At 39.2% G+C, this 97,512-nt stretch carries 85 protein-coding genes and 6 pseudogenes; 58 read left to right on the plus strand and 33 right to left on the minus strand.

Going from position 1 to position 97,512, the window contains the following annotated elements:
• Window positions 1-341 precede the first annotated feature (341 nt).
• The 3 genes and pseudogenes from PR675_RS14380 to PR675_RS14390 form a co-directional block, all read right to left on the minus strand.
• A complete protein-coding gene (locus PR675_RS14380) occupies window positions 342-2,375 on the minus strand; it encodes an ATP-binding protein (RefSeq protein ID WP_060561463.1) in 2,034 nt (677 codons plus the stop codon).
• Window positions 2,372-3,550 (minus strand): SIR2 family protein, encoded by a 1,179-nt coding sequence (locus PR675_RS14385; RefSeq protein ID WP_272582775.1) that lies wholly within the window; start codon window positions 3,548-3,550, stop codon window positions 2,372-2,374. The genes PR675_RS14380 and PR675_RS14385 overlap by 4 nt, the downstream gene beginning before the upstream one ends.
• Window positions 3,551-4,687: 1,137 nt before the next feature.
• A pseudogene (locus PR675_RS14390) lies at window positions 4,688-4,795 on the minus strand (transposase); the annotation flags it as partial.
• Between the two features lie 127 nt (window positions 4,796-4,922).
• Between PR675_RS14390 and PR675_RS14395 the strand changes: the two are divergent.
• The 9 genes from PR675_RS14395 (at window position 4,923) to PR675_RS14435 (ending at window position 13,356) form a co-directional block, all read left to right on the plus strand.
• A complete protein-coding gene (locus PR675_RS14395) occupies window positions 4,923-5,060 on the plus strand; it encodes a prophage integrase (RefSeq protein WP_014657374.1) in 138 nt (45 codons plus the stop codon).
• A 1,187-nt stretch (window positions 5,061-6,247) separates the two neighbouring features.
• Window positions 6,248-6,529: a helix-turn-helix domain-containing protein gene (locus PR675_RS14400; protein ID WP_014657375.1), complete on the plus strand. Its 282-nt coding sequence runs from the start codon at window positions 6,248-6,250 to the stop codon at window positions 6,527-6,529.
• Window positions 6,530-6,675: 146 nt separating this feature from the next.
• On the plus strand, window positions 6,676-7,224 hold the full coding sequence (fimA, locus tag PR675_RS14405) for a type 1 fimbrial major subunit FimA (protein ID WP_040132505.1): 549 nt from the start codon (window positions 6,676-6,678) through the stop codon (window positions 7,222-7,224).
• A gap of 82 nt (window positions 7,225-7,306) precedes the next feature.
• Window positions 7,307-7,843 carry a fimbrial protein gene (locus PR675_RS14410; protein ID WP_014657377.1) on the plus strand — a complete coding sequence of 179 codons (537 nt, stop codon included), beginning with the start codon at window positions 7,307-7,309 and terminating at the stop codon, window positions 7,841-7,843.
• 68 nt (window positions 7,844-7,911) lie between these two features.
• Entirely contained in the window at window positions 7,912-8,610 is a 699-nt protein-coding gene (locus PR675_RS14415; RefSeq protein WP_088499421.1) for a fimbria/pilus periplasmic chaperone, read from the plus strand.
• Window positions 8,611-8,700: 90 nt separating this feature from the next.
• The gene (locus tag PR675_RS14420) at window positions 8,701-11,337 is read left to right on the plus strand and encodes a fimbrial biogenesis usher protein (protein WP_060561461.1); all 2,637 of its coding nucleotides are present in this window, start codon (window positions 8,701-8,703) and stop codon (window positions 11,335-11,337) included.
• A gap of 58 nt (window positions 11,338-11,395) precedes the next feature.
• Complete coding sequence (locus PR675_RS14425) at window positions 11,396-11,884, plus strand: fimbrial protein (RefSeq protein ID WP_081045592.1); 489 nt, start codon at window positions 11,396-11,398, stop codon at window positions 11,882-11,884.
• 12 nt (window positions 11,885-11,896) lie between these two features.
• The gene (locus PR675_RS14430) at window positions 11,897-12,409 is read left to right on the plus strand and encodes a fimbrial protein (RefSeq protein ID WP_004917439.1); all 513 of its coding nucleotides are present in this window, start codon (window positions 11,897-11,899) and stop codon (window positions 12,407-12,409) included.
• Window positions 12,410-12,417: 8 nt separating this feature from the next.
• Window positions 12,418-13,356, plus strand: a complete 939-nt coding sequence (locus tag PR675_RS14435; RefSeq protein ID WP_040132504.1) for a fimbrial protein — start codon at window positions 12,418-12,420, stop codon at window positions 13,354-13,356.
• Between the two features lie 200 nt (window positions 13,357-13,556).
• On the opposite strand, the gene PR675_RS14440 is transcribed toward PR675_RS14435, so the two are convergent.
• Complete coding sequence (locus tag PR675_RS14440) at window positions 13,557-13,775, minus strand: hypothetical protein (RefSeq protein ID WP_004917435.1); 219 nt, start codon at window positions 13,773-13,775, stop codon at window positions 13,557-13,559.
• On the minus strand, window positions 13,772-13,993 hold the full coding sequence (locus tag PR675_RS14445; protein ID WP_060561459.1) for an SIP domain-containing protein: 222 nt from the start codon (window positions 13,991-13,993) through the stop codon (window positions 13,772-13,774). Before PR675_RS14445 ends, PR675_RS14440 begins: the two co-directional genes overlap by 4 nt.
• Before the next feature lie 392 nt (window positions 13,994-14,385).
• Between PR675_RS14445 and PR675_RS14450 the strand changes: the two are divergent.
• Window positions 14,386-15,484: pseudogene (locus PR675_RS14450) on the plus strand (IS3 family transposase).
• A gap of 272 nt (window positions 15,485-15,756) precedes the next feature.
• Here the strand turns inward: PR675_RS14450 and PR675_RS14455 are convergent.
• The 3 genes and pseudogenes from PR675_RS14455 to PR675_RS14460 all read right to left on the minus strand — a co-directional run bounded on the left by PR675_RS14455 (window position 15,757) and on the right by PR675_RS14460 (window position 21,168).
• Window positions 15,757-19,266 carry an AAA domain-containing protein gene (locus PR675_RS14455; RefSeq protein ID WP_060561458.1) on the minus strand — a complete coding sequence of 1,170 codons (3,510 nt, stop codon included), beginning with the start codon at window positions 19,264-19,266 and terminating at the stop codon, window positions 15,757-15,759.
• Window positions 19,267-19,902: 636 nt separating this feature from the next.
• Window positions 19,903-20,076: pseudogene (locus PR675_RS21025) on the minus strand (integrase core domain-containing protein); the annotation flags it as partial.
• A gap of 219 nt (window positions 20,077-20,295) precedes the next feature.
• On the minus strand, window positions 20,296-21,168 hold the full coding sequence (locus PR675_RS14460) for a phosphorothioated DNA-binding restriction endonuclease (RefSeq protein WP_053109869.1): 873 nt from the start codon (window positions 21,166-21,168) through the stop codon (window positions 20,296-20,298).
• Between the two features lie 666 nt (window positions 21,169-21,834).
• On the opposite strand from PR675_RS14460, the gene PR675_RS14465 reads away from it, so the two are divergent.
• The 4 genes from PR675_RS14465 (at window position 21,835) to PR675_RS14480 (ending at window position 28,466) form a co-directional block, all read left to right on the plus strand.
• Window positions 21,835-24,372 carry a penicillin acylase family protein gene (locus PR675_RS14465; protein ID WP_060561457.1) on the plus strand — a complete coding sequence of 846 codons (2,538 nt, stop codon included), beginning with the start codon at window positions 21,835-21,837 and terminating at the stop codon, window positions 24,370-24,372.
• 5 nt (window positions 24,373-24,377) lie between these two features.
• On the plus strand, window positions 24,378-25,475 hold the full coding sequence (locus PR675_RS14470; RefSeq protein WP_060561456.1) for an acyltransferase family protein: 1,098 nt from the start codon (window positions 24,378-24,380) through the stop codon (window positions 25,473-25,475).
• A 223-nt stretch (window positions 25,476-25,698) separates the two neighbouring features.
• Window positions 25,699-26,283 (plus strand): HutD/Ves family protein, encoded by a 585-nt coding sequence (locus PR675_RS14475; protein WP_014657390.1) that lies wholly within the window; start codon window positions 25,699-25,701, stop codon window positions 26,281-26,283.
• A 470-nt stretch (window positions 26,284-26,753) separates the two neighbouring features.
• Complete coding sequence (locus PR675_RS14480) at window positions 26,754-28,466, plus strand: lysophospholipid acyltransferase family protein (RefSeq protein WP_060561455.1); 1,713 nt, start codon at window positions 26,754-26,756, stop codon at window positions 28,464-28,466.
• Between the two features lie 54 nt (window positions 28,467-28,520).
• On the opposite strand, the gene yegD is transcribed toward PR675_RS14480, so the two are convergent.
• Window positions 28,521-29,873 carry a molecular chaperone gene (gene yegD / locus PR675_RS14485; protein WP_004917421.1) on the minus strand — a complete coding sequence of 451 codons (1,353 nt, stop codon included), beginning with the start codon at window positions 29,871-29,873 and terminating at the stop codon, window positions 28,521-28,523.
• Window positions 29,874-29,946: 73 nt separating this feature from the next.
• Window positions 29,947-30,600 (minus strand): CPBP family intramembrane glutamic endopeptidase, encoded by a 654-nt coding sequence (locus PR675_RS14490; RefSeq protein ID WP_004917420.1) that lies wholly within the window; start codon window positions 30,598-30,600, stop codon window positions 29,947-29,949.
• A 265-nt stretch (window positions 30,601-30,865) separates the two neighbouring features.
• Between PR675_RS14490 and PR675_RS14495 the strand changes: the two genes are divergently transcribed.
• Window positions 30,866-32,065, plus strand: a complete 1,200-nt coding sequence (locus PR675_RS14495; protein ID WP_060561454.1) for a nicotinamide mononucleotide deamidase-related protein YfaY — start codon at window positions 30,866-30,868, stop codon at window positions 32,063-32,065.
• Between the two features lie 978 nt (window positions 32,066-33,043).
• Window positions 33,044-34,426, plus strand: a complete 1,383-nt coding sequence (locus PR675_RS14500; protein WP_014657394.1) for an SPOR domain-containing protein — start codon at window positions 33,044-33,046, stop codon at window positions 34,424-34,426.
• 27 nt (window positions 34,427-34,453) lie between these two features.
• Here the strand turns inward: PR675_RS14500 and PR675_RS14505 are convergent, their stop codons facing one another.
• The 4 genes from PR675_RS14505 to PR675_RS14520 all read right to left on the minus strand — a co-directional run bounded on the left by PR675_RS14505 (window position 34,454) and on the right by PR675_RS14520 (window position 36,693).
• Window positions 34,454-34,798, minus strand: a complete 345-nt coding sequence (locus PR675_RS14505; protein WP_223854657.1) for a thioredoxin family protein — start codon at window positions 34,796-34,798, stop codon at window positions 34,454-34,456.
• 15 nt (window positions 34,799-34,813) lie between these two features.
• Window positions 34,814-35,263, minus strand: a complete 450-nt coding sequence (locus PR675_RS14510; RefSeq protein ID WP_014657395.1) for a hypothetical protein — start codon at window positions 35,261-35,263, stop codon at window positions 34,814-34,816.
• 595 nt (window positions 35,264-35,858) lie between these two features.
• Window positions 35,859-36,155 (minus strand): DUF2645 family protein, encoded by a 297-nt coding sequence (locus tag PR675_RS14515; RefSeq protein WP_014657396.1) that lies wholly within the window; start codon window positions 36,153-36,155, stop codon window positions 35,859-35,861.
• A 196-nt stretch (window positions 36,156-36,351) separates the two neighbouring features.
• Window positions 36,352-36,693 (minus strand): DUF5713 family protein, encoded by a 342-nt coding sequence (locus PR675_RS14520; protein WP_014657397.1) that lies wholly within the window; start codon window positions 36,691-36,693, stop codon window positions 36,352-36,354.
• Between the two features lie 712 nt (window positions 36,694-37,405).
• Between PR675_RS14520 and PR675_RS14525 the strand changes: the two genes are divergently transcribed.
• From PR675_RS14525 to PR675_RS14540, 4 genes are read left to right on the plus strand one after another with little or no spacing between them, the layout of a single operon-like run.
• Window positions 37,406-38,374 (plus strand): siderophore ABC transporter substrate-binding protein, encoded by a 969-nt coding sequence (locus PR675_RS14525; protein ID WP_004917406.1) that lies wholly within the window; start codon window positions 37,406-37,408, stop codon window positions 38,372-38,374.
• A gap of 3 nt (window positions 38,375-38,377) precedes the next feature.
• Window positions 38,378-39,340, plus strand: a complete 963-nt coding sequence (locus PR675_RS14530; protein ID WP_004917404.1) for an ABC transporter permease — start codon at window positions 38,378-38,380, stop codon at window positions 39,338-39,340.
• Window positions 39,327-40,310 (plus strand): iron chelate uptake ABC transporter family permease subunit, encoded by a 984-nt coding sequence (locus PR675_RS14535; RefSeq protein ID WP_004917402.1) that lies wholly within the window; start codon window positions 39,327-39,329, stop codon window positions 40,308-40,310. Before PR675_RS14530 ends, PR675_RS14535 begins: the two co-directional genes overlap by 14 nt.
• Window position 40,311: 1 nt before the next feature.
• Window positions 40,312-41,067: an iron ABC transporter ATP-binding protein gene (locus PR675_RS14540; protein ID WP_004917400.1), complete on the plus strand. Its 756-nt coding sequence runs from the start codon at window positions 40,312-40,314 to the stop codon at window positions 41,065-41,067.
• Between the two features lie 185 nt (window positions 41,068-41,252).
• Here the strand turns inward: PR675_RS14540 and PR675_RS14545 are convergent, their stop codons facing one another.
• From PR675_RS14545 to PR675_RS14555, 3 genes are all read right to left on the minus strand, one after another.
• Complete coding sequence (locus PR675_RS14545) at window positions 41,253-42,674, minus strand: NAD(P)/FAD-dependent oxidoreductase (RefSeq protein ID WP_004917397.1); 1,422 nt, start codon at window positions 42,672-42,674, stop codon at window positions 41,253-41,255.
• Between the two features lie 1,054 nt (window positions 42,675-43,728).
• Entirely contained in the window at window positions 43,729-44,166 is a 438-nt protein-coding gene (locus PR675_RS14550; RefSeq protein WP_004917394.1) for a helix-turn-helix domain-containing protein, read from the minus strand.
• A 423-nt stretch (window positions 44,167-44,589) separates the two neighbouring features.
• Window positions 44,590-45,237: a DUF1028 domain-containing protein gene (locus PR675_RS14555; protein ID WP_053109859.1), complete on the minus strand. Its 648-nt coding sequence runs from the start codon at window positions 45,235-45,237 to the stop codon at window positions 44,590-44,592.
• Between the two features lie 150 nt (window positions 45,238-45,387).
• On the opposite strand from PR675_RS14555, the gene PR675_RS14560 reads away from it, so the two are divergent.
• On the plus strand, window positions 45,388-46,947 hold the full coding sequence (locus PR675_RS14560) for an ABC transporter substrate-binding protein (protein WP_004917390.1): 1,560 nt from the start codon (window positions 45,388-45,390) through the stop codon (window positions 46,945-46,947).
• On the opposite strand, the gene PR675_RS14565 is transcribed toward PR675_RS14560, so the two are convergent.
• On the minus strand, window positions 46,944-47,123 hold the full coding sequence (locus PR675_RS14565) for a hypothetical protein (RefSeq protein ID WP_180977813.1): 180 nt from the start codon (window positions 47,121-47,123) through the stop codon (window positions 46,944-46,946). The genes PR675_RS14560 and PR675_RS14565 overlap by 4 nt on opposite strands.
• Here PR675_RS14565 and PR675_RS14570 point away from each other — a divergent pair.
• From PR675_RS14570 to PR675_RS14590, 5 genes are read left to right on the plus strand one after another with little or no spacing between them, the layout of a single operon-like run.
• A complete protein-coding gene (locus PR675_RS14570) occupies window positions 47,044-47,991 on the plus strand; it encodes an ABC transporter permease (RefSeq protein WP_272582776.1) in 948 nt (315 codons plus the stop codon). The two genes, PR675_RS14565 and PR675_RS14570, sit on opposite strands and share 80 nt — an antisense overlap.
• Window positions 47,988-49,790, plus strand: a complete 1,803-nt coding sequence (locus PR675_RS14575) for a dipeptide/oligopeptide/nickel ABC transporter permease/ATP-binding protein (protein ID WP_004917383.1) — start codon at window positions 47,988-47,990, stop codon at window positions 49,788-49,790. Before PR675_RS14570 ends, PR675_RS14575 begins: the two co-directional genes overlap by 4 nt.
• Window positions 49,787-50,581: an ABC transporter ATP-binding protein gene (locus PR675_RS14580; protein WP_060561453.1), complete on the plus strand. Its 795-nt coding sequence runs from the start codon at window positions 49,787-49,789 to the stop codon at window positions 50,579-50,581. Before PR675_RS14575 ends, PR675_RS14580 begins: the two co-directional genes overlap by 4 nt.
• Window positions 50,582-50,635: 54 nt before the next feature.
• Window positions 50,636-51,406 carry a FadR/GntR family transcriptional regulator gene (locus PR675_RS14585; RefSeq protein ID WP_041705166.1) on the plus strand — a complete coding sequence of 257 codons (771 nt, stop codon included), beginning with the start codon at window positions 50,636-50,638 and terminating at the stop codon, window positions 51,404-51,406.
• A 4-nt stretch (window positions 51,407-51,410) separates the two neighbouring features.
• Window positions 51,411-52,460 carry an osmoprotectant NAGGN system M42 family peptidase gene (locus PR675_RS14590; RefSeq protein WP_014657402.1) on the plus strand — a complete coding sequence of 350 codons (1,050 nt, stop codon included), beginning with the start codon at window positions 51,411-51,413 and terminating at the stop codon, window positions 52,458-52,460.
• Window positions 52,461-52,534: 74 nt separating this feature from the next.
• Here the strand turns inward: PR675_RS14590 and PR675_RS14595 are convergent, their stop codons facing one another.
• Window positions 52,535-53,857: an MFS transporter gene (locus tag PR675_RS14595; RefSeq protein ID WP_004917375.1), complete on the minus strand. Its 1,323-nt coding sequence runs from the start codon at window positions 53,855-53,857 to the stop codon at window positions 52,535-52,537.
• 1,049 nt (window positions 53,858-54,906) lie between these two features.
• Between PR675_RS14595 and dmsA the strand changes: the two genes are divergently transcribed.
• From dmsA to PR675_RS14620, 5 genes are all read left to right on the plus strand, one after another.
• Window positions 54,907-57,351, plus strand: a complete 2,445-nt coding sequence (gene dmsA, locus PR675_RS14600; RefSeq protein ID WP_060561452.1) for a dimethylsulfoxide reductase subunit A — start codon at window positions 54,907-54,909, stop codon at window positions 57,349-57,351.
• Between the two features lie 11 nt (window positions 57,352-57,362).
• The gene (locus PR675_RS14605) at window positions 57,363-57,980 is read left to right on the plus strand and encodes a DMSO/selenate family reductase complex B subunit (protein ID WP_014657404.1); all 618 of its coding nucleotides are present in this window, start codon (window positions 57,363-57,365) and stop codon (window positions 57,978-57,980) included.
• 1 nt (window position 57,981) lies between these two features.
• A complete protein-coding gene (locus tag PR675_RS14610) occupies window positions 57,982-58,839 on the plus strand; it encodes a DmsC/YnfH family molybdoenzyme membrane anchor subunit (RefSeq protein ID WP_004917367.1) in 858 nt (285 codons plus the stop codon).
• Window positions 58,840-58,946: 107 nt separating this feature from the next.
• Complete coding sequence (gene dmsD / locus PR675_RS14615) at window positions 58,947-59,561, plus strand: Tat proofreading chaperone DmsD (protein WP_004917365.1); 615 nt, start codon at window positions 58,947-58,949, stop codon at window positions 59,559-59,561.
• Between the two features lie 260 nt (window positions 59,562-59,821).
• On the plus strand, window positions 59,822-61,141 hold the full coding sequence (locus PR675_RS14620; protein ID WP_004917363.1) for a polysaccharide deacetylase family protein: 1,320 nt from the start codon (window positions 59,822-59,824) through the stop codon (window positions 61,139-61,141).
• Window positions 61,142-61,236: 95 nt separating this feature from the next.
• Here the strand turns inward: PR675_RS14620 and PR675_RS14625 are convergent, their stop codons facing one another.
• A complete protein-coding gene (locus PR675_RS14625; protein ID WP_060561451.1) occupies window positions 61,237-62,142 on the minus strand; it encodes a LysR family transcriptional regulator in 906 nt (301 codons plus the stop codon).
• A 97-nt stretch (window positions 62,143-62,239) separates the two neighbouring features.
• Window positions 62,240-63,220 (minus strand): nitrilase family protein, encoded by a 981-nt coding sequence (locus PR675_RS14630; protein ID WP_004917359.1) that lies wholly within the window; start codon window positions 63,218-63,220, stop codon window positions 62,240-62,242.
• Between the two features lie 1,254 nt (window positions 63,221-64,474).
• Between PR675_RS14630 and PR675_RS14635 the strand changes: the two genes are divergently transcribed.
• The 6 genes from PR675_RS14635 (at window position 64,475) to PR675_RS14660 (ending at window position 70,449) form a co-directional block, all read left to right on the plus strand.
• A complete protein-coding gene (locus PR675_RS14635; RefSeq protein WP_004917356.1) occupies window positions 64,475-64,777 on the plus strand; it encodes a helix-turn-helix domain-containing protein in 303 nt (100 codons plus the stop codon).
• Window positions 64,778-64,898: 121 nt separating this feature from the next.
• On the plus strand, window positions 64,899-65,459 hold the full coding sequence (locus tag PR675_RS14640; RefSeq protein ID WP_004917353.1) for a fimbrial protein: 561 nt from the start codon (window positions 64,899-64,901) through the stop codon (window positions 65,457-65,459).
• 305 nt (window positions 65,460-65,764) lie between these two features.
• Complete coding sequence (locus PR675_RS14645; RefSeq protein ID WP_230089004.1) at window positions 65,765-68,164, plus strand: fimbria/pilus outer membrane usher protein; 2,400 nt, start codon at window positions 65,765-65,767, stop codon at window positions 68,162-68,164.
• 11 nt (window positions 68,165-68,175) lie between these two features.
• Complete coding sequence (locus tag PR675_RS14650) at window positions 68,176-68,904, plus strand: fimbrial biogenesis chaperone (protein ID WP_040132485.1); 729 nt, start codon at window positions 68,176-68,178, stop codon at window positions 68,902-68,904.
• A 9-nt stretch (window positions 68,905-68,913) separates the two neighbouring features.
• The gene (locus PR675_RS14655; RefSeq protein WP_014657408.1) at window positions 68,914-69,465 is read left to right on the plus strand and encodes a fimbrial protein; all 552 of its coding nucleotides are present in this window, start codon (window positions 68,914-68,916) and stop codon (window positions 69,463-69,465) included.
• 15 nt (window positions 69,466-69,480) lie between these two features.
• Window positions 69,481-70,449: a fimbrial protein gene (locus PR675_RS14660; RefSeq protein WP_004917347.1), complete on the plus strand. Its 969-nt coding sequence runs from the start codon at window positions 69,481-69,483 to the stop codon at window positions 70,447-70,449.
• 68 nt (window positions 70,450-70,517) lie between these two features.
• On the opposite strand, the gene PR675_RS14665 is transcribed toward PR675_RS14660, so the two are convergent.
• The gene (locus tag PR675_RS14665; RefSeq protein ID WP_004917343.1) at window positions 70,518-72,164 is read right to left on the minus strand and encodes a fumarate hydratase; all 1,647 of its coding nucleotides are present in this window, start codon (window positions 72,162-72,164) and stop codon (window positions 70,518-70,520) included.
• A 785-nt stretch (window positions 72,165-72,949) separates the two neighbouring features.
• Between PR675_RS14665 and potA the strand changes: the two genes are divergently transcribed.
• The 4 genes from potA (at window position 72,950) to potD (ending at window position 76,945) form a co-directional block, all read left to right on the plus strand.
• Window positions 72,950-74,059 carry a spermidine/putrescine ABC transporter ATP-binding protein PotA gene (potA, locus tag PR675_RS14670; RefSeq protein WP_004917339.1) on the plus strand — a complete coding sequence of 370 codons (1,110 nt, stop codon included), beginning with the start codon at window positions 72,950-72,952 and terminating at the stop codon, window positions 74,057-74,059.
• Window positions 74,046-74,909 (plus strand): spermidine/putrescine ABC transporter permease PotB, encoded by an 864-nt coding sequence (potB, locus tag PR675_RS14675; protein WP_004917336.1) that lies wholly within the window; start codon window positions 74,046-74,048, stop codon window positions 74,907-74,909. Before potA ends, potB begins: the two co-directional genes overlap by 14 nt.
• A complete protein-coding gene (gene potC, locus PR675_RS14680; protein WP_004917333.1) occupies window positions 74,906-75,682 on the plus strand; it encodes a spermidine/putrescine ABC transporter permease PotC in 777 nt (258 codons plus the stop codon). Before potB ends, potC begins: the two co-directional genes overlap by 4 nt.
• 213 nt (window positions 75,683-75,895) lie before the next feature.
• Window positions 75,896-76,945 (plus strand): spermidine/putrescine ABC transporter substrate-binding protein PotD, encoded by a 1,050-nt coding sequence (gene potD, locus PR675_RS14685; protein ID WP_014657409.1) that lies wholly within the window; start codon window positions 75,896-75,898, stop codon window positions 76,943-76,945.
• A 128-nt stretch (window positions 76,946-77,073) separates the two neighbouring features.
• Here potD and PR675_RS14690 read toward each other — a convergent pair whose 3' ends face one another.
• Window positions 77,074-77,631, minus strand: a complete 558-nt coding sequence (locus tag PR675_RS14690; protein ID WP_060561450.1) for an NADPH-dependent FMN reductase — start codon at window positions 77,629-77,631, stop codon at window positions 77,074-77,076.
• A 291-nt stretch (window positions 77,632-77,922) separates the two neighbouring features.
• Between PR675_RS14690 and PR675_RS14695 the strand changes: the two genes are divergently transcribed.
• A complete protein-coding gene (locus PR675_RS14695) occupies window positions 77,923-78,258 on the plus strand; it encodes a tRNA-binding protein (RefSeq protein WP_004917327.1) in 336 nt (111 codons plus the stop codon).
• Window positions 78,259-78,327: 69 nt separating this feature from the next.
• Window positions 78,328-79,038, plus strand: a complete 711-nt coding sequence (locus tag PR675_RS14700; protein ID WP_014657412.1) for a helix-turn-helix transcriptional regulator — start codon at window positions 78,328-78,330, stop codon at window positions 79,036-79,038.
• On the opposite strand, the gene PR675_RS14705 is transcribed toward PR675_RS14700, so the two are convergent.
• Window positions 79,025-79,393 (minus strand): DUF1992 domain-containing protein, encoded by a 369-nt coding sequence (locus tag PR675_RS14705; RefSeq protein ID WP_004917323.1) that lies wholly within the window; start codon window positions 79,391-79,393, stop codon window positions 79,025-79,027. The genes PR675_RS14700 and PR675_RS14705 overlap by 14 nt on opposite strands.
• A 462-nt stretch (window positions 79,394-79,855) precedes the next feature.
• Here PR675_RS14705 and PR675_RS14710 point away from each other — a divergent pair, with 462 nt between their 5' ends.
• On the plus strand, window positions 79,856-81,427 hold the full coding sequence (locus PR675_RS14710) for an AbgT family transporter (RefSeq protein WP_060561449.1): 1,572 nt from the start codon (window positions 79,856-79,858) through the stop codon (window positions 81,425-81,427).
• A 124-nt stretch (window positions 81,428-81,551) separates the two neighbouring features.
• On the opposite strand, the gene PR675_RS14715 is transcribed toward PR675_RS14710, so the two are convergent.
• Together PR675_RS14715 and PR675_RS14720 are read right to left on the minus strand one after the other, a co-directional pair.
• The gene (locus tag PR675_RS14715; protein WP_014657413.1) at window positions 81,552-82,445 is read right to left on the minus strand and encodes a pirin family protein; all 894 of its coding nucleotides are present in this window, start codon (window positions 82,443-82,445) and stop codon (window positions 81,552-81,554) included.
• Window positions 82,446-82,470: 25 nt separating this feature from the next.
• Window positions 82,471-82,761, minus strand: a complete 291-nt coding sequence (locus PR675_RS14720) for a GNAT family N-acetyltransferase (RefSeq protein ID WP_004917316.1) — start codon at window positions 82,759-82,761, stop codon at window positions 82,471-82,473.
• A 198-nt stretch (window positions 82,762-82,959) separates the two neighbouring features.
• On the opposite strand from PR675_RS14720, the gene PR675_RS14725 reads away from it, so the two are divergent.
• Complete coding sequence (locus PR675_RS14725) at window positions 82,960-84,642, plus strand: inositol phosphate phosphatase SopB (protein ID WP_060561448.1); 1,683 nt, start codon at window positions 82,960-82,962, stop codon at window positions 84,640-84,642.
• Window positions 84,643-85,078: 436 nt separating this feature from the next.
• Here the strand turns inward: PR675_RS14725 and PR675_RS14730 are convergent, their stop codons facing one another.
• Entirely contained in the window at window positions 85,079-85,486 is a 408-nt protein-coding gene (locus tag PR675_RS14730; protein ID WP_004917310.1) for a DUF2628 domain-containing protein, read from the minus strand.
• Window positions 85,487-86,267: 781 nt separating this feature from the next.
• Between PR675_RS14730 and PR675_RS14735 the strand changes: the two are divergent.
• The 3 genes and pseudogenes from PR675_RS14735 to PR675_RS14740 all read left to right on the plus strand — a co-directional run.
• Window positions 86,268-86,819, plus strand: a pseudogene (locus tag PR675_RS14735) (integrase core domain-containing protein); the annotation flags it as partial.
• On the plus strand, window positions 86,812-86,934 hold the full coding sequence (locus PR675_RS21030; protein ID WP_223854879.1) for an RNase A-like domain-containing protein: 123 nt from the start codon (window positions 86,812-86,814) through the stop codon (window positions 86,932-86,934). The pseudogene PR675_RS14735 and the gene PR675_RS21030, both read left to right, overlap by 8 nt.
• Before the next feature lie 18 nt (window positions 86,935-86,952).
• Entirely contained in the window at window positions 86,953-87,219 is a 267-nt protein-coding gene (locus PR675_RS14740) for a contact-dependent growth inhibition system immunity protein (protein WP_127891332.1), read from the plus strand.
• Window positions 87,220-87,633: 414 nt separating this feature from the next.
• Here the strand turns inward: PR675_RS14740 and PR675_RS14745 are convergent.
• Together PR675_RS14745 and PR675_RS14750 are read right to left on the minus strand one after the other, a co-directional pair.
• Window positions 87,634-87,905 (minus strand): annotated as a pseudogene (locus PR675_RS14745) (transposase); the annotation flags it as partial.
• Between the two features lie 390 nt (window positions 87,906-88,295).
• A complete protein-coding gene (locus PR675_RS14750) occupies window positions 88,296-88,454 on the minus strand; it encodes a SymE family type I addiction module toxin (protein ID WP_071821189.1) in 159 nt (52 codons plus the stop codon).
• Here PR675_RS14750 and PR675_RS21035 point away from each other — a divergent pair.
• Window positions 88,416-88,622 carry a VENN motif pre-toxin domain-containing protein gene (locus tag PR675_RS21035; RefSeq protein ID WP_050979604.1) on the plus strand — a complete coding sequence of 69 codons (207 nt, stop codon included), beginning with the start codon at window positions 88,416-88,418 and terminating at the stop codon, window positions 88,620-88,622. The two genes, PR675_RS14750 and PR675_RS21035, sit on opposite strands and share 39 nt — an antisense overlap.
• A complete protein-coding gene (locus PR675_RS14755; RefSeq protein ID WP_060561446.1) occupies window positions 88,580-89,173 on the plus strand; it encodes a hypothetical protein in 594 nt (197 codons plus the stop codon). The genes PR675_RS21035 and PR675_RS14755 overlap by 43 nt, the downstream gene beginning before the upstream one ends.
• A gap of 245 nt (window positions 89,174-89,418) precedes the next feature.
• On the opposite strand, the gene PR675_RS14760 is transcribed toward PR675_RS14755, so the two are convergent.
• Entirely contained in the window at window positions 89,419-89,595 is a 177-nt protein-coding gene (locus tag PR675_RS14760) for a SymE family type I addiction module toxin (RefSeq protein ID WP_072197233.1), read from the minus strand.
• Window positions 89,596-89,731: 136 nt separating this feature from the next.
• On the opposite strand from PR675_RS14760, the gene PR675_RS14765 reads away from it, so the two are divergent.
• The gene (locus PR675_RS14765) at window positions 89,732-90,112 is read left to right on the plus strand and encodes a hypothetical protein (protein ID WP_036942868.1); all 381 of its coding nucleotides are present in this window, start codon (window positions 89,732-89,734) and stop codon (window positions 90,110-90,112) included.
• A gap of 102 nt (window positions 90,113-90,214) precedes the next feature.
• Here the strand turns inward: PR675_RS14765 and PR675_RS14770 are convergent, their stop codons facing one another.
• Window positions 90,215-90,352 (minus strand): hypothetical protein, encoded by a 138-nt coding sequence (locus PR675_RS14770; protein WP_157849600.1) that lies wholly within the window; start codon window positions 90,350-90,352, stop codon window positions 90,215-90,217.
• Window positions 90,353-90,431: 79 nt separating this feature from the next.
• Window positions 90,432-90,579 (minus strand): annotated as a pseudogene (locus PR675_RS20915) (helix-turn-helix domain-containing protein); the annotation flags it as partial.
• Window positions 90,580-90,609: 30 nt separating this feature from the next.
• Here PR675_RS20915 and PR675_RS14775 point away from each other — a divergent pair.
• From PR675_RS14775 to PR675_RS14800, 6 genes are all read left to right on the plus strand, one after another.
• Window positions 90,610-90,852, plus strand: a complete 243-nt coding sequence (locus PR675_RS14775; RefSeq protein ID WP_060561445.1) for a hypothetical protein — start codon at window positions 90,610-90,612, stop codon at window positions 90,850-90,852.
• 18 nt (window positions 90,853-90,870) lie between these two features.
• Window positions 90,871-92,082 carry a VENN motif pre-toxin domain-containing protein gene (locus PR675_RS14780; RefSeq protein ID WP_232006188.1) on the plus strand — a complete coding sequence of 404 codons (1,212 nt, stop codon included), beginning with the start codon at window positions 90,871-90,873 and terminating at the stop codon, window positions 92,080-92,082.
• A complete protein-coding gene (locus PR675_RS14785) occupies window positions 92,079-92,309 on the plus strand; it encodes a hypothetical protein (RefSeq protein WP_060561443.1) in 231 nt (76 codons plus the stop codon). The genes PR675_RS14780 and PR675_RS14785 overlap by 4 nt, the downstream gene beginning before the upstream one ends.
• A gap of 324 nt (window positions 92,310-92,633) precedes the next feature.
• Window positions 92,634-93,083, plus strand: coding sequence for a hypothetical protein (locus PR675_RS14790; RefSeq protein WP_060561442.1), 450 nt, complete (start codon window positions 92,634-92,636; stop codon window positions 93,081-93,083).
• A 361-nt stretch (window positions 93,084-93,444) separates the two neighbouring features.
• The gene (locus PR675_RS14795; RefSeq protein WP_060561441.1) at window positions 93,445-93,642 is read left to right on the plus strand and encodes a hypothetical protein; all 198 of its coding nucleotides are present in this window, start codon (window positions 93,445-93,447) and stop codon (window positions 93,640-93,642) included.
• Between the two features lie 985 nt (window positions 93,643-94,627).
• Complete coding sequence (locus PR675_RS14800; protein WP_052038330.1) at window positions 94,628-94,828, plus strand: hemagglutinin repeat-containing protein; 201 nt, start codon at window positions 94,628-94,630, stop codon at window positions 94,826-94,828.
• A 261-nt stretch (window positions 94,829-95,089) separates the two neighbouring features.
• Here PR675_RS14800 and PR675_RS14805 read toward each other — a convergent pair whose 3' ends face one another.
• A complete protein-coding gene (locus PR675_RS14805) occupies window positions 95,090-95,548 on the minus strand; it encodes a DUF6097 family protein (RefSeq protein ID WP_040132479.1) in 459 nt (152 codons plus the stop codon).
• A 761-nt stretch (window positions 95,549-96,309) separates the two neighbouring features.
• Between PR675_RS14805 and PR675_RS14810 the strand changes: the two genes are divergently transcribed.
• Window positions 96,310-96,675 (plus strand): hypothetical protein, encoded by a 366-nt coding sequence (locus PR675_RS14810; protein WP_195848403.1) that lies wholly within the window; start codon window positions 96,310-96,312, stop codon window positions 96,673-96,675.
• Window positions 96,676-97,512 lie beyond the last annotated feature (837 nt).

Below are 97,512 nucleotides of genomic sequence, written 5' to 3' on the forward strand. Positions count from 1 at the left end.
TTTCCTCAGTTCAGATTACAAGAAAATTCTACTTATTAATACACCGATTTTTCGGGGGGATTACCGTAGAAGATCAGAACGGGCGTAAGGTTGAATTACCACTATCAATCCTTGAGGCGAATAATCCAGAGTTGGCGAAGATGTCGGTGGCTGGAAAAAAATAATTTTAGTTGTATTTATTCTGCCCTAAATGGAGAGCATTACAATCAGCGTTTTATATTAGCTTAATAGTTTGACTTGATAGTATTGATACTATCAAGTCAATTTTTGGTAGTGAAAACTAATTATCAACCAAAGCCTAGACTGTCATATATAACACTACTACAAATCAGTTAAGTTACTTAACGTTGCCAATCATCAGCTATCAGTTGCCAATCAACTTTGCGAGGATTTTCTCCAGTATTAGACCATACGTCCCAAAAATCAGGATCGTCAGATTGAGGTCTTTGTGTTTCAGTAAGCTCTCTCATTCTAACTAAAACCGGAAGTTCAGAAGCCCATCCTAGTAAAATAGCATGCCGAGATGGTAGAGATGGCAACTCCCTCAATAATCCCCTCATATTATCGGGAACAAGCCTATGGACTTGCTCTTGGTCTCTATCATTACTAATCCGGTGCAACAAAAAAGTATTACATTGAGACAACACTGTTGGAGATAACTCTGACGGCCGTTGGGACGAAACCACAAGACCTAATCCAAATTTTCGTCCTTCTCGAGCTATTTTTTCAAATACTTTGCAGCATATGTCGGAGACTGACTGACCCTCACTATCCTCTTTGTAGCGTTTAATAAATGTATGAGCTTCCTCTGCAACCATAACTGTTGGCAGTGGTTTTCCATTTAGCCTTCGATAACGTTGTAGTGCTTCAAAAGTAACCCTGGAAATTACAGCAGTTACCAAATGTATTATTTCATTTGGTACCAGTGATAAATCGATTACGGTTATAGAACTTTGCCCATCTATCCCTAGAAAAGTGTTTAACCAATTAGTTAAACTGATAGGCTCTTCAGAATCATTTGTTACTACACTTATTCGGGTGTCACCTAACATTGTCCGAATACGAGTCAGAAGAAACTCCACGAACTGCTCTGTACCTGTTTCTTGGGCTAAGGCTTCGAGATACGCTACAAAATCGTCACCTTTAAAACGAATAGGCGCATCTTCACTTTTCGGAAGAAGTTCTTGCTCGTCCCCACCAAGCGTAGCATGCGCATTTTTTAATTCGCTAATCAACTGATCAGTGTCGGAAACTTCAGGTTTTGACGGCCACGGTACACCTGTTCGAGTGGAGAGATACACATTAATCGTGTTTATTAGGTTATCAAAAGGTTTTTTATCGATTTTTTCATTCAACGTGGAGAGACTATTAGCCCATGAGGTTAAACTTTCAACGAAACCTTTCGCATGACCGCCATTTACATATATCTGGCCTTGGCTTGCTAATTGTCTCATTGACACGAGAAGGATACCGCAAAAGTGTTTCGCTTGAATTGTCACATTATCTTCTGACAAAACAGCATTTCTCATAGCCCTCAGAGCTCGGCGCAATAAGGGAAGTTGAACTTTTGAACTTGCTTGAGTAAAAGCAGCCCATTCAGAACTATTCCATAACCATGACGGCACTTTAAGTTCAATTTCTTCAGCATCCGTGTTAGCTTCTACACGTAATAGCTTACCCTTGTATTTTGATTTTGGTCCGAATGCTCTACTGTATTCTCCATTTGGATCAAGTATTATGAACCGAGCATTAGGAGTTTGTTCCTGTTGCAAAACTGCATCTAAAGACCATTGAATTAACCCCGCCACTGAGCATGATTTACCACTACCTGTATTACCCAAGACAGCTATATGTCGTCCAAAAAGCCTATCAGGGTCCACTTTTATTTCTGCATTGTTAGCTAGGGGGCTATCCCCTATTTTTACTCTTCTATTGTCACCTGACTCGATTATTGATTTTAATTGCTCGTCAGTGGGCAGGAGCACTGAGTCACCTACCGAGGGAAAAGCATCTGTTCCTCTTGTGAACTTGAAACCTTCGTTTTTTCTATCAACTCTTAACGTGCCAACAGGATTGATGCTGAGCTTTTTAAGTGGAAAAGGAAGGTCTATCAAGCCAAAATCTTGCAATCCCCTTCTTTTAGGGTATGGTGAATGTTCTACGGCAATCCACTCAACCTGCCCAACAAGAAATCCATCATCACTACTTATAAGTACATAACTATTTATTCGAGGAAAATTACGAGGTGAGCCACCTTGAAGCGATACGGAATCTGGAGAGTCAATCTCTAAAGAAACTCTGATTTCACTAGGCGATACAAAACCAACAGTTCCAATTCTTAATTGCTCTAACCTTTCAATTGGTAAGTAGCTCATAGTGATACCTCGGAGTCAGTTGAATTACCTAATTCTTTTGGCTGCATGAATCCCCTTTGCTTGAGCAATTCAGCCATCTTTATTGATGCTTTATCAATAGCAGGTTTAGGTAGATAGTTATCAACTAAAGTTTTAAGATCTCCTAAATGATCTCCCATTAACAGAGTGATCTGAGCTTTCCTTCCACTCTTAGTAATGAAATTCATAATTCTTCCAAGTGGATCTCCGAAGGCTATTATGACTATATGAGTCGAAGGAACTGTAAGCATGTCTTCAATTACCCTATTGATATGCTCATCACCAAAGCTATAGCCATAGGTGACTAATGTGCTATTTGGACGGCTAGTTGCTGCTGCAAAATCTCGAAATAGCTCAACATAAGGGTACTCGGCAGTTTCTCTATCTTTTACTGAATTAGGATAAATCATGAGCTGTTCATAGCTATTGCTTTCATGACCTTCGGCTTCTAAAAACGGATCAACAGAGCGTGCCCCAAAAGGTAAACCAAAGCGCCGAATTGCACTATTTTGTTCATGCCAATCAAGGGAACCATGAAGCTTAGTAAAACGCGCAACTCCTTCTAAATATCTTGGTTCGCCACGGATTCCAGGAGGATTATAGTGATAATCAACTTCTAATCTTGAAGAACGAAACACTGGAGCGATACTTCCTACAAAGCGATCTATAAGTCTCAAGCCAGCAAGCTCCGCACCTACTTCGATAATACGGTCGTAGTTTGTTGTGAAAATATGTAACCTATCGCGAGTGGCAGTTCTACTTGCAAAGCTCATCAAGAAGCTCACCAGATAATTGAATGTTTCCTCTTTTCGCTTAGGGTCAGCATTTTTAATCAAGTATTCTCCAGTACTTACAGATCTTGAAAACTCACCTAGGCATCGAGAAAGCTCTCCCCTAAGTGCTTTCAAATCAGCTTTTAGATTTCTATAAGCAACATGAGGAGCTGGAGGGTTTTCAGGTTGAGGGGTATTCAGCACTGTCAGAATTTCAAGCCCTTTAATAAGTTCATTAATAGCTCTAATTTGATCTTCTATATTTCCCTTATCGCGGCCAGCAGCTTGGGCAGCTTGGGTAGCAAATGTATCTATTTCACTTTGACATACTGCTAGGTCGCTTATCCAGCCCATTCCTGCTGGAGGTAAACCTGTAGCAGACATTTGAATAGATGTGCTTAAACCTGCACCGATCAATAAGTTTAAATGTTCGGATTGGAAGAGTGCGGTTAGCCAAGGCTCGATATTTTGGCGTAAATTCTCTATTGATATTTCTGCTTCCTGTTTTCCCCATGCACAGTTTCCGATAGGGTAAAAGGATAAGAGTAGGAATCAGCTTGCTCGCTAGAGTTTGGTAACAGTCTAATAATTTCGGGTACACTACCAACCTTTATGTACTGAATATTCATAAACACACTTCTTTTATTTGTATAAAAAACATAATGTTGTAGGCATAAAGGAGAGCTACTAGTATGATAATTTAAGTTATTGCTTTTGAATCTTATGCCTACAAGGCTCTAAAATCCTCAGAGTATCATCTATACAACCCCAAGGTATCCAACATGCTTTCTAACTTAGCAAGGTTAAATATCAACCTATTAGCATATAAGCTCTTATGATTCAACATAGGTGGAAGAAATGCGTGAGAAGAGTTTTTAAATTTATTGATATGCACATGCAGAAATGATTCGATCAAATTCTAAAACGATTGAGAGACAATATGGGCTATGAAAAGTCATTCCCAGAGGGAACGGTGTTTGAATAGGCGGAAAAATACGGGAAATATATCATCTCATATGCGTGCCTCTTCTTCATAAATCAATTAGTAATTGCTCCTACTTAGATGAGGAGGGCTGTTAGCAGCTGATCAGCTATCCTACTCTATCTGACCAAAGATAAGCGAGTAACTATGAAGTATCAGTAGCTAACCGAGAGGCAATGATACCAGATCTTGATGCTGCATGAAGATAACTTATAAGATTATATTGTTTCATCAGCATCACGATTACTTGTATTAGATAACCATCAGAGAAAGTAAGAATTTTATCTGTTGGTACATGCGTTGGTATAAATAAATTTATACTTTAATATTTTAATTTAGATCATGAGGTTAAGTGTTATGTACGAGTCCGGCCTTCGCACCACTAAAGTGAAAATTAAGACGCTCAAGGCGTCTTTTTTTATGCCTGAAATCTTAAGGCTACAAGGCTTTCTTCGCATTTTTAGTTAATGCATGTCAATCCAGGCCAACCCGTATTAACCTCCTTGTGAGTATATCTGTCGCTTCGATAATATTTATTACGCATTACTGCTCCCATTTTGGCGACAAATGTCTTCCACTTTCATCCCTGAATCAGCGAGTTTTAAGATATTAGCGATTTGAGTCTCAGTAAAACGAACTTTTTTCATCATGATCTCTGCTATTTTTAGGGCAAAAAATCTAATTATAGCTGTCTCATTTTAGGGGATGTGGACAACGCGAAATCATCTGAGATATCTCGTATATACCCACTCTGAGGTGAAGAGAACAAAGAATATGGTATTAACCGATACAAAAGTTCGTGCAGCTAAACCGGACGGGAAAGGTTATACACTGACTTTGTTAGTCTTTATTCGTTCTAGTGAATTGTGCTTTGCCCGTTGGGATGAAATTGATTTTGATAATGCCAAGTAGACGATCCTCGTGAAACGTGAAGCGATAGGTGAGGTTAAGCACTCTCATTGCTTTATGATAAATCGATCAAAACCGCTGTTGGCGGTGAAGGTTTTTATACTAACCTAGTTTAGAATGAGGTTATCTCAGCGACATTTAGCAGCGATGAAATCAAAGGAACCTAGGCCCCTTGGGCTTACATTGACTTATCTGTTGAAATCGCTGAGAAAGTAGCAAAAGATCCAATTATAAATAAGTTGTCAAATAGAGGATTACTGGCGTTTATAGTAACTCTCTACATCATCCTTTCTAAAACTTACCATAATACTTCAGTTGACATTAATCATTATCATTTTTAGAGTAATTTGTTTCCTATTTTATTTTTAAAGTTTATTATCAATTATAATCAATCTTTTTTTGATCAATATTGGTTTTTTATTTTTATTGCGGAAGAGGGAGAAGGTGAATTAATACGAGTAAATTCTATTATAATGTGTAAATAATACTGAGTTTTCAACCATTCATTTGTATTTCTTATGTGTCTGATTGTTTTTTGTGCTTTAAGATTGAGTTTGAAATTACAGGAGTAAATAACCAGTATTCTGTTGGGTAAATAATTTTTGGCTAATTATCTTAACGGTGGATGTTTAACTGTTTTTATTTTCAATAACGTGAAAAAATTATTAGATTTATAGAATTTCTGTATTGGTTAGTATTTTAAATTTTCTTAGTGGATAATGTTTTGGTCACGTTTTTTGATATTCTTATTGAAATAAAATTCTTGTTTTCTTTATTTTGTTTGTTGATCGTGTTTTTTAGTTTTACTTCAGCAATTTTTTTGTTTTTTTAATATATGCCTACTTTAGCTATTTATTGTAAGTTATTGTTTCTAAATTACATGTATTACATGTAATTTATTTATCGTATTATTCACCTAAATATTTCTTTTTATTTTAAATTAAAATCTAACTTTATTTATATTATTAATTAATAAGGGATTTTTCTTTTGCTCCTCTCTTATTTTAATCGAAAAAACCGATCGAAAACAAAAATACAATAGATTTCGACTATCAAAATTAGACAATTCGATCGAAAAAAACAATTTTTAACTCGAAAAATGATTCTATATCCTAATGTGAGTTGACGAATGTTTCTCTTATAAACAATACATAGAATAAATCCGCTAATAATAGTTAGAGAGGTTTAGAATGCGAGAGCGAAAATATGATTCGTTATCTAATAATATTGGCAGAATGCTGAAGTCTTATCGTAGAAGAACCGGATTAACAGGCAGCGAATTAGCCAAAAAAATTAATGTAAGTCAGCAACAAATATCCCGTTATGAAAATGGGGTTAATAATATAACATTCGACAAATTAATTATACTTTTTAATGCGCTTGAAATGGATGGGGCAGATGTTGAAATGTTTTTCGAAAAAATAAAGCGTTTTTTTGATTCTGATAAATATAAAAACACACGCAGAGAGTAATAAGGCATGGCAGATATTTAAATTTAATTGAATTACAGTTTGGTAATTTAATTAAATTCGAACATTTTAACTGTGTCTTTATTTAAATGGTACTAACCCTCCTCTATTGTCAAAGTTTTTGCAATAAATAAACATAAGGAAATTTTATGAAAGTTAAATCACTAGCACTTGTTATTGTTTCGGCTCTATCTTTAAGTTCAGTTGCTGCTGTTGCAGAAACGACAACAGTTAATGGCGGTACTGTGCACTTTAAAGGTGAGTTGGTGAACGCAGCATGTGCTGTTGATGCTAACTCTGTAGAACAAACTGTACGTCTTGGCCAATTCCGTACTGCTAAGTTAGCACAAGCAGGTGACACCAGCTCTCCAGTTGGTTTCAACATTCAATTGAATGATTGTGATACCACTGTTGCAACGTCTGCAAAAGTCGCGTTTAGAGGCGTAGCCGCAAATGCCGCTAACCCAACGGTTCTAGCTGTTGCGGGTTCAGCAGCAGGTTCTGCGACTAACGTTGGCATTCAAATTTTAGACTCCAAAAGCGTACCTCTAGATCTTGATGGTGCAACATTTAGTAGTGCTATCACTTTGAATGATGGTAATAACGTTCTGCCATTCCAAGCACGTTACTATGCACTTGGTGCAACAACAGCAGGTATTGCGAATGCTGACGCAACATTTGCGGTTCAGTACGAGTAATTATTGCGCGATGGATGAAGGGTGAAAAACCCAATAGGCCATGGACGGCTTTTTATAAACAAAACTAAAAAGGTGAAAGCTCATGAGAGGGCTGATACTTGCTCTACTACTTTTGGTTTCTCCGCTTATGGAAGCTGGAAATAAGTGGCAAGTCCAACTTCCAGGCGGAGGAATGCGCTTTCAAGGGGAACTGATTGCTGAAGCTTGTAGTGTTGAAACTTCAGATAGAAGTTTGATCGTGAATATGGGGCAGTTGCGCACCAATATGCTCAATGCATCAGGCCAAGATACAGACCCCGTGATCTTTGATATTCATCTCCGAGAATGTAGTGCTGTTGCTAGTGAATACGTCTCAATCACTTTTGCGGGTATTGCTAACGATAAAAACCCAGCGATCTTTGCTATTGATAATGGACCTAATACGGCAACAGGTGTGGGACTGGCTATTTTTGACTCAAAAGATACGTTGATCCCAATAAATAGTTCACCACGAAAAATAGAGCGAGTCAGTAACGGTGATATGACTTTACATTTTGTCGCGAAGTATCGTGCGACTAGCGACCAAATTACAGGCGGAAAAGCGGATGCTCAAGCACTGTTTTCGCTCACATATGAATGAATAAAAAGATCAAAAAAATGTCTGCGCGTATTTTTAATGTTTTTAGTAAAAGAAGGACAGATGTAACCATGAGAACAGGAACAACTCGTAAACTAATTACTGCGTTATTTATATTACTCTGCTCAAGTATATCAACTCAGGTATACGCAGGAGTTGCTTTGGGCGCTACGCGGGTTATTTACCCTGCAGGGCAAAAACAGGTTCAACTTGCTGTCACCAATAATGATGAAAAGGGCGTTTTTCTTATCCAATCATGGGTAGAAAATGCTAACGGTCAAAAAGATAACCAATTTGCTATCACACCTCCGCTGTTTTCTATGCAAGGTAAAAAAGAAAATACCTTACGAATTATTGATGCAACCAATAATCAATTGCCTAAGGATAGAGAAAGCTTGTTTTGGTTAAATGTCAAAGCGATACCTGCTATGGATAAGTCAAAGCAAAATGAAAATACCCTGCAATTAGCGATTATCAGCCGTATCAAACTTTATTATCGTCCTACTGATTTGGCGATTGCGCCAGATAAAGTGGCTGAAGAATTACGTTTTAAGCGGCAAGCCGGAACACTGTTTGTCACTAATCCAACACCATATTTTGCCACGGTAGCTGAACTAAAAATCGGCTCGGTGAAGCTAGATAATGTGCTAGTACCGCCTTTCGGTGACGCGTCAGTAACCGTACCGGCTAATGCAAATGGTGAGATTTCCTTCCAAACCATCAATGATTACGGCGCATTAACCCCCAAAATGACGGGGCGTACTCTGTAAAAGCGGGTTTCTTACTTATAAAAAATAGCTAACTATCACTTTGAATTAAATAACTTACTGAGCGATTTAGCAGATCGGGTCGGAGGGAACATGTCATATCTGGCATCTGGAAAAGAGCCATTAATTTTGGAGAAGAAAACGTTTTTTGGCAATCTACCCGAGCGCCATTTTCCCTTAATTCCATTGGCACTCTTTATTGGTGTCTGCCTATACCCTACTTGGGCTGAGGCAGAATTATACTTTAACCCACGCTTTTTGTCTGATGATCCTTCTGCTGTTGCTGACCTGTCTGCTTTTGAACAAGGTCAAGAAGTACCTGAAGGCACTTATCGTGTTGATGTGTATCTCAATGATGGATATTTATCGATTCGAGATGTTCATTTTACTATCGATAAGAGTAGCAAAGAATTGTCGCCATGTTTAACGCTTGGTGAGTTAGCTAAAATGGGTGTGAAGACATTGGCCATTCCAAATGTCGAGACAATCTCTGAGGACACTTGTCAGCCTTTAAATACATTGATTGCTGATTCAACATCAAAATTTGATGTTGGCTTACAACGTTTATATATCACTGTGCCTCAAGTGTATATGAGGGATAGAGCGCGAGACTTTATTCCTACTGAGTATTGGGACTCTGGTATTACTGCAGGTCTTTTAAATTATAGCCTCACGGGAAGTCGTGCACGTAACCAAAATGGTACTCATAGCAGCTATACCTACCTGAATTTACAGAGTGGATTAAACCTTGGGCCATGGCGCTTGCGCGATAACTCCACATGGAGTCACAGTAGCGGTAAGACTAACAGTGAAACGCGTTGGGAGCATATCAATACTTATTTAGAGCGCGGTATCAATGAATTTCGCTCACGCTTAACGGTAGGTGATAGTTACACACTTGGTGATATTTTCGACAGTTTTAACTTCCGTGGTATTCAATTAGCTTCCGACGATAATATGCTACCGGAAAGCGAAAAGGGTTTTGCGCCTGTGATCCGTGGTATTGCACGAGGCACTGCTGACGTTTCAATTAAACAAAATGGCTATGAAATTTACCGGAATACTTTTCCGCCAGGGCCTTTTGTTATTAATGATTTATATGCGGCAGGGAACAGTGGTGATCTCCAAGTTACCATTACAGAGGCGGATGGTTCAATACAAAGCTTCACGGTGCCTTATTCTTCGGTGCCTTTGCTACAGCGTGAAGGGCATACTAAATATGCGGTTACAGTAGGTGACTACCGTTCAGGAAATGGGCAACAAGAAAAGCCGACCTTTGTACAAGGTACCATAATGCGTGGTTTGTCATATGGTTGGACGCTATATGGTGGAACGCAACTTGCAAATCGCTACCAATCTTTCAACGCTGGTATTGGTAAAAATATTGGTGTGTTTGGGGCATTATCCGTCGATATTACACAAGCTAATGCCAAGCTACCTGATGATAGTAATCATCAAGGACAATCTATTCGCTTCTTATATAACAAGTCACTGAATGAAACGGGAACAATTATTCAGTTAGCTGGTTATCGTTATTCAACTAAGGGTTATTACTCATTCGCGGATACCACCTATAAACGAATGGATGGCTATAACCTTGCAACACAAGATGGTGTTATACAGGTTACGCCGAAATTCACCGACTACTACAACTTAGCCTATAACAAACGCGAAAAAATCCAATTAAGTTTGACTCAACAATTGGGTGAACAATCGACGTTATATGTGACGGGTAGTCACGAAACATATTGGAATACTAATAAATCAGATAAGCAATTACAGGTTGGTATCAATACGTTAATCGAAGGGATCAATTGGGGCTTAAGTTACAGCCTATCGAAAAACTCGTGGCAGGATGCCAACGACCAAATGTTGGCCTTGAATGTGAATATTCCATTCAGTCATTGGCTGCGTTCGGATAGCCAATCTATCTGGCGTAATGCAAGTGCCAGCTATAACGCTTCACATGATCTGAAAGGCCGAGTCACCAATACGGCTGGTATCTATGGAACATTATTGGATGACAATAATTTAAGTTATAGCGTGCAAACAGGTTATGCCGGGGGTGGGGAAGGAAACTCTTCTGCAACAGGCTATACCTCACTCAACTATCGCGGTACTTATGGTAATGCCAACGTGGGCTATAGCTATACCAATGACTTAAGCCAGATGTATTACGGTTTAAGTGGAGGGATTTTAGCGCATGCTAATGGGGTCACGTTAAGCCAACCAATGAATGATACGGTGGTTTTAATTAAAGCGCCGGGTGCTGGGAATGTCAAAGTTGAAAACCAAACCGGTGTTACAACGGATTGGCGTGGTTATGCCGTTTTGCCCTATGCCTCTGATTACCGTGAAAACCGAGTCGCTCTTAATACCAATACATTAGCTAATAATGTTGATCTTGAAGATCCCGTCGTGAGTGTTGTACCGACTCGAGGTGCAGTAGTGCGTGCGGATTTCCATCCTAAAGTAGGTGTGAAAGTACTAATGACACTCATGAGACAGGGCAAACCTGTGCCATTTGGTGCAGTGGTAACCTCAAAAGGCAGTAATGGTGGCAGTATTGTTGCCGATGATGGGCTGGTTTATCTAACAGGGTTGCCACTGGCAGGGCAATTGGCTGCTCGCTGGGGAGATAGCCCAGATGCACAATGCCAAGTCAACTACACACTGCCTGAGCAAAGCCGGCAGGAAATACTCAGTAAGCATCGTGTAGAGTGCCTCTAAGGAGCAAAAAGTGTTTGATAAATTGAAGATTTTTTTTGCAACCTTGCTGTCGTCGATCATGTTTTCTGCAAGTGCTTATGCAGCGGATAGCACGATCACTATTAAAGGCAATGTCAAAGACAACACTTGTGCAGTCGCACCGGGTTCTCAGAATCAAGTCGTTGATCTGCTAAATAATGCCGTTAGACAACTATATGCCATCGGTGAAGTGACACCACTTGTGCCATTCCAAATTGAGCTTACCCCTTGTGGAGCGTCAGTATTAGCCGTCAAGGTAGGATTTGTGGGCATCGCAGATGCAAACAATACGTCGTTATTGGCGTTAGAACCAGGAACTTCTAATGTTTCAGGAGCAGGGATACAAATTTTAGATGGCAGTAGAACGCCATTGGTACTCAATGCCAATAGTAATCAAATTGCATGGACACCATTGGTTGCTGGGCGAAGTAATACCTTGCAATTTTATGCGCGATTGATGGCTTCTAATTTACCTATTGTTGCAGGTCATGTACGAGCGACAGCAACTTTCACGCTTGAATTTCAGTAAACAGGGGATGCCATGATTGATAATTATTGGAAGAGGATCACTGCACTACTATTGGGGGTGTTATCAAGCCAGATAACCTCAAGCTATGCGGCGGATGCCACAGTCACCGTGAATGGTAGTGTGGTGGCAAAGCCTTGTACTGTAGCAACCACTACCGCCAATGTTGAATTGGGTGATCTATATACCCTCAATTTAATTTCTGCTGGCTCAGCCTCTGAATGGCATTCAATTTCATTGAATTTAGAGAATTGCCCGGTTGGTACATCAGCAGTGACGGCAACCTTTCAAGGGATCGCCGATACCACTGGCTATTATAAAAACCAAGGTACGGCAGGCAACATTCAGTTGCAATTGCAAAATAGTGCAGGAACAAATTTGAATAACGGTGCGCAGCAAAAATTACAGGTCAATGATTCTACCATGTCGACGAGTTTTCCATTAAGAGTCAGAGCATTAACAGTCAAAGGTGGTGCGACACAGGGAACTATTCAGGCAGTGATTGATGTCACTTACACTTATCAGTGAGTTAAACCATGAATGTAAAAAAAATGATTAAATTACTTTTCGCTAATCTGATTATTTATTTAGCCAGTATCTCTTCTGTGTATGCATTTACTTGTTATGACTCAACGGGGAATGTATTGGATAGTCTTTCGGGGACAGCGACTGCGAACGTTTATGTTAACCTTCAACCGAGTGTGCAAGCAGGACAAAACTTAGTGGTGGATTTGTCACGATCTATTTTTTGTCGCAACGATAGTCCTTTAACTCGTAGGGACTTGGTGAGTATGAGACGAGGCTCTGCCTATGGTGGGGTATTGTCGAACTTTAATGGTTCATTACGCTATTATACGTCAAGCTATCCGTTTCCGTTGGTGTCACCGACTCATCAACAGAATTTCCCTTCAGGGAATTATACACCTTGGAACACTCAGCTATATTTGACCCCTATTTCAGCGGCGGGGGGAGTGGTTATCAATAAAGGCACTCGTTTTGCGACATTGGTGATGTACCAAGTTGGCTCTGCTCTTGTTGGTGGCGGTAATGTGGAGACGGCGACCTTTACGTGGAATTTATATGCCAACAATAATGTAGTAGTACCTATTGGTGGTTGTGATGTTTCTTCGCGTAATGTGATCGTTAATCTGCCTGAATATCCTGCAACTGCACCAGTACCACTTTCTATTTATTGTGCACGAAATCAAAATATTTCTTATTACCTGACAGGTTCAACGGATACCAGCTCTTCCATATTTGCGAACACTTTTTCGGGAACTAATGCGGCAAAAGGCGTCGGGATCCAATTAGTGCGTAATGGAAACGCCATCCCAACTAACCAAAACGTGCAGTTGGGGGCTGTGGGAACATCTGCGGTGAGTTTAGGTTTGAGTGCACGATATGCACGTACTACAGGGCAGGTGACGGCAGGGAAAGTACAATCAGTGATTGGTGTTACTTTTATCTATGATTAAAGAGAGAGTCAAATGTCGCTAAATTCAATCGCTGCATTTGACGAATTCAGCCTGTTATGTGATTTATGTGAGACAACGCGTACAGGCTGCAACGTATCTTTTAATAAGCTTTGAGTAACGAATGTATTTAATAAACGCCCAAGTGAAGATAGATAGTGATGTGAAATAATCAGTAATTCGCGGTTGAGTCGTGCCATTTGTTAAGGAAACATTTCTATAGGCATGCCAACAGCCATCAAGCCTTGAGCGGAATATCTCATATCATGTAATGACTGAACAACTCGACTTATTTGTTTTTCAGCGAGTTGTTCTTTGTGCTGAGCGGCAGGGTATTTATTAAATTCATTGCTATCTGAACGTAGGTCGGTTCGACTCAGGGCAAAGGTATTATCAGCAATTAATAATACGTTATTAATCATTTCATTATCTCATGTATAAATGAAACCGAACCTTTAAAGTTTGATTTGCCTTTCTTCCAATAACCTTTAGTAAACAACAACTTTTTGGGAATATCAGTCTCATTGATAAAGAGATCTTTTAGGTATGCAGCGACTTGTCGTTCATAAGTCAACCACACTTGCCTTTGTTTATCAGAGAGTCTGTAATGGCTGATGGCTTGCACAAGTGAGCTATTCATTCCACATGTCAAAATGTCGGATGCGGATTTGCCAATTGCTTTTTAATAATGAGTAATCAATAAATTTATCCACATCATCACAGCATAATGTGATACGTCACATTATTGGGATAATTTGTTGTATATCACACACTCTTGCCTCTCGTTTGCTGTGAGCATCGCATTCCAACATAACATCAACTATTTTATTCAATGTGTTATGTATAATTTCCGCCTATTTACAGCAGCGAAAAAAGATACTGATTGATGATAAATGAAGCAGATGATAGGACAATATTGGGATCAATCGCTTGGCAATCAGTTAAAACTATCAGTATTAGTGGAATGTCCACTTCCCCTAAAATGAGACAGCTACAATTAGATTTTCTGCCTTAAAAATTGCAGAGGTCATGATGAAAAAAGTTCGTTTTACTGAGACTCAAATCGTTAATATCTTAAAACTCGCTGATTCAGGGATGAAAGTGGAAGATATTTGTCGCCAAAATGGGGTCAGTAATACTACTTATTGTAATGGTTAATGGTGGTATGGAAGCTAATGATGTTAAACGATTGAAAGAGCTTGAAGAGGAAATGCAAAGCTTAAAAAATGTATGCAGAAGTCAGCTTTGAAAATCAGGCGATGAAGGAACTTTTTGCAAAAAAGGGTTGGTAGTGGCTGAAAAGAAGTCCTGTACTCAGGCTTTAAAAGAGGCAGGTTTATCAGTCATTAAAGTTTGTAAATTAACATCATTACCTCGGGCAACATTTTATCGTCGACAGCTAAATTGGCGTGAAAGAGATCGTGCAGTGATTGATGCTATTCAATCAGTTTTAGCTAAATCGCCACAATCAGGATTTTGGAAATGCTATTTTCGGCTAAGATTTCAAGGCTATCCCTTTAATCATAAACGAGTTTATCGCGTTTATTGCCGTTTAGGGTGAAACCTGAAACATCGAGTTAAAAAAATACTGCCGAAACGAGAAAAAAGCCCCTTAGTGATTGAAGAAGTCCCGAATGTTCAATGGGCATTGGATTTTGTACATGACAGTTTATATTGTGGTAAGCGTTTCAGAATATTGAATATTATTGATGAAGGAACACGTGAATGTTTGGCGATTGAAGTGGATACATCGTTGCAAGCTGAACGGGTTATTAGAGTGCTTGAACGCTTAAAAGTCGACAGAGGAGTGCCGAAACAAATACGCGTGGATAATGGATCTGAGCTTATTTCAACCAACCTATTGAATTATTGTACAAATAATCAGATTGAGCTATGTCATATTCAACCCAGTAAGCCACAACAAAATGGCTTTATCGAACGTTTTAATGGCTCGTTCCGCCGTGAATTTTTAAATGCATATTTATTTGAGTCATTAAGCCAAGTACGTGAAATGGTGTGGTTTTGGCAACAAGATTATAACCAAAATCAAACGCACGAAAGCTTAAATCCCCCCCCTCCAGAGGTATATCGTAAACAGTTAGAAAACTCTAAATTGCAGTGTCTTAATTAATGGGGAGTGGACACATGACTAATTGTTTTTTATGCTAAAATTAAAGATGAAAACTCACAACATCGTATGGTGAATCCAACCATTTTAATTGGGGGCCAGTACAGTATGTTATAAATTGGAGAGTAATTGGTTCAATACTTAGCACCAAAAAAGAACAATCTTTACTACATCCTGCAAAATAAAACGTCTGCTCCTCGCTCAGACCAGACTGTCAGGTTTAATAGTGTTCTACAATAAACCCTGACAGTTCAAGTCTGAGCTAATATATAATGTTACCGTCGTTCAAGGTTGTTGTGGATAGCTTGAATTTCTTCTTTCAAACTTCCACCACAATAAACCATAGAGGTATCATATCGTTCATACTTGGCTTCACGAGATGCGCTAAACCAATTGAATGAGCCAATGCAGAGTAAATTATCATCTCCGATAACAATTTTACTATGAACTCGTCGCACTAGCTTTGTAGCAATGCCATAAGAATCTAATTGTTCCAAGGCATTATGAAGATTGACTTCTCTTTCTTTACGTTTTTCAGGATCAGAGTGTTGGATATTGTAATTTCTATCGGTGATCACTTTTACTTGGATACCCTTAGCTGTTGCTTGAGCCATGGAATCAATGAATCCAGCTTGTTCAAGTTTTTGCAAATTTAACCAAGGGGATATAATGGTAATATGTTTTTCAGTGTTACTAATTGTTTGATTTAAAAAGTCATCGTGCTCTTTCACACCGTGAAGCGTGTATATTTGAGTATTCGATTTTTGTAAGTCTTGCCTTTCTTTGTATTCGAAATGTAAGGCATTCCTTTCCTCTAAGAATAAGTATTTGGCAAGCAATCCCCTTGGTGAAGAAGGGGGTTGGATTTCAAATAAATCCATATCTCCAAAAACAAGAAAACTATCCTTAGCGCGTGATACAGCAACATTCAGCATGCTGTTATCACTATCGATAAAACCGCCATCTTCATGTTTTGAATATACAGGGGAAAATATAACAATCGCTCTTTCTGCGCCTTGAAGTGAGTGAACAGTACCGACAGTTAGTGTATTTTCACTAGTTTCAGCAGTAATTCCTTGTTTACTAAGAGCATCTTTAATAGTTGAAACTTGAGCACTGAATGGCGTTACTATTCCAACTATTTGCTGAATAGGTTTCCCATAGTGATTTTCGATACGTTGTCGATTTTCTATTAACCAAGCTGAAATGATTTCTGCTTCTAATCGATTGAAACGGCTTCCTGTATTTCTTTGCTCACCTTTTCCATCGATATGGAGATAGCCCATTGCAGGGAATAAAAGGTTGTCACTATCTCCTCTTTTTGGTAGTAATTTTCCTTGATAGCAAAGCTCATTACAGTACCCGATGATGTTATCAAAGCAGCGTCGATGCTCGTAAAGATACATACCTCTCTCTAAATCAGAGTCATAATGGTAGCGTGAAGACAATTGTGCAATTTTCATTACACTGCCAGAAGCTGAACACTTTCCGAGTTCGGTGATTGAGTCATATTCTGCATTGATTTGTTCTTGTGTATTTTCGCTCAGAATTTTTTCTTCCAACATGTTTCCGGAGTCAATGGCTCGAGTGATATTCCATATTGGAGGTATTTGTGCAGTATCGCCAATAACAAGTGCTTTTTTAGCAAATGCGAAGGAGGCCGCAGCAACTTCAGGTAGTACTTGACCGGCCTCATCGACAATGAGTAAATCAGCAATATTATATGCATAGCCTCTTTCATGCTTTTTTTGCCCTTTATTTGCGGGTAAAAGCATATAGTTAGGTAACATATAGCAAGTCATTACCACACATGGCGTTAACATCATTTTACGTTGCCAGTGACGTTCTACTGTTTTAAGCCCGTTTTTTCCTTTCTCCTTGTTAAGATCATCAATATTGAGTACATCAATGAGCCAACGGCCTTCCCAATAATGAGTGGTTAGCAAAAATAGAGGAAATCTGATTTGTGTGTCAGCCAGTTCATCAATTTGCAACAAGTTTGGTTCTTCACCCTGTTTATATCCAAGTTCAGAAGCAATGGTGAGCCACTTTGCCAATATCTCTTTTTCTTGTTGGGTTATTTGATGTATATAATTAATTTGTTGTTGATAATCCTCTTGTTTTCGCTCTTCACTATCGAGCAATTTTTTAATTAAACTATCAATAACATTGATTTCAGTTGGTTCTTTTTCAATGTCGAAGCCATCTAATTTATCAGCAAGGAACAGCTTAACTTGGTAGTAACGCTTTTTTCCGACTGGTGGAAGCCATGAAAATAATGAAATAAATAGAGATTCATTCGCTCTATATTTATCCCATTCTACTGAAGCAATTTTTAACCTATCTATTTTAGATTGTGTTTTTGATAGTAATACGGTCTGGTCATTAAGATAAGAATTTATATCATCGGATACTTGGGCGATTTTCCCTCGAATTTCTTGTAGAGAATCCCAAGTTTGCTTTATCTCAACTAACTTATTGGACTGCTCGGAGAGTTGTTCATGCAATAACGCAATAATTTTTTCAGGGGATGAACAATCTTTATTGGGGAATGCCAATTTGGCTTTATTTAAATAAAAATCTAGTGCGCTTTCAATATATTCTTTAGGTTCTATTTCTTTAAAAAACTCGTCAGTCTGGTACTTTTTGATTGCTTCTGCTTTCTTGGTACTTGAAGGGAAATAAGCACCAAAACTTTTAATATTTGGCAGCCAGCGACCTGACATAGCGCCATTTCCTTCGGAAAAGTCCTTTCCAAATGCTTCGATGATATTAGTGACGGCTTGGTTATTGGTTGAAGTCGCAAGTACAATTGGCGGATTTGTTTGTTCGAGCGCGGCTTTAGCCCAAAGCGTTGCAATAATGGATAAAAGTAAAGTCGTTTTTCCTGTGCCAGGAGGGCCGTTGACTGCTAAAATATCGCCGTCATTGGCATTAAGAAAATGACCTAGTGCATCTCGCTGAGCCAGCGCTAAAGGAAACCTATCCCCAGAATGACCTAATCGATAAACAAAGGAATCTTCAGTTGAAATTAGTGGCTCGATTTCAGGAGAAGTGAAGTTAGCGAACCGCTCAAATAATGGGACTTTTTTCTTATTTACAAGTAAGTGGTCATAAAGAGAAAGAATATGAGTACTAGCACCTTTAGGTTCTACTTTTTTTAGTATATATCCGTAATCGGCAAGTTCATACTGTTCGTGAGTGTTTATCCAAGATTCAGCGATACTATTTAATAGTTTATATGAATCATCTAAATATGATCCCCACCCTTGGAAATAGCCTTCATATCTTTTCTCTTTTTCTTCTTCAGTTTCTTCAGTTTCTAAATGAGATTCATCATAATGCATAGATGATGATGTATTCGTCGTTTTATATTTATCGTACTCAGATATTTCACCAATAGAGAATGAACCATGAGACAGCGGTTCAAGTAGATCTCTAGGAATGACGGTAGTTGATGTTGGAAATAAAAAACCTTCTCGATTTATTTTTGCTAGTGTCACAAGCGGGGTGACATATGTTGGACTGCCAGCAAGGCGTTCTTTTCCATGTTGTATTAGCCGTATAAAAACTTTTGGGCGTAAAATGACATCTACTGTGTTTACATCATCTTTTTCATCGGAAAAAAAACGCTCAGTAATAATGCTATCAAGGCGACCTGATGAAACACTTTCCCATTTAGTCAAATTATTCGTGTCTCGTTTTTCTAGAGCCCCTTTTCCTGACTCCGCATCAGCTAGTGAATTTCGCCAATAAGCGGCTAATTTTAGATAGTTATCATCCATTTCCTGTCCTAAAAATAATAATATTTAATTGACTATAATAAGATAAATTTATATATAGAGCGTTATTCTCCATACTCACAGGATAACTTCAATATAAAATTTAACTTGATTTTAAGTTTTGATAGGGGGTCTAGAGCGGTGTCGGTTATCTGATAACTTATAAGCATGTATTGTTCCACCTGCATCGCGATTACTTGTATTAGACAGCTATCAGAAAAAGTACGAATTTCACCTGTTGGTATAAATAAATTTATACCTTCATATTTTAATTTAGATCACGAGGTTAAGTGTTATGTGCGAGTACTACCTCCGCTAAAGTGAAAATTAAGATACTAAAGGCGCCTTTTTTATGTCTGAAATCTTAAGTTTACAAGGCCTTCCTCATGTTTCAGTCAATCCATATCAATATAATCCAATCCACACCATCTTTTTTGTGAGTATATCTGTTGTTCCGATAATGTTTATTACTCATTATTTAATAACTACACTCGTTCCAAAACTGCCTGCGCCCCTGTTTCTGGCAAATCCACTTTGGCATAGTTAAAGGCTTCGTCATATTTGAAGTAGTGATTTTCACTATCTAGTTACTGGGGTTGTCCATTTCTCATTATTTGAGACAGGCCAACTTAGAATTTAACTAACTGATTCAAATAAATAGGTATTTAAACATTCACGATGAAACGGCTCATTGAATTGCTCGATAACGCTATTTCACTGTGGCTTATTGGGTTAAATATGGTATAACTCAATTTGATCATTTTCGCAGTAGTTCAATAAATTAATTGAAATTAGCTCGGGGCTATTAGCCACGTGAATTTCTTGGACAATCCTCCTTGTATTGTACACTTTCGAACACATGTTCTTACATGTTATCTGGCTAATAGGGTGTCGATTTTAATTATGGGTATTTGAGTGAATAACGCTCAGTACCTTAGATGGTTATCACAATATAAGGTGTCATGCATAATATCTAATGCCTACTAGGTATCTGATATTTTTTCACATTGAGCTGAACAATAAAAACAACTCTTATTGTTTGAAAACTTGTTCACGATGCCAATTAATAAATATATCTTTTGGGTATTCCATCGTATCTTTAGGCAAATAGATTAATTTACCTGCAAAATTCCAGAATAACTTTTCTACCATCTGGTTACCATTAACCCCTTTAGAGACCAGTAATTTCATATTCTCATCAAGGCCGATAGCGCCCATATCAAAAGCGGAATGATGCAGTGAACATAAAGCAATCCCATTATTAATCGTGCATGGACCACCAAACTGTTTCCACTTAATATGAGCGGCTTCTAAACCAACAACAGCACTATCATAACGTAAATTGTAACCGCATATAGCACATTGATAATTGTAAGCTCGTAAAATATTTTGCCTAAACGCGGGGTCTCGGGCCTTGCGGATTTCATGGAGTGGAAAGTCGAGACGGCTAGCGATAATATCTTGTACATTTTCAGGAAAATGCTCATTTAAAATCTGTTGGGCTAACTTATCTATCAAAGTAGGCCTTTTTAGAAGAAGTTGGTAGCTTTCTTCATTAAACCCGCCAAATATATTTTGCTGAATTAACTCATTTTTAGAGGGCTGCTTATTCCCTTTTTTCAGTTTGTATTCTTCTGTATTTTGTAAATCCCAAAATCCATCCCGTTTTAATCGCCAAAAAGGCATATTTGGATAGTATTCTCGGCGATATGGGCCAAAACTAATAAGCAACTCTAATAGCTGTTGGTGAATTTCATTTCCATAATTAAATAGACGGGGATGCCCCTTTCGATATTCTGAAAGTACCAATAAAAGCAATAGCGGCTTATGAGGGGCTCTTTGATCGCCTTTACGCCATATCGTCAAGTTAGAAATATCATTCTGTAGCGCACTGGAAGTATACATAGTTATTTTATTTTCAGCAGATTAGAGTTATTACCATTTATTTGGGCAAACAGATGCAGCAGCTTACAGCTAGTTTCCATCTATTTACCTTATTTTGCAAATTCGCTATAGAAAAATGGTTTGTAAGACGACAAAAATTTAGTTTGACGATATTTGTATGGATTATTGGTAATCGCCAAATCGTTTTAAGAAAATAAGCAAAGAAAAACAGCGGATTATACGGAAAATTAAGTCAGCTGATAAGCATTGGCAACGTTTTCAGAATTCAAAACTTCTAGTGTGAATATTGTGTAAAGTCGTAGAAGCTAATAATAATTGTAAAATTAACTGATGGGTCAGAACTAACCAACATTCTGTGGTTAGCAAGTAAGATACTCGTGTGCGGGTAACGTGTTTAGCGTCATATTAAACGAAGCAAACATATTTTTTCGAGTATTGTTGTGAAAGTTTCAATTTTCCATTCGTTGTCTATACATATCCATTACTCAACATTCTTAACTTATCTGTATATCAGCAAAAATAGATAAAACGTTATTCATCATCATTGAAGCTAGTGGAAGATAAATCCCCCTATACCACGATAAGAATCCCCTTATTTAATTTAACTTTAGGTCATGCCTATAATGAGAAATTCTTTGGTGGTAGTTCTGATATATGAGGCAATAGATGGGACGCAAAGGACTGTTTTTATCTTGTATTATCAGCGGGGTACTATTGCTATCTGGCTGTCACAGCTTACTCAATAACTACTATGCTGATACCCTCCCTAAAACAGAAGGACAAGTGGTTCTTGCAGGGTTAAAAGCCCCCACTACTGTACGTTATAACCAAATGGGCGTTCCTTTAATCAAAGGGCAAAACCTTGAAGACGTTTATTTAACATGGGGTTATATTCATGCATCAGAACGCATTAGCCATATGGAGCTGATGCGCCTCACGGCAGAAGGTCGTTTAGCAGAATACCTGGGCGAACCGGCCGTTGGCATTGATAGTTTTATGCGCAAAATGGGTTTTCGTGAAGCGACGACTATTTTATATCGAAATGTCAGTCCACAAAATCGTCGTTATCTTGAAGCTTATGCCAATGGTGTCAATCTTTGGTTAGATAATCATCAAGATAAACTACCAATGGATTTATCAGCGGCAGATTATGTTGTTCCGAAATGGCGCCCCGATGATGCAATTTTAATTCTATCTCTCGCTAATTTCGGCTTGGCGGGAAACCTGCATGAAGAGATTGATAGCTTAATCGTTGCTCAGCAGTTGGGGGCGGATATGCTACCTTGGCTATTTCCAACTTATCCTGATGAGCCTCTTCCTCACCAAGAAGCAAAGAAATTGCAAGGGCTAAATTTAGAACCGTTTAAACAAGACATCGACCAGTTAACACTTGCTAGCCAATCTCTAAAAAATATTCATTTACATGATGTTATGGCATCCAATAACTGGGCTGTAACCGCAGATCTCACACAACACAATGGTACATTACTGGCTAATGATACCCACCTTCCAATCGGTTTACCTTCTTTATGGAGTTTTATTCAGATTGAAACTCCTGAGCTATCTATGGCTGGTGCGGCGATCTCAGGGATCCCCGCGATTGTATTAGGTGCAACCCCTGATCTGGCGTGGGGATATACCATGGTGATGGCGGATAATCAGGATCTATTTTTGGAGCAGATCAGAGAAACGGACAATGGATTTGAATATCTCTATCAACAGCAATGGTATCCGGTAAAGCAAACTCAAACCGTGTTTCATGTAAAAGGTCGCCCCGATAGAGTCGAAAATGTCTATCATACGCAACATGGTGTGTTGCTAAATGAGTCGCTGAAAGAGGGCAGTTATTTGCTGCAACCCCTTGAGGTCAGAACGCAATACGGGATCGCCTTTAGTAGCCTACTGCCCGCTACCGATGATATTAGTATCGATGCGTTAATGGATCTACCTAAACAAAAGAGTGTTTCCCAAGCCATTAAATTAGCAAAAGAAATTAGCGTTATCTCCGTTAATATGCTGTTCGCCGATAAGCAACAAATTGGCTGGCAATTAACGGGAAGTTATCCATTGCGCAAAAAAGGGCTTGGGTTATTTCCCTCTCCGGGATGGGAAGGGGAATATGATTGGATAGGCAGGGTGTCTAATCAGCATTATCCAACCTCTATTAAAACTCGAAAAGGTTGGTTGGCGACTGCAAATCAGCGAGTTGTAGAGAAGGGCTATCCTGTTAATTTTTCTCAAACATGGGCGCACCCAGAACGTTTTGAACGAATTTCAGCGCTATTGAATGCAACGGATCGACATAATTTAGATAGCATGCAGCAGATGCAGTATGATCAATTCGACCCTATGGTGACGAAGTTACAGGTTTATCTCAGAGACCCTGCATTACAAAACGCGATCGCTCAACTCCCACAATCAGAACAACAACAAGCGAGGCTAGCTCAACAACGCTTGTTGGCATTTGATGGTTACCTGCATGCCGATAGTGCCGGTGCGGCGCTGTATAACTTATTTTTAGCTCAGTTCAGCCAGCAATTATTTGCAGATCGCTTCGTCGATTCACCGCAGGCGTGGAAGGCGTTTGTTGAAAGCTCCAAGTCTTATTCAGCGCAAGCTGAGCATCTGCTTTGGCAAGATGACAAAAGTGCCAATGCGAGTCCTTTTTGGCAAAAATCGGACCCGGCTCGTAGCGGTAAAGCGAAAATCATTGCCTATTCATTAGCACTGGCTAACCAACAAGGTGAAAAGCAATTTGGCAAAAATTATTCACGTTGGCAGTGGGGGAAATTACACCGCTATCAATGGAATAGCTTGTCATCACAAATGGCGGAATATCTTCCAAAAGAACAACGCAGGACGATTGATCGACTCGATAGCTATTTGAATCGAGGCCCTTATCCAGCGGGTGGAAATCTCAATACGGTCAATATTTCCAGCTATAGTATGGGCGATAATTTTGATACTTTGTTGATCCCTGCAATGCGCTTAATTGTTGATTTCAGCCAACAAGATCCAGTATGGGTAATGAATAATGCGGGGCAGTCTGCCAATCCTGCAAGTCGTCATTATGCCGATAATATTGAAGGTTGGTTGAAAGGAAAATATCAAAACCTTCCTTTTAGCCCGGAAGGGCAATCCCAGTGGTACAGCGATAACGTGTTGCAGTTTGTGCCTCGCTCACTTTCAACACAGGCGCATTAATACCGATGATCTCTAATAAATTATTCCAACGTTTTGCACCGATTGACCCAAATGTTTCTGAACAATTGGATATGTTAAGGGGATTTTGTACCGCGACAGTATTATTTGGGCATGCATATTTAGTCTTTTTATATCCAGTATGGCCTATCGTGATGCTGCCGCTATATTTATTTGGTCATAGCTGTGTCATGGCTTTTTTTGCGTTAAGTGGTTTTTTGATTTGTAAGTCGGTTAGCTACAATATTCAACGAAATACTTACTTTAAAGTAAGGCGCTATGCAACTTCACGGTTAAATCGTATTTTGCCGCCTTTTTATTTAGGCTGTTTTGTCTTACTACTTTTATATTTTATCTCTCCCTATTTTTTTGCTAGTGGTAGCCGTGACATTAATATTATTAGCGATACGATGACTCAGGCGAGAATGGCGCTGGATGTTAAGAGCTTTGTGGGAGTATTGTTGTTTATCAACGGCTTTATTACAGATACTCCACCAAGTAACTTTGCATTTTGGTCATTACCATTTGAGGTTTGGTTCTATACACTGTTTGCCTTATTTATGATGCCTAATCAGCGTTGGTGTACGATTATCGGTATTCTATTATTACTCACTCTTAGTGTATTGAATTATACTTTTTTCTTGTATGCCTTAATTTGGTGTTGTGGTGTGATTGCTGCACTGCTTCATAATCACCAGTATCAATTAAAACGAAAAACGCTCATTACCAGTTTTAGCTTGATTGCTTTAACACTATTGACATTAGCTGTGGTTGGCGTTTTTTATTTTCCATTCAGTTTCGACAAACAAAAATATTTGTTGGCGTTGTATGGCACTTTGTGTGGCATTAGTTTCTGCTATTTATTTTATTTGATGAGTTTTCACCGTGTTCGGTTTTATTTACCTGGTAAACAATTAACGCCGAGCTCTTATACGATCTATATTCTGCATTTCCCTTTGCTAATCTTTGCTTATGGGATTGTGCAACCTTATGTGTATCAGAATTTGTGGGTATTATTTATCACTACGTTTTTGATCGCGTTGGGGATCATGTTTATTGGGTTGTTCGTTGGACGATATGTGGAAAAATTGAAGGTGCTACATTAAGTTGTGGCTTTGTTATCGCGTAAAAATATCCACTCTCCCTAAAATGAGTCAGTGATAATGAAGTCAGTCATGGTATTTCAATTAAGCAAGGAGGCTTTTTCGCTCATCTCCGATAAGTCGGTTAACACGATATGATTTTTGACTCTGATACTGGAGGAGTTTTCCCTTTTAGTATATGTTTACTGACTAAAATGACACGATTACTTAAAGGTTGATTTAAACCATGATCCGAGTGTTAACAGCGAAAAACTACCAAAAAATGCCATGGAAAAATGGGCAAGGTTTTACTTTAGAAATTGCGCGTAGTCACGGTGTAGGATTAACCGATTTTGATTGGCGAGTTTCTATTGCTGATGTGAAAGCGGCTGGAGCCTTTTCTTATTTTCCGAGTAGGAAACGGATTATTGGTGTATTAGATGGCGGAGAAGGGCTAACCTTGCAGGTGGATAAAAATTCTCCTGTAACACTCCGTCAAAAACAATTTTTTGCATTTCATGGTGAAAGTGATGTGTATGCTGAGCTATTAGGTGAGGCTATTCGCGATTTCAATCTTATCTATAACCCTGATAAGTACATCGCTCGTCTGCAATGGTTCAATACACACAATGTGACGCAATGGATAAGTGATGCTGACAGGGTATTAATATTTAATGCTAGTGGCGAGCTTGGCGTTACTATTGGTTTGAACTCGCATACTTTAAAAGAATTTGAAACATTATTGGTGGAAAATGATGGAAATTCTTTGCAATATAACCTTGTCACTCAACCAAAGAGTGACTTTTGCCTGATTGAATTATTTGCTAAGTAAAGTTACTGCCAACAATAAAATCGCTGTTATTTGTCGTTTACTAATAACAGCGGTAAATTAATACTATTTTTCATCCTCATCTTATAGCGTAATCTACTTTATTTTTATAAAAAACACTCTGTAAATTTTTAATCAAGGATAAACTAATCAAATTAGTTCATTATCAGAATATGACGAGTGAATATTTTTGATTGAGTATGATAATAAAAATATCAAAATAGATTAAAAAGGTCATAAAACGTAGGGTTAAGCTATATATAGTTGTGGTAGGATCAAGGTTTATCCATAATTGAGCTGTGTTGTATTTATAGAATATTAATTAATTGAATATATTATGTTTTTTATTTGTAACTCATAAGATAGGGATATTGTCATTATTGGATGAGTTTAACCGTTTTGTCATTAAATTGACACGCTACTGCCATTGTTCTAGCTTAGGTTTGCAATAGCTAAACTAGGAGACAATTAAGATGTTTAGTTTGGATGCTTTGCTACAAGATGTATTCCCAGACCGAGCGCCTCCCGCTTGGAAACGGAATTTACTAAAGTTCCTGCTATTTGAAAAAGAATTTAAACAATTTTCTGAAAATTATCCTCACCTAAAAGGTTTAGATCTGGTTGAGCAAATCGTCGAGTACTTTAATATTCGTTGTGAGTTAGTTGATGGCGATTTAGAAAATATTCCCTCTCAAGGTCCTCTTGTATTAGTTGCTAATCACCCGATAGGCTCTTTGGATGGTTTAGCAATATTACGTACGGTCGCGACAATTCGCCCAGATGTTAAAATCGTAGCAAATCAGTTTTTGAATTATATTGAGCCACTGAGTAGCTTATTTGTTCCTGTTGATAATATGGGGAATCGCACTAGCCGCAAACAAATTGAGGCAATGCAAGAGCATTTAAATAAGCAAGGGGCTTTGATTTTATTTCCTGCTGGTGAAGTTTCCCGATTAAGTGCGAAAGGGATCCGGGATGGTCATTGGCATACTGGTTTTTTACGTTTAGCGGCCAAAGCTCGTGCGCCAATTGTACCTATTCACGTTACTGGTCGTAATAGCTCTCTATTTTATTTAACCTCATTAATATACCGTCCATTATCGACATTATTGCTCGTACGAGAAATGTTTAAGCAGCGTGATGGCAGAATAAAAATTCGAATTGGTGGCCGTATCCCATTTACTCATTGGCATGATGGGCATACTCGAGCGCATGATCTCGCAGAACGTTTTCGCCGCCATGTTTATCTTCTTGGGCAAGGAAAAAAAGGGCTTTTTACCAGTGAATCTGCCATTGCATTACCGGAAGATCGCTTAGAATTGAAAAAAGCATTGATGGCGTGTGAGCGGTTAGGCACAGCCCCAGATGGTAAGGCGATTTTTCTGTATCGTAGAAAAGATGAGGATAGAACGCCTATCTTACGTGAATTAGGTCGATTACGTGAAATTGCTTTTCGTGCTGTCGGTGAGGGTTCAGGAAGGCGGCGCGACTTAGATAGCTATGATGATGACTATTATCATCTCGTTTTATGGGATGAAGATGCATTAGAAATTGTTGGCGCTTATCGATTTATTCCTACTGCCGAGCAGTTGAAGAAAAAGGGCATCGAAAGTATCTACAGTTATACGTTATTTCATTACGATAAAGAGATGCTACCGATACTTGAGCAAGGGATTGAATTAGGCCGTAGTTTTATTCAACCTACTTATTGGGGTAAGCGTGGTCTTGACTATCTTTGGTTAGGTATTGGCGCTTATCTTGCAAAATACCCGCAATATCGTTACTTATTTGGGCCTGTTTCGATATCGGGTACGATGCCAATTGCCGCTCGTGATCTATTAATTACGTTTTATCGCCTCTATTTCTCAGCGGATCATTCGTTGGCACAGTCTCGCCAGCCGTATCCTGCCTCATTACCACAGGTATTAGCACAGTTTTCAGGGAATAATTATCACGAAGATTTAGTTAAGCTAAAAAGTCTGTTGAATAATATTGGCTGTTCGATTCCAACCTTATATAAGCAATACACCGAGCTATGTGAGCCGGGTGGCGTACAGTTTATTGATTTTGGAACCGACCCTGCTTTCAACAATTGTATTGATGGCTTGGTATTGGTGGATTTGACGAAGTTGAAACCTTCTCGTTATCAGCGGTATGTAGCGGTTCACCAAGATAACCAAACGTAATCTAAGTTATTATGCAAAGAAAAAACGCCGTATGGCATACGGCGTTTGTATCGATTATCTAAAGCAGATCTCAGCCCAACGGGTGAGGCCAGCGGTGACTGAGCCAAAATCATTGCCTCGGACAATAGGAATATTGGGTAATTCTTGTTTTATGGCCTGACATAGGACGGGGGATTGGGCAGAGCCTCCTGTCATAAATATCGCGTTTGGTTGCACACCACCTTGTGTCACGGCTTCTTTAACCAGCTCTATCATTTTACTTTTTGGTGATTCGATAGCCTCTACCATCTGGTCACGGTGAATATTAATTTCGAGAGTCTCATTCATTAATTCAATATGAGCCAAGTAATTTTCACTGTCTGATAAAGCAATTTTCGCTTCTTCAGCGCGGCGCACTAAGCGATAGCCAAGGGTTTCATTATAAACCTCAATAAGACGCAGCAATTTTTCAGGCTCTTGTGCCTCTTGGCGTAATCGATTGAGCGCTGTTAAATTCTGTTTTGCATAAAATTCTTTTTGTGCTTCCACATTATTAATCGCGATAGGATTCCAAAACTGGCTTATCGGCATTTTAATTCCAGATACTGTTTGGCTGCTCATACCAAATGAGTCCATTAATTGTTTTAAAGCCAAATAAATATCAAGGTCGTTACCACCAATACGTTGACCAGTGTGAGCTAATAGACTTGCTGTTCGGTCGGTTTTACCTTGATAACTTGGCCCCATATTGATCAGTGAACAGTCGGTTGTGCCTCCACCGATATCGACAACTAATATAGTTTGGTCTTGCGTTAAAGCCGCTTCATATTCAAGCCCAGCGGCAACAGGCTCAAATTGAAAGGCAATATTTTTAAATCCAGCGCGTTTTGCGGCTTTAATAAGAATAGCTTCAGCTTGCTGATTAGCTAATTCACCGCCACGGCCATGAAAGTTAATTGGGCGGCCAATGACAGTATCAGTAATTGTGTGTTGTAAATGCAGTTCGGCTTTTTGTTTAATATTCGCCATCATGGCGCACACTAAATCTTCAAAGAAACTGAGTTGCACTTCGTGAAGGCCTGAAGCACCAAGAAAGGATTTTGGTGACTTGACATAATAGACATCGCGAGGATCTTTTAGGTATAGCTCTAATGCTGCTTGGCCAAAAACAATATCCTCAGGAAGTAGTTCAATCCCTTCTTCACGGTTATATGCGATGGAACGCCTCAGTATTTGTTCGCCCACTTCATCTGACGGTAATATATTAAGATGACGGAATAAATGTTCAGAAACAGATTCTCGAGTTGGCGCGCAAAGGGTTGACGGAATATAAGCACTATCACCTTCTAATGGTAACAGTGTAGGCTTTCCCTTATCCATAATTGCGACCGCGCAGTTTGATGTTCCGTAGTCAAAACCAATAAACATTTTGCCCCCAATGCTTTAATTACTCGCCGAAAAGGCGGCAAACTTTACCGGAAGCGCTGGCGAATTACCACTACTAAAATGACATTGCAAATATGAATATAGTCGCAATCGTGTTATTTAAAGCGTGGAGTAATATTGGTGCAATTAATGAGCGAGTGCTGATCCTTACATGGCATAAAATAGCGCCCATTATAAAGATAGTAATAAGGGTATTTACAGATTGATACTGTGAGTGTATTGAAGCAAATAAAAATGAAGAAGCGATAATGGCTATCCATTTTCCAGCCGTGCCATACCACATGCCCGCATTAAGTAAAAAGCCTCTAAATATAATTTCTTCGCTAATCGGGGCTGCGATAATAATCGTTATTACATAGAGAAAAAAGGCAAAGCCAGTCATGTGACTGATACTTTCAAGCCACTCTTCTTGTGCTCCCAATAGCATATTGAGAAATATTAAGCCAAATATAGCCAAGATGGGGAGTTTTAATTCATTTAAATTGGTTTTACCGATAGGCATAAGTTTGAAGCTATTTTGGTAAAAAAACCAACAAACTAAGGCGCAAGGCAACAGTAATAGCAATGATATAGCGGGGATAGCATATTGGGATTGCAGTAACAAAAGTGCATTAGGCATCAACAGTATAATGAATGAAGAAAAAAACCAAGCGACAAATGCTCCGATGCAAATGAGTAAATGAGTGAGGCGGCTTTTAGGTGGATTCATATAAGTATATCCTTTTTTAATAACAACGTTAAATTCCTTAATTTCACTTAGTTAATATACAAAAATTTTAGATAAATTCATCTATTAAATGCATTGTATAGCAGTTAGTTAGCGCCTCCATGAGTGAGTAATAAAAAGTCATACCAAAGAAAAATAGAGGAATGAGTAAATTTAACGAAGTTATCTCAAATATTTATTTTAGCGAATGCCAATATAGGGTAGCTTAATGGAAAATCATTAAACATTCGCAAACTGGAGCTTATGGATGCTAATTGTAGAGATGTTAAGTACCGGAGATGAGGTACTGCATGGGCAAATTATTGATACTAACGCAGCTTGGTTATCTGATTGCTTTTTTCAAGAAGGCTTCCCACTGAGTGGGCGAACGACAGTTGGTGATAATCTGAATGACCTAGTACACACTTTACAAGCGCGAAGTCAACATGCAGATATTCTGATCGTTAATGGTGGACTAGGACCAACTCGTGATGATTTAAGTACTTTGGCGGCAGCAACGGCTGCTGGGGTGCCCTTAGTTGAGCATGCTGAATGGATTACGGTTATGGAACGCTATTTTGCTTCCAGAGAATGGGTAATGCCAGAAACGAATCGTAAGCAAGCGCTGTTACCGGAAGGTGCAGAATTGGTGGATAACCCGATTGGTACGGCATGTGGTTTTGCCATGGAGCTCAATGGTTGTTGGTTATTTTTTACGCCTGGAGTACCTTCAGAGTTTAAAGTGATGGTACATGATCAAATTTTGCCAAGATTACGCCAACGATATCCATTGAACGAACCCCCGTTATGCCTACGTTTAGCCAGTTTTGGACGAAGTGAGAGTAGTTTAGCTAAGCAATTTGATTCACTCGCTCTTCCGGAAGGCTGTGTACTTGGATACCGTTCCTCTATGCCTATTATTGAATTGAAACTCACAGGACCTGCAACATTGAAAGAGGAAATGTTAGCGCAATGGCAAGTGATCAAAGAAGGTGTTGGTGAAAATGTAGTTTTTGAGGGTATTGAAGGCTTACCTAGCGTGATATGCCGTGAGTTAAATGAAAAACAGCTTAGGGTTGCTATTTGTGAAGAGTTTAGCGCAGGTTTACTCAATTGGACTTTAAATGCAGTATCGGCCCCACTCAATGGCTGTAAAGTGATAAACCAACAAGAAGACCAGAGTTTATTAGCACTGATAGGCCATGCTAGTGAGGTCGCTAAACAAGAAAAAGCACATATTGGTTTAGCGGTTGGAGGCGCTAACGATGGCTGTCTATCATTAGCATTATATACATCCGAAAAAAGCTATGCCCAGCGTGTACGTTATATGCCAAGTAATCACAGTACTAAGGTCAAACAAGATGTCAGTGTGATGTTAATGTTGGATATGTTGCAACGTTGGCTCAAGGGGCGCGACGTTTTTGGTCAATATGAGTGGTTAGCGCAATCAGAGACATTAGTTCGTTAATATTACAATCTTCGCTGTGTTTGATATGTCAAAACACAGCGTTTTTTAATCACACATAATCATCATCGATTAGTGGGGTTACCTAGGGGTTTTTATATTATATTTCAAATATTGGTATTTTTACTTAATAAACCTAAGGGTATTCATCTTATTTAAGTTTCGGGGGCGAGAAATAAGAATTTTTAAGATGAATTTAAATGGTTAGAAAAATCGATTTTGCTAAATAAACGCATAATTATTAAATTGGAGTGACTGTTTTAATGCTGACAAATTATTTTATGTTATAGGGTTATGATATGAGAAATATACACATCTTCCTTCCATTTTAAATGAGGCGTATTACGCATAAGGCATTATGAATATTTTAAAATAGCGGGTAATTAAGTAGGAAATAAACAAGGGTTTCGATAATAGATATTATTTGGTATTTCCTTAGATAGTAGACTAGGATATGAAAGTATCGAGTGGGATGGACTAGAGAAAGTGGTAACTAGCTCGGTGTTTATTAAATACTGCTCCAGTATGGGTTGAAGGTTATTAGTAAGGATATAATCGAAATGGATACTCCCATGATGGTAAAATGCTTATTTATGCGGGCTAGGAACGAGTTCAGTCTCCCCGCTGTAACGGATTAAAAAGGAATAATGAATTAGAACATGATATCTGCCAGTGTTTGCCAACATTGAGCGAACTGATCATTATTAATTTAACACTGACTCAAGCTTAGACAGTGATTTTTAACCATGGGTGGCTTAAAAATTTAAATTAACGAGGAATAATCCATTGAGTCTACTCACTGCGATTAACTGGCATTATTTTTTGGTGTATTAACAATGAAACGTACAAATGGTGTTTGGTATAAATTGGTTTTAAATTCCCCTTATTTACCAGACCGGCCTTAGATTTGAAAGATAGTACTTAATTTTATTATCAAAGTGCATTCCATTTATTTTTATATTACCTATTTGGAATTATTTCATGTTTATATCACAGCATCATTGTAGTATCGCTAAATTCGCTATTCTATCTACTGTTTTTGCAGGAGCAGTAGTGTGTCAGTCTGTTGCACAAGCACAGCGTACACCCGTTGAAATTATTCATGATATGGGCGTGCAATTAATTAACGGTGATGGCGTTCCGGTCGATTTAATTAAAGGCCGTTATTATATCCATCAATCAGCTATACGAGGATATCCCCTCGGGCAGCTTCATCTAGGGATTTTATTTTATTTTGGTGATGGCGGCGTACAAAATACCGCTTGCGCGCAATGGTGGTTAGAAAAAGCATTACAGGCGGAAGGGGAAGTGCATGACATTGCAAAGGATTTTCTTTCTGACATTCAAAAAGAAACTGCAATGTCATCGTCTCGTGTGCTCATGACAGTGCCAGATCAAAAGCTGTGTCAGCAGTTACCTAAAATAGCAAATGACCATATTGGAGTGCATCCCTTTAAGTTAGAGCCAAAGCCAGAATCGAAAATTGATCTTGTATTACTGCAAAAGGCTATCATTTCAGTGCCCATATTTGACCCTACTATCCAATCGTTAAAAAGGAACCAATTTCAGACAAAAATTGCAGCTATTCCTAGCTTAAGCCATGTTATTCGTAGCAGTATTGAAATCTATGATGACGCACTGAATGGCTTATCAAAGAAATGGATATTACTTTCACGCCATATTTTAAATAATCAGGTGTCAGTAGAACAAATAAATCCGGTTGGTATTGTTTATCACTCCCCTGAAAAAACAGAACAAGTTACATCGGCTATCCCGTTATCACCTGAGCAACAAGGTGAGCTTGCCAAACATGCAACTGTACCAATGGCTCCATCAATAGAAGGATCAGCAAACGTTAAAGAGAAAGTTGCTGATTCATTGAATTCTGAAATTTCTGAAAAAAGGGTTGATACAAAGCTAACTCAGTTGGCGTCTACGCTATCTAATTTGCCTAAGGATGGAATATTCCATTTTAGAATTGAACTGAAGGAAACCGTGGTTAAAGAGGAGGCGGCATCTGGAATGGAGAAAACGGTTGAAGTAGCCAAGAAGCCTTCGTCAGACATGAAACCTATGTATAATTTAGGAGGCGATCCTCGCACTGCATCCCCTCGGCATTACACATTGCAGATTGGTAGTGCCAGTTCACCAGCTGGTCTCTATGAACATGCGCGCCGCCATAAATTGTCAAATTATTTAGTGTATGAAACCGTTCGTCATGGTCGCCAATGGTATGTATTGGTTTATGGTGAATTCTCTAATATAGCTTCTGCAAAACGAGCATTGAAAAATTTACCCTCGGCAATTCAACGTGATAAGCCGTGGGTACGTAGTTTACGGCATGTTCAATCAGAACTTCATTAATGTATCGTGGGGCCTTAGGGGAGGTAATTAATCAATGGGGAGAGCAGACCGTATCTTTGTTATGGCATGCTGTAGTGAGACTTCCCCAGCCACGATAGCAACCAAACGTGAGTCGTTAAATAATGCGATTGAAGGCACCGATTTAATACCATACATCGGTGCTAGAGTAGGTGATTGAGCGATGTCAACGATGCCAAAATTAATGGCTGAGCTATCCAAATATAGAGGGAGTTGCTCAAAGATCGGTTGCATATTTTTACAAGGCTGGCACCAAGAGGCAGAAAAATAAATAATAGCTATCTGCCCTTGTTGTTCTGGATTAAAAAGCGCTTCTGTAAAACTTTGTTGATCGAGGTGTTTTATTATTGGCATAGTGTGAGCCATTATTTAATCATCACTTGGCAAATCGAAAATATGTTCATGAAGGTTATCAACAATGGTATTTGGCAAACAAGAGATAGAAGTAAGTAATTTATCTTTTTGATATACATCCACATGAGCGATATGCTTTGAGTCTAAATAGGAAGAGGAAACGGTATAGGTATAGTCGCCATTTCGAAAATCAACCTCATAGATTTTTCCATTGAATCTATCTCCCTTAGGGGTGAGATAACGTGCAGCTAATTGTTCAGGCTTTCTTACCATAGTGATATCAGGTTTTTGATTAAGTTTGCCGAATTGATAAATGTACTGACCATTTGCTAGGCTGATATTAACCTTTTTTTGGTTTTTATTCACACACTGGAATACTGTGACTGTGTGGGTATTGGCAAGGCCGATTGGGGAAAATAGGCTAGCCGATAGGATACAAAGCAGTATATGACGATAATTGGTCATAGTGATTTCCTAATGCACTTGTTATTTAACACCATATCTTACATGGCTATTTATGAAAGAATGAACCGAATATAGTGGTTATTTTCGATATATCACATAAGAGAATCAATCAACGGATACAGCACCTTTGGATTACACCATCGATAGAAATTCAAGCTTAGTAAAATTAACAACCTAAGAAGTGATAGCTTAATAACCGCTCATGGAGAGAAGAAAAAGGATGATGCTATCACTTTGATGAAGTATTATGTTTTTTGAGCTTTTTTCCTTTTACAATTTGATTACGTCTTTTCCATTTACGCATCTCTGTTTCGAAGTTGAATTTTTTGTATTTTCATACGCCATTATCTTATAAAGCATTGAGTGTTTTTAAGACGTAACCATATTTTGGGATTTAAAAAAGAAATGTTAAAAACAAACCCAAAGGAATAGGAGTTTTCAGGGTGACTGGGTGATTGTGCCTGAGCATGGCTCTGATGAGCTTTGGTTGGGAGAGGCGGGCTGTTTTAGTCAATTAACTCATTTTTTTAATATAATGGTCATAGCGAGGGTAAATAGGCAGTACCCATATCGTATATACAATGTTTAACGGTACCTAAAATGGCATGCAGAGATTAAATCTCAGGAAAAAGGACCAATAGATATAAAAGCCAGCAATCAAAATACATAAATAGCGTATTTTCTTATTTCTAATAATAAATAATGGCACTAGCAACGGTAAAATAACCAACATTGGCTCTAGTGTATATCTTCCTCCCATGGGTAACTGACATAAGTTTGTTATTTCACTCTCCCCAATCATCCATTCATAATCGGATATAGAAAAAACCGTTATCATCATGCATAAGAAAAACATATAAATGATAATTATTGTATTATATATGTATTTCATATAAATCAGATTCCTATAATCCCTTTTATGTAAAACACTACAAGTCTCTCATGTGGCGTTTTATCGCTTCTTCACTTTCATTTAGCCATTTTTACTTGGCGAGAGCCAAGAAGAGTCTATGGAGCAGGGCGGCTGCTCTATGAACAGCCTAATGCGGTGACCAATATTAGTTGGCCACGGTATGATTGTTATTTAATTACCACTCCCGTGTTGCAATCAGCTCCTCCGGATCTGCATCTAAAAAGCCGTATGCCCGAGCAATCAGGTAAAATGATTCGCCGATAGCATCACGGGCAACCGTTTCAATCTCACTGCCCGCCTCTTCAAAGGCATCTTGCAAATCGTTAAATTCTTCCGTTGACTGCTGTGTCAGCACATACAACTCCGCCAGTCCGTTCGGTGGGTTGTTTTCCAGTGTCTCACACAATCGCAGAAGAATGGCCTCACCCTGCTTCACCAGATGATCAGGAAAATAGCTGTCATCATACATTTCACCTAATAAACGGAGCTTCAAAACGTCTGGGTTGGTTACGGGCATTTTTATTCCTTTTGAAAGCGTTATCCTAAAAACAAATTAATGCGGAGATATATTGTAGTGGCACACTGAATGAGAAGCGAGTTGACCAACTGAATAACGTGAGGGAGGTAGGCTTTTGCACGGTCTAATAATAGCGCGGTACCTATTTCTGTGTTTTGGGTTTGAAAAAATCAGCAATAGGCACTGTCAATAACACATTTTACAATGTTTGAATGTTTATTTGCGATTATTGCTATTTGGAATTTGTTTCTGCTAGGGAAAATGCACTTTTAAACGAATGAGTAACATAATTTTTATCTTTTCTAGCTAACGACTTTGCTGGGTGCTATTTCTGTGGTGTCTGTGGTGGCATCAGTGCACTACCCAATATGCCTGTTTCTCTTAGGTTCCTCTCTTCTTTCGTATCTTATGATGGTAAAACCAAACACAATAGCATGAAAGCCTTTGCGTGCTAGGGGGCAAGATCTATTTTAGGAATTTGTGCGTTTGCTACCATTTCTTTTGAATGCAAATGTAAACTAATATCATTTGTACTAAGTACAAGGTAAGATAGCGCTATTATTTGTGCTATGGGTGGAGTCGGTGGCAGCGCTATGGGTTCTTTTTAGAAGCTGCTAGCCGCGCTGAGCATTGATGCGTTTACCAAATCGGGTAGATTTATCGGGCTTAAAGCGACAACTCACATTATTTAGAGATAGATGGAGGAAATTGGATGTTTGTAAAATCACTAACTTCAGGGCTCGTCTTAGTGTCAGCCTTAGTATTGGCTGGTTGTGATCAATCTAAAGAAAAGGCAGAAACTTCTGCACCGGCAGAGAAACAAACGATCACTATCGAGCACGCTCAAGGTAAAACAGAAGTTCCTCGCCATCCTGAAAAAGTGTTTGTTATGAGTATGGAAACACTGGATATTATGGATGCCTTAGGCGCCCCAGTCGCTGGCCTACCAAAAACAAACGTTCAATTACCTGAATTTTTATCTAAGTATAACTCCCCGGATTACATCAACGCAGGCACACTATTTGAACCTGCTTATGAAGTGCTGAGCAATGCACAACCTGACTTAATTTTAGCTGGTAGCCGCGCTCGCGACGCATACGACAAACTCAGTGCTGTTGCGCCAACTATCTCAATGGATATTGATAATAAACGCTTTATTGATAGCTTAACTGAACGCACAACTGAATTAGGTATGCTATTCGGTAAGGAAGAACAAGCTAAAAAGCTGGTTTCTGATTTCAAAGAAAAAATTGCTCAAATCAAACAAAAAACACCAACCGCAGGTAAAGCGATGGTGATCTTAGTGAGTGGCGGTAAGATCTCTGCTTATGGTCCAGGCTCACGTTTTGGCTTCATCTTTGATGAATTGGGCTTTGAGCCTGCTTATGTCTTCACTGAAGATACAGGCAGACATGGCAACATTGTTAACGCAGAATTGCTAGTCAAACTGAATCCAGATTGGTTGTTTGTCATTGACCGTGATAGCGCAATTGGCCGCACAGATGCTCAGCCAGCAGCCCAAGTTTTAGACAATGCGTTAGTAAGAAAAACATCGGCATGGAATAAACAACAAGTGACTTATCTTGATCCGTCTGCCGTTTACATCGCTGGTGGCATTCAAACTTATTCTCAGTTAATGGATGATGTTAATAACGCATTAGAAAAAAACCAAACAAACTAATCAATGAAAACGCTTTATCTTTTTTTTGGAATTATCGCCTTATTGGTATTAGCGGTGATGAGTTTGTTTATTGGAGCGGGTGACGTGTCACCCGTTTCACTTTTCACCGATCCAGAGATGCAAGACATCTTTTTTATCAGTCGTATTCCTCGAACTATTTCCTTGATCCTAGCAGGCAGCGCTATGAGTGTTGCTGGGCTTATCATGCAACTCCTAACCCAAAACCGTTTTGTTGAACCCTCGTTGGCGGGAACAACACAGTCAGCGAGTTTGGGTTTATTATTTGTGATGATACTGTTCCCTACCGCCGATATTATGACCAAAATGGTAGTGGCAAGCGGGTTTGCATTGCTGGGTACAATGCTGTTTATGATGCTGTTGCGCAGGGTTATCTTAAAATCAGCGCTGATTGTGCCGCTGGTCGGCATAATGTTAGGAGCCGTTATTAGCGCACTGACAATCTTTACCGCGTATTCATTTGACCTGCTACAGTCATTAAGTGCTTGGATGAGCGGGGATTTTTCTAGCATCATTCAGGGGCGTTATGAGCTTTTATGGCTAGTCGGTTTACTCACATTACTTGCTTGTTGGATTGCGGATAGTTTCACGGTTGCGGGTATGGGTCGTGAGTTTGCCATCAACGTGGGGCTAAATTACCGTAAGGTAATGACAATTGGTTTATCGATTATTGCACTGATAAGCGGGGTTGTTGTTGTCGTTGTCGGAGCATTGCCATTCTTAGGACTGATTATCCCGAATCTCATTAGTTTAATTATGGGAGACAATATTCGTAAAACGCTGCCATGGATCTGTATTGCTGGCGGAGGGTTAGTTTTACTCTGTGATATTGTCGGTCGCTTAGTCCGTTATCCATTCGAAATACCTGCAAGTGTGATTTTAGGTGTTATTGGCGCCATTATTTTCCTTTTTTTACTGTTGAAGCAGCAGCGTTATGCAAAAAGTTAATGCATCAGTGGTGTTACCCAAAAAAGGGATGACACCATTACAAAGAATATGGCTATTACTGGGGCTGTCGGTTATAGCTATTACACTTTTTATGACTATCAATCTTGGCAATAACCTTGCTTATATTTTGCCACACCGAGGTTATATGGTGCTGACGATGATTCTGGTCGCTTTTGCTTCTGGAGTCTCGACCGTTCTTTTTCAGACCATAGCCAATAATAAGATATTGACGCCCTCTATTATGGGTTTAGAGGCGTTATTTATTTTATTACAGTCAATCTTTGTGTTTTATACCGATAGCTTCCCTGCATCTTGGTTGCTCAATATTGGGAAGTTTTTGCTAGAGTCATCGCTACTCGTTCTATTCTCCGTATTACTTTATCGCTGGTTGTTTGTTTCAGCTAAGTTGAATATCAACCTCGTTTTGATGGTTGGTATTATTCTTGGTACGTTATTTAAAAGTACGGCGACGTTACTACAGCGGTTGATGGATCCGAATGAATTCTCGATTCTACAAAGTCGTATGTTTGCGACTTTTACACGAGCGACCCCTGAGCTGATCTTCTTTACTTTAGCAATTACGCTAGTCGTTGGTATTTTGCTGTGGCGTATGCGCTATTGTTTCGATGTTTTAGCTCTCGGTCAGGCAAATGCGATCAATTTAGGAATTAACTATCGCCATAAAGTGACGGTGATTTTATTACTGATATCGATATTAGTGGCGGTATCGACAGCATTAGTAGGGCCATTAACTTTCTTAGGGTTAATGGTGGCGAACCTTGCTTATTTTATTAGTGGTAGTAGTCAGCACCGTTATCTGTTGCCCGTCTCTTTCTTATTAGGAGTGATTGCGCTTATTGGAGGGCAATTGATCCTTGATTACGGCTTGAACATGGCGGGTACGCTATCTGTTGTGATTGAGTTTATCGGCGGCATATTCTTTATTTATATGGTGTTAAGAAGGTTTTAGTATGATTGAAATTAATCAGATATCGAAAAGTTATCAGGATACTAAGGTCTTAGATAACATCACAACAACGATTAAAAATAGTGGTATTACATCGATTATTGGGCCTAATGGAGCAGGTAAGTCGACGCTTTTATCAATCATTGGGCGCTTATTAATGGCCGATTCTGGGCATGTGAAGGTTAATGAGCTAGATGTCGTAAAAACGCCAAGTGATAAGCTAGCGACTTATTTGTCAGTGTTGCGACAAGAAAACCAGTTCGCAAGTCGATTAACCGTTGAAGAGTTAGTTGGTTTTGGTCGCTATCCTTATACAAAAGGGCGTTTAACCCTTGATGACAAAAAGAAAATCGATGAGTCACTCGAATTCTTAAATTTATCTAACTTGCGTCATCGTTATTTGGATGAGCTATCAGGTGGTCAACGGCAAAGAGCCTATGTGGCGATGGTTTTATGTCAAGACACTGAATATGTGCTGTTAGATGAACCACTCAACAACCTTGATATGAAGCACGCGGTCATTATGATGAAATTGCTGCGTCGCGCGGCAGACGAGTTAGGCAAAACGATTATTTTGGTGATCCACGATATCAATTTTGCCTCTGTCTACTCCGACCATATTATCGCTATGCGAGCAGGGAAGTTAGTTTATCATGGGGCGCCTAATGACATTATGAAGGTCGATATTATCGAAGATATCTTTGATACTCCTATTGAGATTAAATCTGTCGATAATAAATTGATAGCGATGTATTACTAAACGAAGTCATTTTATTTTTATAAAAAAATAGCCTCTATTGCTTGTTAGCATAGAGGCTATTTTATTGAGCTATATATCAAACGCAGTAGCAAAGCTACAAACCATTCACGCGCCATTCCAATCACTCTTCACCTAATTAGCATAAGTGAAGAGTGCATCCAAATCCTGCGTAAAAGCGTTTTATATTACTCGCTAAAACGAGAAAGTCTGTATGGACGTGGATCGATGATAGGCTTAGTATCCATCAATAGATCAGCAGTCAACTGTCCAGATGCAGGACTTTCTGTCATACCCCAACCTGTTGCGGTGTTGATAACAAGGCCAGGGTATTGTTCGATTTTCGAAATGATTGGGATCTCATCGTCAGTTGGGCTAACAGTGCCGCCCCAACGCTCAACCACTTTAGAGTCTTTAAACACAGGGAATTCATTTCTAAGTCTTTCTAGAACGCCATCCAAGTGCTCATTGTTTGGTGTGTTAGTTGCGGTACGGAACTCTTCAAATGGCGTTTTCTCATCCAGCTTCCATGAGGTTGCCATGGTGAAGGAGTTAAAGAGATCTTTACCGATTGAGAATTCTAATGGCAGCTCTCCGCCTCCGAGTAGGTGTAAAAAGCGAGGGCCTAGCAGGAAGCTATCTTTAACGATAGAACTGGTAAAGATACGTGGTGCTACCGCATAAGTACCATCAGCTTGTTCACGGAAGTGAATACCGTTTGGTAGATGCACGTTACCTCTCGGTGCACCAGGCACGCCAGTAATACGCTGTTGAGATAGGTAAACGTTCAGTGTAGGAACATCAACGCCTAGGTTACCCATAAATAGGCGAGACCAGATACCACCAGTCAGCACTACGTTAGAAGTTTTGATGGAACCTTTTTCGGTCACAACGTCGGAAATCTTACCGCCAGCGGTTTCTATGCCCCTTACTGCACAGTTGGTATAGATGCGGATCCCGATTGATTTGGCGTAGTTAGCCATGGTTGGTGTAACCACTTCTGGGTCGAGACTACCTGCGTCTTCTTCAAATCCACCGATTTTCCATGGAGTTTGTGCATTAGGTAAGCGTTTTGCCAGCTCTTCACCTTCGATCATGCGAGTTCTTAAAGGTGTATCAAAACCTGGGTTTTCTGCTGTCTTTTTGATCCACTCTCTGGTGAGTTCTAGATCTTTTTCGCTAGAAGGAACTTCAACACGGCCTTGAATGCGGTAACTTGTATCAGCACCGATTTTTTCATTCATGCCAGTCCATAAAATTTTTCCATAGTGGTGTAATGGAAAAATTTCTGGGGAAGTTTTGTAGCTAATAATTTGGCTATAAGCACGGCCTGATTGTTCGCCGCCTACAACGCCTTTTTCACAAATAACAACGTTCATCCCCCTTTCGGTGAGATTAATTGCAGTCATAATACCTTGAAGGCCTGCACCGATAATAACGGCATCAGCGGATTTTGGTAATGCACCTTCTGTGCCTGCTACAGCAGGAACACGAGATTTGGTGGACTCAAACCGACCTTCTCTGCGGATCATTGGAACAACCGCAGCACCACCTGCGAGAACACCCGCAGCACCGACCCCTAAAAGTAGTTTTCTTCTCGAGATTTTCATCTATAACCTCAATAATAACCTTAGTTTTTATATAGTAAATAATTACAATTTAAGATAATCATATTATCATATTTCATGATGTTGTTAACTATGGTTAATATTTGTTAACAAAAGTAAGAGAAATGTGAATATTCATAATCAGAAATAATCAAGCCTGTAAGGGGTTTGCGAGCTATTTTAATAAAATTCAATCTTTTTAAGAGGGCAGAAAATAAAGTGAAATGTCAGATAATGTGTACAGTGATTTTTTAATCAACTTAGATGCGGTGGATATTTGTTTCGTAGAGTGAGTAATTAGCAAAAATACTATAATGAGCCAAGTGTTAAACAATGCTATATTGTGTGGTTAATAAGGGTAGGGGAATGAAATATCCGATTTTATGAGGGTTGGTGGTTATCCTTCTTTTTACTCTTGAAAGGTTAAATAGATAAAATACGTATTAGTTTAAAAACATTTAATTAAATATCTAAATGTTTGTGTTTTTTATATTGTCGTTTTTTTGAACTAAATTCTCAATTTTTTCAGTAACAGGAAAATTCGTAGCGTCTTTTTAGGTTTACACTATTTTAAAATAAAGTTGAAAAAATATATTTTGTTATTGAAACGCCTATTAGGAATATATTTTACCTCTGATTTATCATTAAAAAACATGAAGATATGTTTATCTTTGTGTCTGTTGATAAAATAGTCAAAGACGAATTCTTATCCAGTTTAACCCTTTCAATAACGACTGTTACTAATAATAATCCTAAATTTGTTTATTTTTTTAGTCACACATAGTGGTAAAAGTAAAATATACGACTAAGCTGGTTAAAGTGTTATCTAAATAAGTAATCCTTACAATAAATCAGGTTTTTTATTTAGGTAACAGTTTGAGTTATCTATTTTTTAACCAATTGGCATACATAGTTTGTGCTTATTATCATCATGCCAGAAAAATCATGGATTAAAAGTTTGGCGAACCCAGTGGGAAATGACAATTAATTTACTTAGGTAGAAGTGCTTATTTAGTATAAACCTCTATTATTGGAGTGTAATTTATTATAGGGCGATTTATTCCTTTTTAGAATTAACTCTCTTTATTTTGGCGCCATTGAGTGGCTTGAGCTGGACGGAATAGGTCTCTAAATTTTTTCTATTGTGATTGGAATAACGTATTTCATCGCGTGTTGCGCTATTTTTATCTTTAATAAAGTGTCTGATATATTGGCTGAGTGATGGTGGTGTGGCGGGAGCAGGCTCTTTATTATTGCTACCGTTCGCGTATTCGTGGAAAATTTTTTGTATAAAACTTGCGCCATCAATCTCCAAGATCAATAGAAATTTATACAGTAAATCAATTGTGAGTGGCGTTATCCCGTTTTCATAGCGAGAAATTTGTTGCTGGCTGATCCCCATTAATTTGGCTAATTCTTTGCCCGTGATTTTCTTCTCCTTTCTTGCCTTGCGTAAAAAGTAACCCGATAGTGTACTGAGTTTGTTTTCTTCCATTATTTAGTTTTCTACTCATCGCCTCTATTTGGGCGCTACTATAACGAGTCTGCTGTAGGTGTAAAAATGTTTATACCTAATAAACAGTGATTTTTGATAGTTTATAACTATTGTTATATTTATTTTTATTGAAAATGCTGATTTACACTATTGGTATTCACGTAAATTTTTGGAAAATTGAGAGCTTAAACCTATGAAAATATCGTCATTTTAAGAAGGTTATTTTATTTATATTTCGAATTATGACGTAAAAAGAGTAAATGTGTTTACTAATTTGTTCTATTTGAAATAGTTAATTGTCACCTAAAATGTTTCATTTTGTTACATTCTGTCAAAGGTTTGACGGCTATTTTAGAGATAATTTCATATTATGAGTATTAATTTCCTAAGTTGAATTACGTGATTGCTGTTAAGTGAAGCTGATTATTCATTTCCAGTGGGAATTTGTGCGAAGAAATTGGCGTAGTCGCTTGAGCATATTTGATGCAGAATAACGTTTAAGTCAGATAAAGGTTGTTGTGACCAATCAGCGCGAATATCAATATCTGCATATTGGCGACGGTGCCATATTTTGAGTGCCGCTGAACGAATTCCTCGATAATCACCTCCCGCTTTTTCACCCGCTTTCATTGCCATTAATAGCCTATTTGCTAGCGCTAACTCTGAGTATTTATGGTAGGTATCGTATAGCGCGTGTAAAACATGCTCTCCTGCGAGCATATTACCTGCAATCGCTAAATTGGTTTCAGATAAGCCACCACACCAAGGTAAACATGCCTGTCCTGTCCAATGCGCACTGGTGCCTTGTTTATCAATAATGATCAATTGCCTTAATGTGGGGGCGGCATCTTTTTTAAGCAAAACATCTAAACAGGTTTTAGCTGGCATAGCCTCTCGAAGGAATTCAACTCCGGTTATACCTGCCATGGGGTTGGTCATGGCTTGTGTGGCAATCGCACCATGATAACTTGCCCCATGGAGAACTAATGCCCCTACTGCGGGACCACCTGTTGCGGTTATTGCTCCAATTTCCCCCGTTTTTGCACAACGAGCGACGATAGAAAAAGTCATTTTACACCTCATAAATTAGACACCGATCAAATTTATCATTATAAATTATTGCGAGAAAGTTAATTTATCATCATAAATAAAGAAAAAGAGAATAATTTTAACAAAATTGACACATATCACAGCATCGTCACCACACCAGGGAGAACAAATATGGGCATGTGTTTACGCAGATGGGTAGCCACAGTTTCACTTCTCTTCGCTTTTTCATTTCCGCTATGGGGCGATGAAAACAGCCATGTATTGTTATTAGGGCAAGTGGCTGAACCGCAATCATTAGATCCTCAGGTGGCGACGGCTGCCAATGATTCACGGATCTTGGTGAATATTTATGAGGGGTTGGTGCGCAATTCTGATGGTTCATTAAAGCTTGAGCCTGCACTGGCCGAATCATGGAATGTGAGTGAGGATGGACTGACTTACACATTTCATTTACGCAAAGGGGTTCGCTTTCATGATGGATCACCATTAGATGCACAAGCGGTTAAGTTTACGTTCGAACGTATGCTTAATCGTGAGCATCCTTACTATCATACAGGGCCTTTTCCTTTATCATTTTTCTTTTCTGTTATCGACAACATTGAAACGCCCGATAACGCCACGGTGATCTTCCGGTTAAAAGAGCCGTTTGCCCCTTTTTTATCCAATCTTGCAACCCCCGCAGGTTTGATTGTCTCGCCAACCGCCGTTAAACAATACGATAAAAATTTTGGTCGCCATCCAAGTGGGACAGGGCCTTTTAAATTTACCGAGTGGACGGCGAATCAGCGTGTTGTTGTGGAAGCCAATGATCAGTACTGGGGAGGGCGACCGTCACTGCAATATGTGGTTTTTCGCCCAATAACTGACGCTAATACTCGCGTGGCTGAAATGCTGTCGGGAGGGATTGATGCGATGGTTGAAGTGCCCGCGGATAATGTACCACTGTTTGCCTCTGATAAACGTTTTCACTTGTATCAAGCAACAGGCCCGCATGTTTGGTATGGCATGTTGAATGCATCACGTCCACCATTTGACGATGTGCGTGTCAGGCAAGCCGTGAATTACGCAGTCAACAAACAGAATATCGTTAAATATATCCTTCAAGGCTCCGCAGATGTTGCACAGGGGCCAATCCCTTCAGCTTTCGATTGGGCGTTTGATCCTGAAACGGAGGCTTACCCTTACGATCCTCAAAAAGCGCGTGAATTGATTAAAGCGGCGGGAGCAGAAGGGCAAAAAATTATTTTTTATGTCACAGAGGGAGGATCTGGCATGTTGGATCCGATCCCGATGGCGACAGCGATTCAGGCCGACCTAAAGGCCGTTGGGCTGTCAGTTGAAATACAGACTTTTGAGTGGAATACCTATTTATCAAAGGTGAATTCAGGGCTTAAACAAGCACATATGGCGGAAATGGCATGGATGACGAACGATCCTGACACCTTACCCTTTTTGACGCTGCACTCTGGATCATGGCCAGAGAAAGGGGGATTTAATTCTGGCTATTACGCGAATAAACAACTCGATAGCTTATTAGATAAGGCAAGAGTAACAAACGATATGGCTGAGAGGGCACGGCTTTATCGGCAGGTACAAAAGAGAGTTCACCAAGATGCGCCATGGCTGTTTGTGGCAAATTGGAAGCAAAATGCGGTCGCCAGTGCGCGGATCAGTAATTTTAAATTACAGCCAAATTTTAATTTATTGCTTAAAGACGTTCATAAAGATTAACGGATCAATTGGCTTAATTTCACGGCATAACAAAGTAGCGAGCCTTTACTCGGCATTAAAACGGTTACGACGGGAAGATTTACTGGGGAAGAACCTATGTGGCTATATTGTGTTAAACGAATTTTAGCGACGATACCCATTTTAATTGGGCTCACGCTTATCGTATTTTTCATCATGGCGTTGATCCCTGGTGACCCCGCTCAAGCACTACTCGGGCCATGGGCAACACCAGAGAATGTGGCGCGGGTAAAACAGGAACTTGGTTTAGATAAGCCGCTATATCAACAATACTTTATTTGGATAAGTAATTTATTGCAGGGGGATTTTGGACGCTCATTCGTACTCAATCGTCCTGTCACTGACGAGGTATTAGAACGTTTTTCAGCCACCTTAATTCTTGGGGGCAGTGCGCTGTTGCTCAGCTCTGTTTTAGGGTTGTTGGCAGGCATTATTTCGGCGATCCGTCAGTTTAGCTGGAGTGACAAAGTGATCACGCTAGCCGTGTTACTGGGCATTTCGATGCCATCGTTTTGGATCGGCCTATTGATGATCATGCTGTTTGCGGTACAACTGCAATGGTTTCCTGCGTCAGGGATGTATTCGATTTGGCAAGGCGGTGGGTTCGGTGACCTATTGCACCATCTTGTTCTGCCAGCAGTGACGCTCTCTTTAGTCGCGACAGGGGTCATTGCTCGATTAACTCGTACTGCGATGTTAGAGGTCTTGCGCTTAGATTTTATTCGTACAGCTCGAGCAAAAGGACTTAGCGAACGCAAAGTTATTTTTCGTCATACTTTTCGTATGGCGCTCGTGTCAGTGATCCCCGTTATTGGGATTCAGGCTGGTTTTGTTCTAGGCGGTGCTGTCTATATCGAAACCGTATTCCAGTGGCCGGGGCTAGGTGCCATGTTGGTCAAAGCGGTTGCGACACGTGATCTCTTTTTAGTGCAGGGCGGTGTTTTAATTGCAGCAGCAGCCTATGTATTTATTAATTTGTTTGCTGATTTGATGCAGGCACTTTTGGATCCGAGGTTAAAATCATGAGCCAAATTACTACACCGGTTATCCAGCCACGTTATCGCCAATCAGCTTGGTCTTTGTTAATGACCAATCGTTTAGCTGCATTAGGGCTAGCGATCTTATTGGTCATTATGTTGTCAGCATTACTAGCACCTTGGCTGCCACTGCCTGATCCCGATAAAACGGATCTCATTAATCGATTATTACCTGTTTTTTCTTCGGGTCATGTGTTGGGAACCGACCATCTTGGGCGTGATATTTTGTCACGGTTATTATGGGGAACACGGGTATCACTGCTTGTGGGGATCTCTGCGACGTTAATTGCAGCCGTATTAGGTACGCTAATTGGCTTAATTGCCGGCTATGTTGGGCAGCGAACTGATACCCTATTGATGCGTTGCATCGATATGTTAATGGCTTTTCCTTATATTTTACTGGCATTGGCGATTGTCGCTGTACTTGGGCCGGGCTTACTTAATGCGTTATACGCGATAGCTTTGGTTAATATTCCCTTCTTTGCACGTAATATTCGAGGGCTAACAGTAGGCTTGCGCGATCGTGATTTTATTCAGGCGGCAAGGTTATCAGGTAAAAACCATATTCAAGTTCTATTAACGGAAGTTTTACCGAATGTATTGCCTATTATTGTCGTGACTATGTCAACCACGATAGGGTGGATGATTTTGGAAACGGCGGGGTTGTCGTTTTTAGGGTTAGGAACACAGCCGCCGAATGCCGACCTAGGATCAATGCTAGGGCAAGGTAGAGCACAGATGTTCGTGGCGCCCCATGTTGCATTAGTGCCCGGCATTATGATTTTTCTTATCGTCATTAGCTTTAATTTATTAGGTGATGGCATTCGCGATTTACTTGATCCAAGACTCAAATCAGGGGCTTTGCATCGCTCGCAACCAGTGACAGAAACCGCACGTATTGATATTCCAGCACGTACGGAAGGCAGCAAGGCGGTGTTAGAAGTGAAGTCACTGTGTGTTGGTTTTCGTCAAGGGCCTCTATTGCGCCCAACGGTTAAAAATATCAGTTTTTCAGTGGCGCGTGGTGAGTGTTTAGGGCTGATAGGGGAAAGTGGCTCTGGTAAAAGTGTTACAGCACTGTCCATTATGGGGCTATTAGCTTCCCCGCCAGCGGTGATCACCGGTGGTGGGATCTATGTTAATGAAGAAGAGATGTTGTCATTATCTCTATCGGCGTTACAGCAACGCCGTGGCGCTAGAGTCTCTTATATTTTTCAAGATCCGTTGACGACACTGCATCCACAGTTTTCGATAGGTGCACAATTACAAGAGGCGATCACCGCTCACCAATCCCTTTCCGATCAACAAGCGAAGAATAAGGCGATTGAGTTACTTGAGAGTGTTGGTATTCCATCAGCAAAAGAGAGTTATCACGCTTATCCCCATCAACTTTCTGGAGGGCAACGCCAACGTGTTGGGATTGCCATGGCTCTTGCGAATGATCCGGTGTTAATTATTGCCGATGAGCCGACAACGGCACTGGATGTCACTGTACAGGCACGCATTTTAGAATTACTCAATAAGTTACGTCGTGAAAGAGGGGTTGCGCTACTTTTTATTACCCATGACTTTGCGGTGATTAACCAAATTTGTGATCGGGTGGCGGTGATGCAGCAAGGCCAAATTGTAGAAACGGGCGCAACACAAACGGTACTTCATCAGCCACAGCACCCTTATACGCGTCGCTTGATTGCCAGTGTGCCAAAACTGGGGGAAGGAAAAGCATTTCTTACCCATGTTGCAGATATTTATAGCGCTAAACCAGACGCGGTGCAGGAGGTGTCATGAATAAGGTCATTGAAGTCAATCAATTGGTAAAAACGTTTGGTCGCCCACCTAACCTTTTTCATCCAACAAGTAGAGAAGTTAAGGCTCTAAAAAACATCTCAATAGATCTTTATGAAGGTGAAACATTGGCGATCGTTGGGGAAAGCGGTTCGGGGAAAAGTACTCTTGCCCGTATTTTAGTTGGATTGGAGCAGGAAACATCAGGGGAGATCCGCATATTGGGAAAAAACCGTTCTCAGTGGCAAAAAAAAGGAACACGAGCCTTCGGTCAAGCTATCCAATATGTTTTCCAAGATCCTGTTGCATCATTGAACCCACGTAAAACGATCGGAGAAACCTTATCCGTACCTTTAAAGTACCTTAAGCAGATGAATAAATCTGAACAAACCCATAGATTACATGAGTTACTCGAGGCCGTAAGTATGCCATTGGATGCGCTGGCATGCTATCCACATGAGTTTTCGGGTGGGCAAGCTCAGCGTTTAGCGATTGCACGAGCATTGGCAGCCGATGCACAGATCCTCGTTCTCGATGAGCCTGTTAGCGCATTGGACGTTTCGGTACAGGCGCAAGTGTTGTTGTTGCTACAAGAGCTAAAAACACAATTTTCGTTATCTTACTTATTTATAAGTCATGATTTAGCCGTCGTTGAATCAATTGCTGACAGAGTGGCCGTGCTCTATTTAGGTGATTTGCTAGAATGTCAGGAAACTCATCGTTTATTTGCTGCCCCTGAACAGAGTTATACCCAGAATTTATTGACCAGCGCGCCAAGGCTCTCTTTTGAGTAAAAGGCGAGTGTGGAGATGAAAAATAGAACAACAGACGACGGCCGGAAGAAAAATATGAACACAGAGAAACAGCCGATGACAGAAACAGGACGAATTAAACGCACGGATGAAATTGTGAATGCGATTAAAGAATCGATCATGGCGGATAATTTAATGCCAGGTGATCGACTGCCACAAGAGAAAGATCTAATAGAGCGTTATAGCGCCAGTAAAAGCACCGTTCGAGAAGCTTTAAAATCGCTAGAAGTCCAAGGGTTGATAAAAACGAAAACGGGGCCTGGTGGCGGTGCATTTATTGATTCTATGACAGAAGCGCGAGCGATGAGTTTACTGTCTAATTATTTGTTTACACGGAATATTTCGATAAAAGACATTTATACCTTACGTAAATTATTAGAGCCTGTGGTGGCAGTTAGCGCTATCGACAATATGGATAATGAAGGTTTTCAAAAACTGTATGACACGATAGCGATTTATGATCATGAGCCAGTTGATGAAGCCGAACGTTGGCAGCAGCGGATGGCCGAATTGGATTTTCACGCTGTTGTTGCGAGCTACTCTGATAACGTACTTTTAGTGTTTATCTGTCATTTTCTTCAACGGTTGCTTAAGGATTTGGCGATTTGCAAAGACATCTACCTAAAGCCTGAACCTGTCGATCGTCGACAAGGGATTGACTATCAATATCAACTTATTGACGCCATGCGCCGTAAAGATGCTCCTAGAGTGAAAGCGATTATGGAAGCGCATATGGCGTATGCGGAACAAGCCATGCTGGCCTTGCAAGCAACCTTACAAGAACGATTTTTAAGTGAAGACAGGTAATGACATGATTGATCAAGATTATCTTAAATCTGTATTAAAGACGCTATTACAAACGCCTAGCCCTGTAGGTATGACAGAGAATGCCGTAGCGCAGACTCATCAATGGCTCGCAGAATTAGGTTTTCAACCGCAATACACCCGCCGAGGTGTGCTACATATTACGTTAGGCAATGGTGAGCCCAAAAGGGCACTAGCGGCACACTTAGATACTCTCGGTGCAATGGTGACACAATTAAAGCCGAATGGGCGATTGGCACTACGTAACACGGGAACATGGGCCGCACGTTTCGCTGAAGGAGCGAGAGTCACAGTATTTTGTGACAACAACCAATATCGGGGAACTATTCTGCCGTTAAAAGCATCGGGGCACCGTTTTAATACTGAAGTGGATACCCAGATTGCCGATTGGGATAACCTTGAAATCCGCCTTGATGCACCTTGTTATAACCATGCTGATTTATTAGCACATGGCTTTAATGTAGGGGATATGGTTGCAGTCGATGCACAGCCTGAGTTTATTGATAATGGTTTTATCGTCTCTCGCCATCTTGATGATAAAGCGGGCTGTGCAGTGTTATTAGCTGCATTGAAATCGCTGGTGGATGATAAAGTACTGCCTGAAGTGGCTTGCCAAATCATGTTTACTATTTCAGAGGAAGTCGGTATTGGGGGAACGCATGGCTTTGGTGCTGAAGTACAAGAACTGTTAGCCATTGATAACTCGGTGTCGGCTCCCGATCAAACAACGCGGGATGATGCGTTAACATTGGCATTTCGTGATAGAACAGGTCCATTTGATTTAGCTATCACACGCCACCTACTTAAGCTGTGCCAACAGTATGATATTCCTCATGTGAGAGATACCTTTAAACACTACCGCTCAGACAGTGCCGCTGCCGTCGATGCAGGGTGGGATATCCGCGTGGCATTGGCTTGTTTTGCACTGGATAGCTCACATGGTTGGGAAAGAACGCACGTTGATTCACTGGTTGCATTAGCCACCTTGGTCAGACGTTATATTGAAAGTGATTTAGTGCCATTACCAGGGCAGTAATGGATTTAGGTAAAAAACGTCAAGGATTTGAAGCGACCCCCAATGATTGGGGGTCTTTTGATTGTATAAGTTAATTAATGGCGGTCATTTAAATACTCAGGCTCTTTAGGCAGCTGGAAGCAGCAAAATAAGCAGATACACAATACAACCATGACATAGATAAAAAAGGCGTTTTCTGCGCCGCTGGCTTTAAATTGTAGTGCAACAGAGGGAGCCGAGCCGCCAAAAATAGCATTCCCTATCGCATATGAGACCCCAACACCTAACGCTCGTAAATGAGGTGGGAACATTTCAGCTTTTACTAGCCCACTAATAGAAGTGTAAAAACTTAACAGCATCATTAAGAAAATCAGTAATAAGGCGATAATGATAGGAGACTGAGCAAAATAACGCATGCCAATCACCATCACTGGGTAGATAAATAGCAGCATGGATAGCGTGAAGGTAATCATTGCTGCTCGGCGGCCAATTTTATCAGAAATAATGCCGAACACAGGTTGAGACAGCATGAACACAAAGAGTGATACGGTCATAATGTAACCAACCACTTTGCTATCAATACCGATGTTTGTGAGATAGGTCTTTGAGTAAACGGTTATAATATAAAAGCAGAGAGAGCCTGCGGCAGTATAACCAACGACTAAAAAGAAAGATTTCCAATGCTGTTTTAGAAGGGCGATTAAAGAACCTGACTCTTTTGCTTCTGATGCTTCATTACTTAAGGTTTCATCAAGGCGTTTTCGAGCAATTAATGAGACTATCGCTGCAATCCCCCCAATGACAAAAGGAATACGCCAAGCACCATCCTGTAGCTGTTGTTCAGTGAGAAACGCTAATAAAATAACACTGAGCAAGCTTGCTAATAACTGCCCTCCGGATAATGTGACATATTGGAATGAAGCAAAAAAGCCCCGTTGTCCTTTAAGGCCGAGTTCACTCATATAGGTTGCGACGGCACCATATTCGCCACCGACAGATAAGCCTTGCAACAAGCGCACGAGTAGCAATAACAATGGTGCAAACATCCCGACTTGCTCATAAGTTGGCAAGGCGGCAAACAAGAAAGAACTAAACCCCATCAAATAAATGGATGCGACCATCGAACGCTTTCGACCATGGCGATCAGCAATCCGACCAAATAGCCAACTACCAATTGGACGCATAAAGAAACTTGCAGCAAACACCCCCCAGACATAGATAGATTGCGTCAGTGGATCCATATTTTGCGGAGTAAGCGCTTTAGTAAAATAGGCAGCAAAAACAGCGTAGATATAGAAATCAAACCATTCCACTAGGTTACCAGAAGCTGCTCCAACAATTCCTCGAATGCATTTTGATCTTGCATTGGCATCTAGCGTTGCATCCGTTCTTTTTACATTATCTTGAGATATTTCCAATTTATCACCACCGCAATATTAGTTAACAATAATTCAACAAATAGCGGTATTTACTTAGTGAGTCAATATTTGACGGTAATGTAAATTAAATATTGAGATCAATATCCTGTTTTTCATGTCATTTTTAGATAACTAACAACACTAAATGTTTTAACTAACTGAGTGTTTTATATGAGTTTTTTTACTTTTTAGCTTATTTGTTACATGCGCTTTATCTTTATTCGGAATACTCGTAAATAAAAATAATTTCATGCTAAGAATATGCGTAAAAATATCATATTAGACGTCATTTTAAATATAAAAAGTAACGTATTTAGATTAAAAAAATAAATGTATTATCGATGATAGGAGAGGAATTATTGAATATTCACTGTTCTGTTTCGATATTGCCATTTAATTTTTTATTTTATTGAAACAGCTAATCTGCATACGAAAAATATCATAATATATTGAAATAAATGATTTTTTAAGATGTTTGCATTCAATGTGCCATCAGCCAAATAGAGTTGGTTTATCGAAAACTCAAATAAATACTAATAATTATCATTTTAGTTTATTGTTTATTGATAAAGTTTATATTATGTATTTTATCATGATAGATATGAATAATCGGTATTTTTATTAACATTATTAGTTTAATTTTTTTGTTAATTATTCTTTAACTTAATATAGACGTTTTGTTTTTAGGTATAATTCACTAAAAATATTATTTGATAAATAAAGCTATCGATATTTAATTCTGATTTCATCTATCAATTTATCATAAAAATTCATCAGTATATACTGCTGTACATATCGGTAATGTTATAAATTATTTATATTTTCAATAGGTTAGTTTGGTTAATAACGTGAGTTATTAGTCTGTTTATTGATGTAAAACAATCTCTTAATTTGATGGGTTGTTATCATTAAATTATCAAAATCTTATTTTTCACCCATGTGATTAATCGTGTCTATTACTGGCAGTACACACCTTAAATATATTTTATTCCGTTTTGTTGGAAGTTTACTTTTTAACATTTAAAGCAAATTAATTGAGTGAGTTATGTATGGCAAATATAAAAGAGAAAGCATCCGTTTTTGCTCCTCTTACCCGTCGTGGCTTTGTTAAGGCCGGAACTATCACGGGTTTGGCAGCAGCGGCTGGAGGGTTCTCTCTACCTTTCAGCGCCTCCGCTGCCGCAGAGCAAAAAACAGCGACACCCACCGGAGAAGAGAAAGTAGTTTGGAGTGCATGTACTGTAAACTGTGGAAGCCGTTGCCCATTACGTATGCACGTCGTTGATGGTGAAATTAAATACGTCGAAACCGATAACACGGGTAATGATGTATATGAAGAACTGCATCAAGTACGTGCTTGCTTACGTGGACGCTCAATGCGACGTCGCGTGTATAACCCAGACCGCCTACGCTACCCCATGATGCGTGTTGGTAAACGTGGTGAAGGAAAATTCAAACGTATTAGTTGGGATGAGGCTTTTGATGTTATCGCTAACAACATGAAGCGCTTAATCAATGACTACGGTAACGAATCTATTTACCTAAACTACGGTACAGGTACGTTAGGTGGCACGATGACAAAATCATGGCCACCGGGTGCAACATTAATTGCTCGTTTGATGAATTGCTGTGGCGGTTATTTAAATCACTATGGTGACTATAGTACCGCGCAAATTGCCGCAGGGCTGAACTATACCTATGGCGGCTGGGCTGATGGTAATAGTCCTTCTGATATTGAAAATTCCAAATTGGTCGTGATGTTTGGCAACAACCCGAGTGAGACGCGTATGAGCGGCGGCGGGGTAACCTATTATGTTGAACAAGCTCGCGAAAAATCGAATGCAAAAATGATCATTATCGATCCCCGCTATACCGATACAGGCGCTGGACGTGAGGATGAATGGATCCCGATTCGACCGGGAACAGACGCGGCGTTAGTGAGTGCGCTTGCCTATGTGATGATCAAAGAAAACTTAGTCGATCAGCCATTTCTTGATAAGTACTGTGTGGGCTACGACGAAACGACAATGCCAGCTGGGGCCCCGAAAAATGCACATTATAAAGCCTATATTTTAGGTGACGGCCCCGATGGACAAGCAAAAACGCCTGAATGGGCAGCTCCTATTACAGGTATCCCTGCTGCACGTATCGTGAAACTCGCCCGCGAGATCGGCATGGCGAAGCCTGCTTATATCGTTCAAGGTTGGGGGCCTCAACGTCGCTCTAACGGCGAATTAGCCTCTCGCGCGATCGCCATGCTCGCTATTTTAACCGGTAATATCGGGATTAATGGTGGCAATACTGGTGCTCGGGAAGGGTCGTACAGCATTCCCTTTGTTCGTATGCCGACCTTAACCAATCCAGTCAAAACCAGCATCTCAATGTTTATGTGGACCGATGCCATATTACGTGGCACTGAGATGACAGCGACCCGCGATGGCGTCCGTGGTAAAGATAAGCTTGATGTGCCGATTAAGATGGTGTGGAACTACGCAGGAAACTGCTTAGTGAATCAGCATTCAGAGATTAACCGCACTCATGAAATTTTACAGGATGAATCTAAATGCGAAATGATTGTGGTGATTGATAACCACATGACAGCCTCAGCAAAATATGCGGATATCTTGCTGCCTGATTGTACCGCATCGGAGCAGATGGATTTCTGTATGGATGCCTCGGCGGGCAACATGTCTTACGTTATTTTTGCTGATCAGGCGATTAAACCTCGTTTTGAAAGCCGCAATATCTATGAAATGACGAGCGAAATTGCTAAGCGTATGGGCGTTGGTGAGCAGTTCACCGAGAATCGAACCCAAGAGGAGTGGTTACGTCATTTATACGAACAATCTCGCGAAGCATTGCCTGAATTACCAACATTTGAAGAGTTCCGCGCACAAGGTATTTTCAAAAAACGAGATCCGAAAGGCCATCATGTTGCCTATCGTAACTTCCGTGAAGACCCCGTTGCGAACCCACTGACGACACCGTCAGGTAAAATTGAGATCTACTCTTCCCAATTAGCTGAATTGCAAAAAACGTGGGAGCTAGACGAGGGAGATGTGATCCACCCATTACCTGTTTATTCACCGGGTTTTGAGCAATATGGCGACCCACTTATGGATAAGTACCCATTACAGTTAACAGGTTTCCACTATAAATCACGTACTCACTCTACTTATGGCAACGTGGATGTTCTGAAAGCCGCCTGCCCACAAGAGTTGTGGATCAACCCACAAGATGCCGCAAAACGGGATCTTAAGCATGGTGATTTAGCCCGCGTTTTTAATGACCGAGGCGAGGTACGTGTGAAAGTGAAAGTCACACCACGTATTGTTCCGGGTGTCGTTGGTTTGGGTGAGGGGGCTTGGTATGACCCAGATGGTAACCGTGTGGATCACGCTGGAAGTATTAACGTGTTAACCACCCAACGCCCATCGCCTTTGGCGAAAGGGAACCCATCACATTCTAATCTTGTTGAAGTTGTTAAAGCTTAAGGATGTCAGTTATGTCAACGCAATATGGTTTTTATATCGACTCAAGTCGTTGCACTGGCTGCAAAACCTGTGAGCTAGCATGCAAAGACTTTAAAAACTTATCTCCGGAAGTTAACTTCCGCCGCATCTATGAATATGCAGGAGGAGATTGGACCGAGCAGGATGGTGTATTTGGGCAGAATATCTTTGCCTATTATCTGTCAATATCTTGTAACCACTGTGATGATCCTGCTTGTACTAAAGTATGCCCAAGTGGCGCGATGCATAAACGTGAAGATGGCTTTGTTGTTGTCGACGAAGAGGTGTGTATCGGTTGCCGTTACTGTAGTATGGCGTGCCCTTACGGTGCTCCACAATTCGATGAAGTGAAGGGGCATATGACAAAATGCGATGGCTGTTATGAGCGAGTGGCAGAAGGTAAAAAACCTATCTGCGTTGAGTCTTGTCCATTACGAGCACTGGATATGGCGCCTATTGAAGAGCTACGTGAAAAATATGGGACTTTAGCGGAAATCGCGCCATTGCCATCGGCAAAATATACGCATCCAAACATTGTCTTAAAATTGAATGCCAATAGCCGTCCTGTCGGAGATACCACTGGGCATCTGGCTAACCCGGAGGAGGTATAATATGGGATCGGGAATTCATGAATGGCCATTGATGTTTTTCACGGTGATAGGCCAAAGCGTGGCGGGTGCTTTTATTTTTATGGCAGCGGTGATACTCAGTGGAAAACTGTCAACAGAGCTTCACCGTAAAGTGCATTACAGCATGTTTGGTTTGTGGCTATTGATGGGGATAGGCTTCCTATTATCCACAACACATATGGGAACACCGTTACGCGCTTTCAACTCATTTAATCGCTTAGGGGCATCATCACTGAGTAATGAGGTAGCGAGTGGGGCGCTATTTTTTGCCTTGGGCGGTTTTTACTGGCTTCTGGCGGTGCTTAATAAAATGCCAGCGGCACTCGGCAAATTATGGCTATTAGTCGTGATGGTCATGGCAGCAGTCTTTATTGTTGCAACATCTCGCGTTTACCTGATTGATACTGTTCCAACTTGGAATAACAGCTATACCACCCTAAATTTTGTCTTAACGGCATTCCTTGGTGGCCCAATATTAGCCGCACTGTTGTTACGTATCGCTGGGTTTGATTTGCAATGTATTCGCCGTATTCCTGCATTGAGTGTGGTTGCATTACTCGTCAGTGTATGTGTGGCAATCACCCAAGGCTTTGATTTGGCAAGTATAGAAACACCCGTACAAAAAGCGGTCGACCTAGTGCCAGATTATGGAATACTCATGGATATTAAAATCGTTGCCATCGCAATGGGATTAGGTTGTTGGATAATGCCATTAGTGGCAAAACGTAACCCTTCTGTGATTAATATGGGGATCGGTTTTTTATTCGTGCTCGCAGGTGAAATCGTGGGGCGTGGTGTTTTTTACGGCCTACATATGACCGTTGGTATGGCGGTTAATTAAACTGAGAAGAAGGCTTAGTGATTTACTGCTAAGCCTTTTAAACTATTTGTGGTTAAATCAAGGCAAACAGCCGTTAAGTATCGAATAATAAGCGAATAAAATACACCATGAGTGAACAAACTTTAAATTCTATCTCTTTGACAGCACGCGTACTCGGTGCTGCCTTTTATTATGCACCGAATGATATCCAAGACATTATCGCATTGCTATCAACGCCACAATGGGCGGAAGAGTGGCCGTATGGCTCTGAGGAGCAAAAGCAGGCGATCGCCGATAAAATGGCAATAATACAGACAGATAATGAAACATTGGATGACGCATATCAGCGGCTATTTATAGGCCCATATGCGTTACCAGCACCACCTTGGGGATCTGTTTGGCTCGATAAAGAGAATGTGATTTTTGGTGAATCAACATTGCAACTACGCGAGTGGATGCAACATAACCAGATTGATATTTGTTTAACGCAAAATGAACCAGAAGATCACTTTGGCTTATTATTAATGATGGTCGCATGGGTGGCAGAAAATAACCCTGCCAAACTCAATGAACTGTTGGCTCAACACATATTGCCTTGGGGTGTGCACTATCTTAATAAAATGCAGGCAGATGCCCATTTTCCTTTCTATGTCGGACTCGCGGAACTTGCCCATTTGACGTTAGTGAATTGGCAGCAATCGCTTGATGTGAAAGCGGCTGAAAAGGCAATTTTCTATCGTTAAATATGATTAAATTTGTGGTATAGCCCTGAATGAAAGGGCTATATCAACATAGCGAATACGATCCACCACTATCGCCCCCGCCACTAAAAATTGGTTATTCGTTATACGAATTGAGACAATGATGAGAATACACTGAGTGTGTTATCTCTCGTCATCATCTTATTTAGATAAATTATTTTTTGTAAAGTATAGGGATAATAGCTATTGAGTCGGTTTAGAATAAGCCGGTTTTTTTCTCTGGTCGTTATTATGGGTAGAGTATGCGTAATCAGTCGTGGATATTATTTGTTATTTTCATTTTTTTATTGATCCCAAAATCATTTGCTCTAACACCGCCACAAAGTACAGAAGATTGGCAATTGGCTGATACCCCACCAACACTCATGCAGATTAAACAGAATGAGACGATTTTTGCGCCTATTGCTGGGGAAATGAAAGCCGTCGCCGAGCTTTATTCTGAACATGGTTTCTATATGTATGAGCCTGCTGGTGATTATCGACCTATGCAGTTTGGTAATGATTATGCTTATGTGAATACAGAAGAAGTATCACCTTTAAAACCACGCTTAAAACCGGAAGACGATAGGTTAAATGACTTAAATAACCCTATCTACAATTATCTGATCACGACACAAAACACATTAGTCTATCGCTCAGCAAAAGCAAACAGCCAGCCAATCGCGATGCTATTTGGTAATTTGCGTTATCCCGTGTTGGATCGGATGATCAAAACAGAAAAAAATGGTGAAAAAACAGCTTGGTTAACCATTCGCTTAGGTGACCGCTTAGGGTATATCAAATCAGATGAGGTTGAGATAGACAAAGGGATACCGGTTCTCACTTATCATCACTTACTCAAAGAAAGTGAGAATAAAAAATTTCAGCATACATCGACGACCACTTCTGTCGAGGCATTTCGCGCCCAAATGGATTACTTGAAGCAGGCGGGTTACCAAACACTGTCATTATCTGATCTTGAGGGATATTTAGATAAATCGGTTAATTTGCCTGCTAAATCGGTGGTGTTGACGTTTGATGATGGCTTGAAATCGGTTTATCGCTACGCGTATCCAATTTTAAAAAATAACCATCAACAGGCCACATTGTTCGTTATTTCTTCGCGTATTAAAAGTGTGCCGCAAAAGTGGTCGGCAGATGGTTTGCAATTTATGAGTAAGCAGGAAATTAAAAGTAGCCAAGATGTGTTTAATATTCAATCACACACGCATTTCTTACATAAGCTAGATGCTCGTAAAAACCCTGTTATTTTTAGTCGCAAAGAGCATACTATTTTCTTAGATTTCCAACGCTCTATGCATGCTTTACAACCATTTACCCGTGAGCAACGTTATTTAGCCTATCCATTTGGTGGTTTTAACCAAACGGCAATGAACGCAGCAAAACAAGCAGGAATGCACCTTGCTGTAACGACTATACAAGGCAAAGTACGCTTAGGGGATAACCCATTGGCATTAAAAAGATTGTATGCACTAAAAACAGATCCTATCGAAAAGTTCGCTCAGATGGTGGGGAACCGCAGTGATAATATCGTCAATAAAAATATTGTGGTTGATAGGTAAGCATAGCGACGAATAATAAAGGAAAGCGAATGCGCTTTCCTTTATGAAATTACGATTAAGAAGCCTGACATGACCATAGCAATCACTAAATAGTATTATTTTAGACTCGGGCTATGATTGAAACGAAGCATAGTTTCTTTAAGTAGTGTCATAATGGTATTTTGCCAAGGCTTAGGCAGTGCTAATGACCAAACTACATCAATATTCCACATAGCCGATGGGCTGTCTTCAATGGGGATAAAAGCCACATCGTGGCGGCTAATATGCCTTGAACTATAAGGAACTAAACTGACTCCCACACCAGCGGCAACCAGTGCGATGATGGTTTGAATATCGCTAGCCTCTTGTACCGGCTCTAATGAGACCCCCTGTTGGCCCAGGAACCGTTCGATTTGATGTGATAGTCCGCTACCTCTTTCTTTACGCAGCGATAAATAAGGGTGCTTTATTAATAGCTGTTTCACGGGGTCATCACTGAGTTGTGATGTCGAAATGGCGAGAGCCAAGGTCTCTTGTTTTAACGGGTGCACTGTAAAATCTGTAGAAAATGCAATTTCAGGACGGCGTAAAAATGCAACCTGTAATTGGTGATTTTCTAATTTTTGCGACATGATATCTGACGGCATATCATCAAAGTAAATCGTTGTCTGTTTTAAATGTTCTCGCAAACGCGCAACGAAAAAAGAGGCTTCTTGGAACGTTGATATGCCAAATCCAACATGAATAGATTTCGGGAATTGGGTACTCAATTCGCTTGCTCGGTTCAAAAGTAGCTCAGCTTGAGATAATACTTGTTGCGCAAAAGGGAGCAGCTTACGACCATTTTCAGTCAGTTGTGCACCATGTCGACCTCGTTCAAATAACGTTATTGAGAGCTGTTGCTCTAACAGTTTAATCTGCTTCGTTAGTGCGGGTTGGGTGATACACAATTGGGATGCAGCCGTATGGTAGTTTGCCGTGTCAGCTAAAACAACAAAAGCACGTAATAATCGGGTATCCATTACGCCTCATCAGTAAATTTATCAGTCATGTTAACTTGTAGAGACCCTGAATGGCGTCTCTACAAGTATATTATCCATTTAAGGAAATGTGCTGCTGTTATTTTGAAATTGCGACAGGCTTATCAGCAAATCGCACACTTCGCGCATCACGCTCATAACCCATTGTTTTTGTCAAAATATTATATAACTCAGGGCGACGGCCTGACATCCAGCGGCGACCAGTTGACATTGGAAGTAAGCTTAAGTCTAGCTCGGCGATCACCATATCATTATCAATAGCATCGCTTTCGTTGATAATACGACCATATGGGTCGATGATCATGGCATTACCTGTACGGACTTCATCGTCATCTAAACCAACGCCATTACTGAAAATGTAAAAGACGCCATTATCATGGGCGCGAGCAGGTAACCAACGCATTAACCAGCCACGACCATGCTCCCCTTGAAAGGCTTCTCGTAATGCTTCAGGATCTTTTTCTCGGTTCTCCCATAAAGGAAGAGGAATTGGCTTCATGCTGTATGGGCTACGGGAATGAGTTCCCCCCGTTTGGTGTGGTGCTAAAATAATATCAGCTCCCATTAATGCGGTTGCTCGTGGGTTCTCGACTAAATTATTATCCCAACATATTAAGATCCCTGCTTTCACTCCCCACGGCGTATCAAACACAGTGTAGCTATCGCCTGAATGAATACTTGGATGCTCAAAGGCATGTAATTTCCGATGGGCGTGATACGTGCCATCAGGCATACAAGCAACCCAAGTATTATAGCATTTATCATCTAAGCCTTTTTCAATTAACCCCACGCCAATGATCATATTAAGCTCTTTTGCACGTTGGCGGATAGGTGTTAATGATGGGCTATCATGTAAAGTTTCACTGAGCTGATAGACAGCTTCGCTAGGCAGCTTAGGCACGTGCCAATAACCTGTAATGCACATTTCTGGCAGCACAAGTATTTGCACATCTTGAGATGCGGCCTGATCGATAAATGCATGGATCTGTTTTAGGTTATAAGCCTTATCAGAGGCTTTATGTTGGAATTGTACGGTGGCGACTCGAATTGGTGTCGACATAGGGTATCTCCTCTCTTACGATGAGTAGATAACACCATATAATTTGAGCTAGGTATAATGAGATATTCTCTTATTCGATAACTAATGGTTATTAAATGGCTTCCGCACAAAATAGCGATTTATTTTCCATGATAGTGAAAAATGATCAGCCAATTTTTACTCCAATCTTATTTAGAAGCATAGTATTTCACTCTATAAGACGGCCAAAGCTATTGGATTTTTTGTTGCTTTATCTGTAAAGGCATCGATAAAAAAATATTTCAAAGAACGTTAGCATTAGTGCTAGCTTAAGAATAGATTGTTTTATATCTCTCTATTCTCTCTATCAATTTTTAGGTTTTAAGTCAAACTATCTAATAAACTCAGGATTAACGTTTTTTGAGCTTATTGATGGTTGATAACGAATAGTCTTTTTGTGCTATTTAACGTCAGCCAAATATAGCTATTACAGCAAATAGAAACATTCAATATTACTTTGTTACACTTAGTAAAAACTGTATGTTGTTGATTATAAGGGGTTATATATTTTTTCACAAGAGAGGGTATTAGTAAAAACTACTAATAAGTTTACTTTGTATCAAATGTAACGATTAAAAACCACCTAACCCCTACTAAAGGAAGTTAAAATGCAAATAAGAGCAATAAAGCGGATGTTTAACATATTTTATACTCCTATACCGAGTATGATTTTGCTACTAAATTTTTTACTTGTTCACATAAGATAAAATAAATAAACCACTGGCGATGGTAAAATAATTAGAATCTAAAAAGAATGATTAAATTTGAATTTTTGAATATATTTTATAAATTATTCTTATATTTCAACAATAAAAAATCATTATTGAGTATAGTTGGTTAGTACTCTTAATTCGTTATTAATATTCTATTCTTTTCTATGTTTACAACGGTGGTGGGTAAAATGAATTAATGTTAAATATCATCCGTTTAAAATAGATTTATTATTTTAGGAGGATAATAAAAACATAATAAAATATGAATAGGTTTATTGAGGCATTGTTCTTTTTTTTAATAGATGTTTTTGATAGGTTTTGTCTAATTTGATTGATCGTATCGATCGTTACAAACAGTTTTACTTTCGAGCAATGCGTTCTATAATCACTCCAAATTAGACCTTTACGATTATCTCTATTTCTTAAGTAGGGATAAATTAAAATAATAATAATAAACAAATGAGCTTTTATTGCTTTATCCATGTCATTATTGACTATTTTAAATTAGGTCGGGTCTTAATAAATGAAAAATGTAAACCAGATCGTTGGTAAAGAAATTCGCAAAAGAAGAAAAGAATTAGGGCTTTCAGGTGCTGAACTTGCTGGATTAGTTGGTATCAGTCAACAGCAAGTTTCACGCTATGAAAGGGGTGAATGTAATATTACATTAGATAATCTTCTTAGTTTGGCTAAAGCACTTGAAACCGATTTGATCTGTTTTTTTAACGATGAAATCTTTTCAATAGAAGGTCGTGTTGAATTAATAAATGACAATGAAATTAAAAATAACCTTGTGAATCATATGGTAGTTAATCATTATCTATAAACTTCATATTACTACTTCATAGCCTTCCTCAGCCACAACATAATAATAAATTTCTGCCTAACGATTTTTATCGTTAGGGAGTTTATGTACGTTAGTCTTTTGTCTTAAATAGGAAAATGAAATGAAATTTGTTAAAACCATATTAGCTACAACTATTGTTGCTTCATGTGCTACTGGAGTTGCAAATGCAGCTATTGACCAAGGAAGTGGTGTTATTAACTTTACAGGTAAAGTCATTAATGCACCGTGCAGTTTACCTGGCGATGGAACAGTTAATGTCGATTTAGGTCAAGTCGCGAATAAAGTATTAGAAACGGGCAATAAATTTAGCCAAAGCGTTCAGTACACTATTGCATTAGAGAATTGTGATCTGGCTGCGGTGACGGGTGCAGACGACAAAGTGCTTTTCCCTGCGGTCAGTAAAGTGAAAGTGACATTCTCTGGTACTCCAGATACCACGAAAAAGGATTTATTGGCTAACACGGGAACATCGAAAGGTGTTGGCGTTCGCCTAATTAACGCAGACGGTGCAGTCATGAAAGTTGGGGATACCAGCGTTGAAATGCCACTGGTGAATGGTGCGAATAAATTAACATTTAGCGCACGCGTTGAAGCAAATGGTAATAAGGTAGAAACAGGTAGTATTATTTCTCAAGCAACTTACGCCTTAAATTACCTATAATTTTTCACATTATACTTAAAGTTATTTTATTATTTATTAAGAATGTAATGGCTTAATGAGTTTTATTACTCTTGATAGTGGTAAAAGCTATTCCGTTTGTTATTTAGATAAAATGTGAATTATTTTGAGTACATATCAGTAACAGGCATTTATTTGCCTGTTGCTTTTCCCCTTGTTTTGATTAGTTTATCTATTTGACTGGGATTATCATGTTTTTGTCGCTTCAACCAAATATGAATAAATTATTATTCTCTATTTTTCTTACACTGTCGGTATCAAGTGTATCTAATGCAATAGAGTTTAATATGAATATTATTGATGCAAAAGATAGAGACAACATCGATCTCAGTCAATTTTCCAATCCAGATTTTGTACCTGCAGGTGAATATCTTACAGACATTACATTAAATGGTCGTAAGTTATCTGGACAATATTTCATTAAGTTTATTGAAGTTAATAAAGACACTTCAGCACTCTGTATTACGCCTGAAATGATAGAGCTTTTTTCCTTAAAAACGAGCATTAGGAATAAAATATTACAGGATAAGCGTAATCAGTGTGTTGAATTGCCTAAATCAATGAACATAAATTATGTTTTCGATAAAGCAAACCAAAATATTCTATTTTCAATCCCTCAAGCTTGGTTGGAATATGATGACCCTTACTGGGTGCCACCATCGCAATGGGATAATGGAATTGCAGGTTTATTAATAGACTACAATCTATTTACTAACTATTCTGCGCCAAAAAATAGCAATGAAACCTTTAGCGCCAGTAGCAACGGAACGACGGGGGTGAATTTAGGTGCGTGGCGTTTCCGTGCTGACTATCAATATCAATATAATCGCTCACAAGGTAAAACAAACCAACGATTTGATTGGACGCAATTTTATGCCTTTAGAGCCTTCCCTGAATTAGGGGCAAAAATTTTATTAGGAGAGTCATATTTAAGAACGGAGCTCTTTGACAGTTTTCGTTTTGTTGGCGCGTCGCTTTTTAGTGATACTCGCATGTTACCCCCTTCGATGCGTGGTTATGCGCCACAAATTTCAGGAATTGCCAAAACGAATGCAATGGTCACTATTACTCAAAATGGGCGTGTGATTAAACAAGCTCGTGTTGCACCAGGGCCTTTTAATATTCAGGACATCACCGAGGCGGTACAAGGTACGTTAGATGTCACCATTCAAGAGGAAGATGGCAGCCAAACACAGTATCAAGTCACCGCGGCATCGCTGCCTTTTTTAACGCGGCAGGGGCAATTTTTATATAAGCTTTCAGTGGGGGAATCTAGCCCATTTGGCCGTTCACAACGTACTAAACCGCGGTTTATTGCAGGTGAAGCCTCTTATGGCCTTTTTAGTCGTACATCCTTATTCGGGGGAGTGATTGCCACGCTTAATAACAACGAATATCAAGCCATTAACGTTGGTATTGGGCAAAACATGAACCAGTTCGGCGCTCTTTCATTTGATATTACACGCGCTAAGGCGAAGTTAAATAATTTGGGGACTTATTCAGGAAATAGCTACCGCTTAAATTATTCTAAACGATTTGAATCCACTAACTCACAGATCACCTTTGCGGGTTATAAGTTCTCGGATAAAGCATTTTTAACCATGCCGCAATACATTGATGCTGCAAACGGCATGTTGGATTTTAGGCGAGATAAAAATGTGTATACCGCATCCTTTAACCAATATATCAGTTTATTGGATGCCACCTTATATCTTAATGCGTCTCACCACCAATTTTGGAATAGTGAATCAACCACGACATTTGGCATGAGTCTGAGCAAAATATTTAACCTTGGTAATATCAGAAATATGTCAGCAACATTGTCATTAAATAAAATAAAGTACCAAGAAACGGATGATAACCAAGCGTATTTATCACTCTCTATTCCGCTAGAAAGTGGCGCCTCTATCAGTTATGACCTGCAATATGCGAATGATGGCAAAGAGTTAAATCAATCAGTCGCGTATTACAGTGAAAACATTAACAACAACTATTGGAGTTTACGTGCTGGGGGCGATAAACGTCAACTTGGCCGAATGGAGCCTAGTATCAGTGGTAGTTATCAGTACTCATCGGCTTATGGTGTATTAAATCTCAATGCGACTGAGAATGTGAATGCTTATCGAGCCTTCGGCGGAAGTTGGTACGGCTCCATGACGGCCACGAAATATGGTGCGGCGCTTCATCGTAATGGTACTAGTAATGAACCTCGGGTAGTCATTGATAGTGGTGATGTTGCAGGAATTTCTATTGATAATGGCCAGTCGGTGACTAATCGCTTTGGTATCGGTGTCGCGACTAATTTAAATAGTTTCTCTAATTCAGATGTGTATATCGATATGAATACGTTACCTGATGATGTTGATGTCAACGACAACATTATTGGTAAGACTTTGACGGAGGGCGCGATAGGTTATCAAACCATTCGAGCCAATCAGGGAAAACGTATATTAGCCATTATTCGTATGGGAAATGGGAAATATCCGCCATTAGGCACCAGTGTTATAGAAGCCAACTCAGGGAGAGAGGTCGGCATTATTGCTGATAATGGGATTGTGTATTTAACAGGGATTACTCCTACTGAGAAATATACCGTTAAGTGGGCGGGTGGAAATGAACAATGCCAATTAAGTTTTACCAATTTTTCTGGAAAAGAACAAAGTAAAGTTTTGATCCCCTGCCTTTAAAGGAAATTGTTATGAATAAATTATATAAAGGCACTGTTTGCCTTTCATTCGTGTTTATCAGTGTGCAAACCGCATTTTCCGCAATCAATATCGATCGCACACGGATCATTTTTCCCGGTCAGGATAAATCAGTCAGTTTAGTTATTAATAACCAAAGTAAAACATTACCTTATCTTGCTCAGTCATGGATGGAAGATGATAAGGGAAATAAGATTGCAGAGCCTTTTACGGTGCTGCCTCCGATGCAGCGAGTTGAGCCAAATACGAAAAACCAAATAAAAATTATTAAAACGGAGGCAATAGATAAATTGCCCCAAGACAGAGAATCGCTATTTTATCTGAATGTCCGAGAGATCCCGCCAGTTTCAAATAAAGAAAACGTGGTGCAAATTGCAATTCAAAGTCGCTTAAAAATGTTCTATCGACCAGCTCAAATTGAAAATAATAGCGATAAAGTTTGGGCGAAAGAATTGAAATATACTCATTCCGGTAACCGTTTATTGATTGAAAACCCAACTAAATATTATGTGACTTTGGGGTATTTAAGTAGCAACACGACCAATAATTTTCCTGATTTTGAAAGCGTTATGATTGCTCCAATGTCAAAGGAAAGTGTCACAGTTCCTACAACGCCATTTAAGCAATTATATACAGGTTATATGGATGATTATGGTGGTATGAAAATGTTGACTTACCAATGTGCTGCGTCTGTTTGTCAGTTGGCTAACGAAAGTAAATAGGTGCTGGCAATGAGAAATTGTTATATATCAATAAGCCTTTGTATTTCTTTGCTGCTAAGTAGCTGGGTTTATGCCGATAGCAGCATGATGAAGGGCGATCTTAATTTTACGGGGCAAGTCATTTCATTGCCTTGTAAGATCAGTTTTTCTTCATTGGATCAAAATATTGATTTAGGACCAATTTCTCTGAATTTCTTTAATGAAATAGGGGATAGAAGCCCTAAGCAAGAGATCAAGTTAAAATTTGATGATTGCATTTTTCCCTCTTTTAATCGTGATGATAGAAAACCGGTTGTTCGGCTAATGTTTATTTCTGAGCCAACAAAAAGCTCAGACCGTGATTTATTTGGCGGCAAGACGATATTAGAAGGATATGGCATCCGATTAATGGATAAAAATGGCAATATTGTACCTAATGGAGAATATCGCAATTACTCTATTTATTTCGATGATAATCAGCAAATTACACTTTACTCAATGTTAGAAAGCTACCTTCCTCGGAAAGACTTAACCATAGGTAATATCAAAGCACAAATTATGTTGAGCATTGCCTATCTTTAATAAGGTGTATAACTCATGATACACAGATTTATTAAGCACAGTGGATTATCGCTTTTATTGTTATTGGTATTTTTTAGCACAAAAGCATTTGCATTAGATTGCGTGGAATATGGTACAGGTGATGTTATTAAACCTCCGGTTCCTGTTGGACAATTAGCCATTCCAGCAGATACACCAGCAAATACTATTATCTGGCAATCAGACCCAATGACGGTGACCGTTTATTGCAATAACGTATTAGGTAACGCGGTTGACGTTGTTCATATGTATTTTAACCCGACCTCCCAAAAGATTGGTGCAGGGCTATTGTTGGGGGCGAATTACAAGGGGGAACAGTTAGAAAGAAATCAGCAGCGTGTCAATTTAGGCACAAATCCTATTCGTAAAGGCCAAAGTGTGACGGTCACTGTGACTTTCACCCTGTATATTAAAGTGACGGGGGTCGTTCCACCATCGGGGAATTATAATGGGGATAACCAATTTACGGTTTTCCAATTTGATGGCAGTGGGGGGATTAATACTACGCCTGGAGCTAAAAACCTAAGATATTCAATTTCAGGATTACGTGGGATCCGTTTTTTGAAATGCGGAGCCGATATTAAAGTGTTTCCAGAATCACAACAAATTGATTTTGGGCAATTAATGGTAACGGATCTTAACCAAGGGAAAGAATTTAAAAAACAATTTCAAGTACAAGCGGTGAAAAGAGGTTGTTTAGATAATTTCTCAATGAATATTAATTTTGAAACGACTGAACAGCTTAATGGAGAATATGCGATTGACTTGAAAAATGGTACAAACTTAACGCTCTTTGACGATAAAAATAATCGAATGAAGTTCAACTATTTCCAGTTTTTCGGTACGTTAGCGACAGGTAGCACTTCAGTAACACGTAATTATACAGCATCAATTAAAAAAGTTGCGCCAACAGTAAATACGGGGAAATTTAATGCCTCAACAGTTGTACGAATAAATTATTATTAGCGACGATACCTGTTTATTTATCGCATCAAAAACGGCGACCATAGAGTAGGTCGCCGTTATTTTTTTGATTATTTAATACACTTTTTACATGTTTGGTCTTGTACCTGTTCGAAGAAATTATTGCCTTTATCATCAACTAAAATAAAGGCTGGCAATCCTTCAACTTCCATTTTCCAGACGGCTTCCATTCCCAATTCAGGGTATTCAAGGCAACTTAAACTTTTTACATACTCTTGCGCTAAAATTGCTGCTGAACCACCAATACTGCCTAAATAGAATCCTCCGTATTTTTTGCAAGCATCAGTAACCACTTGGGTGCGATTACCTTTTGCCAGCATGAGCATGCTACCACCGTGGGATTGGAATAAATCGACATACGGATCCATGCGATTCGCCGTTGTGGGGCCTAAAGAGCCAGAAACTTTACTTTCTGGTTTTTTAGCAGGACCCGCGTAATAAACCATATGATCTTTAAAATATTGTGGTAGTTCTTCACCCTTATCTAAGCGCTCTTTCAGTTTCATATGGGCAATGTCACGAGCAATAATGAGTGGGCCGCTGAGTGAAACACGGGTTGAAACAGGGTGCTTACTGAGCTCTGCTAAGATAGCTTTCATCGGTTGATTGAGGTCGATGTGAACCACTTTAGCTTCATTATGTTGGCGTAAAGATTCAGGGATATATTGGGCTGGGTTCTGCTCCATTTTTTCAATCCATAAACCCTGTTTATTGATTTTGGCTTTGATATTACGATCGGAAGAACATGAAATGGCCAAGCCAATTGGGCAGGAGCCTCCATGACGAGGTAAGCGTATGACTCTGACATCATGCGCAAAATATTTACCACCAAATTGTGCACCAAAACCAAAATGACGAGTTGCTTCAAGTAGGGTGTTTTCTAATTCAATGTCTCGAAATGCTTGGCCGTGTTCATTACCGGATGTAGGCAGATTGTCATAATATTTCGTTGAAGCAAGCTTGGCTGCTTTTAATGTTGCTTCTGCTGAAGTACCACCAATCACAAAGGCGATATGGTATGGAGGGCAAGCAGTGGTTCCTAATGCCTTCATTTTTTCGATAAGAAATGCTGTTAGCTTGTTTGGTTCTAAAATCGTTTTGGTTTCTTGAAATAGTGCCGATTTATTGGCTGATCCTGCGCCTTTATTAACAAACAAGAAATGGTATTCATCCCCCTCGGTAGCAAAAATATCAATTTGAGCAGGTAAGTTAGTACCTGTATTGACTTCTGTATACATATCTAAGGCGGCATTTTGTGAAAAGCGTAAGTTTTCTTGGCGGAAAACATGATAAACACCACGAGATAATAGCTCGGCATCATTACAGTCAGTCCAAACCTGTTGGCCTTTTTTAGCAACAATCGTCGTTGTGCCAGTATCTTGGCAGTTTGGCAAAATACCTTTCGCTGAGATTTCAGCGTTACGTAAGAGTTGTAAAGCCACGTATTTGTCATTTTCACTCGCTTCAGGATCAGACAAGATGGCGGCAACTTGTTTTTGGTGTGCAGTTCTTAGGAAAAATTGAGAATCATGAATAGCCTGTTGGGCAAGCACGGTTAATGCCTCTGGCTCAATTTTTAATATATCCTTACCTGCGAAGGATTCTACAGAAACATATTTATCCGTTAATTGGTAATATTCAGTCTTATCCTCAGATAAAGGATAAAGGGGTTGGTAGAAAAACTCTTTATTAGGCATGTTGTTCACTCACATATCAATTCAATGGAATATCGTTAATAGATTCAGTGAGGGCATATTTATTTTTATAGATGCACTTTAAAGCGGCCCTCAGCGTTATATAAATTGTTAAAGACCAAAATAAGCACACATTAGAAATAATAAATATCGCGTGTCTATCTTGATAAGATGATTATATTCAACGAGATGTGGTGAATAATATGATTTCGATTAATATTATCGATATTACATTTGATTTAAGTTAGAAACTTGCCGAAGGTCACAGAATAATAAACATCGGTTTATTTTGGTTATATGTGATGAATATTATCGGCTATCTATTTTTGACATTCAGTTGTAAAAATGGCATTGAGAATATGACCAAATCGATATCATTTTTATTTTTAATGTTTGGATGTTTTCGATTGTTCTAGCCTATATTTTATTGAACTATAACAAATACTTTGTTGCTTTCTGTTATGAACAATGAAAAGCTAACTTAAGTGTGGCTTTATGTTGTTTTACAATGGCTTATTGCTTAGTGTAACTATGGTTAAGTGGCTTGTTTTTATGACAAAGGGAATTCTTTCATTGCGTTTTCATAATGAAATGCAAACAAAGTACTGAAAATGGCTTTCAATTTACACAAACAGTGTTTATCATGCACCACTTAATGAAATTTAAATGGCGCTACTGGTTTTGGGCTTTGCTGGGGAAGTATGAAGAGTAAATCTCCGATAAGCTTACACAGTCTTTAACGGTAGCGGTTCTATCTGCATTATTCATAGGGATAGAGTGTAGCATAAATGACTGAGACAACCTCTCTGACACCACTCGTCGAATTGAAAGCACTTAATAAAGCTTTCGATGGCAAACAAATTATATCCGAGCTTGACTTAACCATCCAAAATGGTGAGTTTTTGACCATTTTAGGCCCTTCTGGCTGTGGCAAAACAACGGTTCTACGTTTAATTGCCGGCCTAGAAGATGTTGATGAAGGCAAAATTATTCTTGATGGTCAGGATATTACAGATATCCCTGCTGAGCAGCGTTTTGTGAATACGGTATTCCAAAGCTACGCTCTGTTCCCGCATATGACCGTTTTTGAAAACGTTGCTTTTGGTTTGCGTATGCAGAAAACCCCTGCTGACGAGATCCAAAAGCGAGTTGATCAAGCATTGCGTATGGTGCAGTTGGAGGATTTTGCACAACGTCGACCAAATCAACTCTCTGGTGGGCAGCAACAGCGCGTTGCGATCGCCCGTGCCGTCGTTAATCGTCCAAAAGTCCTTTTGCTGGATGAGTCTTTATCCGCACTTGATTATAAGCTACGTAAGCAGATGCAAAATGAGCTAAAAGCGCTGCAACGTAAATTGGGGATCACCTTTATTTTCGTTACCCATGATCAAGAAGAAGCCCTTGCAATGTCAGATCGTATTATTGTTATGCGTGAAGGCAAAATTGAGCAAGATGGCTCGCCGCGTGAAATTTACGAAGAGCCTAAAAACCTCTTTGTGGCTCAATTTATTGGTGAAATCAATATTTTTGATGCAAAAGTCTTATATCGCATTGATGAACAACGTATTCGTGCCAATGTTGAAGGGCATGAATGTGACATTTTTACCACTTTACCTGTCCAAGAAGGCCAATCGGTTCATGTTTTATTACGCCCGGAAGATTTGCGCGTAGAAGAGGTGAACGATGCAGAAAACTATCCCGGTTTAATCGGTTATGTGCGTGAACGTAACTATAAGGGAATGACGTTAGATTCTGTGGTAGAGATGGAAGATGGCAAAATCATCATGGTCAGTGAATTCTTCAATGAAGATGACCCAGATGTAGACCACTCCTTAAACCAAAAAGTTGCTGTAACTTGGGTTGAAAGCTGGGAGGTGGTACTGGATGATCAGGCGTAAACACAAGATCTTACAAAATGTCATTATCACGGGCGTGGTGGCATGGCTATTACTCTTTGTATTTTTGCCTAACATCATGATCATTGGTACGAGCTTTTTAACACGCAGTGATACCAATCTTGTTGATATGATCTTTACATGGGATAACTACATCCGTTTGTCTGATCCCATGTATGCTGAGGTGATGCTCCACTCGTTGAATATGGCGCTGATCGCCACTTTCTTCTGCTTAGTTATCGGTTATCCTTTTGCCTTTATTTTGGCGAAATTACCTAAACGCCTACAGCCTTTAATGCTCTTTTTGTTGATAGTGCCTTTCTGGACTAACTCTTTAATTCGCATTTATGGGCTAAAAGTGTTTTTGAGTACGAAAGGGTACTTGAATGATTTCTTGCTGTGGATAGGGCTTATCGATAAGCCGATACGTCTGATGTATACACCTGAAGCGGTTGTGTTAGGGCTTATCTATATTTTATTACCCTTTATGGTCATGCCGCTTTATTCCAGTATTGAAAAGTTGGATAAGTCTTACTTAGAAGCCGCAAGAGATCTCGGTGCTAACAAACTCCAGACATTTGTGAAGATAATTATTCCATTGACTATGCCTGGGATTATCGCCGGCTGCTTACTTGTTTTACTGCCAGCGATGGGGCTGTTCTATGTTGCGGATCTGATGGGGGGAGCGAAAAACCTCTTGATAGGGAACGTTATTAAGAGCCAGTTCCTAAATATTCGCGATTGGCCGTTTGGTGCGGCAACCAGCATCTTCTTAACGGTGATGATGGGGCTGTTGCTGTATGTGTATTACCGAGCTGCTAAGCTATTGAATAAAAAGGCATATGAAGAATGATCGGTCGCACGTTACGAGGTGGCTTTATGGCCATCGTCTACGCTTATCTTTATATTCCAATTATCATTTTGATTGTGAACTCGTTCAATGAATCGCGTTTTGGGATCAGTTGGCAAGGTTTTTCAACCAAATGGTATGAGCTGTTAATCAACAACGATAGTTTGTTGCAAGCGGCAGGACATTCATTAACGATGGCGATTATTTCTGCCACGTTTGCGACAATTATCGGTACGTTAACGGCAGTTGCACTGTTTCGTTATCGTTTTAGAGGGAAACCCTTTGTCGGTGGTATGTTATTTGTTGTGATGATGTCGCCGGATATCGTTATGGCCATTTCTTTACTGGTATTGTTTATGCTTTTAGGGGTTTCGCTTGGTTTTTGGTCGCTACTGTTTTCACACATTACTTTTTGTCTACCTTTCGTGGTGGTTACCGTCTATGCGAGGCTGAAAGATTTTGATGTGAAAATGCTAGAGGCAGCGCGTGACCTTGGTGCGGGTGAATTTACTATTTTACGTAAAATTATCCTGCCGTTAGCGTTTCCTGCGGTCGTGGCAGGCTGGCTATTAAGCTTTACCTTATCGATGGATGATGTTGTGGTCTCCTCCTTCGTTACAGGCCCTAGCTATGAAATTTTACCGCTGAAAATCTACTCGATGGTAAAAGTGGGCGTTTCCCCAGAGGTTAACGCATTGGCGACTGTATTGTTGATCATGTCGCTAGTATTAGTCTGTTTGAGCCAGTGGGTGATGAGAGATAAATTCTCGAAATAGCTCAAATAATTTTTTGTGTTGTAAATGTCGCGAGCTATTGGGTTCGGTAGCTCGCATACTTAATGCCATTTGGCGAAGAGGGTGAGCTCTAGATGAGCTTATACGATATATATACGCAAGATAATTCAAGCGATTAGCGGCTAAATAAAGTCATTAATGGTCACTTGAAATATGGCGAGTATAAGAAAACACTTTGTTGAGGGATGCTCAGTAATGAAAAAATGGTCCTATCTACTAGCGGCTGGCTTAATGGCTGCAAGTATTGGCACGGCAACCGCCGCAGACGAAAATAAAGACGTACTGTATTTCTATAACTGGACAGAATATGTTCCCCCCGGTTTATTAGAGCAATTTACTAAAGAAACTGGGATCAAGGTGATTTACTCCACCTACGAATCAAATGAAAGTATGTACACCAAGCTTAAGACCTATAAAGAAGGGGCTTATGATTTGGTCGTTCCTTCTACTTATTTTATTTCTAAAATGAGTAAAGAGGGGATGCTACAAAAAATCGATAAACAAAAACTAAGTAATTTTAAAAACCTAGATCCAAATTTACTGTATAAAGAGTTCGATCCACAAAATGATTTTTCCGTTCCTTATATTTGGGGAGCGACGGGGATCGGTATTAATGGTGAGGCCGTCGACCCAGGCTCAATCACCTCTTGGGCCGATTTTTGGAAACCTGAATATAAAAATAGCCTGTTAATGATGGATGATGCACGAGAAGTATTCCAAGTTGCACTCACAAAACTCGGTTATTCAGGTAACACAACCGATCCTAAAGAGATTGAAGAGGCTTATAAAGAGTTACAAAAACTACGTCCAAATATCCTTGCATTTAACTCTGATAACCCAGCAACGCCGTTTATCGAAGGTGAGGTTGATGTCGGCATGCTGTGGAATGGCTCAGCCTTTGTTGCTCGCCAAGCAGGTTTACCGATTGAAGTGATTTGGCCAAAAGAAGGGGGAATTTTCTGGATGGATAGCTTAGCTATTCCAGCCAATGCGAAAAACCCTGAAGGGGCACATAAGTTGATCAACTTCTTATTACGTCCTGATATTGCAGCACAAGTTGCCGAATCTATTGGTTACCCAACGCCAAACCTTGAAGCGAAGAAAATGCTACCACCGGAAATTGCTAATGACCCGTCTCTTTATCCAAGTGAAGAGGTATTGCAAAAAGGGGAATGGCAAAGTGATGTTGGCAATACCAACATTATTTATGAAGAGTATTTCCAGAAGTTAAAAGCAGGACGTTAATCAAACCAAAAGGCACCGTAATGAAGCCCCCAACGTTATGGGAGTACTTCATAATTACGGTGCTTTTTTGTTGTTAATACGGATTATAGCCGATAAAAGTAGATGTTGTTTATTCTTATATCACTCAATTAGTTGGCAACATTTCGGATAACAAACTGGCAATAAGTATCCACCCACGCCTGAATAAATGCTTGGCTTTTCGGCGCAAAATTATGTTGTTCATCAACCATACCTTCAAACCATTTCAAATAACATTCAGGTTGATTCATGGTTGGCATATTTAAAGATGCTAGACAGACACGCAAGTGCTGCTGCGCAATTGCAGTACTGATATTGCCTGTTGATACCCCTAAAATGCCTGCTGGTTTACCATTCCATGAATTATTCCCCGCAGGGCGCGATGCGTGGTCAATCGCATTCTTTAATACACCCGGGATTGAACGGTTGTATTCAGGCGTGACAAAAATAATCCCATCACACTCGGCAATTTGTGATTTAAAGTTAGCGACAACGCTGGGTAGCTGTTTATCGGCATCTTGGTTATATAAAGGAAGCTCACTGATATCGAGAAAGTTAAATGTGAAATGATCAGGGAAAAGCTTCACTAAGGCTTCTGCAACTTGGCGGTTGTATGAGTTTGTGCGTAGACTGCCAACGATGACACCAATTTTATATTGATTCGACATAATTAAACCTTCTCTAGTGTGAATGGATGCTTCGCTGATATATTTTAGCGCTTTATCACTCTATAAAGCCAATTTTGGATATATAAAAACAGCGGGTAATCAAAAGCAGGCAGGTTATTATCGGTTTATAGTACTTATAACTATCTGAATAACTAAAATAAAATCGACCAATCAATCTGTATCATTTTCCATGACGGTTTGGCGACAAAAAATGCGTGTTTAGCAATAAAAGCCTATTTCAATTTTGTGTTAGCCTAAAAGTCTATTAATAACTAAGTTCAGGTAAGGTTTATGCAATTCATTGAATGGGATGATTTTACTCGCGTTGAAATGCGCGTTGGCACAATTATTAAAGCAGAAGTGAACAGTAAAGCTAAAAAACCCGCCTACGTGATGGACGTCGATCTGGGTGAATTAGGTGTGAAGCGCTCAAGTGCACAGATCACTGTAAATTACACCCTTGAAGAGCTGATCGGCAAACGAGTTTTATGTGTTTGTAATTTTGAGCCTAAACGTATTGCCGGTATTAAATCAGAGGTTTTGATCACAGGTGCACCGGATGAAAAAGGGGCGATAGTACTTGCTGAATTTAATCTACCGTTGCCTAACGGGGCATTACTTGCCTAAGTGATCAAGTGCATTTTTCCCCCTAAAAGGGCTATACTCCTCCTATTACCAGTAAAGAGGAGTGCGCTTTTGTTATTGCCTGAATTACATTATCGCCAATATTCCGAAGATGTGATTTCTCATCAACACGATGAGCAATGGCAGGTTGTCTTTGCGTTATCGGGGGGCATGGAAATTAATATGCATCGGCAGCATTTTCTATTAGCGGCGGGAAATGGTGTGGTCATTGCACCTGGTGTAAGTCATGCATTTAGCGGTCTATCAGGCAACCAAAATTATGTTTTAGAGATGCCAAGCACGTCTCCATGGGCACTTGATGACAAAGCAACGTCTTTTTCGCTAACTCCCGCTGCTATTGGGCTATTAAATTGGTTGCAGCGGTTTCCTCAACCCCTCGAACAACATACGACCATTGCAAAATTGCTGCTTGCTCAAATGAAACCTGAAGAGCAGTGGATTGATGGGGTGACCCGATGGATTGATGCACGCTTACATCTTCCACTCAGTTGCCAAGATATGGCGAATGCGTTTTGTATGTCAGTAAGTACGCTACAACGGAAAATTAAAGCGGCGACACAACTCACCGCAATGCAATTACTTGTACAAAGGCGCATGGAAGCGGCTTGCCGCTTGCTGATGACGGCGAATTCAATCGAGCAAGTTGCATTGTCTGTAGGCTATGATTCACACTCGGCTTTTAGCCAAGCATTCCGCCAATACTATGGTAAAACTCCTATGGAATATCGAACAGGAGCTATCAAGTTATCTATTCAGGTTTAAAACGCTGGCGGATATGCGCTTCATACTCACCATGTAAAAAATCAGTATTGATATTCGCTTGTTTAAGTTTGAGCTCTAATAAAGAAAGTTGCTTACTTAGAGGCTGGTAATTAGGATCATCATGAGCAAGCCCTTTTAGCATATCGACCAACGTGAGTGCATCTTTTCGGTACTGTAATTCGGGGGGCAAATACCCTGAGTTTTTTAAAATACGATAACCCGCTCGTAATTCAGGTGGAACTTGGCTATCGTCATCAAGTAAAAGCGGTTGTCCTTCGCCTTTCAGATTTTTTAGCTCACCTTTATTTAACGCTTCTTGAATATGGCGTTCTGCCCAATCATCAATAACAGACATAATGGTTTATTTAGTTGAAAAGGATAAGCTGATTATAACAGCGATGGCATAAAGATAGCTAAAATAGGGAAATAAAAATATTACATGGTTTATTATTCTTTGTGTAATTAGTAGGGAAAACCTAATCATGAATACGGATATTTGGAGGTGATTTTCTACTAAAAAGACCAAAAGTCAGGCTATTTAACGCTTAAAAAGAGAATAAATTACTCAGTAAATAGTGAAAAACTGTTATCTGAACCACATTTTCATTAATTATCGGTGTTTTTTATTTAAAGGGTAAATTAATTATTTATTTAAGTCATGATGACTTTTAATTCTATATTTTATGATTAAATTTTAATAGGGATGGGGTTTCAATCTAAAAATAAATAAATTGTTGAATCAGCGTTATATTTTTGAAAATAGCTAAATGGCAAAACATTGTGTAATGTCCATTTCTCTTGTTTATAAGGAGAAAATATGGAACAAAAAAAACAAGATGGGAGCCGTTTGTTACGCACGGTGGAATGGTTAGGCAATGCCTTACCTCACCCAGTCATTTTATTCATTATTTTAACTGCAATTTTATTGGTCTCCTCAGCAATTGGTCAATATTTTGGAGTCAGCGTTGCTGATCCACGTCCAGAGGGGGCAAAAGGGCGTGCTGCGGATGGGGTTATTCATGTTGTCAGTCTATTAGACGCTGAAGGTATCCGTAAAATCCTTTCTAATGTTGTTACTAACTTTACGGGCTTTGCTCCTCTTGGCACGGTGTTAGTTGCCTTATTAGGGGTTGGGATTGCTGAACGAGCAGGGCTTTTATCTGCGGCGATGCGTTTAGTGGTTATCAAAGCACCGCGTAAGCTAACGACAGTGGCAATTGTGTTTGCGGGGATCATGTCAAATACCGCCGCCGAATTGGGCTATGTAGTACTAATCCCACTGGCTGCGATTATCTTCCATTCACTTGGTCGCCATCCGCTAGCAGGTCTTGCCGCTGCCTTTGCAGGGGTTTCGGGGGGGTATTCTGCCAACTTATTATTAGGTACTGTCGACCCACTGCTTTCTGGTATTACCCAGCAGGCTGCGCAAATTATTGATCCAACCTATACAGTCGGGGCAGAAGCGAACTGGTATTTTATGTTTGCCAGTACATTCCTAATCACTATTTTAGGTTATTTCATCACTGAAAAAATTGTTGAACCACAATTAGGGCCTTACCAAGGTGGCGGTGTTGATGAAGATGAAGATAAATTACGTGCTGATGCTGAAGTAACCCCACTTGAGAAAAAAGCGCTGTTTTGGGCATCGGTGACCTTTTGGGGATTAGCCGCCATACTTGCCCTTATGGTCGTGCCAGAAAATGGTATTTTACGTAATCAAGAAACCGGATTAGTCAGTAATTCACCATTCTTAAAATCCATTGTGGTATTCATTTTTATCTTCTTTGCGATCCCAGGCATTGTGTATGGCTATGTCGCTAAAACCATGCGCTCTGATAAAGATATCGTAGATGCCATGGCAAACGCAATGAGTACTCTAGGATTATATTTAGTTATTATTTTCTTTGCTGCACAGTTTGTTGCCTTCTTTGGTTGGACAAATATCGGGCAAGTGGTCGCAGTGAAAGGCGCCAATTTCTTAAACAGTATCGATTTACATGGTGGTGTGCTGTTTATTGGCTTTATTATTATCTGTGCCTTTATCAACTTAATGATAGGCTCTGCTTCTGCTCAGTGGGCGGTGACTGCACCTATTTTTGTGCCAATGTTAATGTTAGCGGGTTATGCACCAGAGACAATCCAAGCGGCATACCGTATTGGTGACTCGGTAACCAATATTATTACTCCAATGATGAGTTATTTTGGTTTAATTATGGCTATCGTTGTGAAATATAAGAAAGATGCCGGGATTGGTACATTGGTCTCTATGATGTTGCCTTATTCAATCATTTTCCTTATTGGCTGGTCACTGTTCTTTGTGATTTGGGTATTTGTACTCGGACTACCCGTAGGTCCTGGTTCTCCGATTTACTTTACTCCCGCGAGCTAACTTGTTTTAAAGAAAAAGGTAGCGCAACTTCATTGGCTACCTTTTTATTATCTTTGATGGATATAACTTCAATACAAATATCAAACTTATTGAATAAACATTTTTACCGACTTGGTTGGCATATTTATGGCATTAAGGGGGATGGTGTCGGCGTACGTTCATCATTGATAACTTTACCAAACCGAGGGCTACCTTGGTTCCATTCTGCAACGGCTGCGGTGATTTCAGCTTTTGTGCGACCAATAAAATTCCACCACATCAAAACAGATTCATTCAGAGGCTCACCACCTAATAATAGAATGTGGCTATTGGCTGAAAGTTGTAGTGAGACTTGCGACAAGCCTTGGCCTAAATAGATCAACTCATTGTGATGACTGCGCTGTGAATCGATAATCGCATCCCCTTCGATAACAAAAATGCCATATTCAAATTCAGGGCGTAGCGTTAGTGATAATGAGTGATTATTGCGGGTGGTGATATCTAAGCCTAATAAAGAAGAAAACGATAATGTGGGGGCTTTATAAGAATCATACTCCCCAATGAGTAATTGATATTCGATATCTCCAACTGACCATTTGGGTAAAATAGGGTAATGATCAAAGCGAGGGGGCATATCTTTCACGGCTTCTGGTAGTGCTATCCATAGTTGTACGGCATGTAAATGGCGGTTTTCTCCATAGGTATCTTCGGAATGGCTAATTCCTTTACCTGCGGTCATTAAATTTACTTGGCCCGGGCGGATCACTTGTTCGTAGCCTAAACTGTCCCGATGTAGAATTTCGCCTTCAAGCATCCAAGTGAAGGTTTGCAGTGCAGTATGTGGGTGAGGCGCGACGCGCATACCAGCAGAGTCACCTTTAAATACAGTCGGGCCCGCATGGTCGAGAAAACACCAAGCACCAATTAAACGCCGTTGTTTTGTTGGTAATACCCTTGCGACAGGGATCCCACCAACATCTTTAATGCGTGCATGAATGTGCTGGAAATCTAGGTTATTTTTCGGGGTCGGTATGCTCATTTTTACCTCTTATCAATAAAACAGGTTAGTGGCGAATATCTTGGTATTCAGGTGTTTTATCAAAAATAGCTTTGGCGAATGGGCAAAGAGGAATAATTTTACGCTTTTCAGAACGCATTCTTTCAACGACTTTTGCGACCAATTGTTTGGCAATACCTTGCCCTTTTAAGCTTTCATCAACGACGGTATGGTCAATAATAGCGAGTTCGTCTCCGGTATAGACAAAGGTAATTTCAGCAAGACGAGTCTGTTTATCATCCGCTAAGATAAAGAAGCTGTGGTGATCCGATTGAATATTTGGCATTTGATGCTCCATCGTATAATCGTTTATCTTTTTTAAGCCTAGCTAAGCTTTTGGCTAAAGACAATGATGGGATTTTGTTGAGTTCTCTCAAATAATTTGATGGAGCTTATTTTTAAATTGTGATGATGAATAAAATAAACAATCGGTTTTTTATATATTTATAAGGTATTTCTCGATTGAATAGTATTTTTATTTCAATGGAGAAGCCATGTGTTTTACATAATAAAGTCAGATGAACCCCAACAATCAATTTCTCATGCCACATCCAGCGGGCAGGAGCAGTTAAGTAAGACATTTGCTTATAATATTGATTCAGTTAACAACACAATAAAAAGCCAAAAGCTTGTTAGAGAGGCAATAAAAACACCACCTCGTGGTCAAAGTTCAGTGGAGAGAAAAAATAACCTCATTAAAGTAACTCAAAATAAAAGCGATCTTATTCGTTTCCAGCAGGAGCTGCTCAGTACCGCAGAAAATATATTGAAACACGTTGATTTATCCACGGAAGTGTTAGCTACAATATCGGATAAATTAAAGCAGTTAACGTGTGAACCAAACAGACTAATTCAATCAAGGGAATTGTTGCAGGCTAAAAAATTCGAAGAAAAATTAATTAAAATTATTCATCATGAAATGCTCAATAGTAATAATAGAATCTCTTTAAAAGATGTTGGGAAACTTTTTCAAAAAGAGCTAAGTAGGCATCTTAATAATAAAGATTGGCATACAATAGAAACAGCATTGAGTTATGGAAATAGCCAATATTCATTTATCTTAACTCCCGCATCTCAAATGAAATATTGTGGTGATAATCACGAGATATTTTGTGACAACAGCTATAAAGGGAAAGGTATTTGTTCGAAATCAGCAGAAGAGACGACCCACGCTGTTAATTTATGGCTTTCAGAGGTTAAAGATAATAATCAATCCACTTTATTTAGTGGGATCCGCCACGGAGTATTATCGCCTTACGCCCTTCCTGAGCGCAGTGCCGCACGTCTACAAGGCGCTAAAAATAGAGCAAAAGAGGTCGTGATGGCTGCGCTGTTTGCAAAGCCTGAATTGTATAAGAGAGCATTAAATCATGAAGAGGTGACATTGCGGATCGCTTCAAGCTCTTTACTAACATATTTAGGTAAAGAGAAAGGGATGCTTGATGATCAAGTTGCTGCTTGGAAGATGTTAAATAACGATGGCGTTATCAAACTGAATATCAAAAATGAGAAAGGCGAAGCCCAAGAAGTTAAAGTTAAACTGGATATTGCGATATTCAACTTTGGCGTTAATGAACTGGCATTTTCCATCCCGAAGGTGATCAGCCAAAATGATAATTTAAATAAAACCGCTTTAGCCCAAATATTAGGGTGTAACTATCTTATTAATAATGAAGTGGGGGGATGGGTAGGTCACTATTTATCTGAACATCCTCATGCTAGTAATAGGCATAAAGTAGAAGAGTTATGTCAGCAGATAAAGGAAATATGGAAGAAAAAATCATATCGTTATGATGGTAATGAGCCTTATAAAATAGCACAACGTATCGCGATGTTAGCTTACGAAATTGGTGCAGTGCCTTGCTGGAATTGCAAAAGTGGTAAAGATAGAACAGGTATGCTGGACGCAGAAATCAAGCGGGAAGCTATCAATTATCATCAAGGTTATAGTTTGAGTAAGCCAGGCGCTAAGTTGACGAATGAAGAGAAAAAATTATTCCAAGGTGTTTTGCTATATAGCGGTAACAAAGAAGTACAGGAATGCAATACTGGCGTTGCAGGTAATAAAGTCACCAAAGATCTACCATTCATGTTAAGACCACTTGCATTATCTTATAAAACACGTATTGGTGATGAGGTTATTCGGCGACAGGTACAAGGGTTTTCATCTTTAGTTTAATATTATTAATGCTTTTTGAGGTTGATCATAGATGAAGGGCATATTTGTGTCCTTTCATCATTGAGGAATTGCTATTTACAGTAGGTTATAATAAATGTTCAGCTTTACTTATGTATTTATTGGCGATGTTCTGTGGCATGAAAAAATAGATATTCATATCACTATGACAATAAATACCGCATTGTCGCCGTCGATATTTTCTAAAGCACGCTGGGTTATGAATGGGCGGAATACCGTTACGATATTCTTGTAAATACCTCATTTATAACACCGTCAATTTGTAGAGTATTTATGCTGCATTTCGATACTCACAAGCATCTAAAATAATCTTCAAGTTTATTTATTGTTATAATGCTGCATTTTACATGCAGCATTATTGTATGGAATAAAATCCTATTGGGATTGGAGGTAGGTTATAAGCGGATAACTTATTGATTTAATATAAGCTGAATCCTTCAAATGGGTTCCAGCCATCAAGGCCTTTGACTTTTTTTAGGTAATAAGCATAGTTTGCAGTAAATCCCCACATGAAAGATACCCCTAGAGATATAGCTGTCCAAACTGGTCTGGGGAATTCTCTACCTATAATAAGTTCAATGGTTGCAAAAAGCATGGTGATACATAAGCTTATAGCTAACAAGATTAGAGCTTTTTTCCATAATCCTACAATTGCAAAATAGATAGGTCCAAAGAAGTAAGCAAAAAAATTAAACATAATAAGAAAGCGAGCAAAATAAGGTTGCTGCTTTATGGCAGCTTTGTGTTCAGGGGTTTTTGGTGCTCCATATGTATCAAAAAATGCAAAACGTTTTTGCCATTTTATAGGGTATTGCTTAGTTTCCATTACTACTCCATCTGTATTAGAATTAAAAAACGATGGATATAATACGATGTTTTCCTATTTAATGTAGTGGCAATTGAACACAATTTATTAAATAAGAGAATATTCTTAACTATACATGGAGTTAATTTAATTTATTTACCTCACGAATAGCCCTGATATAGGTTGACAACTCTTCAGGTATAAAACGCTCGATGAACTTGATTGGGCGGTTTATAGTTTAATGAAAAATGTCTTTCATTGAGCATTGAATATTATTATGGATTTTCAGATAGTTCGATGAACAATACTGTAGCCCTCGATTTGAGTGATGGATTATAGGGATTGTTGAACTTTGTCTTTTTAAGATTCGAAGTAACAATTTCTTTACCATATTCATTTTCATGTTGCCATCTAAATGATAACCAGCGATTTTTTTTTCGTGAATAAGCATTAGTAACTAGGTTTAAATAAGTAATATCAGCTACCCCCATTTTTTCCTGAATAACTCAGCTTTACGCTTTTTTGATAAGCGAACACTAAAATCGCTATCCATGACTTTGATAACGGTTTTAAAAATGTCAACTTTAAGTTATAGAACGTGGTTCATCTTAATTTTCTTCTTTCGGTAGGCTACTGTTCATGTCCACTTTCCCTAAAATAAGACAGCTATAATTAGATTTTCTGCCCTAAAATTTGCAGAGGTCATGATGAAAAAAGCCCGTTTTACTGAAACTCAAATCGTTAATATTTTAAAACTCACTGATTCTGGCATGGAAGCTAACGATATTAGCTAGCAGTAAGTGAAAAAAGACCACTAATAATTGAGAAAACACCGAATATTCATTGGGCATTGGATTTTATGCATGATGGTTTATATTGTGGTAGCCGATTTCGAACATTGAATATTATTGATGAAAGAACGCGAGAGTGTCTGGCAATTGAAGTGGATACGTCATTGCCTGCTGAACGAGTTATTAGAGTGCTTGAACGCTTGAGAGTCGACAGAGGGCTACCGAAACAAATTCGCATAGATAATGCTCCAGAGCTAATTGCTGTTAATTTATTGAACTACTGTGAAAATAATCAAATAGCGTTATGCTATATTCAATTCGGTAAGCTACAGTAAAATGGCTTTATCGAGCGTTTTAATGGTTCGTTCCGCCGTGAGTTTTTGAATGTTTATTTATTTGAATCGTTGAGCCAAGTTAAAGAATTAGCGTGGTATTGGCAGCAGGATTATAACTTTAGCCGAACGCATGAAAGTTTAAATCACCTCCCACCGAAGGCTTATCGTAAACAGTTAGAAAACTCTAGTTTAGGATGTCTTAATCAATGGGGAGTGGACTATAGGTAGAGTTATCTATAGAGGACAAACGAAATCTATTGATTCAAATAAAATAGTGATTGTAATAGATAAAGATCCACTAATACCGAATGGTTATCGTATTCAAACTGCGTATCCTCACTAGTGTAGGGAAATGATGAATATGGAAAGAATTAATTATTTATTAGGCTGTTATTTTCATCAAGATTGGGACTGTGAAGCATCTAGTGATATAGAGGCATTAAATAATTTTGTAAGAAGAGAAACATCTGAATCTATTTTGAAGTTAAAAAAAGAACTATCGGAAATAATAAAGTCAGGAAAAGAGTTACCTGAAAAATATTTGTATGAACACAATTGCTATTATATACCCTCAGAAGATGGATTGACTATATTGGAGTGGTTTAAAAAACTTCATGATGCACTATGAGATTAGGATAGCCCTGATAAAGTTTTCCTTAAAATCTTACTCCCATTCAGTTTGCTGGATAATCAACAGTCTGGCTTGGCGAGTGAGAGGGTAGTGACTTCCTATATAAAGGGTTATATATCATGTTGTTACTGATAATAATCAGTTGAGTTTTCCTCGGTAATGGACGTAACTCACAGTATACTATCTGATTTTGACAACTTTTTCTTTAGTTGCTTGGCTAGCAATGTTGGAAAGCACATTGAGCATGGTGTGAAGTGGTCAATAAAAACTGACCACGGTTTTAGAGCTTTTCTAAAATAATCGTTCCGATTCATTGGGTGTTAAACCGCCATTATATTGATGCGGCCTAAGTTGACTGTAAGATACTATAATGAATAACTTCCTGTCGAGCTTCAATTACATGGCGGTAGCCTTCTTTAAGATCTCATTATGCTCTTCAAGGCGAGCAATTTTCTTTTTCAGTTCACGAATTTCGACTTGTTCTGGTGTCATCGGTGAGGTTTTTGGTAAAATACTTTTGCGTTCTTGTTTTAGTTGCCGAACCCATTTGTCCAGAGTAGGGTGGATTTACCTATGCCCATGGCGTTAGCAGCTTCGAGCACGGAATAGTTCTGGCCAAGCACAAGTTGAGCCGCTTCAAGTTTAAATTCCGCACTGAAATTACGTCGAGTTTGCTTTGTCATTGTTATCAATTGTTAAGTTATGAGGTGTATAGTAACACCTCTATTAAGGTGGCCAAATTAACGATGCCACTTCAGACAAAGGATGGGAATGAAAGTAATTAATTACTTTTTAATTATATCTATGTGCTACTCATTTGGTGCTTTTGTTATGTTTTTATTACTTAAGCTCATTATCGAAGTAATTAGATATATGAAATTAAATGTTTTTGTTATTGATATTCCTGTTATTAAGGAATTAATAATTTTAGGTGTAGTTTTAGGAGTGTTCACTGGCTGCGTACATATGTTCATTGTTTACAAGAATCATAAGCGGCTTAAATGATGTTTAATGTATACTTATAAATCGATCAATAGCTCCCATTTTTGTATTCAGGGAGCTATTTAGCCACTTTAGCTCTTCAATCCCCCCTCAGCCTGTCGGATAATCAACTGTCCGGGTTGGCGAGTAAGGGTAAAGAGGCTCCCCACCTCAAATCCTATCTCTTTCAGCCACTTACCGCTTAAAGTGAGTTGTGGGCTGGGGTTCGGTTTACCGCGGTTGGCGGCGATACGTCAAGTGCGGCGAATGCCGGTCAGGCAGGCAAAACGACGGTTGAGAATAACTCAATGTCTGGTGTTGGGCTCGGTGGAAATCTAGGGTTCTGGCTTGCTGATATAAAAGATTGCGATCAAAATTGCAAAGCGGAATTGCTAAAGGAATTAATGATGGTAATTTAGAAACATCAGGATATGCTGCTGGTGTTACTGGTCTGGGCTTATACTCAGGAACAGGACTTATTGTTGCTGGTATAGGTGGAAGTGCTAATTACCTCATTCAGTTATCTGGAGATAAACCCATTAATTACACTGATGTACTCATTGCTACTCACATAGGTGGAATTACTAAAAACTCTAATCTTTATGGTGTCGTAAGGGGGAATGTTTTCGGTGGCGGCCTTTCAAGTGAATTAAAAGGTGAAGATCCATTGCTAGGCGCTGGAACGTCTGGAATTAGTTCAGGAATTGGTTATGGACTAGGCGGTCTCATAAAGTGGGGTGGTAATCAATGGGGATTTCATAAAACTAATGGTTTTGAACCTAAATATAACCCTAAATTACAAGGTGGTGCGAATAAAGGGCAATTAGGGTTATCAAAAGATTTATCACCAGCAGTACTGCCTGGGATCGGAGGGAATGTAGGTTCATCTTTAACGACTGAAATCACTAATAGCCAAGCCCAAGAAGCAATTAAAAAAGAGCAGGAAAATGCCAATGAAGCACAGAAATAGTAAAGGATTTTTTCTTCTTTTTTTAACTTCAATGTGGGCTATTGTAATTTTTGCTATGGGGGTCTTTTCATTTTTTTTTGCAGAAAGTTATACATGGCTACTGATGAATACAGAATTTACATTTTCATTTGAGTACATAAAAAAAGCATGCAAGCTAGCACTGGTATTAAGCCCAATGCTAGGAGTGGTGACCTACTTTATGTATAATAAATAGGATAATAGTTAATGAAGTGATTTAACTAACTTCACCCCTCAGCCAACTGGATAATCAACTGTTCAGCTTGGCGAGTGAGGGTAAAGTGATTGCCCACCGTAAAACCGATTGCATTCAGCCACTTACCACTGATGATCAGTTGTGGGCTGGGGTTGGATTTACCGCGGTTGGGGGCGTAACCCACTGTATACTGTCTGGTTTTGACCACTTCTTCTTTAGTCGTCGGTGTTTTTACACGACAATCACGCTTTTAAAGTTGATGGTTACTGGTTTAGGGTTACGAGAGATGCTAAAACAGGAGAGATAAGTAATTCATTTATAACAATGCCACTTAGGAGTATCCAATGAGTAGTATAAATATAAATTGGTTAATCAATACGAAAAAGCACGTAATAGATAGTGGTGGAGTAGACTTATATTATTTACTTGAAACCATGCTAAGTGAGCAAAAAATGAGTTTTCAACAATTTATTTATGATGCATCAAGAGGGATAGGCTGTGTTGTCTCTGAAGGGTTAGTATATGTATTAGATCAAGATTTAGATGATCCAAGCGAGTTTGATGGTGCTTGTTTTATCCTTGGTGACTATGAAAGTTCGACGCTTTCACCTCAGAAATTTGTTGAGTTAATGCGGGTCATAACGGATAGTTATATAACTGAGCATCCAGAAAATAAAGAGACAATAGAACGCTCTATGGTGAGACTTAAAGAACGCTATACTTGATATTGACGTAGTTTTACTCCCCTCTGCCAGTGGGATAATCAACTGTCCGGTTTGGCGAGTGAGAGTGACGTTGCTGTTCACTGTAAATCTCTTATCTTTCAGTTACTCATTGATTAAGATGAGTTGCGGTTTGGGGTTGGGTTTACCGCGGTTGGGGGCGTAACCCACTGTATACTGTCTGGTTTTGACCACTTCTTCTTTAGCTGTCGGTGTTTTTACACGACAATCGCGCTTAGCCATGGTGACTACTCCTTTAGTTGCACTGGTTAGCCATGTTGGGGTGTTCCCGCACCTGAGCATGGTGTTATCTCTAATTATTTTATCCAATCAATCGCTTAGCCTGATGTTTTAAAATCAACGCATCCAAAAATCGATGTCACTGATTTTAACTCTTCTTCGTCTATCTGTTTGACCGCTTCAAACTTCAGTTCATTTCGCGGCTCACACTCGCTTTTTTTAAATGACAGTGAATGCCCATGAAAAACTGAATATCATTTTTGAGAAAGAGAGAGCAGAAGCGGATAGAGCAGAATCAGTTGATTGGGGAAATAGGTCAGCAAATCATGGATGTGGCGTTGACGGGGGTGAAAATTCGCGCTATAGAAGCGGTGAATAAAAATCATCCTACTTTGATGGGGAAAGCGCGAGAGGATGCTATTCAGGCTGAAATCAACGACTCTGGCTGGCAAGTCGGTGGAGACAAACGGCGCATAGTCGAATCAGGTACGGCGTTAATCTAAGGGTTAGTGAATGGTGATGTGAACAAAGCAGTGGCGAATGCCAGTGCGCCGTATATTGGTCAGCAGATAAAAGATGATAAAGCCAACGTTGCGGCCCACGGTATTGCGAATGTTGCATTAGCGCTGGCAAAAGGTAAAAATGCAGGAGCACAATCGTTAGGAGCGATGACCGCCGAAGCGGTTGGTATGTTGTCGAAAGAGCTGTATAAGAAAGATGTTAGCCAGCTTACCGAAGAGGAAAAGGCGACGGTGAGTGCGTTTGCGAGTCTGGCAGCCGGTATTGCGGGTGGTTTAGTGGGCGGCGATACGTCAAGTGCGGCGAATGCCGGTCAGGCAGGTAAAACGACGGTTGAGAATAACTATCTGAGTGCCAAACAAATCACATCTTGGGTTGATAAGTATGATAATGCATCCACCGATGAGGATAAAAAGAAACTAATCGCAATGGCTGAGAACTTGGATAAAGAACAGTTACAAAAAGCGTTAGATACAAAAATTTCTAAAGATTATTTAGAGCAACAAAAGAATGAACTCACTGCATTGTTAAATTCAGGCAACTGCAATTCAGATTGCCGCTATATCGCACAAACAAGCATCAATCAATTGACCCCAATCATTGATAACTATGGTGATTTAGAAATAACAAATAAAATTCCTAGGGCTGCAATAGCAACAATTACATTAGGTTTGCCAATGATGAGTAAAGCGGTTAGCCCCTATGTATCCAGTTGGTTAGGAAGTACTTCTGTCGCTAATCGTGTGATAGGGGTAACAACCACAGGCACGGCAAACTTAGGAATGCAGGGATATAACATTTATAAAAATCCTGAAAATACTGATTTTAGTTACGCAAATTTCGGAACGTCATTATTAACAGGGGGGATCACACCAGGAATGGGATATTGGGGTACCGTCACAACCAATACAACAGGAGTTGGAGTCTCAAGCTTAATTGATGGTAAATCTCCTTGGCCTTCGATGGGTGGAGCATTTATCGGTTCATCGGTAGGCTATGGTGTTGGTCTAGGGACTACACATGTTTTAAATAACAAATTGAATCCATGGTCAAGTGGGTTCAAGGAAAGGTACTTAGTAGAAATGCCATCTATATCGGCACCTCCGACTATATCATCTGTTCCTAGCATAACTGGAAGTACAATTGGAGCTATTGGCTTTGAAGCAGCAAATGAAATAGTTATAGAAACATTAAAACCAGAGGATGGGAAATGAAAATATTCATATATTTTTTGCTTTGGTCTTTAATTATGTTTATAGCCATTTTTTTCACAGTAGTTGTAACTAAGCTTTTAATTAAATTAGTTTCATATTTTGAAACAGACTCGTTTACTTTTGGAGCAAAGGACTTCATTGATGCTATAGAAATAGGATGTATTATGGGAACATTTTTAGGAGCTGTGGTCTGTTTAGTTACTTATCTTGAATATAAAAAACGCTAATATTTTTTACTAAGAGATCCCAGCCCCATACTGGGATCTCTTTAGCTGCCTTACTCCCCCTCAGCCAGCCGGATTATCAACTGTCTGGCTTGGCGCGTGAGGGTATAGTGACTTTTCACCTAAAGTTTCTTATTTTTCATCTGCTTATCGATTAATGTGAGTTGTGTGCTGGGGTTGGGGTTACCGCGGTTAGGGACGTAACCCACGGTATGCTGTCTGGTTTCGACCATTTCTTCTTTATCTGCTTATGTTAGAGTTTGCGAAGAAAAATTCACCATTACCGCAATGGGATGCAGGGAAAGGCGAAAAAACTGGAGAAAAATAATGTCTAACGAAATTTTATTTCCAATTAAAAAACTTCCTCAATTTGAAGATATGCTGAATAATATCGTTGATGGATTTAATAATTTCTCTTTATCTACAAAGAAATTAACTATAGGCATATCCGCTAAAAAGGGGCTAAATTTAGTCGATAAGTTTATCTATATACATGACCATCAATATGATTATTTTTGTTGGGTAAGTTTCAATTTTATTGAAGAAAATTTACGCGATATAGAAGATACAGAGTACCCATACATAGGAAGTGTTTCCACAAGAGGTGAGACTAACTTAAAGTTTTCAATTTTGATTCTATATATAATAGCTAGCTCATTAAATTCAAGAATAATTTATGATGATGCTTATTTAGTCCAAGCGAAAGAGCCTTATCCGTGCCATGAATTAAAACCATTTGTTGAGCGTTACATTCAAGATCTTTATTCTGTTACTTAATTAAGAAGATCCCTGTGATACATAAAGATCTTCCTTAATGATCTTACTCCTCTTCAGCCAGCCGGATTATCAACTGTCCGACTTGGCGAGTGAGAGGAGCGTGACTTTCCACATAAAGCTTATATATCATGCAGTTGCTGATAATAATCAGTTGGGTTTTCTTCAGTAATGGACGTAACTCACAGTATACTATCTGGTTTTGACAACTTTTTCTTTAGTTGCTTGGCTAGCAATGTTGGAAAGTACATTGAGAATGGTGTTATCTCTGATTATCTTATCCAATTATGCGCTTAGCCTGATGTTTTAACATCAATGCATGCAAAATCGATGTCATCAATTTTAACTCCTTTGCATCCTAGTAATGATAAAAAAAATAGATGCCTATAGAAAAGGCTGCATTAAGGGAGGAAATGAAAATTTAAAAATGGTGGGGTTGATTAATAAAGCACCTTCGATACCGGAAGGGATAGCATTTATGCAAGTAGCTAGTATTCTAAAATCTGAAGGCGTTGCGGTAAGTGCTTGGGTTGAACGTATAGCTAGTGATTTATCTCACTAAATTTCTAATGGATGGATTATTGCTGTTATAACCATAGATAAAATGGTAAAAAGTTTTTTATTGATGTGGTTAGTAGGCTTGCTCCCCATTGTTGCAGTAATAGATCTATGGAAGAACAATATGTTAGTTCAGTAACTATGTTTGAAAAAACTTTATAGGTGAAGTGATTGTTCCTGAAGGATGGCAGACATGATTTTACAAATCGAATTTCCAGATAATTTATTTTTAAGTAAACTAGAACAGCAAAAAAAAAATACCTTGTCATATACAAATATCTAATAAATTTGAAATTATTTTTGAAATTGAATCAACAAGAATTATTGGAGAAGTGAGCGAATATAATAGGGCATTATTCGAACAAAGAGTTATAGCCAGAGCTGGAGGCAATTATATTTATAATGAACCATCTTTGATAACATTAAGCCGCGTTAGTAAAGGGGTGTATAGGGTCGTTGATCTCTTCGTTTTTTATAGCGATTTTGGATGGTGTTCAGTCATTGAAAACGGCGATTACATGGAGCCCCACCAATTTTGGGATAATGATGATGAAGATCCAGACTTTAAGCCATAAATATAAAGAGTAATTAATAGGAAATGTAGCTCGACTAAAGGAGCTATATTCACCTAACTACCTCGCTTCTTCGAGTACTCAGCCGGATAATCCACTATTTAGCTTGGTGAGTGAAGAGGGAGTGCTTAGCATCTAAAATATTAACTTAATAAACTAATTACTTCAGAGGATGAATTGCTGGCTGGAGCTGGAGTTACCTCGGTTGAAGGTGTAGCCTACCGCATATAATTTGGCTTTCCTCGCCGCCTCTTAAATGGTTTTTATTTTCTACCTTAGTTTTTCTCGCCAGAGCCGATAAAAAGACAACAGCAACTGGATGCCAATAAAAACATCACACTGACCGTAAAAAAGAATATTAACCTGACCAGTATCACTAAGAATGGTAAGAGTGAAAGTAAAAGCCGCTCATTTTGAGTGGGAATTGGTACGGATGATTTCAGTGCCAATGGGAGTGTGAACCAAGGCAAAGGTTTTGAGAAAGGCAATAGCCAGTTTTACACGGATAGTGAGGTCAATTCTGGTAAACAATTAACGCTACACAGTGGCAAAGACACCGACCTCACGGGGGGCAAACCCGTGGTGAAAGTGTTAAAGCGGATGTTGACGGCAATTTAACGGTCAGTAGCCAACAAATGAGCAACAAGCACGATTCGAAGCAAACCGGCAGCAGTGTAGGCGGAAGCCTCAGTTTTGCGGGCTGTGGCTCTTTGAGTCTCAATGCTCGCAAAACTGAGATGTACAGAGACTACCAATCATGCAGGTAAAGGAGGATTTGATATTACTATCGGCAATCATAGGTAATCCTCTCCACATTGATTTGCGTCACATTGAGCCATTAGGTATATATTGTCGTAAATTTACTCATAACTAATACTATCAGGACTCATTTTTTACTCTGGAAATAAACTTATCCACCAATCTCCCAGCTAGTTTTTCAGATTTTTTTTGTAAAAAGTAAAAATAAAAGATAGGCAAAAACATTAAAAAACAATAAAAAATAGTTAGCCAGTAATTTGTAACAAAAAAGTCAAAAACAGTATCAGAAATGTAACTAATATTTGTTGAAAACCATTTATCTAATCTTGTTGAGAATAAAAGTATAGCTAAAATTAATACAGGTAAAGCCATTATTCCCGAAAGGATATTAACCTTACGCTTAATTTTCACTACAGATAGATATTCATCGTCACTCATATAACGAGCAATATCTAGGAGTTGATCATTTAAGTCATCTCGGCAATCAAGTTTCACATCATTACGTTCTATTTCTTGATGCAATAGACGCAGTAACTGACTATTCTCTATAGATTTACCAAGTGCTGTTATTATTCCCATTTATATGTCCTAGAAATATCCAAGTTTTCCTAAAATTACGATGATAATTAAATACTAAAAGTAAGGAATAAAGCAACAGATTTTTAGTACGATAAATTCTTTTTATACGAAATGCTACAAGTCACTCTTGTTGCGTATTAATAATATCGTCATTTTCTTCATAAGCCTACTCTTTTAGATATTTTCTTGTTTTTATTTTAATCAAGCAAGGGGGAATAATGGAATATAATCCAATTTTTTGAAGTATTAAATGACAAAAAAGCAAAAAAGTTTATGCAGCTAAATTTAAGTAAAAAAACGTAGTATTGTGACAGGGCAAGATTATAGTTGTTATGAGTGAAGGTGTATTACCTATCTATGAAACCTCCCCTTAGTTTAAAAAAATTATCAGAAATAATAGAATGAAGTGAAGAGCTAGCAGACAGCTTTTATACGAACAGAATGGCTATTATAGGCCCATAAGAAAATGGAACAACCTTCTTAGGATGGTTTAAAAAATTCATGATGCTTTATAGCATTATCAAATCTGTACTTTAAATAGAATGTAGTTCATCTTAACTTCCTTCTTTCGGTAGGCTACCAGCCTTATGGGATAAAGATGGTACATTTAAAAATCTGGAATGTATGCCGCTAGATTAACCACGGCACTGGTATAAGATATAAAAATATCATGCTGAACAAATCATATGAAAGAGTAGATGGGGGGCATACAGTAAAAATGAGTATAAAAATAGAAAAGCTTTATAAATGAGGGATGGGCGGTGCAAGAATCATTAGTGGTTTTTGGCGATATGCCATTATCAGGTATTCAATTAAGATCTATTAAATATGATCGAGCGGTCCTATCACTTTCATTAATTAAGCCCGATGAGGAACTAAGTTTAATATTTGAGTGGATATATTCCTTTAGGGTAACAGATGAAGGGGATTTATTAAAAATGCTAGACCATTTCAATGGTCAGATGACAACTGGGGTTTATAAAGTTAAAAATTCATCCTATTTAGAATGGTTTCATGAGCAAAGTGAGAATATACATGATGATATTATAGAGCATTATTTAATTGTGACCCTTGATGAGGTTGTCGAAGTACTTGCGGCAGTGGAACCGATAATTAAAACGGTATGATATGTAGTAAATCCCTGGAATACAGTAAGTTAAGCCTGTAAGGGGCGGGAAGCACATTGATCCGTTTTTTCAGGTAATCACACGCTAAGAACTATAGTCATGACTATATCACACGACTATTTTATTGAATGTAGAATTGGTCTTTACTCAAAAATAAAAATGCGGCAACTCTAGTCAAATGGCATGATAACGGTCTAGCTGAGTGTATTTTCTGAGAGAACGGTGGGTCTGAGATGAATAACTATCTTAGAAAGCTAAATATGGTGTGATGGGATCTTCTGATATTAAAAAGTTAAAAGGCTTTGCAAAAAAACGATCAGTTGAAAGAGGTTTGTTCTGGCTTGAGTCTTGAACGTTAAATACTTAAACAATATGGCATACGCAGCCCATCAAAAACGTCAAAAGGCATACAACCTAGTTGTGGTTTTGCTAAATTTTAAGGTGATAATTTAAGATAATTAGATGATATCTATAGGATTACTTGATTGGAGGAAACCACTGTAGAAGTGAAAGTGGTGCCGGACTCAGAATAAAACTCGCAGTATAATTTATTGATATATATGTAATTATCGAAATCCAAAAACATTAGAGCCCCCGTTAGGGCCCCAAGATGTTTTTGTATTGATTTTGAAGTCGAACAGGGTACTTTTCTGTCGCACCCCAAATTATAGTTTGGGTTCGTAGCACGGAATCGTACTCGTTACCAACTTCAAGGTGACTTTTTAACATCACTTAATAATTTTAGCATAACTTTACCATATTAATATTCTCCATTGACATTGGTTGATAATAGTAGAGTTCAGATAACGCCATCTAGAGGGTATCAAAGAAAACTCT

This window comes from Providencia sp. PROV261 (assembly GCF_028477945.1).
Classification (GTDB): Bacteria; Pseudomonadota; Gammaproteobacteria; order Enterobacterales; family Enterobacteriaceae; genus Providencia; species Providencia stuartii.

What these genes read in the sequence shown, in the direction of transcription:
- PR675_RS14380 (WP_060561463.1), bottom strand. Translation starts at nt 2,375, where the DNA reads ATGAGCTACTTACCAATTGAAAGGTTAGAGCAATTAAGAATTGGAACT.
- PR675_RS14385 (WP_272582775.1), bottom strand. Translation starts at nt 3,550, where the DNA reads ATGTCTGCTACAGGTTTACCTCCAGCAGGAATGGGCTGGATAAGCGAC.
- PR675_RS14395 (WP_014657374.1), top strand. Translation starts at nt 4,923, where the DNA reads ATGGTATTAACCGATACAAAAGTTCGTGCAGCTAAACCGGACGGGAAA.
- PR675_RS14400 (WP_014657375.1), top strand. Translation starts at nt 6,248, where the DNA reads ATGCGAGAGCGAAAATATGATTCGTTATCTAATAATATTGGCAGAATG.
- fimA (WP_040132505.1), top strand. Translation starts at nt 6,676, where the DNA reads ATGAAAGTTAAATCACTAGCACTTGTTATTGTTTCGGCTCTATCTTTA.
- PR675_RS14410 (WP_014657377.1), top strand. Translation starts at nt 7,307, where the DNA reads ATGAGAGGGCTGATACTTGCTCTACTACTTTTGGTTTCTCCGCTTATG.
- PR675_RS14415 (WP_088499421.1), top strand. Translation starts at nt 7,912, where the DNA reads ATGAGAACAGGAACAACTCGTAAACTAATTACTGCGTTATTTATATTA.
- PR675_RS14420 (WP_060561461.1), top strand. Translation starts at nt 8,701, where the DNA reads ATGTCATATCTGGCATCTGGAAAAGAGCCATTAATTTTGGAGAAGAAA.
- PR675_RS14425 (WP_081045592.1), top strand. Translation starts at nt 11,396, where the DNA reads ATGTTTTCTGCAAGTGCTTATGCAGCGGATAGCACGATCACTATTAAA.
- PR675_RS14430 (WP_004917439.1), top strand. Translation starts at nt 11,897, where the DNA reads ATGATTGATAATTATTGGAAGAGGATCACTGCACTACTATTGGGGGTG.
- PR675_RS14435 (WP_040132504.1), top strand. Translation starts at nt 12,418, where the DNA reads ATGAATGTAAAAAAAATGATTAAATTACTTTTCGCTAATCTGATTATT.
- PR675_RS14440 (WP_004917435.1), bottom strand. Translation starts at nt 13,775, where the DNA reads ATGATTAATAACGTATTATTAATTGCTGATAATACCTTTGCCCTGAGT.
- PR675_RS14445 (WP_060561459.1), bottom strand. Translation starts at nt 13,993, where the DNA reads ATGAATAGCTCACTTGTGCAAGCCATCAGCCATTACAGACTCTCTGAT.
- PR675_RS14455 (WP_060561458.1), bottom strand. Translation starts at nt 19,266, where the DNA reads ATGGATGATAACTATCTAAAATTAGCCGCTTATTGGCGAAATTCACTA.
- PR675_RS14460 (WP_053109869.1), bottom strand. Translation starts at nt 21,168, where the DNA reads ATGTATACTTCCAGTGCGCTACAGAATGATATTTCTAACTTGACGATA.
- PR675_RS14465 (WP_060561457.1), top strand. Translation starts at nt 21,835, where the DNA reads ATGGGACGCAAAGGACTGTTTTTATCTTGTATTATCAGCGGGGTACTA.
- PR675_RS14470 (WP_060561456.1), top strand. Translation starts at nt 24,378, where the DNA reads ATGATCTCTAATAAATTATTCCAACGTTTTGCACCGATTGACCCAAAT.
- PR675_RS14475 (WP_014657390.1), top strand. Translation starts at nt 25,699, where the DNA reads ATGATCCGAGTGTTAACAGCGAAAAACTACCAAAAAATGCCATGGAAA.
- PR675_RS14480 (WP_060561455.1), top strand. Translation starts at nt 26,754, where the DNA reads ATGTTTAGTTTGGATGCTTTGCTACAAGATGTATTCCCAGACCGAGCG.
- yegD (WP_004917421.1), bottom strand. Translation starts at nt 29,873, where the DNA reads ATGTTTATTGGTTTTGACTACGGAACATCAAACTGCGCGGTCGCAATT.
- PR675_RS14490 (WP_004917420.1), bottom strand. Translation starts at nt 30,600, where the DNA reads ATGAATCCACCTAAAAGCCGCCTCACTCATTTACTCATTTGCATCGGA.
- PR675_RS14495 (WP_060561454.1), top strand. Translation starts at nt 30,866, where the DNA reads ATGCTAATTGTAGAGATGTTAAGTACCGGAGATGAGGTACTGCATGGG.
- PR675_RS14500 (WP_014657394.1), top strand. Translation starts at nt 33,044, where the DNA reads ATGTTTATATCACAGCATCATTGTAGTATCGCTAAATTCGCTATTCTA.
- PR675_RS14505 (WP_223854657.1), bottom strand. Translation starts at nt 34,798, where the DNA reads ATGCCAATAATAAAACACCTCGATCAACAAAGTTTTACAGAAGCGCTT.
- PR675_RS14510 (WP_014657395.1), bottom strand. Translation starts at nt 35,263, where the DNA reads ATGACCAATTATCGTCATATACTGCTTTGTATCCTATCGGCTAGCCTA.
- PR675_RS14515 (WP_014657396.1), bottom strand. Translation starts at nt 36,155, where the DNA reads ATGAAATACATATATAATACAATAATTATCATTTATATGTTTTTCTTA.
- PR675_RS14520 (WP_014657397.1), bottom strand. Translation starts at nt 36,693, where the DNA reads ATGCCCGTAACCAACCCAGACGTTTTGAAGCTCCGTTTATTAGGTGAA.
- PR675_RS14525 (WP_004917406.1), top strand. Translation starts at nt 37,406, where the DNA reads ATGTTTGTAAAATCACTAACTTCAGGGCTCGTCTTAGTGTCAGCCTTA.
- PR675_RS14530 (WP_004917404.1), top strand. Translation starts at nt 38,378, where the DNA reads ATGAAAACGCTTTATCTTTTTTTTGGAATTATCGCCTTATTGGTATTA.
- PR675_RS14535 (WP_004917402.1), top strand. Translation starts at nt 39,327, where the DNA reads ATGCAAAAAGTTAATGCATCAGTGGTGTTACCCAAAAAAGGGATGACA.
- PR675_RS14540 (WP_004917400.1), top strand. Translation starts at nt 40,312, where the DNA reads ATGATTGAAATTAATCAGATATCGAAAAGTTATCAGGATACTAAGGTC.
- PR675_RS14545 (WP_004917397.1), bottom strand. Translation starts at nt 42,674, where the DNA reads ATGAAAATCTCGAGAAGAAAACTACTTTTAGGGGTCGGTGCTGCGGGT.
- PR675_RS14550 (WP_004917394.1), bottom strand. Translation starts at nt 44,166, where the DNA reads ATGGAAGAAAACAAACTCAGTACACTATCGGGTTACTTTTTACGCAAG.
- PR675_RS14555 (WP_053109859.1), bottom strand. Translation starts at nt 45,237, where the DNA reads ATGACTTTTTCTATCGTCGCTCGTTGTGCAAAAACGGGGGAAATTGGA.
- PR675_RS14560 (WP_004917390.1), top strand. Translation starts at nt 45,388, where the DNA reads ATGGGCATGTGTTTACGCAGATGGGTAGCCACAGTTTCACTTCTCTTC.
- PR675_RS14570 (WP_272582776.1), top strand. Translation starts at nt 47,044, where the DNA reads ATGTGGCTATATTGTGTTAAACGAATTTTAGCGACGATACCCATTTTA.
- PR675_RS14565 (WP_180977813.1), bottom strand. Translation starts at nt 47,123, where the DNA reads ATGATGAAAAATACGATAAGCGTGAGCCCAATTAAAATGGGTATCGTC.
- PR675_RS14575 (WP_004917383.1), top strand. Translation starts at nt 47,988, where the DNA reads ATGAGCCAAATTACTACACCGGTTATCCAGCCACGTTATCGCCAATCA.
- PR675_RS14580 (WP_060561453.1), top strand. Translation starts at nt 49,787, where the DNA reads ATGAATAAGGTCATTGAAGTCAATCAATTGGTAAAAACGTTTGGTCGC.
- PR675_RS14585 (WP_041705166.1), top strand. Translation starts at nt 50,636, where the DNA reads ATGAACACAGAGAAACAGCCGATGACAGAAACAGGACGAATTAAACGC.
- PR675_RS14590 (WP_014657402.1), top strand. Translation starts at nt 51,411, where the DNA reads ATGATTGATCAAGATTATCTTAAATCTGTATTAAAGACGCTATTACAA.
- dmsA (WP_060561452.1), top strand. Translation starts at nt 54,907, where the DNA reads ATGGCAAATATAAAAGAGAAAGCATCCGTTTTTGCTCCTCTTACCCGT.
- PR675_RS14605 (WP_014657404.1), top strand. Translation starts at nt 57,363, where the DNA reads ATGTCAACGCAATATGGTTTTTATATCGACTCAAGTCGTTGCACTGGC.
- PR675_RS14610 (WP_004917367.1), top strand. Translation starts at nt 57,982, where the DNA reads ATGGGATCGGGAATTCATGAATGGCCATTGATGTTTTTCACGGTGATA.
- dmsD (WP_004917365.1), top strand. Translation starts at nt 58,947, where the DNA reads ATGAGTGAACAAACTTTAAATTCTATCTCTTTGACAGCACGCGTACTC.
- PR675_RS14620 (WP_004917363.1), top strand. Translation starts at nt 59,822, where the DNA reads ATGCGTAATCAGTCGTGGATATTATTTGTTATTTTCATTTTTTTATTG.
- PR675_RS14625 (WP_060561451.1), bottom strand. Translation starts at nt 62,142, where the DNA reads ATGGATACCCGATTATTACGTGCTTTTGTTGTTTTAGCTGACACGGCA.
- PR675_RS14630 (WP_004917359.1), bottom strand. Translation starts at nt 63,220, where the DNA reads ATGTCGACACCAATTCGAGTCGCCACCGTACAATTCCAACATAAAGCC.
- PR675_RS14635 (WP_004917356.1), top strand. Translation starts at nt 64,475, where the DNA reads ATGAAAAATGTAAACCAGATCGTTGGTAAAGAAATTCGCAAAAGAAGA.
- PR675_RS14640 (WP_004917353.1), top strand. Translation starts at nt 64,899, where the DNA reads ATGAAATTTGTTAAAACCATATTAGCTACAACTATTGTTGCTTCATGT.
- PR675_RS14645 (WP_230089004.1), top strand. Translation starts at nt 65,765, where the DNA reads ATGAATATTATTGATGCAAAAGATAGAGACAACATCGATCTCAGTCAA.
- PR675_RS14650 (WP_040132485.1), top strand. Translation starts at nt 68,176, where the DNA reads ATGAATAAATTATATAAAGGCACTGTTTGCCTTTCATTCGTGTTTATC.
- PR675_RS14655 (WP_014657408.1), top strand. Translation starts at nt 68,914, where the DNA reads ATGAGAAATTGTTATATATCAATAAGCCTTTGTATTTCTTTGCTGCTA.
- PR675_RS14660 (WP_004917347.1), top strand. Translation starts at nt 69,481, where the DNA reads ATGATACACAGATTTATTAAGCACAGTGGATTATCGCTTTTATTGTTA.
- PR675_RS14665 (WP_004917343.1), bottom strand. Translation starts at nt 72,164, where the DNA reads ATGCCTAATAAAGAGTTTTTCTACCAACCCCTTTATCCTTTATCTGAG.
- potA (WP_004917339.1), top strand. Translation starts at nt 72,950, where the DNA reads ATGACTGAGACAACCTCTCTGACACCACTCGTCGAATTGAAAGCACTT.
- potB (WP_004917336.1), top strand. Translation starts at nt 74,046, where the DNA reads ATGATCAGGCGTAAACACAAGATCTTACAAAATGTCATTATCACGGGC.
- potC (WP_004917333.1), top strand. Translation starts at nt 74,906, where the DNA reads ATGATCGGTCGCACGTTACGAGGTGGCTTTATGGCCATCGTCTACGCT.
- potD (WP_014657409.1), top strand. Translation starts at nt 75,896, where the DNA reads ATGAAAAAATGGTCCTATCTACTAGCGGCTGGCTTAATGGCTGCAAGT.
- PR675_RS14690 (WP_060561450.1), bottom strand. Translation starts at nt 77,631, where the DNA reads ATGTCGAATCAATATAAAATTGGTGTCATCGTTGGCAGTCTACGCACA.
- PR675_RS14695 (WP_004917327.1), top strand. Translation starts at nt 77,923, where the DNA reads ATGCAATTCATTGAATGGGATGATTTTACTCGCGTTGAAATGCGCGTT.
- PR675_RS14705 (WP_004917323.1), bottom strand. Translation starts at nt 79,393, where the DNA reads ATGTCTGTTATTGATGATTGGGCAGAACGCCATATTCAAGAAGCGTTA.
- PR675_RS14710 (WP_060561449.1), top strand. Translation starts at nt 79,856, where the DNA reads ATGGAACAAAAAAAACAAGATGGGAGCCGTTTGTTACGCACGGTGGAA.
- PR675_RS14715 (WP_014657413.1), bottom strand. Translation starts at nt 82,445, where the DNA reads ATGAGCATACCGACCCCGAAAAATAACCTAGATTTCCAGCACATTCAT.
- PR675_RS14720 (WP_004917316.1), bottom strand. Translation starts at nt 82,761, where the DNA reads ATGGAGCATCAAATGCCAAATATTCAATCGGATCACCACAGCTTCTTT.
- PR675_RS14730 (WP_004917310.1), bottom strand. Translation starts at nt 85,486, where the DNA reads ATGGAAACTAAGCAATACCCTATAAAATGGCAAAAACGTTTTGCATTT.
- PR675_RS14740 (WP_127891332.1), top strand. Translation starts at nt 86,953, where the DNA reads ATGGAAAGAATTAATTATTTATTAGGCTGTTATTTTCATCAAGATTGG.
- PR675_RS14765 (WP_036942868.1), top strand. Translation starts at nt 89,732, where the DNA reads ATGAGTAGTATAAATATAAATTGGTTAATCAATACGAAAAAGCACGTA.
- PR675_RS14770 (WP_157849600.1), bottom strand. Translation starts at nt 90,352, where the DNA reads ATGGCTAAGCGCGATTGTCGTGTAAAAACACCGACAGCTAAAGAAGAA.
- PR675_RS14785 (WP_060561443.1), top strand. Translation starts at nt 92,079, where the DNA reads ATGAAAATATTCATATATTTTTTGCTTTGGTCTTTAATTATGTTTATA.
- PR675_RS14790 (WP_060561442.1), top strand. Translation starts at nt 92,634, where the DNA reads ATGTCTAACGAAATTTTATTTCCAATTAAAAAACTTCCTCAATTTGAA.
- PR675_RS14795 (WP_060561441.1), top strand. Translation starts at nt 93,445, where the DNA reads ATGATAAAAAAAATAGATGCCTATAGAAAAGGCTGCATTAAGGGAGGA.
- PR675_RS14805 (WP_040132479.1), bottom strand. Translation starts at nt 95,548, where the DNA reads ATGGGAATAATAACAGCACTTGGTAAATCTATAGAGAATAGTCAGTTA.